We start from the raw sequence: 113,779 nt of genomic DNA on the forward strand, positions 1-113,779 counted from the left end.
TAGATGCGGTCGAGGTTGGTTTGCAGAGGGCCGACCGACAGCGTCAGCGGTCCCTTGATCACGACCGGGGTGTCACGAATCTCGGCGCGGATGCGCTCGGCCACGAAAGCCGTAAACGCGGGTTCGTCGGCTGGAATCTGTTGCGCCCGGGCAGCCCCGGCTCCGACGAGATCGCCGGCCACGATCGCGGCGATCAGCCACCGGCATATGCGAGATCGGATGCTCATGCGAACCACCAGCTCGGGAGAGCGGCTCGCCGGCCGATACTCACCCCTCCGCGCCCAATCTACTGCCGGGCGCCGTCAATCCTGTGGGCGCCGGCGGTTGATCGATCAATAGCAATAGCGTTGGCTGACCCGGACGTAATAGCCGTCGGGACGCTGCACATAACAGCCGCGCTGATAGGCGTAGTAACCGGAGCGGCGGCGCTCGCCCTCGGAAGCGATCGCAGCGCCCGTGCCGGCACCGACGACCGCGCCGATTGCGGCGCCGCGGCCTCCGCCGAGCGCACCACCGAGGATCGCCCCGCCGACACCGCCGATGATCGCACCGCCGATGGCATCCTGGGCTGCAGCCTCATGCGCCGGCATCGCCATCGCGACCGTCAGACATGCCGCGATTCCAAAACTTCCAATGCGAAGACCTCGAAGCATGCTCGCCCTCCCTGTGATGAGCCAGTCATAGCGCCGGAAGTGGATTCGGACCAGACAAATAGCCGGCGGCGCGGCTCACGACGCCTGCGCGATGGCGCCGGAGGCGCAGCGCGAAGACGGCTCAAACCATGCGAGCGATGCACAGGCCGGCCAATCGGACGTCAGGGATCGATCCAGCGCTGCACGGCCTCGGCGGTATCGGCCGGCGTGGAGTTGAAGCAGATCGCGGCGTCAGGCGCCAGTTGATGGACGAGGTTGAGCACCTTCTCGAACAGCAGCAGGCGCTCCTTCGGTTCGCGCAGGCCCGCGCCGATCACGATGCAGTCGAAGCGCTCGTCGCGCATCGCGGCAGTGACGCCGGCTTCCGCGGTCGCGTCGAGATCGATCAGGCAGCTCGTGACCTCGTAGCCGAGATCACGCAGGCGCAGCAATTGCGCTTCGATGTAATGGCGCACGAGCTCCGGCGTGAGCTGCGGAAATGCGCTGTAATCCGCACTGCCGGGTTCGATGCCGATCGCGAGGACGCGCTTGGCCATGCAGGGCTCCCTACCGCATCGTCTAAAATGCTAACGGACGAACGACCATGCCGGTTCCCCCACTGCCGGGGCGCGCTGCCGGCGAAGGCGCGGGTCCGATCCTGCGGCACATTTTCCCGCCCAGGCTGTAAGCCATTTCACATGCGCCGGGCCGGCAACCTGCCACATTTGCCGGAAGATCACGTTGGAGTCACACCCGATCACGGCACCTGTCCATATCTGACTTGCACGAAATTTCGATAATTCATCAATTTTCGGGAGCGGAAGATGGTCTCATTCGAGAGTCTGAAAAGCGAGTACGAGCGGAATTGGGCCGATCTCGAGATCCGGCCTTCCCGCCTCGGCGACGCGAATGGCGTCGCGCGCAAGGCGATCAACGGCAAGGCGACCTATCAGCAGATCGAGCGGTTGACCGGAGTCCCCTGGTATTTTGCCGCGCTCTGCCACTACCGCGAATCCAACTTCGATTTCGACACCTATCTCGGCAACGGCGAAACGCTTCACCGCGTGACGACCATCGTTCCGAAGGGGCGCGGCCCCTTTACCACGTTCGTGGACGGCGCCGTGGACGCGTTCAGAATCGAGAACTTCATCGGCGCCCACGACTGGGGCATCGCGCGGATGCTGTTCCGGCTCGAGGCGTTCAACGGCTTCGGCTATCACTCGAAGGGCTGCAATTCGCCCTACCTCTATGGCGGTTCGACACTGTACGGCCCGCCCGAGGCGAGGGCCGGCAAATTCGTCCGCGACCACGTGTTCGACTCGAACCACGTCGATTCCCAGCTCGGCACGGCGGTGATCCTGCATGCGATGATGTCGCTCGATTCCTCGATCACCCTCGACGGCAGCCCGCAATTCGCCGGCCGCACCGAGCCCGAGGACGATGCGGCGTCGACGATTGTTCTGATGCAGCAGGCGCTCAACAAGCTCGGCGCCAATCCGCCGCTCGCCGAGGACGGCATCAGCGGACCGAAGACCGGGGCCGCGGTCTCGCAGTTTCAGCAGCAGAACGGCCTGAGGGATACCGGGCTTCTCGACGGGGCCACGGTCGCGGCGCTCACGCGTGCAACGCAGGCGGGAGGTTCCGTGCAGAGCGGCGATCTGTCCAAGATCCTGAAGCGGCTGGAGGACCTCGCACACTTGCTGCGACCGTCAGCCGGCGGCGTAACACCGGGAACGACGACACCGGGCAACACGCTGCCCGCCACCAACGATCCGATCAACCTGTTCGAACGGCTCTTCTCCCTCATCAACAAGACGGCGCCCGTGCCAGGACCGGTCAGCCCGACCAATCCAGCCCCCGTCGATCAGTTGAAGCAGGTCGTCGACCTGCTCAGCACGCTGCTCAACAAGGACGGCAAGCCGGTGCTCGGCCAGGTCAACGGCGCGCTCGGCGAGACCATCGGCAAGCTGCTCGACGGCAAGAAGACGGCACTCGGCATCGGCGGCTCGGTGCTCACTGCGCTGCTCTCTTCGGTGACCGCGAGCCCGAATGCAGGCGGTATTGCCGGACTGCTCGGAACGATCGTATCGGCGGTGCCGGGCCTCGGCCAGTTCGCTATGCCGATCTCGCTGGCGCTCACGGCCTGGGGCGTGCTCGGCAAGTTCGAGAAGTGGGCGCAAGGCACCGCGCCGCCGCCGAAGCCGACGACGTAAAGCCGTTTGCGTCTTCAGCCGTCGGCATCGGCAATGGCTGCCGCTCGCCGCTCCATCAACACGCGCTCGCGCGCATTGGTCGCGAGACGTGCTGCGGTCTCGAACGATCGTCGCGCCTCGGCGAAACGGCCGAGCTTCTCCAGGAGATCGCCGCGGACAGAATGGAGATGGTGGTAAGTCCCGAGCGCCGGTTCGTCCGCGATCATGTCGACGAGATCGAGACCGGCCTGCGGCCCTTCGGCCATGCCAAGCGCGACCGCCCGGTTGAGCTCGATCACCGGCGAGCGCACCAGCGCCGCAAGCTGGCCATAGAGCTCGGCGATGCGGCGCCAGTCGGTGGCAACGGCCGTCTCCGCCGTCGCGTGGCACGCGACGATCGCGGCCTGCAGCGTGTAGAACCGTCCGGCACCGCCGAGCTCGCGCGCGCGATCGAGCGCGCGAAGGCCGCTGCCAATCTGGCGCCGGTCCCAGAGCCTGCGGTCCTGGTCCATGAGCAGGATGGGCTCGCCATCGATGCCCGTGCGCGCCTGCTTCCGCGCGGCATTCAGCTCCATCAGTGCCATGAGACCGTGGACCTCGGGCTCGAGAGGCGCGAGCCCGACCAGCACCCGCCCCATGCGCAGGGCCTCGTCGCAGAGCTGCGGCCGCAGCCACTCCTCGCCGCCTGAGGCCGAATAGCCCTCGTTAAAGATGAGATAGACGACCTCGAGCACCGAGGCGAGACGCTCCGAAAGCGCCTCGCCGCTCGGGATCTCGTAGCTCAGGCCCGACCGCGACAGCGTGCGCTTGGCGCGGACGATGCGCTGGGCGATGGTTGCCTCCGTGACCAGGAAGGCGCGCGCGATCTCGTCGGTGGTCAGGCCGCAGATCATACGCAATGCCAGCGCCGCGCGGGCCTGCCGCGGCAGCAGCGGGTGACAGGCCGTAAAGATCAGCCGCAACCATTCGTCACCGATATCGTCGTCGAGGGCGGCGTCGAAATCCGGCATCGCGTCCTGCTCCTGCATCAGCTCGTGCGTCAGCAGGTCCTGCTTGCGGGTGAGCATCTTTGCCCGGCGCAGATGATCGAGCCCGCGGCGCTTGGCCGTCGCCACCAGCCAGGCGCCGGGATTGTCCGGCACCCCGCTGTGCGGCCAGGCTTCCAGCGCTGCGACCAGTGCGTCCTGGGTCAATTCCTCCGCCAGCGGCACATCCCGCAGCATGCGCGACAGCGTTGCGATCAGCCGCGGCTGCGCGACGCGCCAGGTTGCGTGAATCGCGGCACGGATCGCGTGATCGATGTCGGCGGTCGTCATCGCCGCCGACCAGAGCCCTTTCCGTTCCGATGGAATCGGAACGGGGCTCTCGATTCTAGTTTTGACGCGTCTTCTTTGCGCGAACCGGTATCCACTTCGCTCGAAAACGCTCCAGGACGAGCGGTGGTGTCCATCAGGCGTGGGCAGCCACCCTGGACTGCGCGTCGACCTGGCAGGCTATCTCGACGCCTGGCGTGGCGAATGCCCGCAATTCACAGGTACCCTCCCAGCCCGGCATGTGATCGAGATGCAGCTGCATGAATTCCTTCGCCATGGCCACGGCTTCCGCCTTGTCGCGCAGCTCGAAAATGGCATAGCCGCCGATCACTTCCTTGGCCTCGACGAAGGGGCCGTCGATGACGCTGAGCTCGGCGTCGACGATTCGCACCCGTGCGCCGGTCGCAAGCGGCATCAGGCCGCCATTGTCGATCATTCGACCGCCCTTGATCTCCCGCTCGGATATGTTCTGCATGGCCTCCATCAGCGCCGGGCTCGGGGCAGCCATCGGCTGGCTGGAGGTGACGATGTACATGAAACGCATGAAAAACTCCCTTGGCGAGCAGCAACCGCTCCGGCTGCAAACCGGCTCGCTATGGATGTGACGATTGAGCCTTGGCTAAATCGACATCGACCGGAAGATTTATTGCCGCAGCATGATCAAGGGATCGGCGGTATCGGGGACTCGCCGCCATTGCGCGTTGTCATCGGCCTCGAACTGCCAGGCCTCGCCTGATTTCGACATCAGGACGATCTGGCCGCGCTCGAGCCGCCATTGCGCCGGATTGAACTGAGCAATCGCCGGATCGCATTTCGGCTTGACGAAGACCTGGAAATTGTCCGGGCCGGCTTCCGTGTTGGTCAGCGTCAGCCCGCACACCGGCTGGCCGTTGCCGCGCACCATCGACCAGTCGCCGATCATCTGGTCCATCGACTTGGCCATCGAGCGGGCGGCGGCGAGGTCCTGGAGGATGTAGACGCCCTCGCCCTGCCGCAGGCCTTCGAAGATGCCGGCCTCGACCTCGGTGAAGTCGATCACGGCTTCACCGGTCGCGTCCTGCAACCGAACGATGTCGAGGCCCCTGACGCTCCAGGCGACGATGTCCTTCGTAAAGGGCAGCGTCGTCTTGCAGGCCGGCTCCAGCTCCAGCTTGAACCCATGCCCCGCGGCATCGCCCTTCATCGTGACGACGCAGGTCTTGCTGCGCTCGGTGGTCGAGAGCTCCCACTGCCCGGGCATCGTCTTCTTCAGGGTCGCCGCATCCTGCGCATGCGCGATGCCGATCGCGGCCACGCAGGCCGCGACGGCGAATGCAACGACCCGAAGACCTCTCATCAGAGCCCCTTGAACGGCGTTTCCGCAACCGGCGTCAACGGCGCCTTGCCGGCGAACCAGGACTTGAGGTTGTCGACCACGAGCTGATCCATCGCGTTGCGCGTCACCACCGAAGCCGAGCCGATATGCGGCAGCAGCACGACGTTCTGCATGGTCTTGAGCTCGTCCGGCACGCTCGGCTCGGCCGCGAACACGTCGAGGCCGGCGGCGAGGATGGTGCCTGATTTCAGCGCCTGGACCAGCGCCGCCTCGTCGACCACCGAGCCGCGCGCCACGTTGACCAGCACGCCGCGCGGACCGAGCGCCTTCAGCACCTCGGCATTGATCATCTTGTTGGTCGAGGCGCCGCCGGGCACGATCACCATCAGCGTGTCCACCGCCTTCGCCATCTCGATCAGATCGGGATAGTGCTTGTAGGAGACGTCCTTCGACGGATTGCGGGAGTGGTAGACCACCGGCACCAGCGAGGCATCGAGCCGGCGCGCGATGGCCTGGCCGATCCGGCCCATGCCGACGATGCCGACCTTGCGGTCGCGCAGCGAGCCGACGCTGAGCGGATAGTTCTGCGTCTGCCAGAGGCCGGAGCGGACGTAGCGGTCGGCCTTGATGAACTCACGCACGGTGGAGATCAGAAGGCCCATTGCGACGTCGGCGACCTCCTCGGTCAGCACGTCGGGCGTGTTGGTGACGATGATGTTGTGCTCAGCCGCGTATTTGGCGTCGATATGGTCGTAGCCGACGCCGAAGCTCGCCACCATCTCGATCTTGGGCAATTGCGACAGCGAGTCCCTGTCGGCGCGCACCGTGTGATAGGTCACCGCCACGCCACGGATTTTTTCGCGGATCGCCGGTGTCAGCCGCTCGAGATCGCCCCGGGTCTCCGCCTTGTGCACGACGAAATGATCGGAAAAACCGTTGTCGAGAATTGGCCGCACCGGCCCATAGATCAGAAGGTCGATCTTTTCGGACGAAATCGAACCGGTAGTCATCAGTTTTCCTTTCCAAGCGCGCTCTCGTGCCAGCGCCGTAAAACGAGGTGGGAAACTAGCGCCAGCACCCCATAGATGACAATCCCGGCCAGCGACAACAGCAGCAGCGCTGCGAACATGCGGGGTATGTTCAATCGATAGCCGGATTCGGCGATCCTGTAGGCGAGCCCGGAGCCCGCGCCGGCGGTGCCGGCCGCGATTTCGGCCACAACCGCGCCGATCAGCGACAGGCCGCCGGCAATGCGCAGGCCCCCGAGGATATAGGGCAGCGCCGCTGGCAGCTTCAGGAAGCGCAGGGTTTGCGGCGGCGAGGCGCCATAGAGCTGGAACAGGCCGGCAAGGTTGCGATCGACCGAATTCAGCCCGAGCGTGGTGTTGGACAGCACCGGGAAAAAGGCAACGATGAAGGCGCAGACGACGACCGCGGTCTGCTGCTCCAGATAGATCAGGAGCAGCGGTGCAATCGCGATGACAGGAGTCACCTGGAGGACGATTGCATAGGGGAATAGCGAATATTCCACCCATTTCGACTGGTTGAACAGCAGCGCCAGCGCGATGCCGCCGATGCTGGCGGCGACAAAACCTTCGAGCGTGGTCAGCAGCGTGGTCGCGAGCGATTGTGACAGCACCGCCCAGTCCTTGATCAACGTCAGGAAGATGACGGAGGGTGCTGGCAGAACGTAAGGCGGGATGTCCTTGATGCGGACGACCAGTTCCCAGGCCGCGAGTCCGGCTGCGAACACGACGACGGGAAGCACGAAGCGCATCGCGCGTTGCGCGCCGGATGGTTTTGCGGTGACGGTAGCTTGCGCATTCATAGCATCGATTGCCCCGAATAGGACGGCGCCAGCGCGGCCGACACTTTCCGGCAATAATTGGAATAGGCGGCCGAGGTCCGAAACTCCTCACCGCGCGGCTCGACCGTCTCGATGCGGATATCGGCCTGGAGGCGGCCGGGCCGCGCGGTCATGACCACGACCCGCTGCGACAGATAGACGGATTCGAACACCGAATGGGTGACGAAGATGACGGTCTTGCCCAGGGCTCGCCACAGCGCAAGCAGGTCGTTGTTGAGGCGAAAGCGCGTGATCTCGTCGAGCGCGGCGAACGGCTCATCCATCAGGAGGATATCAGGGTCGGTGACGAGCGCACGCGCCAGCGACACCCGCATCTTCATGCCGCCGGAGAGCTCGCGTGGGAAAGCATCGGCGAAATCGGCAAGACCCACGCTGGCCAATGCCTCATCGGCCCGCGCGCGCGCCTCCGCCTTCGGAACGCCTGCGAGCCTCAAGGGCAGCCGCACATTCTCGCGCACGCTGGTCCAGGGCATCAGCGTCGGCTCCTGGAACACGAAGCCGATGCCATGACCCGGCAGCACATCGCCCTCGTGGCGCGCCACCCGCACGATGCCGGACGATGGCGCGCTGAGCTCTGCGATCAGGCGCAGCGCAGTGGACTTGCCGCAACCGGACGGGCCCAACAGCGAGATGAACTCGCCCTTGCGAACGGCAAGGTCGAGCGGGCCGAGCGCCATGACGCCATTGTCATACGCCTTCGTCACGCCGCGCAGGCTGACGGCGAGAGCCGTCAGGCCGGCCTCGACCCCGGACGAGCTTTTGACGGATGACATGGACCTTGCGCTACGGCTTGCTCGGGCGCAGCTCGACGCCGACGCCCTTGTTGACGAAGCGCAGCGTATAGGACTTGCGGAAGTCGAGATCCGCCTTCACGACGCCGGCCTTCACCATCTTGTTGAAGAAGGAGGTGTAGCGATCGTCGCTCATCGCGCCGATACCGTTCTTCAAGGACTCGCCGGAATCGACGATGCCGTATTCCTTCATCTTGGCGACGGAATAGGCGAGCAGCTCGTCAGTCATCTCCGGGTTGAGCTTCTTGATCATGGCATTGCCCGCGGAATTGTCGCGGTAGATGTAGTTGTACCAGCCGACCATGGAGGCATCGACGAAGCGCTGCACCAGGTCCGGCTTCTTCTCGACCATGTCGCGGCGGGTCTCGATCAGGGTCGAATAGGTGTTGAAGCCGTAATCGGCGAGCAGCAGCACATTCGGCTTGAAGCCGGCGGCCTTCTCGACCGCGAAGGGTTCGGAGGTGACGTAGCCCTGCATCGCGCTCTTGGGGTTGGCGATGAAGGGCTGCGGATTGAAATTGTAGGGACGGACGTTCTTCTCGCTGAAGCCGTATTCGGACTTCAGCCACTGGAAGTAGCTGGTCATGCCCTCCTTGGAGACGAACAAGGTCAGCGGCTTGAGATCCTCGATCTTGGCGACCTTGGCGTCCGGCTGCGTCAGCATCACCTGCGGATCCTTCTGGAAGACCGCTGCGATGGTGACGACGGGGACGTTATTCGCCACCGCGTCGAACGACATCAGCGTGTTCGCGGCCATGAAGAAATCGATCTTGCCGGCGATCAGCAGCATCCGGTTGTTCTCGTTCGGACCGCCGGGAACGATGGTGACGTCGAGGCCGTATTTCTTGTAGGTGCCGTCGGCGACCGCCTGGAAGAAACCGCCATGCTCGGCCTCGGCGACCCAGTTGGTGCCGAAGGTGACCTTGTCCAGCGTCTCTGCACGCACCGGCGCGAGAGAGACGAAAGCGGCCATCAAGCTCGCCGTTAACGCTCGCCGCAGATGAGAGGGGGTCATGATGGCACTCCGTCGATCGTGGCTGGCCGATGTGAAGGCAACGCGATAGAATCGCATGAAGTTCGGGGACGCGAGCCGGCCAGGCCCGCGTCCCCTGATAACCCCAAAATACGCGACAAATTCGGGCAAAGAAACCACGATGACGCCGTCTCGCGACTGGATCGACATCAACTGGGCCAATGCGGCCCCTGCGGATTTGTCGCGCTGGATCGCGGTGCTGCCGCTGGCGGCGACCGAGCAGCACGGCCCGCATCTGCCGCTCGAGACCGACGTGCTGATCGCGGACGCGTATCTCGCGCGCGTGCGCGAGCTGTTGCCTGCAAATGTTCCGGCGACGTTCCTGCCCGTTGAACCGGTCGGGATTTCCACCGAGCATATCGACTATCCGGGCACGCAGACGCTGCCGACCGAGGTGGCGCTGAAGCGATGGACCGCAATCGGCGAGGACGTCGCGCGGCGCGGATTGAAGAAGCTCGTCATCATCACCAGCCATGGCGGCAACAGCGCGGCAATGATGCTGGTCGCGCAGGATCTTCGCGCGCATCACAAGCTCTTTGTGGTGACGACGTCGTGGTCGCGGCTGTCGGGCGCGGAGAAACTGTTCCCGGCCGATGAGGTGCGCCACGGCATTCACGGCGGCGCGGTCGAGACGTCGATCATGCTGGCGCGCTATCCCGATCAGGTGCGCAAGGATGCGATCGCGGATTTTCCCGCGAGCAGCATCGCCATGGAAAAGCAGTATCGCTGGCTGTCGACGCAGCGGCCCGCGCCGTTCGCCTGGCAGGCGCAGGATCTCCACACGAGCGGCGCGATCGGCAACGCGACATTGGCCGTCCCCGAGAAGGGCGAGCAGCTGATTGATCAGGGCGCGCGCGCCTTCTGCGAGCTGCTGGCCGAGGTCGATAACTTCGACGTGAACAGGCTCGCCAAAGGGCCTCTCGGCTAGCTCGCATCCGACTGGAATCATTCAGGAAACATCCTGGCTGCACGCCCGCTTTTGCGGGATTCGAACCGGACGCGACAAGCCTCCGTCCAACTGGGCACGCGGACCACAACGGACCGCCTCAACCCGGATGGAGTTTCACATGTCGATCAAGACCAGGATTGCCGCCGTCGCGCTCGCTGCCCTCGCCGTCACCGGCAGCATCGTGTCCACCACCTCCTCGGCCGAAGCCAAGCAGCCCGGCTGGGTCTGGGGTGTGGGTGCCGGCATCGCCACCGCCGCCGTCGTCGGCTCCGCGATCGCCGCCAGCAACGATCCCTATTACTACGGCTATCACCGCTGCGGCTGGGTCGCCCAGTACAACGCCTTCGGCCAGTACGTCGGCCGCGTTCGTTCTTGCTACTGATCTAGGTACCTGAGGCCGATCTCACGTGGATCCTGCGTTCGACACGGGCGCCTCATCCACCCCGTGTCGTGCCCCCGACCCCGCCCGGCTGTCCCCCCGGGCGGGGTCATCCATTTTGGCCGCCGGGAATTTGTTGCAGCTCCGTCACACAAGAGTGCGAACCATCCGCTGCGGCAATCCGTGCCAGTTGCTATTGCGAATTAATCGCAATAAGGTTCGCAGCAGGCACAGGGGCTTGGGAAGAAATCGTGTCGAATCGGGATCGTCTGGTCCGATCGCGTGAACAACCAAGACTTCGTGACAGGGTCGCCGCGAATCTGCAGGGATATCGCGGCGAATGGGACACATTCGCGTTTGGGGGCGTGCGTTTTGAAGTTGAGAGGTCACCGACACCGGTATTTGCGAACGGCCGCGGCGATTGCCTCGGGCGTGCTGGCTTTTCCCGCCGCCATACACGCGGCCGATCTGCCGCTGAAGGCGCCGGCGCTGAAAGCGGTCTATGACTGGACCGGCCTCTATATCGGCGCGCATGCCGGCTACAGCCGTGGCTCGTCCAGCTTCGCGCTGAACGACGGCACCGCGATCAACGGCAACGGCGTCTTCAGCGGCATGATCGGCGGCGTGCAGGCCGGCTACAACTACCGGCTCAACTCCGGCTGGCTCGTCGGCGTCGAAGGCGATTTTTCGTTTCCCAATTACATCACCTCCAACTCGATCGTTTCCTTCCTCGCGACACCTGCCAACACGGTCATCCAGCAGTGGGACTACACCGCCAGCCTGCGCGGCCGCGTCGGCTACACCAGCGGTCCATGGCTCGTCTATGCCACCGGCGGCTTTGCGTGGATGGGCGAGCGCTATTTCGACACGCCGGCCGTCGGCGACGTCCCGAAAATCCTGAACACGCGGCCCGGCTGGATCGCGGGTGCCGGCATCGAATACGGCTTCGCGCCGCATTGGAGCGCACGGCTCGAATATCTCTATAGCCGCTTCGACGGCGCCAACGTCGCCTTCTCCACGGGGGCCCAATACACCTCCTCGTCGCTCGACTTCCAGTCGGTCAGGCTCGGCCTCAACCGCAAGGTCGATTGGCCGGGCATGCCGAGCTACAATCCGAAGAGCTCCCTGATCGACACGGAATCGGATCGCTGGGAGATTCACGGTCAGAGCACTTATCTGCCGCAAGGCTATCCGTCGTTCCCCGCTCTCTACAGCGGAACAAACTCGCTCTCGCCTTCAACCCAGGCCAAGGCGACCTGGAGCAACAGCCTGTTCCTGAACGCGCGGCTGTGGGACGGCGGCGAGGTCTATTACAATCCCGAACTGCTCCAGGGATTTGGACTGAACGACACGGTGGGCGCGGCAGGCTTTCCCAACGGCGAAGCGCAGAAGTCGAACTTCCCCTATCCGCATTACAACACCTCGCGGCTGTTCGTGCGCCAGACGTTCGGCTTTGGCGGCGAGCAGGAAGAGCTCGCGAGCGGCCAATTGCAGCTTGCGCAGAAGGTCGACATTTCCCGGCTCACAGTGCAGGCCGGCAAGTTCGCGGTGATCGACGTGTTCGACGGCAATGCCTTTGCCAAGGACACCCGCAAGGATTTCATGAACTGGTCGCTGTGGGCGCCGGGCGCCTTCGACTATTCCGCCGACAAGGTCGGTCTCACCTATGGCGTCACCGCCGAGCTCAACCAGAAGCAATGGGCGCTGCGCGGCGGCTATTTCCTGATGGTCGCGGAGTCCAATTCGAATCATTTCGACACCAGGGTCGGGGAACGCGGTCAGTACGCGATCGAGCTGGAGACGCGGTTCTCGCTGCTCGGCCAACCTGGCAAGCTCAGGACCATGGGCTGGGTCGACAGCGCCAACATGGGCAGCTTCCGCGAGACGCTGGACAATCCTGCGCTCAATCTCGACATCGCGCAGACCCGCCGCGGCCGCCTCAAGGTCGGCTACGTCGTCAACCTCGAGCAGGCGATCACAGAGGATATCGGGCTGTTCGGCCGCTGGAGCTGGAACGACGGCAAGACCGAAACACTCGCCTTCACCGACATCAACAGCAGCCTAGCCGGCGGACTGTCGATCAAGGGCACGAAATGGGGCCGGCCTGACGACGTCGTCGGCATCGGCGGCGCGGTCAATGCCATCTCGCAGGATTATCGCGACTTCCTGGCCGCCGGCGGCCTCGGTGTTCTCATCGGCGACGGCGCTCTCAACTACCGCAAGGAGCGCATCCTTGAGGCCTACTATGCCTATTCGGTGAACAAGAACGTCACGCTGACCGCGGACTATCAATTGATCACAAACCCGGCCTATAACGCCGACCGCGGGCCGGTCTCGATCTTCTCGGGCCGCCTGCACGCAGAGTTCTAGCCCAAAATTCCAGCCCAAGGGCGGGCCTATGAAGCCGAGAGATATCCGCACGGCCGCGATCGGCCGGGCGCTGCTCCCCAATGTCTGGGACGCAGCGGCGCTGATCCTCGTGATCGGCGCCATGGTCCTGATCGTCTATGGCGGCGAGCAGACCACGGTGCCGCTGTCCGAGCTCGAGCGCGCACCGGTCACGCTCGATCCGGCAAACCTTCCGCTTTACGCCTTGCGTACCGTCTTACGGATGCTTCTAGCCATCGTCTGTTCGACGGTCTTCACCTTCATCTACGCGGCGATCGCAGCCAAGAGCCGGCGAGCCGAATTGGTGATGATCCCGCTGCTGGATATTTTGCAATCCGTCCCGATCCTGGGCTTCCTCACCTTCACCGTCGTGTTCTTCATGAATTTGTTTCCGGGGCAGGTGCTCGGCGCCGAGCTCGCCTCGGTGTTCGCGATCTTCACCAGCCAGGCCTGGAACATGACGTTCAGCCTGTACCAGTCGATCCGCAACGTTCCGAAGGATCTGGAAGCGGCCACGCAAAGCTTCCATTTGTCCGGCTGGCAGCGCTTCTGGCGCCTCGACGTCCCCTTCGCGATGCCCGGCCTGATCTGGAACGCGATGATGTCGATGTCGGGCGGCTGGTTCTTCGTGGTGGCCTCGGAGGCGATCACGGTCGGCAACACCACGGTGACGCTGCCGGGCATCGGCTCCTATGTCGCGATGGCAATTCAGCAGCAGGATTTGCCGGCGATCCTCTACGCCATGCTGGCGATGCTGCTCGTGATCATCGCCTATGATCAGCTGCTGTTCCGCCCCATCGTCGCCTGGGCCGACAAATTCCGCTTCGAGCAGACCGCCTCAGGCGAGGCGCCGGCCTCCTGGATGCTCGACCTGTTCCGCCGGACTCGGGCGCTGCGTGCGCTGACCCTTCCTTTCGCGGCGCTGAACCGCGCGATCTCGAACTTGCGCATTCCGCTGCCAAAGCTGCCGCCCGCGGCACCAGGTAAAGACCAGACGTCACGCCTCGTCGATACGGTCTGGATCGCATTGATCCTCGGCGGCACGGCCTATGCCGCCTGGCTGACCTATCGCTATCTCTCGGCCAGTCTCGGAATGTCCGACGTTCTCGTCGTCATCAGGGACGGGCTCATCACGTTGTTGCGCGTCGCCATCCTGATCACCCTCGCCACGTTGATCTGGGTGCCGGTTGGCGTGTGGATCGGGCTTCGCCCGAAGCTCGCCGAACGAATCCAGCCGCTCGCCCAGTTTCTGGCGGCCTTCCCGGCCAATCTCGCCTTCCCCGTCTTTGTCGTCGCCATTGTCAGCTTCAAGCTCAATCCAGACATCTGGCTGAGCCCGCTGATGATCCTGGGCACGCAGTGGTACATCCTGTTCAACGTGATCGCGGGCGCGAGCGCCTTTCCGACCGATCTGCGCGAAGCCGCCGGCAGCTTCCATCTCCGGGGATGGCGATGGTGGTTCAAGGTGATACTGCCCGGTGTCTTTCCTTATTACATCACCGGCGCGATCACGGCGTCCGGCGGCTCCTGGAATGCGTCGATCGTCGCGGAGGTCGCAAGCTGGGGCGACACGCATCTGAAGGCCACCGGGCTCGGCGCCTATATTGCTTCCGCCACGGAAGCCGGTGACTTCCCGCGCGTCGTGCTCGGAATTGCCACGATGTGCATTCTGGTGACGTTGTTCAATCGTCTGGTCTGGCGGCCGCTCTATGCCTTCGGCGAGCGTCGCCTGCGGCTCGGCTGACGAGGAGACCATCATGCTCGATCAACCCTCTGCGCTCATCGACATCCGCGGTGTCTGCCGATCCTTCCCGAAAGGCAGCGGCGAACAGCTCCTGGTGCTGGACAAGGTCGACCTGACGATTCGCTCGGGCGAGATCGTCGGCCTGCTCGGCCGATCCGGCTCCGGCAAGTCCACCTTGCTGCGGATCATCGCCGGCCTGGTCAGCCCGTCTGCGGGACAGGCGACCTGTCGCGGCGAGATCATCGTCGGGCCACCGAACGGCGTCGCCATGGTGTTCCAGTCATTCGCGTTGTTTCCCTGGTTGACCGTGCTCCAGAACGTCGAGCTCGGGCTCGAAGCGCTGGGCGTCGATGCCACCGAGCGCCACAAGCGCGCTCTTGCTGCGATCGACCTGATCGGCCTTGACGGGTTTGAGTCCGCCTTCCCGAAGGAACTGTCGGGAGGCATGCGCCAGCGCGTCGGCTTCGCCCGCGCGCTGGTGGTGCATCCGGACCTCCTGCTGATGGACGAGCCGTTCTCGGCACTCGACGTCCTCACGGCCGAGACGCTGCGCACGGACCTGATCGACCTCTGGATCGAGGGCCGGCTGCCGATCAAATCGATCCTGATGGTGACGCACAATATCGAGGAGGCGGTCCTGATGTGCGATCGCATCCTGGTGTTCTCATCCAATCCAGGGCGTGTCGCCGCCGAGATCAAGGTCGACATGCCGCATCCGCGCAACCGGCTCGACCCCCATTTCCGGCAGCTCGTCGACAACATCTACGCGCGCATGACCCAGCGCGCCGAACCGAAGGCGCCCCCCGTCGAAGGCATCCTGGGCTCCGGTGTCGGCATGACCCTGCACCACGTGTCGTCCAACGTGCTGTCGGGCCTGATCGAGACGCTGGCGGGGCCGCCCTATCACGGACACGCCGACCTGCCCGTGCTCGCAAGCCAGCTCCAGCTCGAGGCCGACGAGATCCTCCACCTCGGTGAGTCCCTGCAACTGCTGCGCTTCGCCCAGCTGAGCGAAGGCGACCTGATGCTCACCGACACGGGCAAGCGTTTTGCCCATCTCGAAACCGACGCACGCAAGAAGCTGTTCGCCGAACATCTCGTCACTTACGTGCCGGTGATGGGATTGATTCGCCGCGTGCTCGACGAACGTCCCTCCCATACCGCCCCCGCGGCACGGTTCCGCAACGAGCTCGAGGACTACATGTCCGAGGACTATGCGGACGAGACGCTCAGGACCGTGGTGTCCTGGGGACGTTATGGCGAGCTGTTCGCATATGACGAGCAGTCGGAGACGTTCAGCCTCGAAAACCCGGGCGAGAGCGCTTGATCCCGCCTGCGGCAATTTGGTCGGGAACCGGACAAATTGTGCATCGAGTTCATATATAAGGGGCTTGGTCCGGCGTTCGCCGGGTCAAGTATCCCTTCTCTTTGCGCACAATGTTGTCCGTCGAAATCATCATCGTCGTCGTCCTGATCGTCATTAACGGCCTGTTGTCCATGTCCGAGCTGGCCGTGGTCTCGTCCCGCCCGGCCCGGCTGTCGCTGCTCGCGGCCAAGGGGGTGCGCGGCGCCGAGCGGGCGCTGACGCTGGCGGCCGACCCCGGAAAGTTCCTCTCGACGGTGCAGATCGGCATCACGCTGGTCGGCGTGCTCTCCGGCGCGTTCTCCGGCGCGACGCTCGGACAGCGGCTGACGCAATGGCTGGTCGAGCTCGGCCTGTCCTCAGGGATCGCCGACATCGTCGGCGTCGGCATCGTCGTCACGCTCATCACCTACGCCACCCTGATCGTCGGCGAGCTGGTGCCGAAGCAGGTGGCGCTGCGCGACCCCGAGAGCATTGCGGTCAAGGTCGCGCCCGCGATGCACGTTCTGGCGCGGATCTCGCTGCCGCTCGTCTTCCTGCTCGATCTCTCCGGCAAGCTGATCCTCACGCTGCTCGGCCGCGGCGGCAAGGCCGAGGAGAAGGTCTCGGAGGACGAGATCCATCACCTCGTCAGCGAAGCCGAGAACGCGGGCGTGCTGGAGTCAGGCGAAAAGGAGATGATCGCGGGCGTCATGCGGCTCGGCGACCGGCCGGTCGGCGCGATCATGACGCCGCGCACGGAGGTCAACGAGATCGATCTGAACGATGCGCCGGAGGCCATTCAAGCGATCATCGCGAAGAGCCCGCATTCGCGCTTTCCCGTCTCGGACGGCGATCGCGACAAGCCGATCGGCGTGCTCCAGGCCAAGGACCTGCTGGTCGCCTACATGAACGAGCGCACGCCGGATCTGCGAGCGCTGGTGCGCGAGGCGCCCGGCATTCCGGCATCAGCCGACGCCCGCGACGTGCTGGCGATCCTGAAAGCCGCTCCGGTTCATGTCGGCCTGGTCTACGACGAATACGGCGCCTTCGAGGGTATCGTGACGACGGCTGACATTCTGGAATCGATCGTCGGCGCCTTCCATTCCGAGGAGGGACCGCCGGAGCCGGCCTATGTCAGGCGCGATGACGGCTCGCTGCTGGTCTCCGGCTGGATGCCGGTCGACGAGTTCGGCGAGTTGCTCGGCGTCGAGCTGCCGCCGCACCGCTACAACACGGTGGCGGGCCTGGTGCTGCAACAGTTCAACGTGCTGCCTAATGTCGGCGATGCCTTCGACTTCGCCGGCTGGCATATCGAGGTGGTCGATCTCGACGGACGCAGGATCGACAAGATTCTGGCGGGCCGGTTGAGTGAGGTCGAGACGGGGTGATCGCGCACCCAACCCTCCACCCGTCGTCCCGGACAAGCGCGCCCTAAGCGCGCGCCGATCCAACGCAGACCGCTCACCCGAACCGCACCCCGATCCGCTTCTCCTTGCGCCAGACGACCGTGCAGGCGAGATGCGTTCCGTCGGCCTGGATGACCAGGGTAAAGCGCTCGGGGATACCGACCGGACTGGTGACATCGAGCGCGGCACCCGTGTCGGAGAAATTGCGGACGGTGCAGTCGATCGCGCCGCCGCCGAACTCGATGGTTCCGGCTTTCAGCACGCGGTGCCTGGCTTTGTCGCGTCGCTCGTCCATGGGGCCAATCTACACCCCAAGCTGACACAGACGTTAAAACACAGCCACAATCCCCGATGAATTTTTACCGCCGCGGGATGCGGCGGATCATGCGGTGGCCCCTACGGCGCCGGCTGGAACGTCTCCGCCCGCGCCATCTGCCAGGCTTCACGGAAGCGCGGATCTTCGGTGCCTTCGAGCAGCTCGCCCGGACGCAGCGACGGATAGAGCTGCGCAAAGGATCGCACCTGGGTGGTCGATGTCCGCTGGCTAAAGTGGATCGGGCGCAGCTGCTGCGGATGTTCGAGACCGGCCGCTGCGATCAGCTCGGTGAGCGAGTGCAGCGTGGCGTGGTGATAATTATGCACGCGGTCGATCTTGAGCGGCACGTAGAGCGCACGCGCACGCGTCGGGTCCTGGGTCGCAACCCCGGTCGGGCAGCGGTCGGTGTGGCAGCTCAGCGACTGGATGCAGCCGAGCGAGAACATGAAGCCGCGCGCCGAGTTGCAATAGTCGGCGCCGATCGCCATCGCCCGCGCCATGTCGAAGGCGGTCGCGATCTTGCCGGATGCGCCGATCCTGATCCGGTCGCGCGCATTGATGCCGACCAGTGCGTTGTGGACGAAATTGACGCCCTCGCGCATCGGCATGCCCAGATGGTCCATGAACTCCAGCGGCGCGGCGCCGGTGCCGCCTTCGTTGCCGTCGACGACGATGAAATCCGGATAGATGCCGGTCTCCAGCATCGCCTTGCAGATCGCCAGGAATTCCCAGGGATGACCGATGCACAGCTTGAAGCCGGCCGGCTTGCCGCCGGACAAGCGCCGCATCTCGGCGATGAACTGCATCATGCCTGTTGGCGTGGAGAAGGCGCGGTGCGAGGCCGGCGAGATGCAGTCCTCGCCCATCGTGACGCCGCGGATTTTTGAGATCTCCTCCGAGACTTTCGCCGCGGGCAGCACGCCGCCATGGCCGGGCTTGGCGCCTTGGCTGATCTTGAGCTCGACCATCTTGATCTGGTCCTGGCTCGCGACGCGCGCGAACGCCTCCGGATCGAACGTGCCGTCGAGATGACGGCAACCGAAATAGCCGGAGCCGATCTCCCATATGATGTCGCCGCCCATCTCGCGATGGTAGGGGCTGAAGCCGCCCTCGCCGGTGTCATGTGCGAAGCCGCCCTTCCTGGCACCGGCATTAAGCGCGCGCACGGCGTTCGGGCTGAGCGCGCCGAAGCTCATCGCCGAGATGTTGAACACCGATGCCGAATATGGCTTTGCGCAATCGGGGCCGCCGATGGTGACGCGAAACTTCTCCTCGGCATGCGTCTTCGGCGAGACCGAGTGATGCATCCACTCGTAGCCCTCGCGGTAGACGTCCTCCTGGGTGCCGAACGGACGCTTGTCGAGCTCCATCTTGGCGCGCTGATAGACCAGCGAGCGGGTATCGCGCGAGAACGGCATGCCGTCCTTCTCGCTCTCGAAGAAGTACTGCCGCATCTCGGGGCGTATCTCTTCGAGCAGAAAACGGATATGCGCCGAGATCGGATAGTTGCGCAGCACCGCGTGACTCTTCTGCATGAGATCGCGGACGCCGAGCAGCGTGAGAGCGCCGAAGATCGCGATCGGGATCAGCAGGATGTCGAAGATCTTGCCGTCGGCGAGGCCGATGCCGATCAGCAGCGCGGTGACGACCGCGCAGATGGTCAGCACGATGAAACGCGGCGAGAACGGCAGCAGCAGGGTTTCCATCAGCCCTTCGGGCGAAGCTTGCGTCTTGTTATCGTTGGCCACGACCACATCCCTCTCGTCAGTCTGACAGGGCATGATACGCCCGCGCCACGTCCATGGTTATGACGCGGACCCCGCCTTGAGGCTACCGAATCCGGATGCCGCAAATCAATCCATCCCGCGGTCGGCTTCGCCGTGCAATAGATTCAAATGAAATGACAAATCAGTGACCATGAGGCTGCGCCTCGTGCGGAATGACGCCGTGCTGCTCGAGGCCGCCTCGCGCCAGCCAGGCATCGGTGCTCGCGACCGCACGCTCAATATGGTCGTCGGTCCGCGAAAAATCGTAGGGCGATCCCACCAGCGGACAGAGCGGCGGCACCACGACATATTCGATGTCGGACGCCACCCCCTCGAGCTCCGCCACCAATTGCCGGGCGATCAGCAGCGTCAGCGCATGCAGGGCATTGGCAACCGCGCCCACCGGCGGATCCTTCACCGCGCAGGCGTGCCCGGTCGGCAGCACGACCAGCCGTTTTGCGCCTTTCCTGATCGCGACCCGGACCGGGGTGTTCGAGGAGATCGCACCGTCGGCGAGGAACCGATTGCGGTAGTAGACCGGCGAGAACGCGCCGGGGATCGCAGTGGACGCCAGGATCGCGTCCACCGTCGCCCCCTCCGACAACACCACGCTCTCTCCGGAGACGAAATCGGTGGTGACGATGTGCACCGGAAGCGCAGCATCCTCGAGGTTGCGATAGGGGATGTGGTCCTCGACCAGCTTGCGGATGCCGTCATGGGGAATCAGGAAATCGCGCCGCCACATGAATCCGGCGAGGCTCTTCCAGGTGACCGGGAAGACATCATGACGCTTCAGGCCGCGCCAGACCGCTTCCAGCCCCAGCACGCCCTTGAGCGAGGGATCGCCGGCATAATAGGCGCCGTTGATCGCGCCGACACTGGAGCCGACCACGAGATCGGCGACGACCCCGTGGCTCGCCAGCGAATGCATCATCCCGACCTGGATCGCCCCGAAGCTGCCGCCGCCCGCCAGCACGAAGGCGGTCGGTTTCGGCGAACCATGGTCGATCACAGACAAGATTTGCGCAGCTCCCCAGCTCTCGCATTGCAACATCGCGGCGAGATTTTGGCGCGAGCTTATAACAAGGGGCGCGCGAGACGCGCCAATAACAAAGTCGGGGGAGGATGGTGAGGGGCGTGGACGGCTGGCGAGTGTGTGAGAGGCGAAATGGCAGCCACGCTCAACTGACGTCCCCGCGAATGCGGGGACCCATAACCACAGGGAGAGGTTATGGCGCGAGCTGATAACCACTAGCCGTCGCCAAACCACTTCCTGTGGTTATGGGTCCCGGGCTCGCGCTTCCGCCTTCGCTCTTCGAGCTACGGCGGACAAGTCGCGCGCCCCGGGACGACACCGATGTTTTGGCTACGGAGCGTCAATCAAAAGCCGAACGGCGCTTACCGCTCGACGAACGCCTTCTCGATCACGAAATGGCCGGGCTTGTTGCCGGAGCCCTCGATGAAATCGCGGCCTTCGAACATCACCTTCAGCTCTTCCAGCATCGCCGGGCTGCCGCACATCATGATGCGGTCGGTTTCGATGTCGAGCGGGCCCTGTCCGATATCGTTGAAGATCTGCTCGGAGTTGATGAGGTCGGTGATGCGGCCGCGGTTCTTGAACGGCTCGCGGGTCACGGTCGGATAGTAGATCAGCTTGTCCGCCAGCAGCTCCCCAAACAGCTCGTCCTCGCGCAAGGAAGCAACCAGCTTCTCGCCATAGGCAAGCTCGGAGACCTGGCGGCAGCCATGCACCAGCACGATGCTGTCGAACTGGTCGTAGACCTCGGGGTCCTTGATCAGGCTGGCGAAGGGCGCGAGACCGGTGCCGGTCGAGAGCAGCATCAGCCGCTTGCCGGGAATGAGGTTGTCGGTGATCAGCGTGCCGGTCGCCTTGCGGCCGACCAGGATGGTGTCGCCTTCCTTGATCTTCTGCAGGCGCGAGGTCAGCGGACCGTCCTGAACCTTGATCGAGAAGAACTCGAGCTCTTCCTCGTGGTTGGCGCTCGCCATGCTGTAGGCGCGCAGCAGCGGACGGCCGTCGACCTCGAGGCCGATCATGGCGAACTGGCCGTTCTGGAAGCGGAAGCCGGTGTCGCGCGTGGCGCGGAAGCTGAACAGCGTGTCGGTCCAGTGCTGGACGGAAAGAACCTTCTCTCGGTAAAACGCGCTCATGATTTTCGATATTCCGAATAATTGCGGTTTTAGGGCAAAATCGTTGCCCGGCCCCTGAAAGCGGGGCGGACACCATTGCCATGGCGGAGGATTTCGCGTGTGTGATCTACGCCATTGAGGCCAATAATCAACCTCGTTCCGGATGCAATTGATGCCGCTCAAACCGGCATGTGCGGCGGAAATGGCCCCATCATTAATGAATCTGCTGTCGGGGATGCGCCGCGGGTAATTTCTTTTCCCTTCAGGGCCTGATCGCAGCACTTAATTTCCGTCGCGCTCGCGAGAATTTCATTAAGAATAGCTCTGACTTTCACCCCGGTTTGGCGCCGTTTCCCGCATTTTTGCGGCTTTTGGCGACAGGAACGACTGAACACATGGCAAGCGGCGAGCGGATCTTCGTTCAGGCGATCAGGCACTATTGCGCGACCCATGGCATCGCGCTCGACGTCCGCGCCGGCGGCTGGCTGCTCGCGATGCGCAGCCGCGCGAAGCGCCACTTCGCGTTCGGCTACGACATCGGCCTCAACAGCGCCATCGCGCACCGCCTCGCCAACGACAAATCGGCCACTGCCGAGGTGCTGGCGCTTGAGGGCGTGCCTTGCATTCCGCATCGCCTCTTCCTCAACCCAAAGCTGGGCAAGAACGTTGTTGGCCCCAATTGGCGAGACGCAATGCTCGAGCTGCTTCACGACCATCCGCAAGGCGTGGTGGTGAAGCCGAACGAGGGGGCATCGGGGCGCTCGGTGTTCAAGGTGACGACAGAGGCGGAACTCGACCACGCGGCTGCCGAGGTCTTTTCGACGAGCGCCGGACTCGTGATCTCGCCCTATGTCGCGATCGAGCAAGAGGTGCGCGTGATCCTGCTCGATGATGTGCCACTCGTCGTCTACAGCAAGCAGCGTGGGTCGGATTGGCGACACAATCTCGATGCCGGCGCAAAGCCGGTGCTGCTGGAGGACGACAAGGTTCGAACGGCCTGCGTGAAGCTCGCGACCGATGCCGCGAGCGCCATCGGCATCGCCTTTGCGTCAATTGACGTGGTGCGCGTCGACCGTGATTGGCGCGTGCTGGAAATCAATTCCGGCGTGATGATGGAAGCGCTGGCGAAGCCGCATCCGGAGCTAGTGCAGGCGACGTACGACGCGGCGCTGGATCGGGTGTTTGGGGCATAAAGGCTGAGCGCTCAGCACTCGCCGTCTTCCCTTCTCCCCTTGCGGGAGAAGGTGGCGCGAAGCGCCGGATGAGGGGTATCTCTCCCCCAGATTCAATATGAGTTGGACTCGCGGAGAGATACCCCTCACCCGGCTTCGCTCTCGCGAAGCCACCCTCTCCCGCAAGGGGAGAGGGTACACCGAGCTTGCGGCTCAATTATTCGCGCTGGCGGAATCGTCCATCGCCTTGAAGGCTTCCTCCAGCTGCAGGGAGATCGGCACGTTCAGGCGTTCGCCGGTGGGCAGCCGCGCGTTGAACCATTTGTTGTAGAGCGGAACGAGATCGCGATTGGAGCCGAGCTTGCGGAAGGTGCGCTCGACCACCGCCGACAGTTGCGGCTCGCCCTTCCTGAACATGATGCCGTAGGGATCGTAGGACAAATAGTCGCCGGTGACGCGGAACTTGTCCTGCGCCTTGTGCCGCGCGATCAGCCCGGAGAGCAGGATGTCGTCGGTCGCGAATGCATCTGCCTTGCCGTCGACGAGCATCTGGTAGGACTGCTCGTGATCCGGCGAGGTGACGATGTTCAGCCCCAGCGAGGACTTCTTGTCGGCCGCCTGGATCGCCTGCTCGTTGGTGGTGCCCTTCGTCACCACGATTGTCTTGCCCTTCAGGTCGGTCAGCGACTGGACCTTTGATGCCTTCGGCACCATCAGCTTGGTGCCGGCGACGAACATCAAAGGCGAGAACGCGACGCGCTTGCCACGCTCGGCATTGGCGGTGGTCGAACCGCATTCCAGGTCGATCTTGTTCTGGAGCACGGCGTCGATGCGGTCGTCCGAGGTGACCTTGACGTAATCGATCTTCAGATCGGGATCGTCGACCTCGACGCCGATCTCCTCGACGATGGCCTCGCAGAGTTCGAGGCTGTAGCCAATCGGGCGGCCTGACTGGTCGAGGAAGGAGAACGGCGGCGAGCTTTCGCGATAGCCGAGCCGCACGGTGTGCCTGTTCTTGATGGCCGACAGCGTCGGGCTAAGCCCTTCGCTGCCGCCGGTCTGGGCGGAGGCGCCGGTTGCCAGCAGGCACGCCGCCAGCAACAGGCCACCCGATATCGCCGTTGAAAGGCGCATGATGCACTCCCGTCAATGGCCGGCCATCGCGGGCAGTTCGCCCGGAACCATGTCCGGCGTCGTCGCTTCACCGGGTCCGAGCTCGTGCTCGGGCCCGAGCTCACCTTCCCACTTCGCGACCACGGCGGTCGCGAGCGAATTGCCGATGACATTGGTGGCGCTGCGTCCCATGTCGAGGAACGTGTCAATGCCCATGATCATCAGCAGGCCTGCCTCGGGGATGCCGAACTGCGACAGCGTCGAGGCGATCACCACGAGGGATGCGCGCGGTACGCCGGCAACGCCCTTGGAGGTGATCATCAACGTCGCGAGCATCGCCAGCTGCGTCGCGAGCGACATCTCGATGTGGTAGGTCTGCGCGATGAAGATGCTCGCGAAGGTGCAGTACATCATCGTGCCGTCGAGATTGAAGGAGTAACCGAGCGGCAGCACGAAGCTCGAGATCCGCGACGACGCGCCGAACTTGGTCAGCCCCTCCAGCGTCTTCGGATAGGCCGCTTCCGAGCTCGCGGTGGAGAACGCGATCATCAGGGGTTCGCGGATCAGCTTCAGCAGATGGCTGTATCGCGGCCCGATCACCATAAAGCCGACGATCATCAAGATGACCCACAGGATCCCAAGCGCGAGATAGAAGCCACCCATGAAGACGATGAGCTTCCACAGCACGCCGAGGCCGTTCTTGGCGACAGTGGCCGTGATGGCGGCCCATACCGCGAGCGGGGCGAACAGCATCACATAGCTCGTCACCTTGAGCATGATGTGAGCGACGTCGTCGATCATTGCCAGGATCGGCTTCGACCGTTCGGGCATCGAGCCCATCGCCACCGAGAAGAACACGGCGAAGATCACGATCTGCAGGATCTCGTTCTGCGCCATAGCGTCGGCGATCGAGGTCGGGATCAGATGGGTCAGGAATTTTTCGATCGAGAAGGCCGAGACCGGCAAGCCGGTCGATTGCCCCGCCTGCGGCAGCGTGCCGGGGAAGTTCGCGCCGGGCTGGAGCAGATTGACCATGACGAGGCCGAGCAGCAGCGACACGAAGGAGGCGCTGACGAACCAGCCCATGGTCTTGGCGAAGATGCGCCCGAGCCGCGAGCCGCTGCCCATATGCGCGATGCCACCGACCAGCGTCGCAAACACCAACGGCGCGATGATCATCTTGATCAAGCGCAGGAACATCATGGCGATCAGGTTGATGGAGGAAGCCCATTCGGCTCTGGTGTCAGGCAGGAAGTTGAAGATCGCCGCCCCCATGACGATGCCCAGCACCATCGCGGCCAGAATGTATTGCGTAAACTTGTTCGACATCGCTTACCCCCACCTACACCGGCGCTTCATGATGTCGCAGATATGACGACGACGCAACACGCTTGGCGTGCTCGCGCGATGGCCTGATGTTCCCGTTGCGAAACGGGTCGGCGCGATCTAGCCTTCATGCAGCGCACAACGAATGCGGCTTGCACGTTTTCTTTGCGGCGGCTGCATCCATAATCGTCAAGCAAACGAAGAGGAAACGCCATGAGCAGCAGCATCAATCGCCAGATTCTTCTGGTCGAAAAGCCCAGCGGCAAGCTCGGTGCCGAGCACTTCAAGATGGTCGAGGGTGCGATGCCGGAGCCGAAGGACGGCGAGGCCTTGCTGCAGGTGCGTTACATCTCGCTCGACGCCGCCAACCGCGCCTGGATGCATGGCGCGACCTATCGCTCCGCGGTCGAAGCCAACAGCGTGATGGCCGGCGGCGGCATCGCCGAGGTCGTCAGCTCGAAGGCGCCGGGGCTGGCTGCCGGCGACATCGTGTTCGGCGACACCGGCTGGCAGGAGTTTGCCGCGGTGCCGGCAAAGCATCTCACGAAAATGCCGAAGCTCGAACCGATGACGCATCTGCTCAGCGTGTTCGGCATCGCCGGCCTCACCGCCTATTTCGGCCTGCTGGAGATCGGCAAGCCCAAAGAGGGCGAGACCGTCGTGGTGTCCGCGGCGGCCGGCTCCGTCGGCTCGATCGTCGGGCAGAGCGCCAAGATCAGGGGATGTCGCGTGGTCGGCATCGCCGGCGGCGCAGACAAGTGCAATTGGCTGACCTCCGAGCTCGGCTTCGATGCCGCCGTCGACTACAAGGACGGCGCGGTGTTCAAGGCCCTGCGCGCGGCGGCGCCAAAAGGCATCGACGTCTATTTCGACAATGTCGGCGGTGACATTCTGGAAGCCTGCCTGCCGCAGATGAACAATTACGGCCGCATCGCCTGCTGCGGCGCGATCTCGCAATATGACGGCGCACCTGCCGCGCACGGCCCGCGCGGCGTGCCCGGCCTGATCGTGGTGAAGCGGCTCGTCATGCAGGGCTTCATCGTGATGGACTACATGAAGGAGAGCCAGCGCGCGCTCGCCGACATCCAGGGCTGGGTCGCATCCGGCAAGCTGAAGGTGCAGGAAGACATCATCGACGGATTGGAGAACACGCCGAAGGCGCTGATCGGATTGCTGGCGGGAGAGAACCGCGGCAAGCGCATGGTCAAGCTCTGACGCCGCATTGTTTGAGCATGATCTCCGCGCCAACGCGTTCCGCGTTTGTCGCGAGGGAAAGCCGCGGCGCACTTTTCCGGATCATGCTCTAGTTGCGTCGCAATTGCGCCCGTATAATCTACTTGCGGTAGAGGCCGAGGCAGCCAATGATGCTGCACACGGCATCACCCGCAATGATTGCTTGCATTACATTTAAAAATTGTCGGCGTGACCGACAGGGCAGGGAATTTACCCAAATGTTCAACACGTTGAAACATGCATCAACGCGTCGCGCGCTGCTGGCGGCAACGCTCTTCGCAACTGCAACAGGCGCATTCGCGCAAGCGCCGACCGACGCTCAGAAGAGCGCCATCCGATCCGCATGCCGCTCGGACTTCATGGCGCACTGCGCGAGTGTCACGCCCGGCGGCGTGGAGGCGTATCAATGTCTCCAGAAGAACATGTCCAGCCTGTCATCGGGATGCCAGACCGCGGTTCGCGCGGTCGAGCCCGCTGCGGCGCCGAAGACTGAAGCTGCACCCGCCAAGTCCGAACCGGCAAAGACCGAAGCGGCCCCCGCCGCCGCAGCCGCTCCGAAAGCGGCGGCGTCAAAGCAGCCAAGCAGCACGCAGATTGCCGCGGTCAAGAGCGCGTGCCGCGCCGATTATCCCAAGGTGTGCGCCAGCGTGCCGCCGGGTGGCGCCCCCGCCCTCGAATGTCTCGAGAAGAACAAGGCCAGGGTTTCGCCGGCCTGTGAGAAGGCGGTGAGCGCCGCAACCGGTGGCGGCGGCGCTGCTGCGACAGCAGCACCTGCGGGCGCAGCTCCTGCGGCAGCAGCACCGGCGGCGGCGCCGGCCGTGATCGTTCTGCGCCCGCTACGGCCGCGCGAAGAACTGTTCATCGTGCGCTCGGCCTGCGGTGCCGACATCCGCACGCTCTGCGCCGGCGTCGCGCCGGGCGGGGGCCGCATCGTGCAATGCATCTCCAGCAATGCCGCGTCGCTGTCACCCGCCTGCAAGGAAGTGCTGGCGCCATTCGCGGCGCGATAAGCGGCGCGGGATTGCGCGCCAAGCGCGCGCCACCGACCGGCCGCGCGCGAATGAATTTTCGCGCGCCTGCCGCGACAAACTCTTTGCAAGTAACCGATTTCGATCACGACAAGACCGGAGAAAGACATGCGTTCATTTCTGCTTATTGCTGCCGCGTTCCTCGCCTTCGGCGCGAGCATGACCTTTGAGTCTACCGATGCCAGCGCGGTGGTGTGCGCCCGCGGCGTCTACCGCGCCGGCTGTGCCGGGCCGAATGCGGCCGTCGTGGTGCGCAAGCCGGTTCCCGCGGTCCGCTGTACCAGGGTGCTGGTGAACGGCGTCTACGTGAAGCGCTGCGTCTGACCCCGGATGGCCAAGCTCGCGCGGTTTGGCTATGGTTCGCAACGTCACTGCCCCGGACACGCGCCTGGCGCGTGTCCGGGAGTAAGCTTCGACGCGCCCCGCCTTCGATAATTCCGCTGGCGCGGACGGCCGGAGCACATTAGTGTACCCCTAGATAGTAAGTATACTGTCAATTAGGGAGGCAGACGTTGCGGATCGCCGTGATTGGCGGGGGGCCCGGTGGGCTCTACTTCGCCTATCTCTGGAAAAAGCGTCACCCCGAGGATCAAGTCGACCTGTTCGAACAGAACCCGGCCGACGCGACCTGGGGCTTTGGCGTCGTGTTCTCCGATCAGGCCCTGGAATTCCTGCGCGCCGACGACCCCGAAACGGTCGATGCGATCGCGCCGCATATGGAGAGCTGGGAGAACATCACGCTGAACCTTCACGGCGACAGCGTCGCCATCGACGGCGTCGGCTTCTCCTCGATCGGCAGGCTGGAGCTCCTGCAGTTCCTCCAGCAGCGCGCGCTCGACGCCGGCGTCACGCCGCGCTTCGACACGCAGATCCACGCCATCGACCAGCTCAACGGCCACGACCTGATCGTCGCGGCCGACGGGCTGAATTCGCTGGTGCGGCGCGCCTATGAGGGCGATTTCGGCACGTCGCTGTCCTACTCCTCCAACAAGTTCGTCTGGTACGGCACCTCGAAACGCTTCGACACGCTGTCGCAGACCTTCGTGAAGACGGACCGCGGCGCCTTCAATGCCCATCACTATCGCTACTCCCCGACCATGAGCACCTTCCTGGTCGAATGCGACCACGCGACATGGCAGGCCTATGGCTTCGCCTACAAGGATGCCGAGCAGTGCAAGGGCGTCTGCGAGGAGGTCTTTGCCGACACGCTGGGCGGCCACTGCCTGGTCTCCAACAAGTCGGTCTGGCGCAACTTTCCCTGGGTCTGGAACGAGCACTGGTCGTTCAAGAACATGGTGCTGCTCGGCGACGCCCTGCACTCGGCGCATTTCTCCATCGGCTCGGGGACGCGGCTCGCGATCGAGGACGCCATTGCGCTGGTCAAGGCGCTGGAGTCGGATGCGCATCTGTCGACCGCGCTGCACCGTTATCAGGCCGCGCGAAAACCGGTGGTGCAGAAGCTCGTCAATGCCGCGCGCACCTCGGCCTTCTGGTACGAGCACTTCGCCCAGCACATGCAGCTCGGCCTGATGGACTTCGCCTACAGCTACATCACCCGCTCCGGCCGTATCGACGACCCCCGGCTGCGCGCGATGTCGCCCGCCTTCATGACGCGCTACGAGGCCGAGAAGAACGGCGGAGATGCCGCATGAGCAGCGAGATCCGCGACCAGGTGCCCGCTGACGGCCCGGGCGCCCGTGAAATCGGCTTTGCCATTCCGCAAACCTACAATGCCAGCCGCGTGCTGTTCGACCAGCTCGCCAAGGGCCGCGGCGACAAGCCTGCGCTGATCGGACCGGCGGGGACCCGCAGCTATTCCGAGCTTTGCGCGGAAGCTTGCCGCTGGGGCAACGGTTTCGCGTCGCTTGGCTTGAAGCGCGGCGACCGCGTGCTGCTGTTCCTCGACGATACCCCGGCCTATCCGGCCGCATTCTTCGGCGCGGTGCGCGCCGGCTTCGTGCCGCTTCTGATCAACACGCTGACGCCGCCGGACCTGCTGCAATTCTATCTCGCCGATTCTGGCGCGGCGGTCGCCGTGGCGGATGCCGAATTCGCGACGCGCTTCGATGCGGTGGCCTGCGCGGCGACCTGCCTGCGCACGCTGATCGTCGTCAACGGCGAAGCGCGCGGCCACGCCGCGCCTGCGGCGATCGCGGCACCAGGCTGGCTCGCGCAGTTCCCGGCCGAGCTCGCGGAAGCGGACACCCATCGCGACGAGATGGCGTTCTGGATGTACTCCTCCGGCTCGACCGGCCGGCCCAAGGGCATCGTGCATCTGCAGCACGACATGGCCTACAGCGATGCCGCCTTTGCGCAGAACGTGTTGAAGCTGACGCCCGGCGACATCTGCTTCTCGGTGCCGAAGATCTTCTTCGCCTACGGTTTCGGGAACTCCATCACCTTCCCGTTCTCCGCGGGTGCCGCGACGCTGCTGTTGCCGGGCCAGCCGAAGCCTGCATCGATCTTTGCCGCGATCGAGCAATACAAGCCGACGGTCTTCTTCGGCCTGCCGACGCTGTACACCTCACTGACAAAGGCGGAGGGGGCAGACAAGACCAACTTCTCGTCGCTGCGCATGTCGCTTTCGGCGGCCGAGGTCCTGTCTGCGGACGTTTTCAACGGCTGGAAGACGCTCACCGGCCTCGAGATCGTCGAAGGCCTCGGCTCGACCGAGGTGCTGCACATCTATCTGTCCAACCGCCCCGCGCAGAAGAAGCTCGGCGCAGCCGGCCTGCGCGTGCCAGGCTACGAGGTCGCACTGCGCGACAAGGACGGCCGCGACGTCGCCGACGACGAGGAAGGCATCTTGTGGGTGCGCGGCGATTCCAACACGCCGCTGTACTGGAACCGGCCGGACAAATCCGCCGAGACCATCCGCGAGGGCGGCTGGATCTACACCGGCGACCGCTTCGTCCGCGATGCCGAAGGCTTCCACTTCTTCCGCGGCCGTGCCGACGACCTCATCAAGATCTCCGGCCAATGGGTCTATCCGCTCGAGGTCGAGCTGTGCCTCGCCGACCACCCCGACATCCGCGAATGCGCCGTGTTCGCCGCCGAGCTGCCGGACCGGCGCATGACGCTCAAGGCGGTGGTGGTGATGAACAACCGCGCGACCGATCAGAATGAGGCAACGCGGCGGCTGCAGGATTACGTCAAGGGCAAGCTGCTTCCCTACAAATATCCGCGCGAGGTGATCTTCATCGACGAGCTGCCGAAGACGGGGACGGGGAAGATCGACCGGCAGGCGTTGCTGCGGATGTAGCAGTCCCAAACTCGCTGCCATCGCCCGCGAAGGCGGGCGATCCAGTATTCCAGAGGCGGTTGTGATTGAACCGAGAAGCCGCGGCGTACTGGATTCCCCGCTTTCGCGGGGAATGACAGCAGAGATAAAGGCGACAGCGTCACCGCATCCGCCGACCATCCCGCTCACCCCGCCTTCCCCAGATGCTCCAGCGCGTCCTCCGCGCGCAGCGGCACGCGCGAGGCCTCGTTGTTGAGGTCGACGAGCTGCACCAAAAGCCCCATCAGCGCCTTGCGGTCGGCGGGTTTCAGCGGCTCCAGCATGCGGGCCTGGGCGCGCTCGACGGCGGGGATGATCTCGCGCAGGATCGCGGCGCCTGATTTCGTCAGATAGAGCAGCTTGATCCGCTTGTCTTCGGGGGCCGGCTTGCGCTCGATAAAATCCTTGGCCTGCAGCCGCTCGATCACGCTGCCGAGGGTGGAGCGGTCGAAGGCAATCACCGCCGACAGCCGTGTCGCGTCGATGCCGGGATGGGTGTGGATCGCGATCAGCGCGGCGTATTGCACCGGGGTGAGATCGAACGCCTTGCACTCCTCCATGAAAATCGAGACTGCGATCTGCTGCATGCGCCGGAACAGATAGCCCGGCGCGGCATAGACCGCGTCTATCGTGATCGGAGGGGTGGGCTTACTCGGCATCGGGCTGCTTCTCCGGGGCGGCGTTTGCGAAGGCCGGCAGCGCCTTTGCGGCGGCTTCCGCCTTGAGCAGCCGCGGATAGGCCGACACATCGACGCCGAAGCGGCGGGCATTGGCGGGCTGCGGCACCAGGCAGAGATCGGCGAGCGTCGGCACATCGCCGAAGCAGAACGGCCCCGCCTCGTCCCTGATCAGCGTCTCGCAGGCCGACAGCCCCTCGCGGTTGACCCACGCCGCCCAGTCCTGGACCTTCTCCTCGGCGAGCCCAAGCTCGCGCAGCCGCGCCAGCACCTTCAAATTCTGCACCGGGTGGGTGTCGCAGGCGATCGCCAGCGCGAACGCCCTCACCTTGGCGCGTGGCAGCGGATCCTTCGGCAGCAGCGGCGGATTAGGATGCGTCTCGTCGAGCCATTCGATGATGGCGACCGATTGGGTCAGTACCGCTCCCGCATCGTTCTCCAGCGTCGGCACCAGCCCTTGCGGATTGATGGCGAGATAGGCGGGCGCGCATTGCTCGCCCTTGCGAAGATGATGCGGCAGGTGCTGGGCGCCGAGGCCCTTGAGGTTCAGCGCGATCCGCACCCGATAGGCGGCGCTGGAGCGGAAATAGCCGTGCAGCTTCATCGGAACCCTCCCTGTATTTTGTTCGTCATTCCGGGGCGATGCGTTAGCGTCGAGCCCGGAATCCATAACCACGATCGGGAGTATGGATTCCGGGCTCGAGCCTTTCGGCGCGCCCCGGAATGACAGCGGCTTTGTAGGCCGTTCGTCACGTTGACGCTACCTAGATCGTCAGTATACTGTCAATCAACAAAACGAACGGGAGCCGCACCATGGAAGCCGTGACCAAGACGCCGGAACGCGAGGCCTTCTACAAGAAGATCGACGGCGAAAACCTCACCGCGCTGTGGACGGTGATGAGCGATTTGATCACGCCGGAGCCGAAGAGCGCCTGCCGCCCGCATCTGTGGAAATTCGACGTCATCCGCGACTACATGACGGAAGCAGGCCGACTGATCACGGCCAAGGAAGCCGAACGGCGCGTGCTGGTGCTGGAGAACCCCGGCCTGCGTGGCCAGTCGAAAATCACGACCTCGCTCTATGCCGGCGTGCAGATGGTGGTGCCCGGCGACGTCGCGCCCGCACACCGCCACAGCCAGTCGGCGCTGCGCTTCGTGCTCGAAGGCAAGGGCGCCCACACAGCGGTCGACGGCGAGCGCACCGCGATGGAGCCCGGCGATTTCATCATCACGCCGTCGATGACCTGGCACGACCATTCCAACGAAACCGATAAGCCGATGTTCTGGCTCGACGGCCTCGACATCCCGCTGGTGCAGTTCTTCGACTGCTCCTTTGCGGAAGGCTCCGAGGAAGACCAGCAGAGGATCACAAGGCCTGCCGGCGACAGCTTTGCGCGCTACGGCCACAATTTGCTGCCGGTCGACGCGAAGCGATCGTCCAAGACCTCACCGATCTTCAGCTATCCCTATGCCTACACCCGCGAGGCGCTGGAGAAGGCACGCGCGAGCCAGGAGTGGGACGCCTGTCACGGATTGAAGCTGAAATTCAGCAACCCCGAGACCGGCGATTTCGCAATGCCGACGATCGGCACCTTCATCCAGTTGCTGCCGAAGGGTTTCAAGACGGCACGCTATCGCGCGACCGATGCAACCGTGTTCTGTCCGATCGAGGGCAAGGGACGCAGCCGGATCGGCGATGCCGTTTTCGAATGGGGCCCGCGCGATCTGTTCGTGGTGCCGAGCTGGCAGTGGGTGACGCACGAGGCCGAAGACGACGCCGTGCTGTTCAGCTTCTCGGATCGCCCGGTGCAGCAGAAGCTGGATCTGTTTCGCGAGGATCGCGGGAACGCGTAGGCGACGCTGCTAGCCACATCGTCATTGCGAGCGAAGCGAAGCAATCCAGAATCTTTCTGCGGAGACAGTCTGGATTGCTTCGTCGCTTCGCTCCTCGCAATGACGAGAGTATGCCTCACCGCCAGTGCAATAATTTGATCTCGAGCCAGCCGATCACCTTCCCCACCACAAGCCCGAACACCGACAGGATCACCACGCCCGCGAGCAGCTGGTCCGTCTGCATCAGATTGCCGGCCTGAAGCACAAAGGCGCCGATGCCGTACTGGGCGCCGATCATCTCGGCACTGACGACGAGCAATAGTGCGACGGACGCGGTGATGCGGAAGCCGGCGAGGATGGCGGGTAGCGCGCCGGGCCAGATCACCTTGCGCACGATGGTGGCGAAGGGAACGTTGAAACTCTGCGCCATGCGGATGAGGTTGCGCGGCACCGCATCGACGCCGCTATAGACCGAGATCGCGGTCGAGAAGAACACGCCGAGCGCAATGGTCGCGATCTTCGGCTCTTCGCCGATGCCGAGCCAGAGAATGAGCAATGGCAGCAGTGCGATCTTCGGGATCGGGAACAGCGCCGAGATGAAGGTGATGCCGACGCTGCGCGCAAGCCGCGACAGGCCGATGGCGAAGCCGACCGCGACGCCGGCCGCCGTTCCCAGCACCCAGCCGACGCCGATGCGCAGGATAGAGGCCGACAGATGCTGCCAGAGCGCGCCTGACATCGCGAGCTCGTAGATCGCCCGCGCGATCGCAGCCGGCGCCGGCAGGAACAGCGGATTGACCAGCCCGGCGCTGCCGGCCGCCTGCCAGATCGCGATGACGAGGGCGAGCGCGATCCAGCCGCCGAAGCGGCTGCTGGCGGGCACGAAGCCGGCGCCGCGAAAACGGACGCGCCGCGTCGTGTCGTCCTTCGCAGACATCCCCGCGCGATCAAGCATGCTGAACCTCGCGCTCGGCGTCGATCGCCTCGTTGCGGATCAGCGACCAGATCTGGTTCTGAAGCGCCAGCAGCTTTTCACGCGCAGCGATCTCGCCGCGCTCGGTGCGCGTCATCGGTACGGTCACGACCTCGCGAATGCGGCCCGGCCGCCGCGACAGCACCACGATGCGGTCGGCGAGCCGTGCGGCTTCCTCCAGATTGTGGGTGACATAGACCGCGCCCATGCCGCCATCGGCGAGCAGGCGGACGAAATCTTCCATCAGCAGCTCGCGTGTTTGTGAATCCAGCGCCGACAGCGGCTCGTCCATCAGCAGGATGGCGGGCTTGACCGCAAGCGCGCGCGAAATGCCGACGCGCTGGCGCATGCCGCCGGAGAGCTGCTTCGGATAGGTTGTGCGGAAGTCGGTCAGGCCGGTGCGACGCAAGGCATCGTCGACCAGCGCGCGGCGCTGCACGGCCGAGAGCTGGGTATGCAGCAGCGGGAATTCGACATTCTCCTCCACCGTCGCCCAGGGCAGCAGCGCGAAATCCTGGAACACGAAGGTCAGCGGATTGAGGCTGTCCGCCGGCGGAGACCCGCGCAGCTCGGGTGCGCCCGAAGTCGGCTGCAACAGCCCGCCGAGAATCGACAGCAGCGTGCTTTTGCCACATCCCGAAGGCCCGACGATCGCCACCACTTCGCCGGCGCTGACGGTGAAGGAAACGTCGTCGAGCACGGCGAGGTCACCGAAGCGATGGCTGATGTGGTTGGCGATCAGGTCCATTCTATCTCTGTCGTCTGTTCCGTCGTTCCGGGATGGTCCGAAGGACCAGCCCCGGAATGACAAAGGTTTAGTCCGCCTTCACAAAATCCTTGGCGATGATCGTGTTCACATCAAAGCCCTTGTCGGCAAAGCCCTGCTCCTGGAGCCATTTGATCTGGTTGTCGACGTTCTTGACGTCCAGCTTGCCGTCGGGATCGATATAGGCGCAATTGCCGACCACCTGCTCGACCGGCAAGTTGGTGTATTTGGCGATGATCTCCAGCAGCGGCTTGGTCTTGTCGTTGATGGGCGCGACGCCGTCCTTCATGGCGGCGAGGATGACGTCGTGATATTCGCGGTCGGCTTTCGCGAGCACGCCGAGAAATTTTGTCACCAGCACCTTGTTGGTCAGCGTCTTGGGCGAGGCGAACACCGCGCCCAATTGCCAGGGCGTCTCGTCGCCGACCCATCCCAAAAACTTCGCGCCGCCCTCGTCCATCAGCTTTCGCGCGGTGGAGATCGGCAGCAGCGCCGCATCCACGGTTTCGCCCTTCAAGGCGGCGGCTGCGTTCGACAGCGATTGCAGCGGCACGATCTTCACGTCTGCGAGCTTGAAGCCGTATTTGTCGGCGAGCAGCCCCAGCGAATAGTGAAAGGATGAGCCAACCTGCGTCACGGCTATGCGCTTGCCCGCGAGGTCCTTCGGAGTCTTCAACCCGGCGGCATAGGCGTTGTTGCTGGCGAAATAGCCGATCAGGGGATAACCGGCCTTCTCGCGGCTCATGCCGCCGATCACTTTCAGCGTGCCTTTGCCGGCGAGATTGTAGAGACCGGCGGTGAAGGCGGTGACGCCGAAATCGATGTCGCCCGAGGTCGTCGCGACCGCGATCGGCTGCGCCGCATCGAAGAACTTCAGCTCGACGTCGAGACCGGCCTCGCGGAAATAGCCCTTGTCCTGCGCAATGAAGACGGGCGCGGACGACGACAGGCGGAGCACGCCGATCCTGGCCTTCAGCGCGTCTTCGGCCCGGGCCGTGCCCATCGCTGTGATCGCCATCAGGCCAGCCAGTGCGAGCCGCGCAATCCCGATCATGCCGTGTCCTCCGTCGTCGTTCTCTCGGTCGTAATGTTACAACCGTCACAAACCTTCGGGCACGGGCTGGTCCCGCCCGATGAAGGCGCCCTGTTGTTTCAACGTTTCCTGCAACTTTTCAATGGAGATGTCGCGCGGGATGCGGTTTCCTGAGAGCGCGAGCGCCGCGGCGGAACCGGCGGCCTCCCCCATCACGAAACAGGCACCGGAAACCCGCGCCGCCGACTGGCCCTCATGGGTCATCGAGGCGCAGCGGCCGGCGACGAGGAGATTGTCGACGCCCTCAGGCACCAGCATCCGGTAAGGCAGCTCGTTATAGCCGCGCGATTCCGGGATTGGCGGGAACGTGAAGACGACGTCGCCCGGAACATGGGCCTCGATCGGCCAGCCATTGACGCCGATCGAATCCGCGAACGAGGCACAGCCGAGCACGTCCTCGCCGCTGAGCTGGTAGCCGCCCTTGATGCGACGGGTCTCGCGGATGCCGAGCTGCGGCGGCAGATCGACGATGTAAGACTTTTCGAAGCCCGGCACGGTGCTGCGCAGGAACTCGAATGCGGCCAGCGCCTGCTTGCGGCCCTCGATCTCGCCGCGGGTGAGGTCGTCGGGCTCGATGCCGTTGATGGCATGGCCGTCCTCGCGCGCCACTTGGGTGAAATTCACCCGCCATTCGATGCCTGATTTCTGCGGCCGCACGATTGCGCTCTTGCGCGGGAATGTGTGGGTGCCGGCGGCGATCGCCTTCTCCATCAATTGCGGGATGGTGCGCCAGGCATCGCCAGCCTTCTCGGGATCGATGCCGTTGAGACGAAGCATCATCGAGGGGTACATCGGATGGCCGTGCTCGTCACCGAGCTCGAAGGGCGCCCCGGCCCAGACCGCGAGGTCGCCGTCGCCGGAGCAATCGATGAAGATCTCGGCGCGGACGGCCTGCCGTCCGGCCTTGGTCTCGACCATCAGCGCATCGATGCGGCTGTTGTCGCCCATCACGACGCCGGCACCGAGCGCATGGAAGAGGATGTGCACCTTGTGGCTGGCGAGCAGCTCGTCGGCCGCGATCTTGTAGGCCGCGGTGTCATAGGCCTGGGCGAAGACCTTGCCGAGGATCAGATGCGGTGCGTTGAGGCCGTTCAAATGATCGATCCGCGCCAGCAGATCGGACGCCATGCCCTGCACCAGCCGGTGGGCCTGGCCGTAGACATTGCCATGCAGGCCGCAGAAATTGGTGACGCCGGCAGCCGTGCCCATGCCGCCGAGGAAGCCGTAGCGCTCGATCAGCAGCGTCTTTCGTCCCGCGCGCGCCGCTGACGCCGCCGCCACGATGCCGGCGGGCCCGCCGCCGAGAACGACGACTTCATATTCGCCGTAGAGCGGCACCTGGCGTGCCGGTTCTTCGATCATCATGGCCCGCATGCGCGTCCGCTCCCAAAATCTCTTGCTTGAAGCCGACTATGAATTAACGCTAGGCGAGCTACAATCCACCAAAATAAGCGATCAGCTTTCTCGAATCGAGAAAGGTCGACATGGACATCCTGGTAAACCTTCAGGCCTTCCTCGCCACCGCGGATACGGCCGGATTCTCTGCCGCCGCGCGCAAGCTCAATGTCTCGACCTCGGTCGTGGCCAAGCGCGTCACGCAACTGGAGGCGCGGATCGGCGCGCCGCTGTTCCATCGCTCGACCCGGCAATTGCGCCTGACGGAAGCCGGCCAGCGCTATGTGCATCGCGCCCGCAGTGTCGTCGCCGATGCCACCGACCTGCTCTCGCGGATGGGCGAGAAGGGACACGATCTCGTCGATCACCTCCGCATCAAGGCGCCGACCTCGCTCACCGTGGCGCGCCTTGCCGACGCCTTCAGCGCCTTCCAGACGCAGAACCCGCGATTGAAACTCGAGATCGTGCTGATCGACCGCCCGGTCGATCCCGTCACCGAAGGCTTTGACATCGCCATCGGCGCCTTCCCTCATTCCTTCGGCGGCGTGGTCGACGAGCCGCTGTGTCCGCTGAAGCGGCTGCTCTGCGCCTCACCAGCCTATTTGAAGAAGCACGGCGCGCCAAAGCACCCGCGCGACCTCGTCGACCATCGCTGCCTCAGCTTCCTGCCGACGGGACCGGAGTGGATCTTCGACGGCCCGCGCGGACGCATTAGCATCCAGGTCAGCCCGCTGCTCTCCTCCAACGAGGGCCATGTGCTGGCGCGCAGCGCGATCGCCGGCAACGGCATCGCGCTGATCTCTCATTATCTCGTGGCGGATGCCCTGCGCGACGGTACGCTCAAGCCGGTGCTGCGCGACTTTCCAATCCCCGAGCTGTGGGTCAAGGCCGCGATCCCCGAGCGGCGGCGCAACGCCGCCGCGGTGCAGGCGCTCTTGCGCGAATTGAAGAGCGCGCTGCTACCCGTGCTGTAAGGCCGCCTCGTTCGCCCTCGTGGCGTCGCCGGCTTCTCCGGGGCTCAGGCCGCCGAGCGGATGGTGTGGAGGAAATCGTCGACGTTCGACCTCATCGAATCCGCCTGCTGCTTCAAGGCGGCTGCGACCGTGAGGGCGGCTTCGGCGCCGGCGTCGGTCTCGCCCGCCACGGCGCGCACCTGACCGATTTCCTGCGTCACCGCCGTGGTGCCGTTGGCCGCCTCTTCGACGTTGCGCGCGATTTCGCCCGTGGCCGCGCCCTGCTCTTCGACCGCCGCGGCAATCGCAGTGGCGATGTCGGCCATTTCCTTGACGGTGGAGCCGAATTGCTTGATCGCCTGAACCGATTGGCCGGTCGCACTCTGGATGGTCGCGATCTGGCTCGCGATCTGCTCGGTCGCCTGCGCCGTCTGGGTGGCGAGACTCTTGACCTCGCTGGCGACGATCGCGAAGCCCCGGCCGGCGTCGCCGGCGCGCGCCGCTTCGATGGTCGCGTTCAGCGCCAGCAAATTGGTCTGGCTGGCGATCGCCTGAATCAGCTGAATGATGGTGCCGATCTTCTCAGCCGCATCCGACAGCCCATGCATCAATTCTGAGGTGCGGTTGGTCTCGTCGGTCGCCCTGTTCGAGACCGCGACGGAGCGGTGCACCTGGCTCGAGATTTCACGGATCGAGGCCGCGAGTTGCTGGGTGGCGGAGGCGACGGTCTGCACATTCATCGATGCCTGCTCGGCGCGGGTCGCGACCGCTTCGGCGAGCCCGCGTCCGCGTTCGGCGACCTTTGCCAGCTCCTCGGCGCTGCGCCCCATGTCGTCGGCACGGCCGCCGACACCGGAAATGACTCCCTGCATGCCCTGCTCGAAGCGGCCGGCAAGATCCGACATCATGCGGGCGCGGTCGGCCTCGCTGGCTTCGCGCTGTGCCGTCGCCTCGCCTTCCATGCGGCGAACCGCCAGCGCGTTTTCGCGGAACACCTCGACGGCGCGTGCCATACGGCCGATTTCGTCGCGCGAGTCGCCGCCGGGGATCGGCTCATCGAGCTCGCCCGCCGCCAGCGATTGCATCCGGTCGGTCATGCTGCGAATCGGACCGGACACGCTGGCGCCGATCAACCACGCCAGCTCGGCTCCCAGCAGCAGCGCGCCGGCCGCGGTCGCGATGACGGTCTGCTTGGTCTGATCGACCGCTGCCGCGGTCTTGTCGCCCTGCTCGGCGCGCACGGTGCCGAGCTTCGCGTTGATCTTGTTGACGTGGTCGTCGATTGCCGCGCTGGCCTTCTTCAATTCGGCCTGCCTGGCGCGCAGATCGGCGGCCACTTTGATGACCTCGTCCAGCGCGGCCGCGTCGGCAGTGATCGCGGTCTTGAGCGCGGCGACCAGCGCCTTCAGTTTGGCGTCGTTCGCCCCCGCCAGCTCAGCCTCGGTGTCCGCGATCGCCAGCTGGGCGTAGGACAACGCCTGCTTGGCGTCGTCGGCATCGCCCGTCGACAAAGTGGAGCCATAGCGCATCACGGTGATCCGCAGTGCGTCAACGACGCCGGCCAGACGCATCGGGTTGACCAGCCGTTCCGCGTCCTCGGACCGGTTGGCGAGCGCAACCTGGATGCCGCTGACATTGAGGCCGGCGGCTGCACCCTGCGCGTCAGTCTTCGTGGTCGCGGCGCGCAGCCGATCCGCCGCCTCCGCTGCCGCGGTGAACGACGAGCGATAGGTTTCCAGCGCGGTCTTGACCGGGCCGATGCCTTCCGCGATCGCTTGCAGCTTGCCGAACTGCCGGTCGACCTGATCGGCCAGCTTGCCGACGCCGTCGATCGCCTTGGCCGCGGCATCCTTGTCGCCGACATTCCAGGTTCGGATGAATTTCTCGACCGCCGAGTTCGCCTCCAGAAGCGCGGCCCGCGCCTGTGACATGCCGGCGTCGCCGGCAGCGCTGGTCACGAGCTCATTGACCGTTCCGCCGATCCGCTCGACCTGGACGATGGCGAAGCCCGCGAGCAGGACCAGAAAGCTGAGAACCAGCGCGAAGCCGCCAAACACGCGCGGTCGAACGCCGACGCGGGACATAATGTGCGATAATTTCATGGCAAATCCGAAATTCTTCAACGGGTGGAGCGGATGGCGGCGAGCAGATCCTTGCCAAACCGCTTCTCGAATTCCTGATCGAGCGGCTTGACCGCGTCGACGAACGGCTGGCGATCGAATGTCTCGATGACGTCCATGCCGCCACTACGCACTTGCTCGAGCGATGCGGCATCGAGCTTCGCCTGCCAGGTCGCCTCCGCTCCCTCCTTCGCCAGCGCGATCAGCATGGCCTGATCGGCCGGCGGAAGCTGTTCGAACATGGCACGGTTGGCGACGAATGCGATCGGCGCGAAGAAGTGACCGGTCAGCGTGAGGTATTTCTGGACTTCGTAGAGCCGGGAGCCGGCGATGGTCGGCACCGGATTTTCCTGCCCATCGAGCCGGCCGTCCTTCAGCGCGGTGTAGACCAGCGGAAATTCCATCGGGACCACTTCGGCGCCGAGCGCCTTGAACGTCATCTGGTAGATCTCGTTCGGAATGACGCGAATCTTGAGCCCTTTGATATCCTCGGGCGAGCGAACCGGCCGTTTGGAGTTCGTGACGTTGCGAAATCCCTGTCGGCCGATCGCCAGCAGCGTCAGCCCCTTGTCGGCGAATCTGGTGGCGATCGCCGCGCCGGCCGGACCTTGCGCCACGGCCTTCGCGTGGGCTGTGTCGCGGAACAGGAAGGGAATGTCGAACACGCCAAGTTCGGGGACGACCGAACTGACCACAGACCCCGACAGCACCGCCATATCGACCGAGCCGGCCCGGGTCGCCGCCAGGATGGCGTTCTCGCTGCCGAGCGCGTTGGTGGCACGCTCGTCGATCACGATGCGCCTGCCGGCCGATGCCACCAGCTTCTGGCGAAACTCATCGGCTCCGATTTGCTGCGGGCTCCCCAGCTGGGAATTGAATGCCAGAGAGATCAATCGCGGTGAAGCGGCAGCCGGTTGCAAAACCAGCAGCCCTGCCGCCGCGGCGACGATCGATCCGGCTTTCCAAAGTCCCAAAACTTGTCTGTGCATTCGACACCATGGCGTGACAATTGTCGTAACCCTAATGGCGGGGAATGATTGAACCCTTAAGGAAGGCCCCGCGGAATTACGGAGATTCGCTTCGAACCGCCGCCGACGAGATTTGGGACAGATGCAGATGGTATCGGATTGCTGTGGGATAATGAGTGGTTCGAGGGAATGACGATGGGATCAAGAATACAAATGGCTGCCGCCATCGCGATCGGCATCATGGGCGGTACGGCCCCGGCCCGCGCCGAGATCGCGCAATGCCGGTTCATCCAGGCCAAGGCGGAGCGCGAAGCGTGTTACCAACGTCAGGAAGCCGCGCTGGCCGCCAAGCGCAAGCCGGAGCCGCGCGCGGAAAGCAAGACGCTCGAATCGATGCGCCAGATGCGGCAGGACGACGATGCCGTCTATCGCAGCATCAACAACATCTGCCGCGGCTGCTGAACGGTGCAACTTGTCACCGAAGTGACGGAAGGGAACGTCGATGCAAATTGAGGACGTTGGGGCCCTGAAGAGCGCAACCGACTCCGGGTGGGCTCCCGAATTTCTGCTGTTTTGGGGGAATACCCCAAAGGATCAAAGGATCGATAAGCACGTGCTCAGCCAGTGGTGGCCGGCAACGTTCTCCGTTGACGCTCGGACATACGCGACCGCCGAACACTACATGATGGTCCGGAAGGCCGAGCTGTTCGGGGATCAAGAGACTCTCGCTGCCATTCTGTCTTCGTCCAGCCCCTCTGAGGCGAAGAGCCTTGGCCGGGCCGTGCGCGGCTTTGATGAAGAGCATTGGATTGCACATCGCTTCGAGACGGCGGTACGCGGCAATTTTGCGAAGTTCGGCCAAAACGCCGAGCTTGAAGACTGGCTGCTGGCGACGGGCGATGCGGTGCTTGTGGAGGCCAGCCCTGTCGACAGGATTTGGGGCATCGGTCTTGCTGCCGACGACAAGCGGGCAAGAGAGCCTCACAAATGGCGCGGACTGAATCTGCTGGGTTTTGCGCTCATGAAAGTTCGCCACTTGCTGAGATCAAAACGGTTGGCGAGCCCCCCTTTCCCCTAGCCGCTACCCCAATTCGCCGCTCGCTTCTCCGCGAACGACGCCAGGCCCTCCGCCGCCTCGGCGCTCTGGCGCTTGACCGAATGCAGGCGCACGAGCCGCTTGTACGCGGCATCGTCCACGGCCATCCCGCCGAACGAGCTCTCCAGCGCGAGCCGCTTGGTCTCGGCCATCGCCTCCGGTCCGTTGGCAAGGAGCTGCTCGACCACCTTGGCGCCGGCAGCCTCCAGCTCGGCGAGCGGGACGACCTCGTGGACGAGGCCGATGCGGCGGGCGTCTTCGGCGCCGAAGCGTTCGCCTGTCAGCGCGTAACGGCGGACTTGCCGTACACTAATGGCATCGCAAAGCTGCGGGATGATGATCGCGGCGGTCAGGCCCCAGCGTACCTCCGTGATCGAGAACACCGCATTGTCCGCCGCGATCACGACGTCGCAGGCGGCAATCACGCCGGTGCCGCCGCCAAAACAGCCGCCCTGCACCAGCGCGACGGTCGGGATCGGCAGGGTATTGAGCCGCTGCACGGCCTCGAAGGTCGCCCGCGACGCCGCCTCGTTCGCCTCAGCCGATTGCGGCCGCACGCCATTGATCCATTTGAGGTCGGCGCCGGCCTGGAAATGCTTGCCATTGCCCCGGAGCACGACGACGCGAAGGTTGGACTTCCTGCCGAGATCGTCCATGGCCGCGAGCACGCCTGCGATCAATGCGCCATCATAGGCATTGTTCACTTCGGGCCGGTTCAACGTGACGGTCGCAACCCCACGCTCATCGAGGGTCCACAGGACGGGGTTGGCAGTCATCGGCGATCCTCCGGGCATCTTGTTTGCCGCCCACTATGGCTGAGGCAACTCATCCCGATCCATATCTTTCCGGCGTAGGGCGGCCGCGTCCATCGCATGGCGGCTTGTGTCATGCTGCTGCCGGGCGACATCACGGGATCAGGGACGGGACATCACACCATGCGCATCTGCATTTTCGGCGCGGGCGCCGTCGGCAGCCATATCGCGGTCAGGCTGGCCCGCGCCGGCCATGAGGTCTCGTGCGTGATGCGCGGCGCCCATCTGGAGGCGGTCCGCGCCAATGGCCTGAAGCTGCGCGTCGGCGATTCCGAGGTCACCGCCAAGGTGAACGCCTCCGGCGATGCGGCCCAGCTCGGCCCGCAGGACGTCGTGATCAGCACGCTCAAAGCGACCGCGCTGACGGGGCTGGTCGCCAGCATAAAACCGCTGCTCCAGGACGACACCGCGATCGTCTTTGCGCAGAACGGTATTCCCTGGTGGTACGGCATCGGCCTGCCGCCGCGGCATCCGACGCCGCCCGACATTTCCTTCCTCGACCCCGGCGGGCGCCTGCGCGCATGCATCCCGAAAGAGCGGATCGTCGGCGGCGTCGTCTTCTCCTCCAACGAGGTGACCGCGCCCGGTGTGGTGCAGAACCTGACGCCGGACCGCAACCGCCTGCTGATCGGCGAATGCGACGACCGCAATTGCGAGCGCATCACCAGGCTTCGCGCCGTTCTCAACGATGCACGGCTGGAATCGCCGCCGGTGGCGGAGATCCGCGAGGCGATCTGGTCAAAGCTCCTGACCAACATGTCACTGTCGGTACTGTGCCTGCTCACCGGCCAGACCGCGCGCGGCGTGCGTGACGACCCGGCCTTTGCCGAGGTCATTCCGCGCATGCTGAACGAGGCCAACGACATCGCCCAGCACTTCATTCCCGAGGTCAAGCGCGTGACGCGCAGCGGCCCCGCCCCCAACCACAAGCCGTCGCTGCTCCAGGATTACGAGCTCGGCCGCGCCATGGAGATCGACGTGCTGGTGAAGGCGCCCGCTGCCTTCGCCCGCACCGCCGGCCTGTCGACGCCGACGCTCGACCTGATCGCCGCGCTCGCGATCCAGAAGGCGCGCGACAAGGGGCTTTATTCCGCTTGAGCCTTAAGCGAGCTCATCGATCCAGGCCGTGAGCGTGTCGAGCACCTCTGCAAGCGCCTCTTCATTCGTCCGGCCGGACTTCTTCAGCACCGCGAAGGAGTGGTCGCCGCCTGCGATCTCGTGCAGCGTCGCCTTCGGGCCGAGCTGCGCGATCACGGGCTTGAGGAGGCCGAGATCGGCAAGCCCGTCGCGCGTGCCTTGCAGGAACAGCATCGGGACCTCGACATGGGCCAGGTGCTCAGCGCGCTCCGTCGACGGCTTTTTGTCGGCGTGCAGGGGAAAGCCGAGGAAGGCGAGCCCTTTGACGTCAGGCAGCGGCGCCTTTGACTGCGCCTGCGAGGTCATGCGCCCGCCAAACGACTTTCCACCGGCAACGAGCTTCAAGCCGGGGCAGAGCCGCGCTGCGTCCTCGACTGCCGCGCGGATGGTGGCGTGGGCGACCGCCGGCGAGTCTGGACGGCCTTGCTTGTTTTCCATGTAGGGAAAATTGAAGCGGAACGTTGCGATGCCACGATCGGCGAGCCCCTCCGCAATCTTGTCCATCGATGCATGCCGCATCCCTGCGCCGGCGCCGTGCGCGAGGACGTAGCAGGCGCGCGCATTATCCGGCTGCGTCAGGATCGCCGAGACCGTGCCGATGCGCTCGATGTCGAGCTTGAGCTCTTGAATTTTGGTCGCCACAATCAGCCATCCTGACAGACGCGTTTCCGGCCGCCTTGGTAGCGTCACCGGCGCAGCCTGAAAACACAATAATTGCCGCCGCCGACCAGCCTACCAAGCCGGAAAGCCGCATTGACCGAGGTGACCATGTCCTACCGCTCCTCCTGGATGACCGAAGAGCTCGAAATCTTCCGCGACCAGTTCCGGAAATATCTGGCCAAGGACCTGGCACCGCATGCCGAGAAATGGCGCGAGCAGAAGATGGTCGACCGCTTCGCCTGGCGCGGGCTCGGCGAGATGGGCGCGCTGCTGGCGAGCGTGCCGGAGGAATATGGCGGCCTGGGCGCCACCTTCGCCTATGACGCCGCCGTGCTCGACGACCTCGAAAGCACGGTGCCGGAGCTCACGACCGGCGTTTCCGTGCACAGCGCCATCGTCGCACACTACATCCTCAATTACGGCTCGGAGGAGCAGAGGAAGCGCTGGCTGCCGAAGATGGCTTCCGGCGAGATGGTCGGTGCCATCGCCATGACCGAGCCCGGCACCGGCTCGGACCTGCAGGCCGTCAAGACCACCGCGAAAAAACAGGGCAATTCCTACGTCATCAACGGCCAGAAGACTTTTATTACCAACGGCCAGGCCGCCGATCTCGTCGTCGTCGTGGCACGCACGGGCGAAGCCGGCGCAAAAGGCATTTCGCTGATCGTCGTCGAGACCGCGGGCGCGGAGGGCTACAAGCGCGGGCGCAACCTCGACAAGATCGGCCTGCATGCCTCCGACACCTCCGAGCTGTTCTTCGACAACGTCACGGTGCCGCCTGAAAACCTGCTCGGCAAGGAGGAAGGCCAGGGCTTTGTGCAGCTGATGCAACAATTGCCGCAGGAGCGCCTCGCCCTTGCGGTTGGCGCGGTTGCCTCGATGGAGCGCGCGGTCAAGCTCACCACCGAATACACCAAGGAACGGAAGGCGTTCGGCAAGCCGCTGATGGATTTCCAGAACACCGCCTTCACGCTCGCCGAGCGCAAGACCGAAGCAATGATCGCGCGCGTCTTCGTCGACTGGTGCATCGAGCGCCTCGTCGCCGGGGATCTCGACACCGTCACGGCGTCGATGGCGAAATACTGGTGCTCGGACAAGCAGGTCCAGACCGCCGACGAATGCCTCCAGCTGTTCGGCGGCTACGGCTACATGCAGGAATACCCGATCTCGCGCATCTTCATCGATTCCCGCATCCAGAAGATCTATGGCGGCACCAACGAGATCATGAAGCTGCTGATCGCGAGGTCGCTGTAGCTCTGTTTATCGCGCACGCCAGTCGCGCGGGCGGCAGCCGAAGCGCTGCTTGAAGCGCCGCGCGAAGTGGGAGAGATCCGAGAAGCCCCAGTCGAACGCGATGGCGCCGATCGCGCGGCCGCCCGATGCCGGATCCTTCAGGTCGGCCGCCGCGCCCACGAGACGACGATCGATCACGTAGTCCGAAAATGTCGTGCCGGAGCGTTCGAACAGCTTGTGGACATAGCGCTCGCTGATGCCGACGGAGCCGGCGACCGCCGCGACCGTCAGTCCCGGCTCGCGCAGCCGCTCGTGAATGGCACGGCGCAGCGCCAGTACGGTCGCGTCCGCAAAGCTTGCGGCTTCCGCTATCTGCGCCCGCGAGCGGCGCGACAGGCTGAGCGCAACGAGATCGAGCAGCACGTCGAACAGCCGAATGCTGTCCTCTTCCGCCATCCGCAATGCGCCGGCATTGAGGGAGCGCGCGGTCTCGACGATGAGGTGACCGACATGGGGATCGTCGGAGACGCGCTCGGCCCTGAAATCGAACGACGGCGGTAGCCGGTCGCGCAAGGCGCGCGACGGCACCCAGAACGAAGCGACCTCCAGCATCGGACCGCGATCGTGCAGCAGCGTCACCACGCGGTCGCTGTCGACGATGCCGACCTGGCCGCGGGACAGGCTGACCTCGCTGTCGCCCTGGAGCATGCGGCAGCGCCCGGCGAGCTTGAAATTGAGATAGAAGCAGCTCTCGCGCGATGCTGCGATATCGGCGCGCGAGCGATTGACGGTATGCTCGGGAAACATCACCCGGTTGATTGCGCCGGCGCCGAGCCCGATCGTCTCCACCTTGGCCGGGAAGCGCGACGTCGTCGCCGACTCCGGCGTCAGGTTCATGAATGCCTGGCAGATCGCCTCGCGGTAATAGGAAAACTGCTCGTCCGGCCGGGTCACTGCGGTGTTCCAGACGACGTGCCGCGGCCGGCTTGTGACCTGCTCCATCAGTTCGCTCCGAGACCAATCCGGTTCAGCGCCAGCCAAGCGGAAAATGGCCGGCCGGTTCACACTTCGCACAACAAGAATTGTCCGCCGCGCCTCGCGAGCGCCGCAAAGGACCCACGTCATGCCGATCTAACCACACCCTCGGGAGCAGCTACAACATGTCGACCTACGTTCTCGTCCATGGCGCCTGGCACACCGGTGCCGAGTTCGAACCCGTCGCGGCCCCGATCCGCGCCGCCGGCCACAAGGTCTATACGCCGACAATCAAGGGCAATCGCCCCGGCGATGCCAAGACGACCGGGCTGAAGGACGCGATCCAGTCGATCGCCGACTATCTCGCCGAAAACAATCTGAAGGACATCGTCCTGCTCGGCCATTCATATGGCGGCATGATCATCACCGGCGTCGCCGACCTCGCGCCCGAGCGCATTCGCCGCCTGGTGTATTGGAATGCCTTCGTGCCCAACAACGGCGAATGCCTCAACGACATGGTGCCGCCGCACTTTATCGGGCTGTTCGATGCCATCGCGGCCGAACGCGGCGACAGCTCTGTGGTGTTGCCCTTCCCGATCTGGCGCGAAGCCTTCATCAACGATGCCGATCTCGAGACCGCGCAGCGCGCCTATGACGTGCTCAACCCGCATCCGTTCGCGACTTTCACCGACAAGATCGCGCTCAAGACCAATCCGGCGGAGATGCCGCTGGCAAAGTCCTATTTCAACTGCACCGAGGACGTCGCGATGCCGCACAGCCATCCCTGGCATCCGCGGCTCTCGGAGAAGCTCGGCCTGTTCCGTCTGGTGCAGGTGCCGGGAAGCCACGAGCTGTGCTTCTCCGATCCGGCGCGGCTGGCCAAGGCGATCATGGAGGCGGGGCGCGACTGAGCTGCGCGGCTTGATCGCGCGGTCGCCGGTCACCTCATCCGCTTGTCGGCGGCGACGAAGTCGATGAAGGTCCGCACCTTCGCGGAGAGATATTTGCGGCTCGGATAGACCGCGAACAGCCGCCCGTCGAAGACGATGTCGTCGGGCAGGACGTGCTCGAGACGCCCGGCGGCGATGTCCTCGGTGACCAGCCATTTCGGCAGGAAGGCGAAGCCCATGCCTTCCAGCGCGGCCATGTGCAGCAGCGTCTCGTTGCCGCTGCGCAGGACCGGGGTGAGCTTGACGGTCTCGACCGTACCGTTCCTGTTCAAGGAGAAGCTTTCGCTTGGATAGAGCGCGTAGTGCAGCAGCGCCTGGCCGGCGAGGTCGGCCGGCCTGGTCGGGCGTCCGGCGCGATCGAGAAAGGCGGGCGCAGCGACCAGGTGGAATGCGACCCTGGTGATGGGCCGCGCGATCAGCGCCTCGTCAGGCGCGCCGGTCGCACGCAGCGCGAGGTCAAATCCCTCCTCGACCAGATTGACCAGCCGACCGCTGAGATCGACATCGAGGCAAACTTCCGGATAGCGGGCCTGGTAGTCCGCGAGCACGCCGGCGAAGATCGTGTTCGCCATCCATACCGGCGCGGTCAGCCGCAGCGTGCCGCGCGGAACGACGGTCGCGTTGCTGACGGCGGCTTCGACTTCGTCGAGCGAATCGAGCATCTGCCGCGCCTGCTCGAAATAGAGCGCACCGCTCTCACTCAGGCTGACGCGCCGGCTGGTGCGGTTGAGCAGCCGCGTGCCGAGCCGCTTCTCGAGCTGCATCACATGCTTGCTCGCCATCGCGGGCGAAATGCGCAGGCGCTGCGCCGCGGTCGCAAAGCTCTTCAGCTCCGCGACCAGGCAAAACACCCTCATGCTAATCAGGGAATCCATGAAATCATCAACATCCAGGAAAGGAACTCATCCCGGAACACATAATGATCAAATAGGGCGAAATCATCAAATGGTGGCAACCCTCGCGTTCTGGAGAACCAGCATGTCCACCACGACCTTTGAGACCGCCACTCCCGGCCGCGCCCTTCGCATCGGCCTCTGGGTCGCGCACTTCCTCGCCTTCGGCTCGGCCGGGCTGGTCAAGCTGCTGACACCGATTCCCGAGCTTGCCGCGATGATGCCCTGGGCCGGCCAGTATTCCGAAACGTTCGTTCGCTTCATCGGGCTGGTCGATCTCGCCGGTGGTATTGGCATTCTGCTGCCGGCCCTGACACGGATCCTGCCGCGGCTGACGGTGCTGGCCGCGCTCGGCTGTTCGGTGCTGCAGGTGTTCGCGCTCGTCTTCCACCTCTCGCGTGGCGAGGCGCCGGTTACGCCGCTCAATGTCGTTCTGCTCGCGCTCAGCCTGTTCGTGCTGTGGGGACGCGGCCGCAAGGCGCCGATTGCTGCTCGGCAATTTTGAGCGGCAGGACAACGCGGCCATGATCCCAGCCAATGGATGGTCCCGCAGGGGCCTGCTTGCGGGCACCGCGATCCTCACGGCCGGCGGCACCGCCGCGGCCAAAGAGGATCGTCTCGCCGACGGCGTCGTGATCCTGATCGACAGCAACGAACCCTATGTCATGGGTCATGCGATCAGCTACTCGGCCAACCTCTCCAGGCATTTTGCCGACAGGGGCGCGAGATTGCTGATCGAGGTCGTCGCCAACGGCAAGGGCATCGACGTCTTCCGGGCAGACAAGACCCCGCTCGTCGAGCCGCTCGCGACGCTGCGGCAGTCGCTGCCCAACCTCACCTACAGCATGTGTGCCTCGTCCAAGGCGATCGCGGAAGCCAAGGAGCAGATCTCGATTCCGCTGATATCGGGCGCCAGCCTCGTCCCGTTCGGAATCGGACGCGTGGTCGATCTGCAACTCAAGGGTTTTGCCTATATCCATGCGTGAGACACCTCGCGAGGTCGGCGCGGCACTGACCCGGCGATCGCTCCTGATCGCCGCGCCGGCGATCCTTGTTTCTCCGCGTGCGAGCCGCGCGCAGGGCGGCAATCCCGCCTGGCCACCGGTGTTCGAGACCGGCCGCAGCCAGTTCACGCAGGTGCGGCCCCGCGCCGCGATGCCGCCGCTGCGGCTTCAGGACCTGCATGGAAAGGACGCCCTGGTGACGGCGAAGCCGGGACGCATCACGCTCATCAATTTCTGGGCGACGTGGTGCGCGGCCTGCCGGCTCGATCTGCCCGTGCTCGCAAGCCTCGCCGGATCGCAGCGCGACCAGCTGGATGTCGTAGCGATCTGCACCGACACCAAGGACCTGCGTAAAATCCGCACGTTCCTCGGCGGCCTCGCCGTGCAGAACCTCGCCTGCTATGTCGACACGTATGGCGCGGCAGCCGAAGCATCCATCTCGGTCTTCACGCTCATAGGCATGCCCATCACCTATCTGGTCGGAACAAGCAACCGCGTCGAAGGCTACATCGCCGGCGCGGCCGAGTGGCTCTCGCCGGCAGGCGCGCGGCTGCTGACATTCTATCGCGAACAGGCCTAGAACGAGACAGCCGGCCGCCGCACCGCCGGTTCCGGCGGTCCCTGCTCGACCGCAAACGACGTCAGATTTGCGAGACAACCGTCATTGCAAGGTACGGCAGCAAACCATACGCTGCCCATCATCGGCAGCCGCCGTCTGGTCTCGCTTGCATCGGGAGAATTGCGAATGGTTCACGTCTCGCGACGGAAACTGCTTCAGCTTGCGGCTGTTGCGCCATCGGCACTTCCTCTGGCCTGGACGTCGGTTGTATCTGCTGCGACCGGAAAGAAGACCCTCAGCGCGGTGATGCAATCGGACCTTCGCGTCACCGACCCTGGCTTCACGACAGCCATCATCACCCGCGACCATGGCTACATGGTCTACGATACGCTGCTCGGCATCGATTCCAGCTTCAAGGTGCAGCCGCAGATGGCCGACTGGACGGTGTCCGCGGACAAGCTGACCTACACCTTCACCTTGCGCGACGGCCTGAAGTGGCATGACGGCGCACCGGTGACGGCTGATGATTGCGTGGCCTCGCTGAAGCGCTGGGGTACGAGCGTCGACGGCATGGCGCGCAAGCTGATGGACTTCACCGCCGGTATCGAAGCCGCGGACGCCAAAACAATCGTCTTCAAGCTGAAGGAGCCCTATGGCCTGGTGCTGGAGACGATCGCCAAGCCATCGTCGGTCTGCGCCTTCATGATGCCCAAGCGGCTTGCGGAGACCCCGATCACCAGGCAGATTCCCGAGCAGATCGGCTCCGGCCCGTTCAAATTCGTCGCGGCCGAATTCCAGCCCGGCGTAAAGGCCGTCTACGAAAAGAACACCGACTATGTGCCGCGCAAGGAGCCGGCCGAATGGACCTCGGGCGGCAAGGTGGCCAAGGTCGACCGGGTCGAGTGGATCACGATGCCGGACGCGCAGACCGCGCTCAACGCGCTGCAGTCAGGCGATGTCGATTTCGTCGAGACGCCGCCGTTCGACATGCTGCCCGCGCTCGAGTCCAATCCGGACATCAACGTATCCATCCTGAACAAGTTCGGCTTCCAGTCGTTCGGCCGGATGAACTTCCTGCATCCGCCATTCGACAATGTGAAGATCCGCCGCGCCGCGATGCTGGCGATCAACCAGAAGGACGTACTCGACGCGCAAATTGGCAATCCCAAATACTACAAGCTGTGCGGCGCGTTCTTCATCTGCGATACGCCGCTGGCGAGCGACGCCGGCGGCGAGACCCTGATCAAGGGCAACGGCATGGCGGACGCCAGGAAGGCGTTGGCCGAGGCCGGTTATGACGGCACGCCCGTGGTGATCCTGGCGCCGACCGATCAGATCCTCCTGAAGGCGCAGCCGGTCGTGGTCGCACAGCTGTTGCGCGACGCCGGCTTCAAGGTCGATCTGCAGGCGATGGACTGGCAGACCGTGGTCACCCGCCGGGCAATCCAGAAGCCGCCGAAGGAAGGTGGCTGGAACATGTTCTTTACCTACCAGGGCGCCGCCGACTCCTTGAACCCGCTGGTCAACGTCCCGATGGTCGGCAAGGGCACGAGTGGCGGCTGGTACGGCTGGTCCGAGGACCCCAAGCTCGAGGAGTTGCGCGATTCCTTTGCCCGCGCGACCTCGCCCGAGGAGCGCAAGAAGATCGCGCTTGAGGTGCAGAAGGAAGCCTACGACCAGGTGATCTACGTCCCGCTCGGCCAGTTCCAGGCACCGAGCGCCTGGCGCAAATCGCTCACCGGCGTGATCGACGGCCCGGCGACGCCGATGTTCTGGAATGTGGACAAGAACGAGTAGCTTCCTCTCCCCGTTCTCACGGGAAGAGGCAAAGCCCTAATTCGGATGCCACCAGCGGCCGCCGATCACGACGCCCTCGGAGACGATCTTGCGATCGCCGATCAGGTGCTCGCCGACGACGTCCTCATAGTCGAACTGGCCCTGCCTGACCGTAACAAGCGTGGCGTCGCCGACGCTACCGGGCTTGAGGCTGCCGAGCTCGGGACGCCGCAGCGCCATGGCCGCGTTCACCGTCGAGGCGGCGACGACGTCCGACAGCTCCATGCCCATGCACAGGAATTTCGACATGGTCGTGACCTGGTCGAACGCCGGGCCGTCGATGCAGAGCTGATGGATGTCGGAAGAGATCGTGTCGGGATAGAAGCCGTTGGCGAGCATCGCGCGCGCGGTCTTGAAGGCGAACGAGCCCTTGCCGTGGCCGATATCGAACAGCACGCCGCGCTCGCGCGCGTCCAGCACCGCCCTCTTCACTGTGCCTTGCGCGGTCGCCGGCGTGTTGGGGAAGGGGCGGAACGCATGGGTCAGCACGTCGCCCGGACGCAGGCGGCCCAGCACCTCCTCGTAGCTCGGCGGCGGATGGTCGATATGCGCCATCAGCGGCATGCCGACCTCGTTCGCGACCTCGAGCGCGATGTCGAGCGGCACGATCCCCGACGTGCCCGAGGAGTGCAGCCCCACGCGCACCTTGATGCCGACGATGAGGTCGCGGTTGGCATCGGCCACCTTGGCCGCCTCGATCGGGTTCATCAGCCGCAACTCCTCGCTCTCGCCGACCATGATCCGGTGCGAGAACGCACAACGCGCGCCAGCGCGGTTCATCTGTTCCTCCTCTTTTGCGAGATTGATCGATCTCAGACTGCGTCCGAGCCTCATCAATCTCTTTATTGGGAGGATAAGCTTCAGCGCAGCGACTTCCCTAAGACGCGGTTAACGGGAGCTCTGGCGTTTTGCTTCTCAAGCGTGCATAATCGGTTTTTTGCAGAGGAGGATTTACTCCATGCAACTAAAGCTCAAGCGCTCACAGCGCGCGGGTGGAATGCTGGGTGGAAAGGTCATCTTTGCGCTCGATGCACGCACCGATCTCACGCCCGATGAAAAAGGATTGGTGAGCAAGTACGGTCTTGGAAAGCTCGTCGTATATGACAGCGAGGCCCGTAAGAAACACGGCGAGGCCGCGTACGGTCATTTCGATGAGGGCGCAAGCAGCAGCACCGGACGCTCGCTTTGGAAAAGCGCTCGCGGCATCGCCAGCGCCGCGATGATGGCGCTTTCGCTCCGGGTCACAGTCGAAACTTTAATGAACGGCCACCACATCGAATGCAAGGATCTCGACGAGCTGCTTGGCGCTGAAGCGGCCATCTTCTGGCGCTGCATGTCACGCCCGCCAACACCGACGATCGCGCCGAGATTGGCCGGATCGCCAAGACGATTCAGGCAGAGACTGGTCAGAGCGTCGAAGTCGCCTTCGTTGACCAGGGCTACACAGGCGACAAGCCTGCAATGGCGGCTGCAGAACACGGCATTGCCCTCGAGGTCATAAAGCTGTCGCAGGCCAAAGCTTCGTGCTGCTCCCAAGGCGATGGGTCGTCGAACGATCCTTCGCGTGGGCCACACGCTTCCGAAGACTTGTCAAAGACTACGAGCGATGCGCTCAGACCCTCGCCGATCTCCACCTCATCGCTTTCGCATGCATCATGCTCAAAAACGTCGCTAAACTCGCCGCTGGTTCCTAACAGCCTCTAGACGGCAGGAAAGGCATCGTCTCTCCACGACTCCCGACTTCGATCCACCGAAGAACAAAAACGCCGCCACGCCAAGCGATTTCGACTTGTACCTCTGATCCCGTTTCCTGAGCCACTAAGTGTCCGACCGAAAAATAAGTTGAGTGATATCAGCGAGTTCTGATTCCATCGGTGTTGCGAAGCATCAAAGGGATCGAGAATGTGGACTGATATCACCCGGGCACAGTTTGCCCGAGAGGAGCTGCGTTTGCCAAGCGACTTGACGGATGCGGAATGGGGCGTGCTGGAGAGGTTGCTTCCTGTGCGGGCCAAGCGCGGGCGGCGCCCGAAATGGAGCTATCGCGACATCGTCGAGGCAATACTCTATCTGCTGCGCGGCGGATTGCCGTGGCGCATGCTGCCGCCCACTCTGTTTCCACCAATGACCACGGTGCAGTACTATTTCTACCAATGGCGCGACAGCGGATTGTGGCAATCGATCAACCACGCACTCCTGATGCTGGCGCGCGAGGCGATCGGCCGGGAGGCCTCGCCGACGGCCGGCGTGATCGACAGCCAATCGGTCAAGACCACGGAAAGTGGCGGCCCTCGCGGCTACGACGCGGGAAAGAAGATCAAGGGTCGAAAGCGCCACATCGTCACCGACACCCAAGGGCTCCTGGTCGGAGCGATCGTTCACGCTGCCGACGTCCAGGATCGTGACGGCACGCCAGATGTCCTGTGCAGCATTCGCTACCGCTTCCCCTGGCTGCGCCATATCTTCGCCGATGGCGGCTATGCCGGCGAAAAGCTCAAGGCGGTGCTGGAAAAGATCGGCCGGTGGACTGTCGAGATCATCAAGCGCTCCGATGCCGCACAGGGCTTCGAGGTGCTTCCGCGCCGCTGGGTGGTCGAACGAACCTTCGCCTGGCTCGGCCGCAACCGCAGATTGGCCAAGGACTTCGAGCGAACCATCGAAAGCGCAACTGCCTGGCTCTTCCTCGCCTCTGTCCAACTCATGACAAGGCGCATCGCAGCGATAAAAACAGCAATGCAATTTTGAGTCAGGCTCTAAGTAACTCTCGCCAATGGTGTCGTCGGCTGATCCAAAGTACGATCTCTGTGCCAACCCAACACGGGTTTTGTGGAGCGGAACCGCATTAAACAGCGAAGCTGCGACCTCATCATCGTCGGTCCTCGAACCATCGACCGTGCAAGCGCACGTTATTTTGATAACACCTTCCGGTCCGCCTCGAACGCTTCCTGATCTTTCGGGCCTGCAAGCTCAAACCAAGAGCCGGGTACATACGTGGCGATAAGCTTGGCAAGGAACGATTGTGGCTCCCAATCGTGCCCTTCGCGCTTCTCGAAAATGATGACTCCGTCACGGGTGAAATAACTAGGCCCAGGAACATTGCAATCGACCGAAAGCTGAACGCGCCACAGGTCGCCCTCCGAAGTCTGTTGTTCGTCTACCTTTGGCGAGTAGTGCACTTGAACCGGTTCGCCGATAGTGCAGCGGCCACGCCGCAGAAGATCGCCCAGCTTACCCTGCGCTGTGGTTACGAAGTTGAAGTTTGCCGGATTATGCAGAAAGCGACGGTTCACGCCGTTTTCGTCGTTTGTTACTTCGTCGGCGATCAGCGAGACTGCGAACGCCTGCCAGCCTAGTTCCATCGGTTTTGCATAGGGCGTCACAATTTTCATTGTGCCATCGGGCGCCATCTCCCAGGTGACTGTATATTCTTCGTTTGTCTTATCGGCCCGGTGCCTGGCCCACGAAAAGATAACTGGCTCTCCCGAGTCGGTCTTTTGACCAACCTCCCATCCCCGAGGAATGAAGTGTGCCACCTTTGCGACCTTAGTGAAGATTTGCTCCGCTGTCTCACCATCCTGCGCTCGCCATGTTGATTTAACCTTGTCGATAAGGGCGTTGTTTTCGGTACGAACGCCATCGCTCTTACCGGCTAGCCCGGCCGGCAAAATCAACCATACACCAAAGCCGATACAGAGACAGAGACAGAACCAAAGCACGCGCCTATCGATCATTTTCCCTTACTCCACATAGCTGAACGTAGCTGGCCCTTGTATCCGCATCAGATTATATTTTGAGGGAGGCCCGCGAGGCACCTACCAGGATTGATTGGCATCCAAACCAATGCCACTCGCACCGGACGGCTGGTAATCTGGCGCGTGCGCCAACATTTTTCTGCGGAGCCCCCTCAAGGAGGCCCGTGGCTATTTGACTGGCCGGTCTTTGAACGTACCGGTCGAATGACGCCTCGTGTGCCCTGGGTATAAGGAAGCGATGCCATGGCTTGGCGACGAAATACAACTTGCCCAGAGCTGCGGTGTATTGACCCGGCCCGGCGCCCGCCCACAGCAGTTTCGTTCTCGGCTGGCCCGGCGAACGGCCCCTGATGCCCCTGGAATTCCATCGTGCAGTCGAAGACATGGAGATATGGAGCGCAAGCAGCGACGACTATTCGTTCGTGATCAGCTTCCAGAGCCCCACTGGTCCTGGCTTTTTCGGAAGGTTGGGCTACGTGGCGTCGTGGCGTCCGCTCGACCCGAGCCGTGGCGCGATCAGGGTTCTAGGCTCGCCCCTCCAAAGCTTCGCTGAGGCCGAGGACGCCTGTAACACCATACTGACTTACCTCAAGGAAGAAACGGATTCCGCTCCCCCTGGAAAACGTGAGTTTCTCTAAATGCCGCAATCGCCCCACGTGCCGCCAAGGAAAGCCGTCCGCCACCAATCGAATTTCGCGCAAGGCAATCGGGCGCCCACGCGACGACCCCATGAGCCGTGCCTCTCTCGATCTCTGTGAGCATCTCGTTGAATTTTTGCGCGACCAGCGCTTTCGCGTTGAATGCCTCTTCGTAAACTCCGGCGATTCCGATATCTGTTCGTCCGCTGAAAGTACGCTGTTGTGCGTGCGTGTCGCGTTCTGCGTCGCCTCATCCGCCCGTATTTTGTAACCTAGCTACAGCGCTGAATATTACCCAGCTCTCTCTAAAGCGGGTGCATACGACAAACCTCTCCGCCTTCTAAACTGTCATTCCCTCGCCCTGACCAGATTGGGTCCGCCATTATGATGGTCTCATCTAGGGTTCTTCGATTCGAAAATACGTTTGCGTGATGTGCGCCGACGTAAGTTGGTAACCTTGCGTTCTGGCCTCCGAAATATCTGCCAGGCGTCGATCAGAGGGGAGTGTAAGGCGAGAACTGATATTAAAATGAGGATACCTTCCCTTGAGACGAGGATGTATTTCCGCCGCAACTTCCACGTCTGATGATGAAACGTATCTCCCGCCCCACCTTTCGATGATATGTTTGATTGGGTGAGTACGGCTCAAGAACCTCTTCGTCGTGGTCTGCGCATCGAGCCACTCATATGCGATCCTGATGCAGTCGTCATGTTGGTGAATATTCTCTTGTCCCTGATAGCGAACTCGCTTCTTGGCTTCCGCTATTTGCTCGGCGCTGAGCATACGTGGTGGCCTTGTTGGTTGCCCTACCGCAAACACAGCGAATATTCGACGGCTCTGAGGCGCCCGGCGGCGTTCTTTTAGGTTTGGCATCCTTCCGGCTCGCCCGGATCCATAGCAGCAATGAATATCACTGATCCCTAATCGGAATTACTACCGATACTGGTAGGCTTCCCCGGCGGGCGTCCGCGACGCCTGGAACGGAAACGTTGTACGGCTTACGTCTAGTTAATCGAGTTCGCAGCCGTGCGTGACCGAGATTGTCTATGTCCTTACGAATGAGACGATGCTCAGCCATTTGCGGGGATGTTGAGTGCTCTGGGGACTTAGTGTCTGTTCCAAAACATGTTGAGTCGAATGAATCGGTTGTGATTCAAGGTGAGCGGCCTGATTCGATGGGGACGCGCCGCCAATGTGGACTACCGAGAACCGTGCACGCTACGACCGCAGCCGCCTGCGCTATCCGAGCGACTTGACCGACGAGGAGTGGGCGCTGATCGCGCCTCGCATCCCGCCGGCCAAGCGCGGCGGCAACAAGCGTACGGTGGACCTGCGCGAGATTGCCAACGGGCTGATGTACATCCTGAGCACAGGTTGCCAGTGGCGCGCGATCCCCAAGGACCTGCCGCCGCGCTCGACGCTGTATGGCTACTTCGATCTGTGGAGCTGGAACGGCACGCTCGATAAAATTCATCACGCCCTCTATGTCGAATGTCGCGAAAGGGCCGAGCGCGAGGCTTCTCCCACCGCCGCCATCATCGATAGCCAGAGCGTGAAAAGCGCTGAAAAAGGGGGCCTCATGATCTCCATGGCTACGACGCGGGCAAGAAGATCAAGGGCAAGAAGCGGCACATTCTCGTCGACACGCAAGGCCTCTTGATGCACGCCATCGTGCATGCGGCGGACATCCAGGATCGCGACGGCGGCGTGCTCCTGATGGCAACGTTGTTCGGCCTCTATCCCTTTCTTCTGAAGCTCTACGCCGACGGCGGATATCAAGGGCCACATTTCCAGAAGGGGCTGCGTAGCGCTCTGAAGCGCGTGAACCTCGAAATCGTCAAACGCTCCGATCAGGCTCACCGTTTCGTCGTCTTGCCCAAACGCTGGATCGTCGAGCGTACCTTTGCCTGGCTCGGGCGATGCCGAAGACTGTCCAAAGATTGGGAATGCTTCAATCACAGGGCGCTCGCCTTTCTCAAGCTGGCCTCCATCCGACTCATGCTGCGAAAGCTATGCAATCCAAGGTAATCTTTCCGGACAGACTCTTAAAGGTTCAACGAGCTCGTTGCTGCTTCGACCTGATCGACACGCGATATTGCCAGCACATGACCATTTACGCGCCGAGCTTCGATCGACCGCGGCGGTACGCTCTCGCCATGAGCGCACGTAGACAACTTCCGCAGTTCATTCACCGTGCCATACCGGATGCAACAGAAACCGAGCTGCTGGAAGCCGCTGAGACGTTTGAGGAGTACATGGACATCGTTTGGAAAATAATAGAGCGAATTCTTGCTGAGGGCATACGACGCGATTCGCCAACTTCCGATCCTTGATTTACATTCGAAATATTCGTCAATGTATGAAATAGTACTTCGCATACGTACGCGTCTCGACAGTCAAACAAGCGAACACGGCTAATCTCTGCAAGAACAAAGAGCTGCGATCACTGCATTCGCGCAGCGCAATATCCTTTCGATTTCCGAATGGTTTGAAGAGCGAGAAACAGCTGCAACACAACGATTGGCCGCGGCGAATTCACCCGGATGGTTGCGGCGCTGAGAAAACAGAAAGCTTCCGGAGCCATCTTTCACAGGATCGACAGAAGCTCCCGCAATCTCAAAGATTGGAGCGCAATCCAAGACCTCGCTGACACCGGCGTCGATACTCGCTTTGCGAGAGAGCATCAATCTTGCTTCAAACGAAGGTAAGCTGACGGGCGACTTTCTGGCAGATCGCACTCGGACAACGCAGCCGCTTTGACGCCCTCCTCGCCCTCGCCGCGGATCCTCGGGGCTGTGCCACCTCTAGCGGCCAGACGCCGATCGGCCAGTCTGCGTTGCCATGAGTTTCGAAATGAAAAAGAAACCTGGCCGAATGTCTCCTCGAAGGACGTGCCAGTTTGGCATTTTGGAGCGCCTAGCGTTCTAACTGTTCGGAAGCTCATGATGCTGCGATGCGCGAGCGCATCCCACCTCGGGTTCATTACCAATCCGACGGCAACGAGTTTGCCGAGCGTAAGCGCGAATTTCTCCGCACCTTTTGCTTTTGAGAGTCCTGATGCATGAGGTGTCCACCAAAATAGGTGGACACCTTGTGATGAGCGACGATGATCAGAAACTGCGGGTCAGGCTTGTCGGCCGGAACGGTCGCCGGCGCTACGAGGCGGCATCGAAAGAGCGTCTTGTCGCGGCCTGCCTTGAGCCTGGGGTTTCGGTATCGAGGCTTGCACTCGAACATGGGGTCAACGCGAACCTCCTTCGGAAGTGGATCAAGAAGCACAGCGCGACCAGGTCGCTGCCGCCGTCCTCACGCCCGGCGTTCATCCCGGTTCAGCTTGAGGGGAAGTCCGAGCGGGACCTGTCGCGAAAAGACAGCGTGGCGACGGTTGATTTGCCGGCTTACGATGAAGTGCGTGGTTCGGAACCCAAAGGGACTCCAGCTTTTTGTTCTCCGGCCAAAGTGAGCGTGTCGCTGCCGAATGGCGTGAAGCTCGCGCTGGAATGCGGCGATGTGGATGCATTGACGGCGATCATCGGAGCGCTGGGCGATGTTTAGACTGGGCGATGACCTGCAGGTCTATCTGCACCGTGAGCCGATCGACTTCCGGGCTGGCATCAACAGCCTTGCGGTCCTGGTCCAGGAGACGATGGCGCTCGATCCATTCACTCCGGCGGTTTTTGCGTTCTGCAATCGCCGTTGCGACCGGATGAAGCTTCTGTTCTTCGATCGGTCCGGCTTTGTACTGGTCCTGAAGCGGCTGACCGAAGACAGGTTCCGATGGCCGCGCCGCCAGGAGGCGATCGTCACGCTGACGACGGAGCAATTGCACTGGATCCTTGACGGCATCGATATCGATGCGATGGTCCGCCATCCGGTGCGGCAATATCAGGTTGCCGGCTGAGCTCTCGAGTTGAGCGGTTGACGCGTCGGTACGGTTCAGATTCAAGAATTCGATGAATCGAACCGGCGATCCGAGTGTTGAAGTGCTGTTGGCACGCATTGCTGCGCTGCAGGCGGAGAACCATCAACTCGCCGACCGCGTCGCCAAGCTCGAGGAAGAACTGGCGCTGGCACGCCTGCATCGTTTTGCGCCGCGCAGCGAAAAGCATGTTGATCGTCTCTTCAATGAAGCCGAGCAGGCCTCCGATGAGGAGGACGCCGGCAGTGAAACGAACAATATCGCCGAACTTCCGGACACGGGCTTGCCACCCGTCGAAAACACAATGGGAAAGAAGCGCGGCCGCAAGCCGCTGCCGGGGAACCTACCTCGTGAGCGCGTCGAGTATGACCTGTCCGACGATCAGAAGGCGTGTCCTTGCTGCCGTGGCCAGATGCATCGCATGGGCGAGGCTGTCACCGAGCAACTTCATATCGAGGTGAAGGCGAAGGTTTTACAGAATGTGCGCTTCAAATATGCGTGCCGCCATAGCGATCGCACCGGGATCCACGCCCCTGTCGTGACCGCGCCGATGCCGCCGCAACCATTGCCGGGCAGCGTTGCCACGCCCTCGACGCTGGCGTTCGCGCTGGTTCACAAATATGTCGATGGCACGCCGCTCTACCGCCTGGCGCAGGCCTTCGAACGTGCAGGTGTTCCTGTCAGCCGCGGCGCTTTGGGCCACTGGGTGATTGGCTCGAGCGAGAAGCATCTGCATCGCATCTACGACGCCCTGAAGCTGCGGCTCAGATCACAACCTCTCATCCATGGCGACGAGACAACGGTTCAGGTCCTCAAGGAGAAGGACAAACGGGCCACCAGCACATCGTACATGTGGGCTTATCGCAGCGGCAAGGGCAGCCACGAGCCGATCGTTCTTCTGGATTATCAGCCGGGCCGCGGCCAAATCCACCCGCAAGCCTTCCTCGGCGATTACCGTGGCATTGTAATGAGTGACGGCTATACCGCATGGCGCACGCTGGAAGGGGCCACCCACATTGGATGCATGGCCCACTCCCGGCGGCGCTTTGTCGATGCCCTCAAAGCCAGGAAGAAGGGCGGCGGTCCGCCCGAGCAAGCGCTGCGGTTCTTTGAACAGCTCTACCGGGTTGAAAGGCGGGCGTGGGACGGAATACCGGAGAAGGGTGAAACACAGGCCTACTGCATTCGCCGCTTCCGCCAGCAACATAGTGTCCCCATCCTCAATGCTCTCAAAGTATGGCTCGATGACATGGCCCCGAAGGTCTTGCCTGACAGCAAGCTCGGCGACGCCGTATCCTACACCCGAAACCAATGGGAATATCTGACGCGCTACACCGGGGACGGCAGCATGCCGATTGACAACAATCTTCTGGAGCGCGACATCAGGGTTTTTGCAACTGGCAGGAAGAGTTGGTTGTTCAGCGATACCGTGGACGGAGCCAAGGCCAGTGCCGTCGTCTATAGCCTGATGCTGACCTGCCGCGCCTCACGTGTCGAGCCGTTAGCGTGGTTGCGCCACGTCCTCACCGAATTGCCTCAGCGCGCCGGCGACGCCGATATTACAGACCTGCTGCCCTTCAACTTCCACAAAGCCGCCACTGCCTGAACGGCTCGGTATCGCCCGATACCAGGGCAATCCATCAAAACCGCCGGCGTGCGAAGAAAATCGCGCTTACTGCCGAGCAGCAACGGCACCTCGACAACGCTTTCGATCTTCTTTTCGCTGAGGTATCAAAGAGGCACCTTAAGCCTTCGCAGCCTGACGCACAAACCGACTCGACGCCCACCGCGTCGCGGGAGTACAATTGATCCATCTGCTTTATGAGCCCAAACGTACGCTTACCGGCGACAAAACTAGTAGCCATATACGCGAGAGTCTCAACTGCGCGACAGGAAGAAGACGGCACAATCGAGACACAGCTTAGAGCTCTACGAGAATTCGCGCAGCAGAACGGTTGCAATATCATCCAAGAATACACCGACGATGGTTGGAGTGGAGACATTCTCGCGAGGCCGTCACTTGATCAGTTGCGCTCCGATGCCGCTAAGAAAATCTGGGAGGCAGTCCTCATTTACGATCCCGACAGATTGGCGAGGCGATATTCATACCAAGAGCTTGTGATGGACGAATTGAGGGAACGGCAAATCGAGGTGCTATTTGTCACCGTCTCAGCGCCAAAAAATAGCGAGGAAAAGATCCTGCATGGTGTTCGAGGCCTATTCGCAGAATACGAACGAGCAAAGATCGCCGAGAGATTCCGGCTAGGCAAGCTCCGGAAGGTGAAAGACGGGCACATTCTACTGAGCGAGGCGCCCTACGGCTATGCTTATATTCCAAATCGTGGCGATCAACACGGTTATCTGGAGATTTTAGATCAAGAAGCCCGCATTGTAAAAATGATATTTGAATGGGTCGCCAATGAGTTTTTGACCATAAGGCAAGCTGCGCGGCGTCTCCAGGAGATGGAGATTCGCCCCCGAAGGAGTCGGCGTGGCGTCTGGAGCACAAGCACCCTTAGCACTCTTCTCCGCAATCAAGTCTACATCGGGGAAGCTCACTGGGGGCGCTCCTACGCAGTTGCGCCGCAGCGTCCGCTTAAGAACGTTACTTACCGAAAGATAAAGAAAACCAGCCGTAGAGTGCGCCCCGAAGCAGAATGGGTCACCATCAATGTTCCCGCGATCATTGATCGACAGTTATATGATCGGACGCGGGCCCAACTCGACGCGAACTATGCACTGTCGAAGAGAAACAAGAAGAATGAGTACCTACTTGCGGGAAAGATTCGATGCACGTGCGGCAGAGGAAGGAGCGGGGAAGGCCCGCAGGGCGGCAAGCACCTGTACTATCGCTGCATTGACAGGGTGCTGACTTTTCCGCTTCCTCCAACATGTACGGAAAAAGGAATAAACGCGCGCGTTGCTGACAGGCTCGTTTGGGAGACGATCGTGCGCCTAATGAATTCAGAAGAACTACTCTCTGAACAGGTCCGTCGTTGGTTCGGAGCTCGAGAAGCGAAGATCAATTCATCTCGTGCTGACATAGCGGCCATGGGAAGAGAGATGGATGGACTGAAAACATGCGAGGATCGATACAACAGGGCGTATGGCGCAGGCCTTCTCACAGTTGAACAATTGCGAGAATATACGGCTCCATTGCAGGAGAGGATCTCTTCGTTAAGGCGCCAACTGGCAAACTCGCAGCAGGAGGCGAATGCATATTGCGGCGAAATGCCGAGCGACAATGAGATCAAGGAGTTCTCGGAAGCGGCACGAAGTACACTTCAAAACTTGAATTTTCACGCTCGACGAGCGATACTAGTAAACACGGTAGAAAAAATCGTGGGAACGCAACAGAAATTGGACGTTTATGGATGCATCCCAATAAGAAATCATGTCGAACTCTGTTCTAGCGATAGGCATCGTCTGAACGCAGACCAACATACCCATTCGCTCGAAATTCCATTTCAGCTACAAATCCAGCTGCCGCCTCCCCGAACCACTCGCAACATAGTAGATCGCGACGAGGCAGGTCGAATTGTTAGATCCGTTCCGCCAATGGCTGACCGCTCGGATTTCCGTCTAGCCGCGTAGCTCAGCAGCAGCACATCGTTAGGCTACTCGTTTCCTATCGATCCAATTCGCCGCGTGCGCTCAAGCTCGCGCGACCGAAGTGTTTGTTGCTTGAGCGGCTTGCGATCCTCCGCCTTATCTCGTCGTCCGTTAAGAATCCGAATTGAGCGGGATGGGACATGTGAACGTGCGCCATATCCGGATCAGGAACAGGTCCAAGAAATCTCTCAGCCAGGCGAGGATGCGGCGGAAGTTGTGGCCTACGGCGGAGAGGACGACGTTGGCGGCGTCTCCTGCGCGGCCTTTGAGGTAGCAGCGCCCGAGGTGACCTTCGGCCTTCAGGTGTCCGATGATGGGCTCGATGGCGGATCGGCGGCGCAACTCGCGCTTGATGATCCCGAAGACGCCGCGCTTCTGGCCGGAGATGAAGACGCGACGTGGATTTTGAGCGTCGTGGCCGCGATACCCCTTGTCGACATAGGCCCGCTCGATCGGACAGCCGGTGAGTGCCTCGGTGCGGTCGATGACGTCGCGCAGGGTGTGACCGTCATACGGATTATCGGGCAGCGCCCTGACGTGTAGCACGAACAGACCGCCGGGAGCTCGGCGGTTGTTGGTGACGATGGAAGCCTTGACGCCGAACTCGTACGGCGCGGAGGCCTTGCCCTTGCCGATGCACTCCACCTCCGGGGCATGGAAAGAATAAAGCTTCCAGCCGCGTTGGCGCTGCTGCTGCGAGCGGATCTGGCTGGCCCGGCCAAGCGGAAGGGCGAACGCCTCCTCCAGGGCTGGCTGGCCGTCGATCTTGCGGCGGATATCGCGGATGATCCGGCCGAGCCTTGAGCGCAGGATACGCAACTGCCGCTGATGCCGCCTGAATTGTTTGGCATGGGCGTAGCGGCCCGCCATCATCGCGGCGGCCTTGGCGATCCGAGAATAGGACTGCCGCAGCCTGACGCCGTGCCTTCTCGCCAGGCGATTGAGCCCCTTGATGGCCGCATGCAGCAGCTTGGCGTCGGTCGGAAAGGTGATGGCCTTTGGCTGCACCGTGGTATCGACCGTGACCCGCTTGAGGTCCTGGCCGCGTAACGCGCCGGCCTCGTGCGCCACCCGCAGGCTCTCGGCCAGCAGCAGTTCCAGCTTGTCGCCGAGCCGCTTGCGCCAATGGCTCAGGTCCGATCGCTCGTGCGGGAAGGCGTGCTGGAAGAACTCTTCGCCGGTGAAGTACTGGAAATACGGGTCGTGGACCCAGCGCTCGCAAATCCCCTCATCGGACAGCCCGTAAATCTGCTTGAGCAACAGCAGCCCGATCATGAAGCGGGTCTCGATCCCCGGCCGGCCGTTCTCGCTGTAGAGCGGCGCGATCTCGCCGTCGATCCAGTCCCAATCGATCTTGCCGGCCAACAGAACCAGCTCGTGCTTCAGATTGATGATCTGGTCCAGCCGCGCCCGGAACAGGTCGTTCGATCCCGTCGTCTTGTGCTTCTTCGGTCGCATCGTCCCCTCCGATGCAACACAGAATCATGGTCCGCTGCGAAAGGGAATCTGGAGGGTTCTGTGAGGTCGCGCTCACGCGAGGGCGCGGCAGGCGCTTATGACGCGACCTCATTGAAGCCGGATTGAACGAAGGCGCGGGAGGCTATTCGCGGTTTTGCAGCTATGGGGATTGTTCGAGATCGCCATGCCCGATCTGCTGGCTCGGCGCGTGAGGCAGAGACACAGGAGTGCGCATCCTGGAAGAGTTGAGATCAGACGCGCTTCGCCTGAGATCGCGATAGGCCTTTTGCTGCATCGGACGGTTGTTGTCGCGCAGTGTGACAGCACGGATTCGACATCGTCCGCGATGATCGAGACGCTGGGAGCGAAATGACGAATGATGATCGTCGTGCACGACATGACTTGGCTCACGATGTGTCGCATCGGAACGGTGATGTTCGAGGGCTGGGGCGTCTGAAGCTATGTCGAAAGCGCTCAATGATGCGCATGACGCCACCACAATCGGGACAGGCAGGAACCTCGGCCCAGGTTTGAGCCTCCGAATCCACAGGCGACGGCTGGCCATCGTTTGGGGCTGTTCGCTCATGATCGAGAAGTTCGCGGCAAAGGGCGAGCTTGGCAGCGCGATGGCGGTTGGCCATGAAGCCGAAGTGGCGGATGCGGTGGAAGCCGTCAGGCGGCGTATGAAGCAGGAAACGGCGAATGAACTCATCGGGCTTGAGATTCATGATCTTTGTCGCGCTGTTTTGGCGATAGTCCTTCCATGAGAAGGCGACATGATCGTCGTCGAGTGCGACGAGCCGGCTGTTGGCGATCGCGACGCGATGGGTGTAGCGGCCGAGATAGGCCAGGACCTGTGCGGGTCCGCCGAAGGGCCGCTTGGCGTAAGCAACCCAGTTGATGCGTCGCATGGCGTCGAGGTGGGCCGCAAAGGCAGCCGGCTCGGCCAGAGCTCCGAGATCGCCGAAGAAACGCAAGGCACCGGAGTTGAAGGCTGCCGACAGACGTTTGAGAAAAAGTGTGCGAAATAGTCTGGACAACGGTTTGACGGCCAGGAAGAAGTTCGGTCGGCAAGCGGTCCAGCGCGCGCCATCGGGCGAGAGGCCGCCACCCGGAACGACGCAATGGACGTGGGGATGATGCATCAGCGTCTGTCCCCAGGTGTGGAGGACGGCGACGCCGCCGATCGCACCGCCGAGCCGGCGTGGATTGGCGGCGAGCGTCGTCATCGCTGCGGATTCCGATTTATTCCGGCCGGGTATTCCGACTTGAAGCCGGCCATCGTTCCGATTTGAAGCCGGCCACGATTCCGAAATGAAACCGGCCGGCATTCCGATTTGAAGCCGGCCGGGTTTTGGAAGTCGGCGTTTTCGTTTGGGTCAGTCCTTCAGGCATCAAGTCCCTCGTTGATCCACGAGGGGAAGCGGATGCCGGCCAAGAGAGAACTGACCATGCGACAGATACGACAGATGCTGCGGCTTGCCCGTGATGGGGTGAGCGCCCGGGAGATCGGGCGCACGCTCGGGGTGGCGCGCAGCACGATCCAGGACAATCTCAAGCGTGCCTCGACTGCCGGGCTGGCGTGGCCTTTGGCGGGCGATCTGACCGACGCCGTTCTTGAACAACGTCTGTTTGCCCATGCCGGCGTCAGGCGCGGCTTCCGCCGGCGCCGGGAGCCGGATTGGGCCTCGCTGGCCTGTGAGCTGAAGCGGCCTGGCGTCAATCTGATGGTGCTGTGGGAGGAGTACCGGGCGGTCCATCCGGAAGGTTATGGCTACAGCCGGTTCTGCGATTTATTCCGGGAATTCGAGCGGCGGCTGTCTCCGACGATGCGGCAGGACCATCCGGCCGGCGACAAGGTCTTTGTCGATTACTCCGGCAAGAAGATCATGATCGTTGATCGCGCAACCGGGGTTGTGCGCGACGCGGAGATCTTCGTCGCCGTGCTTGGCGCCTCGAATTACACCTACGCCGAGGCGACCTGGACGCAGACACTTTCGGACTGGATCGAGGCTCATGTCCGAATGTTCCGGTTCTTTGGCGGGGTGCCACGCCTCGTCGTCCCTGACAATCTGAAGTCCGGCGTGCACCGGGCGTCGTTCTACGACCCCGAAATCAATCGCAGCTACGGGATGATGGCGTCCCATTACGGCGTTGGCATCCTTCCGGCACGGCCAAGAAAGCCCCGGGATAAGGCAAAAGTGGAAGCCGGAGTGCGTTTTGCCCAGACCTATATCCTCGGGCGGCTTCGCCGGCAGACCTTCTTCTCGCTGGCTGAGGCGAATGCGGCAATCGCCGCCGCGCTGGAGCGCATCAACGCCCACGTCATGCGCCGGATCGGCGTCAGCCGCCGACAATTGTTCGAGACCGTCGAGATGCCTGTCCTGGCGCCGTTGCCGGATGCCGACTATCAGTTCGCGGAATGGCTCCTGGCCCGCGTCTCGCTCGATTATCACGTCGAGGTCGACGGCTTCTTCTACTCAGTTCCACACGGCCTGATCCGGGAGCAGGTCGACGTTCGCGCCACCACCCGGACCATCGAGTTGTTCCATCGGGGTTTGCGTGTTGCTGCTCACCAGCGCCGTTATGGCGGCCGCCGGCACGGCACTGATCCCGATCACATGCCCAGTGCGCATCGGCGTTACGCCGAGTGGACTCCCGATCGATTCCGGCGCTGGGGGCGGTCGATCGGGCCCAACACCGAGGGGCTCGTTCTCGCCATCCTGGCCAATCGGCCTCATCCCGAACAGGGATTCCGGACCTGTCTCGGCGTGCTTCGGCTGTTCAAGGATATTGATCCCGAACGCGCCGAGCTGATCGCGGCCCGCGCGGTCGCGGTCAGCGCACTGACCTACAAGAGCATCGCCTCCATCATCGCCAACAAGCTCGAACGCAGTTCTCGCGATACCGAGGACGCGATCATCGAACATCCCAATCTGCGCGGCCCCGGTTACTTCCATTGAAAGGATTATCCAGCATGCTCACCCATCCCACCCTCGACCTGCTGCATAGCCTTGGTCTCCACGGTATGGCCAAAGGCTTCAAGGACCTCGATGCCCAGTCCGAAGCGCGCAGCCTCGAACACGCCGAATGGCTGGCGTTGCTCCTGGAACACGAGAAAACGCTGCGCCAGCAAAAGCGGTTCGAAAGCAGAGCTCGAGCCGCCAAGCTGCGTCATGCCGCCTGCGTCGAGGATGTCGATTACCGCGCTATCCGCGGCCTCGACCGCACGCTCTTTCTAAAACTCGCCGCTGGCGACTGGATCCGGGCACGACATAATCTCCTTGTTACCGGGCCGTGCGGCGTCGGCAAGAGCTGGCTCGCTTGTGCCCTCGGCAACAAGGCTTGCCGAGACGACTTCTCAGTTGCCTACCATCGTGTGCCGCGTCTCTTCGCCGCTCTCGCACTCGGCCGCGCCGATGGCCGCTATACCAAGATGCTGCGGGCGATCGCACGACTTGATCTGCTGATCCTGGACGACTGGGGACCAGAACCTCTCGACGCCGACCAGCGCCGTGATTTGCTCGAAATCGTCGAGGATCGATACGAAGCCCGCTCGATTATCGTCACCAGCCAGCTGCCCGTCGATCGCTGGTACGAAATCATCGGCAACCCCACCATCGCCGACGCGATTCTCGATCGCCTCGTCCACAATGCCTACCGCATCGAACTCAAAGGAGAGAGCCTCAGGAAGCAGAAGCAACCCGCTCAAGATCAACCGGTCTCTTGACCTTCCCAGCCCTCGACGACATCATGAAATTGACCCATGCGAACGACGCCACGGGTGGCCGGCTTCAGATCGGAATACCCGGCCGGCTTCGAATTGGAATGCATGGCCGGCTTCGTCGGAATCCGCAGTCATCGCCTCGGCGGCAGCCTTGAACAGGATGGCATAGACGACGGCCTTGTTCTGGAAAGCGATCGCGGCGATCGGTGCGGGAAGTGTAAAGACGACGTGGAAATAGGGAACCGGAAGCAGGTCGGCTTGACGCGCGGCGAGCCACGCGGCTCGGGCTCTCCCCTGACACTTCGGACAGTGCCGATTGCGGCAGGAATTATAGGCAACGCGTGTCGTGCCGCAGTCGTCGCAAGCCTGCATGTGGCCGCCGAGCGCCTCGGTCCGGCACGCAACGATCGCGCTCATCACGCGCCGCTCGACCCGCCCCAGATGACCGGCATGTACACGGCGATAGGCGTCGCCATGCCGGCGCAGAATATCGGCAATCTCGATGGCGGGCCTGTTGGAGCGGATGTCGGAGCGGGTCATGACCCGCATCCCGCTGCGGGTCATCCAGGTGGCGTCACCTCCAGCGACAGGCGATCGAGCGGGCTCTGCGTCGCTCGGATCGTATCGGTGGCGACCTGCGTGTAGCGCGCTGTCGACGACAAATTATTGTGCCCGAGCAAGACCTGGATGATCCGGATATCGGTTCCGTTCTCGAGAAGATGTGTCGCGAAGCTGTGGCGCAGCGTGTGCAGCGTGACGCGCTTGGTCAGGCCCGCAGCCTTCACCGCCGACCGGCAGGCGGCATGCAGCACGGTCTGATCGATCGGATGATCTTCGTCACGACCAGGGAACAGATAAAGCCGCGGCCGGGCGAGCCGCCAGTAGGTGCGCAGGATGCCCAGCAGCTGGGGCGACAGCATCACGTTGCGATCCTTCGCGCCCTTGCCGTGGCGCACCTGGATGACGCCGCGGGCGCTGTCGATGTCTTCGATCCGCAGTCCCGCAACCTCCGAGGCCCTGAGCCCGGCCGCATAGGCGGTGGTGAGCGCGGCGCGGCTCTTCAGGCTCGATACCGCTTCAAGAAACTGAACCACTTCGTCGGCGCTGAGAACGACCGGCAGCTTGCGCGGTTCTCGCGCATAGGGAATGCGCTCTGGGATGAGCGCCTCGCCGAGCGTGACGCCGTAGAAAAACCGTAGCGCACAGACGATCTGGTTCAGCGCCGGCCATGAGATGCCGGTCGAGACCAAATGCACCTGGAAGGCGCGGACGTCTTCCAGCTCTAACCGGTCAGGCGATCGGCCAAAATAGCGGCTGAACTTCGAAACCGCGCTGATGTAGGATCTTTGCGTCGCCGGCGACAGATTGCGGACGGTCATGTCTTCGATCATGCGGCGGCGAAGAGGGCTCAAATCGGCCATCTCGATACTCCTGTCTGAGGGGGTGGGCTCCAACACCCACATCCTCTCAGCCAGGAGGCGATCTATGCCACCTTGCCCCCTACGCCGCGGCAGCGGCTTCGTTCAATCCACAATCGAATTTGCAGGCTTTGGCGGTCTTTACCTCCCAATCCCTGCAATCTCAAACCGTCTCAAATCCGAAAAACAGACTCTCGCTCAATCGCTTAGAGCCTTGTTCACGGACGACTACATCATGAGTGTTCGAGTTGGCGAAGACCTGTTTGAGCTCAGTGCTGCAGCGGGGAGGTGCGGTGGGTACCCGTAGGTGGCGAATGTCGCAACGCCGCGTTCAGTCGTGAGCGCCCTCATATCCGGCAGGAACGAAGTCGCGAGCCGTCCATTCCTCTCCGGGCTCTAGATCGGCCAGGTCAACTACAACGCCCGTGCCTTCAACCGTCCATCCTCCCATCTTGATTGCACCCTCGTTGGTGGCCATGCGGCGAGAGATAACCACTTCATCCGTAGCAACGTTGTAGAGCTTCACTTTGTAAACGGTAGTTCTCGCCATCTCTATTTCCATTTGCTCTTGATCTGCGTCGTAGGCGTATCCGTGCAAATGGATCAGCACTAAGTTGCCGCGCCTGGGCAGCCGCGCGAGCTTGTCGAGGACGTGCTGCGGAGCTCCTTCTTTGACCTCTACGCCGTATCCGTAAACAAGTCCGTCGTCGTTGGCGATCTCGTGTATTACATACTCGATTTCATTCAGCTCATCGTGTGTGAGGTCAAGTGCTGCGGCAATCGCCTCGGCTTCCTCGCGGTCATACTCATCTTCAAGGTGCCTGCTGTTCATTGGTCTCAAAGCTCCTGCATGCGGCGATCAATGAACTGAACCGCCTGGGGGGCCTGACCAGACGTAGTCGCAGTTACACAGGCGACCTCAATGCGCGAGCCGAGCGTAGAGTGTGCTAATGCCCGCCGCTCAGAGTTGGCGTTGATCTTCCCTCAACAGAGGGGGCGTTGGAGCACACTCAACCGCCTGCTCCGCATCTGCCGGCATGGACAGTATCTGTGCCAGCTTGAGCTGCCTCACATGCATTGTTATAGCTCTTGCCGTCACAGCCACATACAGGCATTACGTATTGCGGGCACAGCTGCGGCCGAGTGCGACAAACACCGAATTGATCGCCGATGCCACACCGGTTGTTGCTAGGAAAGTTACACCACTCGTTCGCCTTACAGGGTATGTTAGCGAAGCCACCACAAACAGGTACGTCAACTGTTTTGCCTTCTATAGGAAGTTCGATAGCGAAGGCGTTTGAAATTCCGAGAAAGATGATTGACGTTGCGGTGCTGATGGCGCGCATATTGCCCTCCAACGTCTTTTGAGGCCTACCGCTAACAGTTCATGCCTAATCACGATCCGCCGCCACTCCCAAAATTGGTAGTTGAACAATATCCCCTTCGCGCACTCCTGCGGTTTGCAGTATCCCTCGGCGAGAAGCGGGAGAACGTGTCATTGATCGTGAGTACCCGGAGCTAGCCGCCGGTCGCCAGCTGATCATGAACAAAGCCCATCGCCCAGGTCTCATTCGATCGCGTCGCTGGCCCGCGATCATCGCGCCGCTTGGCCTTGACCAGCACTTGGGTGATTTGTTGCGCAATTTGCAGGCCCAATTCGCGATAAATGCGATGTGTCTCGTTCTGATCATGCCGCCATCCTTCGCGCCGCAGCAGCAATGCACGCGGCGATATCCGTAGCGAACGTGAACACGATGGATATTGATCCGATCTTCGAGGGCTGCCAGCAACGATATTCGTAATGGTAGGTCGAAACGTCGATGGAATGGGTTAAGAGTATGCTTATCGATCTGAAAACGTCGATTGACGACTCAAACGTCAACACTCTCGCCGAGACATCAAGAGATAGTCGTCCGTGAACAAGGCTCTAAGCGATTGAGCGAGAGTCTGTTTTTCGGATTTGAGACGGTTTGAGATTGCAGGGATTGGGAGGTAAAGACCGCCAAAGCCTGCAAATTCGATTGTGGATTGAACGAAGCCGCTGCCGCGGCGTAGGGGGCAAGGTGGCATAGATCGCCTCCTGGCTGAGAGGATGTGGGTGTTTGGAGCCCACCCCCTCAGACAGGAGTATCGAGATGGCCGATTTGAGCCCTCTTCGCCGCCGCATGATCGAAGACATGACCGTCCGCAATCTGTCGCCGGCGACGCAAAGATCCTACATCAGCGCGGTTTCGAAGTTCAGCCGCTATTTTGGCCGATCGCCTGACCGGTTAGAGCTGGAAGACGTCCGCGCCTTCCAGGTGCATTTGGTCTCGACCGGCATCTCATGGCCGGCGCTGAACCAGATCGTCTGTGCGCTACGGTTTTTCTACGGCGTCACGCTCGGCGAGGCGCTCATCCCAGAGCGCATTCCCTATGCGCGAGAACCGCGCAAGCTGCCGGTCGTTCTCAGCGCCGACGAAGTGGTTCAGTTTCTTGAAGCGGTATCGAGCCTGAAGAGCCGCGCCGCGCTCACCACCGCCTATGCGGCCGGGCTCAGGGCCTCGGAGGTTGCGGGACTGCGGATCGAAGACATCGACAGCGCCCGCGGCGTCATCCAGGTGCGCCACGGCAAGGGCGCGAAGGATCGCAACGTGATGCTGTCGCCCCAGCTGCTGGGCATCCTGCGCACCTACTGGCGGCTCGCCCGGCCGCGGCTTTATCTGTTCCCTGGTCGTGACGAAGATCATCCGATCGATCAGACCGTGCTGCATGCCGCCTGCCGGTCGGCGGTGAAGGCTGCGGGCCTGACCAAGCGCGTCACGCTGCACACGCTGCGCCACAGCTTCGCGACACATCTTCTCGAGAACGGAACCGATATCCGGATCATCCAGGTCTTGCTCGGGCACAATAATTTGTCGTCGACAGCGCGCTACACGCAGGTCGCCACCGATACGATCCGAGCGACGCAGAGCCCGCTCGATCGCCTGTCGCTGGAGGTGACGCCACCTGGATGACCCGCAGCGGGATGCGGGTCATGACCCGCTCCGACATCCGCTCCAACAGGCCCGCCATCGAGATTGCCGATATTCTGCGCCGGCATGGCGACGCCTATCGCCGTGTACATGCCGGTCATCTGGGGCGGGTCGAGCGGCGCGTGATGAGCGCGATCGTTGCGTGCCGGACCGAGGCGCTCGGCGGCCACATGCAGGCTTGCGACGACTGCGGCACGACACGCGTTGCCTATAATTCCTGCCGCAATCGGCACTGTCCGAAGTGTCAGGGGAGAGCCCGAGCCGCGTGGCTCGCCGCGCGTCAAGCCGACCTGCTTCCGGTTCCCTATTTCCACGTCGTCTTTACACTTCCCGCACCGATCGCCGCGATCGCTTTCCAGAACAAGGCCGTCGTCTATGCCATCCTGTTCAAGGCTGCCGCCGAGGCGATGACGACGCTCGCCGCCAATCCACGCCGGCTCGGCGGTGCGATCGGCGGCGTCGCCGTCCTCCACACCTGGGGACAGACGCTGATGCATCATCCCCACGTCCATTGCGTCGTTCCGGGTGGCGGCCTCTCGCCCGATGGCGCGCGCTGGACCGCTTGCCGACCGAACTTCTTCCTGGCCGTCAAACCGTTGTCCAGACTATTTCGCACACTTTTTCTCAAACGTCTGTCGGCAGCCTTCAACTCCGGTGCCTTGCGTTTCTTCGGCGATCTCGGAGCTCTGGCCGAGCCGGCTGCCTTTGCGGCCCACCTCGACGCCATGCGACGCATCAACTGGGTTGCTTACGCCAAGCGGCCCTTCGGCGGACCCGCACAGGTCCTGGCCTATCTCGGCCGCTACACCCATCGCGTCGCGATCGCCAACAGCCGGCTCGTCGCACTCGACGACGATCATGTCGCCTTCTCATGGAAGGACTATCGCCAAAACAGCGCGACAAAGATCATGAATCTCAAGCCCGATGAGTTCATTCGCCGTTTCCTGCTTCATACGCCGCCTGACGGCTTCCACCGCATCCGCCACTTCGGCTTCATGGCCAACCGCCATCGCGCTGCCAAGCTCGCCCTTTGCCGCGAACTTCTCGATCATGAGCGAACAGCCCCAAACGATGGCCAGCCGTCGCCTGTGGATTCGGAGGCTCAAACCTGGGCCGAGGTTCCTGCCTGTCCCGATTGTGGTGGCGTCATGCGCATCATTGAGCGCTTTCGACATAGCTTCAGACGCCCCAGCCCTCGAACATCACCGTTCCGATGCGACACATCGTGAGCCAAGTCATGTCGTGCACGACGATCATCATTCGTCATTTCGCTCCCAGCGTCTCGATCATCGCGGACGATGTCGAATCCGTGCTGTCACACTGCGCGACAACAACCGTCCGATGCAGCAAAAGGCCTATCGCGATCTCAGGCGAAGCGCGTCTGATCTCAACTCTTCCAGGATGCGCACTCCTGTGTCTCTGCCTCACGCGCCGAGCCAGCAGATCGGGCATGGCGATCTCGAACAATCCCCATAGCTGCAAAACCGCGAATAGCCTCCCGCGCCTTCGTTCAATCCGGCTTCAATGAGGTCGCGTCATAAGCGCCTGCCGCGCCCTCGCGTGAGCGCGACCTCACAGAACCCTCCAGATTCCCTTTCGCAGCGGACCATGATTCTGTGTTGCATCGGAGGGGACGATGCGACCGAAGAAGCACAAGACGACGGGATCGAACGACCTGTTCCGGGCGCGGCTGGACCAGATCATCAATCTGAAGCACGAGCTGGTTCGTAAGCGTAGCGCCGAGGCCCGTCTGATTGTTTGTGCGGAGTCTTGAGAGCACCGTTAGAAGAGTCATCTTCTGGAAGGGTGCTCACAATGGACGACCATTCTGACGACATAAGACGACCGTTGTCACCGCGTATTGAAGTGTTCGCTGGCGCAGGTCGAAAGCGCTGGCCGGATGATTTGAAGGCGCAGATTGCGGCGGAAAGCCTCGAACCGGGGGCGGTTGTAACAGACGTCGCTCGTCGCCATGGCTGCCGGCCCCAGCAGGTGCATGATTGGCGGCGCCGGGCGCGTTTGGGCCAGTTGGTATTGCCGGCGTCGGCGGACACGCTGTCGTTCGTGCCGGTGGTGTCGGAATTAGCGTTGCCTGCGGCCGCAGAGCCCTCCGGTTCGCCGGAAGCAGCCATTGTTACGGTTGAGTTCCAGGGCGCGCGCGTGGAGGTGCGCGGGGCGCCTGGCCTTGCTGCGTTGAGCGATGTGTTCATTGCGCTGCGACGGACACGTTCATGCTGACGATGCCGGCGAGCCTCATGATCTACGTGGCGACGCAACCTGTGGACTTCAGGAAGGGTGCAGAGGGCTTGGCGCTGCTGGCGAAGGATACGCTGGGCCATGACCCGATGAAGGGCGTGGCGGTGGTGTTCCGTGCGAAGCGCGCCGATCGGGTGAAGATCGTCGTCTGGGATGGCAGCGGCCTTGTGATGTACTGGAAGCGGCTCGATGGCAGCGGCTTCAAATGGCCACCCATCGTGGCCGGTGTGATGCGGATGAATGGGGCCCAGCTGTCAGCACTGCTGGCCGGCATGGATTGGACGCGCATGCACGCGCCTCGGATCCCGCAGCCGAAAGCGCTTGCGTAAAAATGCAAATCATCGCTGCATCGTGACGCGAAGCATGGCAAGCTCGGGCCAATGAGTGATTTGCCTGATGAGCTACCGAGCGATCCAGCCGAGTTGCGTGCCTTTGCCGCGGCTCTGCTGGATCGCTGCGCCCGGCTCGAGCGGTTGCTTGCATGTTTCGCGGGATCGTGAGCACGGATTTCAGGGGATCGTGAGCAGAGATTTCAGACGATCGTGAGCACGGATTTCGCGGGATCGTGAGCAGCTTTTCAGCAACTCAGCCCGCTTCGGCCGACAACTCAACCGGCTTAGGAACTGCCTCGTCAGTGAACGAGGAAGGCCGATGCCCACCCAGAGATTGTCGATGCGCCGGATCAAAGAGGTTCTCCGCTTAAAACATGTTCAAGGCTTGCCGGAGCGAGCCATCGCGCGCACCTTGGGCATCAGCAACGGCGCCGTGCACAGCTATCTACGCCGAGCCGGGGCTGCCGGGCTGAAGTGGCCGTTGCCGGCCGGAATGAGCGACGAGGACCTGGAGCTGCTGCTTTTCCCGGCGCCGAGGCCTGCGTCGCAGAGCCCCCAGCGGGCCGTTCCCGACTGGGGCTATGTCGACAAGGAGCTGCGCCGACGCAACGTGACCCGTCGGCTGCTGTGGGACGAGTATCGCGCCACCCATCCCGATGGCTTCGGCTACACCTGGTTCTGCACGACGTACGAGGCCTGGAAGGGGCGAGCCCGGCCTTCGATGCGGCAGACGCATCTGGGCGGCGAGAAGGTTTTCGTGGATTTCGCCGGCGACACCATCGACGTCATCGATCCCTCAAACGGGGAAGTGCAGTCGATGAAGCTGTTCGTCGCGGCGATGGGCGCCTCCAACTATACCTATGCCGAGGCCTGTCCAAGCGAGGGGCTCGCCGACTGGATCCGGGTCCACATCAATCTTTTCGCCTTCCTCGGCGGCGTGCCGACATTCGTAGTCTGCGACAATCTCAAGGCCGCCGTCACCAATCCCGACCGCCACGATCCCGGCCTCAACCGAACCTATGCCGAGATGGCGAGCCATTACGGCACGGCCATTCTCGCAGCCCGGCCGCGGCGCCCAAAAGATAAGGCAAAGGTCGAAGTTGCGGTGCAAGTCGCCCAGCGATGGATTCTGGCGCGGCTGCGCAACCAACGCTTCTTTTCGTTGGCGGAGCTGAACGCAGCCATCAAAACACTCGTCGTCGAACTCAATGCAAGGCAGATGCGCGACTTTGGCGCCAGTCGCGCCGAACTGTTCGCCGAGCTCGACAAGCCCAAGCTTACAAAGCTGCCGGACCAGGCTTACGCTTTCGCACGCTGGAAGCGATGCCGGATCGGCCCCGACTATCATATCGAGATCGATGGACACTGGTATTCCGCGCCGTATCGGCTCATCCGTGAGCTTGTCGACGCACGCATCGATGACAGAACGGTCGAGATCTTCCACAACGGCCGCAGGATCGCCAGCCACGCCCGCGCGCCCAACCGGCGGGGCCACACCACCATCGCCGACCATATGCCCAGCGCCCATCGGCGCTACGGTCAATGGACGCCCGCCGGAGTGATCGTCGCCGGCGAGCGGATCGGTCCGTCGACCGCCGCCTTCTTCCAGGCCGTGATCGCGGCCCGGCCGCATCCCGAGCAAGGCTTTCGCACCTGCCTCGGCATTCTGTCACTGGTCAAAAGCTACAGCGCGGAGCGCGTCGAAGCGGCCTGCCGGCGCGGCATTCTGATCAAGGCGCGATCCGTCGCCTCGATCCGCTCCATCCTCCAGAACGGTCTGGATCGTACCTTTCTCGACGAGCCCTCCGAACACCAACCCCTGCGCCACGGCAACATCCGCGGCCGCGATTATTTTCACTGAAGCCAAGGAGACCTGTATGCTCAACCATCCCACCCACGAACGCCTGATCGAGCTCGGCTTGAGCGGCATGGCCAAGGCCTTCGAGGAGCAGCGACGATCGCCTGATCTCGAAGCCTTGCCGTTCGAAGATCGCATCGGCCTGCTGGTCGACCGGGAAGCGGCGGAACGCGACACCAGGCGGCTCACCACGCGCCTCAAGCTGGCCTCGCTCCGCCAGAATGCCTGCGTGGAGGACGTCGATTTGCGCACGCCGCGGGGTATCGACCGGGCCGTCTTCGCCAAGCTCGCCAGCGGCGACTGGATCGATCGCCACGAGAATTTGCTCATAACCGGGGCGACCGGATTGGGCAAAAGTTGGTTAGCCTGTGCCCTCGGCCACAAGGCCTGCCGAGATAATCGCTCGGTCCTCTATCACCGCGTCCCAAGATTGTTCGAAGCGTTGGGGCTCGCGCGGGGCGATGGACGTTATGCCCGCTTGCTCAAAACCCTTGGCCGCGCCCAGGTTCTGATTTTGGATGATTGGGGATTGTCGGTGCTCACCGCTGCCGAGCGGCGCGATCTACTGGAAATCCTTGACGATCGCCATGGCCGCTCCTCCACCATCGTAACCAGCCAACTCCCTGTGGACACATGGCACGAAGTTATCGGAGATCCCACGCTAGGCGACGCGATTCTGGATCGCCTCGTCCACAACGCTCACCGCCTCCAGCTTGCTGGCGAAAGCATGCGAAAACGCAACGCCAAAACCATCACCCTTGACGAGCAGCCAGAACGCTGACCCTATCACCGCCTCGGCCGGAGCGAGGCTGCTCACGATCGTCTGAATTCGGCGCTCATGATCGCGCGAAATCGCTGCTCACGATCACTGAAATATGCATTGCTCAAGCTTGCGAAAGATGCGCAGTTCGGTCGGTCCTCGGAAAAGCTGGACGCTGATCAGCTGCAGCTTGTTCTGGAGGATATCGATCAGGCCGTTGCGGCTCTCGAAGCCGCCGAGAATCGTGCCAATCCCAAAACAGGCGAGAAGAGAGCTGCCGCGCGCAGAGCCAACCGTGGTCAGCTGCCGGAGCATTTGCCGCGCGTCATCGAGACTATGATGCCGGCCGAGAGCTGCTGCCCGTCTTGTAAGGGCAACCTCTTCGAGATTGGTCAGGATGAGAGCCAGAGGCTCGACGTCGTTCCGGCGCAGTATCGCGTCATCATCACCCGCCGTCCCAAGCTGGCCTGCCGCGCCTGTCATGGCGTCGTCCTGCAGCACGCGGCTCCCGAGCGATTGATCAGGGGAGGATTGCCCACCGAGCGGCTGGTCGCGCATGTGATCGATGCCAAGTATCACTGGCATTTGCCGCTTTACCGCCAGGCGCAGATGCTGGCGACGCACGGAATAGCGCTGGATCGTTCCACGCTCGCCTTCTGGGTCGGCTATGCCGCCCAGGAATTGAAGCCCGTGTGGCATCGTCTGCGCCAGCTTCTGCTCGCCTCCTCGAAGCTCTGTGTCGATGAGACCCCGGCGCCGGTGCTGGATCCGGGGCGCGGCAGAACAAAAACCGGCTACTTCTGGGCGCTGTCACGCGATGACAGGCCTTGGGCCGGACCTGATCCGCCTGGGGTAGTCTATGCCTATGCACCGGGCCGCGGCGCCGTTCATGGCTTGCGGCTGCTGGAGGGCTATCGCGGCATCATCCACTGCGACGGCTATCAGGCTTACAAGACCATGACCCGAGAGACGCGTGCGGACGCCCTGTCCGGGACGCTCGCCTTCTGCTGGTCGCATCTGCGGCGCCAGTTTGTGAAGATCGAGCGGGAGGCTGCGCCTGCGCCAGCTCCGGTTGCCCGCGAGGCTCTTGAGCGCATCGCCCAGCTTTACGCGGTCGAGAAGGCCCTCCGCGGCCGATCTGCGGACGAGCGCCGTGCTGGCCGACAAGCGCATACCCGGCCTCTGGTTGCAGCCTTGAAGCAGTGGTTTGAGGCCAAGCTCGATCACCTTGCGCAGAAGAGCGACACGGCGAAGGCTTTGCGCTATGCACTACGTCATTGGGACGGCCTGACGCTCTATCTTGATGATGGGCGCATCGAAATGGACACGAATGCTGTCGAGCGTGCGATGCGACCGATCAAGCTCAACGCCAAGAACTCTCTTTTTGCCGGTTGCGACGAAGGCGCCGGGAATTGGGCATTGCTGGCTTCGCTCATTGAGACCTGTAAGCTCAATGGCGTCAGTGCCGAGCACTGGCTCGCTGACGTTCTCGCCAAGCTCGTCAATGGTTGGCCTGCAGCGCGACTGGACGAACTGCTTCCCTGGGCGTCGACCTATACGATGCATACACGCGATCCGAGGCTGGCGGCATGAGCCTGAACACGACCGCGGTCCGGATCAAGGTGACCCTCAAGGATGTGAAGCCGGAGGTGATGCGTCGCCTTGTCGTACCCGTCACCCTGCGCCTTGATCGGCTGCATCTGACGCTTCAGGAGGCATTCGGCTGGACGAACAGTCACCTCTTCGAGTTCTTTGCTGGTGAGGCACATTGGGGGATTCCCGACCCCGACAATGATTACGGTCACCAGCCCATGGATGCCCGCAAAGCGCGGCTGTGCGATATCGTTCGCGAGACCGGCGCCAAGACGATCCACTATCTCTATGACTTCGGCGACAGCTGGGACCATGTGATCAAGCTCGAAAAATGGTTCGAGAACACCACGACGGAGGGGCTTCCCTTCCTGCTCGAGGCCGCCGGTCGTTGTCCTCCGGAAGACGTCGGCGGTGCGCCAGGCTATGCCGAATACCTCGCCGCCATCAGCGACCCCGCCCATCCCGAGCACGGACACATGCGCCTCTGGGGCCCGGAGCGGTTCGATCCCAACGTCGTCGACCGGAAGGCACTCGAAGCCGCCGTCAACGCGTTGTCCGACACAAGGAAGCCGCGGCGACGCGCCACGCGAACAAAATAGGCGTCAAGCGCCATTCAAAAGGGCCGCAGAGCTACGCTTACAGTTCACAGCAATTCCTTACTGGTCAACCTAAAGACCCGAACCGAAACTGAGGATCTGGATTTATGACGTGCTCGGTTCCGAGGCCCTGGCGCGGGCCTGGACCCTCTGGTCGGAGACGGCGCCTTCGCTACTTTGCCAGTGTTTTGCACGATCGCTGTCGGAGAGCATTTCTCTTCCGGGATTTCGGACGAAGATGTGGAATCCGGCCTTCCTCCATATTCGTCGGGGTGGCGATCTGCGCGCAAATGCCGCCACAGACGGCCCGCCATCGCGTTGCTGATCTAGCGCAATGGCAGCGGCTCATCGCAACTCAACCTATTGTTCCTTCAGTCGTGGATGACCAGCATCTTAGTAGATCGCTGCACCCGCGCCCACATTGATCGACGCCTCTTTCGTGGTTTCGGCGAAAAATTCGACCTTGTCGTTCGTGAGATGGGTGTGAAACGGCAGCGCCAGGGCGCGATCGGCGATCTTTTCCGCAACCGGGAAATCGCCCCGCCGATAGCCGAGATCAAAATAGTGACGTTGCAAATGCAATGGATGGCTACAGGCGGCGGATTCAGTCTTGGCGGCACGCAGATCATCGACAATGGCGTCACGGCCGGATCGCGTGAAGCGCATCCCTAGATGGACGAGATAGAGCATCCAGTTCACCTCGGTCACATGGGGGCCAACGTAAGGCGGTTTGATGCCTTCAAATGATTGCATATGCGCGTTGTAGAGCTGCTCGACCAACCGGCGACGCTCCAGGCTTTCGTTGAGACGCTTGAGCTGTGCCCACCCCAAAGCCGCGGTGAGATCGCTCATACGAGTCTGGTAAGGTGCGGTGGCACTGACGACAACGGAGGAGCGTTCGTCCAGTCGATGGGCGCAATACCGACGCAAGCTAACCGCGATATCGATATCATCGGTCACGACCATGGCGCCTTCGCCGCAACTTATGGCCAGGGGCTGACCAAAGTCGAATACCGCCAGGTCGCCAAACCTGCCGACGAGCTCGCCCTTATAGCTCGATCCGATCGCCTCGGTGGAATCCTCCAAAAGCGGTAGCTGATCGCGTTGGGCAATCGCACGCAATTCCGACCACGGCGCCCGATGACCGTTGGAATTGCTGGCGACAATCGCCCGCGTGTTTGCCGTGATGCGTTCCTCGGCCTTTTGCTGGGACCAATGTTGCCGACCAATGGTCGATGTCGGAAAATACCACCCCTACGCCTGCGAGACTGATGGCATGGACCGTCTCGCGAAAGGAATAGGGCGAGGCGATGACTTCCTGCCCTGATTCGATCCCGAGCGCCTTGAGCGCAAGCAGGAGCCCGATGGTGTCGCTTGATACGGCAACGGCATATTTGCGGCCAAGATACGCTACGAAAGCGTGCTCGAACGCCTCAGTCGTCCGCCCATTGGGGATTTGCGGTGAACATAGCAATGTTTCCACGGCAGAGAGCTCGGCTAAGGTGATATCGGGATCGGACAGTGGAATAAAGGATGGATTTGCCTCAACACTATCCGCGCAATCAAGGGGGTGCGCTGCGAGTTTAATGCTGCTCACCGCCCTCAATTCCTTTTCGCCAGTACAATGCCGGTCGCCCGTGTCGGATCGGCCGTAATCCGCACGCAGTGATCCGAGCCATCTAGCAAATGCAGGTCGAAATGAGGAAACTGCCGGAACGGCTGGTCCGCTACATCCGACGCATCGCAACGTACCCAGGCAAGCTGCGGGAAGCGGCGCGGCAGATCGACAAAGGAGCCCGTATCGGCGCCATCGTCCGCAAGCAGCTGCTCGATTTCGATCAATTCCTCCGCACTGAGCGCCATCGTGGCTCCTTATGGCTCGTCAAGTTCGTTCGTCATTGCCAGAACAGACGTTCCGGATCGGTGTTCAATTCGTCGATTGCTGAAGTCAGACGGTGGTAAAGGCTGTAGAATTCCCAGATTCCCTTTGCGTGGTTCTTGCAAAACAGCTTCCAGATCCCACCCACGGCATCATAAAGAATCAAGGCAACATCAATCAGACCGCCATCCTTATCGATATTGCGCGAGCAACAGGCGCTCTCGATGAGATAGCCACCCCTCACCGGCGTCACGTTCGGTGAAACATACAGAAAACGCTTGCGCGAACTCAAGCCGCGCTCGATCCGCTTGCGATCGAGTTCGTTAGGGTGAGGAATCAGCCCCGTCTTTACCTTCCTCATCAGCGCGGCATTCATCGCGAACTCCTCCCTTCAAAGCACTGTGATCTCTTCTTCTAGACAGCCGATGAGCAGGCGTTCACCGAAATCGACAGTATATATCGGCACGTTCGCTTGGTTATGGATGGCCACCCTGATGATCTCGCCAGTCGCTCCGGCGCTGAGCAAGCACTCCTCGGGCTCCGTATTGGGAAAAAGCCGTCGTTGATGAGGTCGACGACGGCTTTAACGCGCTGGCCCCAGCGACACTTCGAAAAGCGGAACTCACTCATGACACAGCCTCTTCCGGCAATGGCAGATCATCGGTCTCCTCGCACGTGTCCACCGACTCGAGCTCTTTGCGCTTCATGCCAACTCGGTAGCCCGTTTCCAGAAACTCGACCCCGTAAATGAAGAATTGCTGCAGGAACGTGCCGATCGAGACGACGTAACCCACCTCTCCCTTCGTGACCAGAATGTCGCCAACCTGCTTGCCGGGATAGGTGCCATCATTGCGGATGGTGCGATTGGCTCGTACCTTTTCGCCAAAGCTGAAGACAGGCGGCCCGCTGAGCTCGACGACGTCGCTGTCGCGAACGATGTTGCTCATGCGTCTCTCCCAAGCGGACATGCAGGCATGCCCGAGCCATCGCAGGCGAGGTCCCGCATCACTTCGCCCTCACCTCCGGCGCGATTTGTCAAATCAATATCTGAGATGCAGCTCGCCGCTTCTAGGTAAACCTGCCGAGGGCCGTGCCGTAGAGCAGTTGGCGCCTCTGGCAAGGGCGATCGCGCGATCTCGAACTCCACTGAGGCATCTGGGCCGTTCACTACGGCTGGCAACCACTGATAGGGAACATCGCGCGCCGCCATGTCGCAGAACTCGACGTCCGTATCACTCATCAGCTGACCGAGCAGCTGCGGCGCGATGCGGCGCACCTCGATCATCAATGCGGCGGCGCGGTCCGAGGTGAGCGCACGCGCTTCGACTACATGTTGGTTTGCAACCTCGTCAAGATGATCGAACAGCCGTGCCTGCCGCAGCCGAGCCTCGGTCGCGCCGGGGAGATCATCGCCGGTCGGCGTGGACAAGATCAGCGCTCTCTGGCTGCCGGACGGCGGGTTGGCTGTTAAGTTCATCGGCAGCTGTGCTCTTGGGTGTGCGCCGTCACGCTCCGCCGCGAAGCGCCTGGTCCAACCAATGATGGACTGGCGTGCGCAGCAGCAGCAGTCACATCGACGATGACAGCACCGCCTGGAAGGCGGCTGCCGGCGTCGAGAATCGTCGTTGGAGCGCTGCACGGGACGAATTGTCCACAGCGTTCTTTCTGCTCGCGGGCAGCGGCCAATTCAGAGCAGCCGCCGTTTCTGAGAAAGGCCCGAACCTCGGCGCCTACGGCGCCGCTAACGCGCAGTACGACGCTTTGGACGCTTTCAGCAGCAGCTCTTGGCATTTTGATCATGGGCTAATTCTTTAGGATGGCGCCTGGTAACGCGGCAAGGAGGTGTCAATGACGCAGGTGCCGTCGACGGGACAAGCCGCGACACATTGCGGCTCATCGAAATGACCGATGCATTCGGTGCATTTCGCCGGTTCAATGACGAAGCGCCCCGCGCTCTCCGAGATCGCAACATTCGGGCACAACGGTTCGCAGGCTGAGCAGCTCGTACACTGCGAGGCAATGATCTTGAATGGCACATACGCCCCCTTTACCCCGCAGAGATCAGGGACCCATACCGAATGTCGGCGTCACCTCGCTGGGCATGCTGGATTTCTCCGCGTTTTACCTTCTCGAGATAGGACCTGAACCAAGCGATCGCCGACTTCTCTATGAACTCATGCGCGTATCGATCGACCGGTTCGATTCCGGCCCTGATCAGATTGCTCTTCGGGCAACCGCCGATCTTGGCCACGAACACCGCATGGCAGTCATTTACGCTTCGGATGATGGTCGAAAGCCTATCCCCCTCGCCATAGCCGCCCTGGCAGTAGACATCCACGCGCCGGTGGCCGACGAATTTGGCGCCGGATGTGGAAATTTCGTACACCTGAAACTCTTTTGCATGTCCAAAGTGCTCGTTGATCAGCCCCGAGCCTTTGGTTGCAACCGCAACCAGAACGGTGATTTCGCTCATCTCGCCGGCGAACTCCGCGAGGCCCTCTCGGCTGGCCGCGACTTTGGCGGCACGCTCAGCCTCTACCTTTTCTTGATAAGCTTTGCGCATCTCGGGGTCATATTTGACATCCATTTTCATGACTCGGTCGATGTTGAACTCGCTTCCGCGATCCGCTCCGACCAGACCCACCGCATCGGCGCGGCACTGACGGCAATGCCGCATCATGTTTACCCCTCCCTCACAAGCATCCTGCAGTGCCTTCAGTGCCTGAGCCGTCGGACCTCGTTGACCGTTGAGGCCGAATACTGTGCCGTACTCGGGCGCCGAGATCAGCGGCATGATATTGTGAAGGAAGGCTCCGCGCGACTTCACCGCCTTGTTGACCTCGACAAGGTGATGGTCATTGATATGCGGGATCATTACCGAGTTGACCTTGCATAGGATACCCCGCTCGCTAAGCATCTCGAGACCCTGTAGCTGACGATCGGTGAGTATCCTTGCCGCGTCGATGCCAACGTAGCGCCTGTGGCTGAAGAAGATCCACGGATAGATCTTTGCGCCGATTTCAGGATCGATCGTGTTAATGGTGATGGTGACGTGCTCGATCTTGGACTTGGCGATGGTGTCAACATAGTCCGGCAGGGCCAATCCGTTGGTCGACAGACACAGCTTGATGTCGGGAGCCGCCTTGGCGACCAGGTCGAACGTCTTGAATGTTTTTTCTGGATTGGCCAACGGATCGCCGGGACCAGCGATGCCAAGCACAGTCGTCTGCGGAATGATGGTCGCGACCGCGAGCACTTTTTTCACCGCCTGCTCGGGGGTGAGCTTCTCGCTCACCACGCCCGGACGCGATTCATTGGCGCAATCATATTTGCGGTTGCAGTAGTTGCACTGGATGTTGCAGGCCGGAGCCACCGCGACATGCATACGGGCGTAGTGATGATGTGCCCCTTCGCTGTAGCAGGGATGCTTCTTCACCTTTTCCCAAATCTCGGCCGGCAGTTCGCCGTGGGCCGCCCGTGAGCGGCAGCTCGCCTGGCCTGTGTTGACCGACGTGCCGCAGCCCCTGTGCTCGGCGGTGGGCCGCATCATCTTGTCCAATGAACCTTCGACATATCTGCCGTGCCCAACGACCGCGTTCATTTTCATCTCCCCGTGCAGGCATCATCGGCCTTCCAAGACCAATCCTGAGAACGCCTCATGAGGGGAGTAGCAACTCACATGCCATAGCGGAAACGGTGACGTTGCAGCCCTACTTAAACAGTCAGCGGTAATGATCGATATTGATACTAGAATAGCAACAAAGCGCATGTTGGAAATGCGGCAGGCACGTCGTGATTCAGACACAGAGATCCGTGGATGGTGCATTCATACTCGCGCTAGGCGCCGGGATCCTTGCTCTATCTGCGTGGTTTTGCGCGCTGCTGCCGGCCACAAATGGGTCGATACTTCTGGCGATCCGACGGTCACAGCGCCGTTAATTGATGAGCATTATCCCCAACGCGCGAGCGAGCCAAATCGGTGTCAGGCCTTGCTTGAGCTGAACACGGCGCTCGTTGCATTGAGAAGACGCTCGGATCGACGATTGTATCGTGGTATCGGCAGGAACGCCTGATGATCTTCGCCGCATTGCTTCGCAATAGCGATAGTTGAAGCGAGAGCAAGAAAGCTCCGTTCGGTCCGCCTTTCCTTGATGGCGTCTGGCAACTGAACCACGATGCTGCCATAGCGAGCAGCCGCCAAGAGCTTCCTGATCTCTGGCTGCAATATGTCGAGGCACTGATCGGAATCGAGATCGAGACACCGAAGCCCGGCAACGATACTATCGACCTCCTGGCCAAGCAGGTCAGCGAAACGATATTAGCAATTCTCTCCAATGCCGATGTAGAAGATTGGGCTCATGTTCATGGATCTTTCCCGTTCTCGCCCCGTTTTTTGGCATTGATTGTGATCGGCAATGGTGTGTCGCTCGCCATCTCGGGTAAATCGAGCACCCAGCCATTAGCTATCTTGATCCAGCCGCCCCAGAGCGACTCGTACTCAGATTCCACGATCGGCTCTTCGAGATCCTTTTTTGGCACGTAGATCGACAGGCCCGCGTCTGACGAGCGGCGGATCATGATTTTCACAAGCTCAACTCCCTCGACTGTGACGCATAGCTGGGCGGAGCGCCAGACTCCCGCGAGGTGGCACGCAAGCGAGCAACAATTTCTGACAGAGCGCACACGACCTCGTCAACCTCCGCGACGGTGGTTTCACGCGAGAGAGAAAAGCGCACCGCGCCGCGCATCCTCCACGCCGGCACCTGCATGGCGCGCAGAACGTGCGACGGCACCATTGAGCCGGAGCTGCAGGCTGATCCGAGCGACACGGCAATGCCCGCACGATTGAGATGATGGACGACTGCTTCGCCTTCGAGATGATCGAAAGCGATATTGGCTGTGTTCGCTAACCGGTTGTTGACATCGCCGAGCGCAAAGCATTCGCCATTATGTAAGATCCCCTGCTCCAGACGGTCGCGCAATGCACCAATGCGAACGCGCTCCGGCTCGAGCCGCTCCACAGCAAGCTCCGCAGCCCTTCCAAGACCGACGATGCCGGGAATATTTTCCGTTCCGCCGCGGCGCCGCCTTTCCTGTGATCCGCCCCAGATCAGGGGTCGGAATTTTGTCCCTTTGCGCAGGTAGAGCGCGCCCATTCCTTTGGGACCGTGCAATTTGTGTGCGGACAGCGACAACATATCGATCGCACTGTCCCTTAGGTCGACGCGCAGCTTGCCTATGGCCTGGACCGCATCGGTATGGAACAGTGCGCCCGCCTCACGTGCCAAGCCGGCTAAAAACTCCACGGGAAAAATGGTGCCGGTCTCGTTGTTCGCCCACATAATCGAGGCGATCGCTGTGCGTGGCCCGAGCGCGCAGCGAAAGGCCTCGACGTCAAGCCAGCCGTGGGCATCTACGGGTATGATATGCGTCTTGACACCTCTTGTCGCCAGTTGCTCGACCAGCGCAAGCACGGCGGAATGCTCAACCGAGGTCGTGACAATCTCGTCGCGACCATCTTGGGTGGCAAGCGCAGAAAGAATGGCGGCATTATTGGCCTCGGTTCCACCGGAGGTAAAAGCGATTTCATGATCGTAGGCATTCCCTAGCAAAGCCTGCAAGCTACGCCGCGCCTGCTTCAGCGCGGCCGCGGCCTCGCCGCCAAAGGCGTGGGCCGAGGAGGCATTTCCGAACTGCTCGGTAAAGAACGGCAACATGGCTTGCACGACGGATGGATCGGTCCGCGTCGTCGCATTGTTGTCTAGATAAACCGGCATTTGATCCCCATTCAATCCCGCGTCTTACCTGCAACAACAACCGTGATCAGGCGGACGAATTCGACGAGCCTGTCGCCAGCTGCACTTGAACGCCTTCCAGCGTCATCCTCAAGAGCTTAAAGAGCGCGCAGGCACGGGTTGCGCCTACCATGATCTTGCTGCCATCAATTCCAATCAACTGATAGTCGGCGCCACTGCGTTGCAGATTCGCACGGATCTCCTCAATTACAGCGGGGATGCGTCCCGCTCGGCCGGTCGAGATCGCCGTCAATTGCCTCAGTTGTTCGGGTTCCGCCAGCATGTTTTGACGCCTTTTCTTATCAGCTGAACGATTTGCCGCAGGAGCAGCTCGAAGTGGCGGTTGGGTTATTAAAAGTGAAGCCTGGGCTCTCCAGCGCCATCACGAAATCGATGGTTGTGCCGACCAGATGGTCATGGCTCTTGTTGTGGACAAACACCTTCACACCGTCACACTCGATCACCGTGTCGTCAGGCTTCGGCTCCTCGGCCAGACCCATCATGTATTTGAGTCCGTTGCAGCCGCCTGCCTCGACCATAATGCGCAACCCGCTTGCTGGCTGCGCCGATGACGACATTGCGCCCCTGACCGCATTCACTGCGCTATCCGTTAGCTTGATCATGGCCTCTCTCAACTGCTTAGCTTTGCCTGCTGAAGGGCAAGTCATGTGCCAGCGAGAGGACGCTTGATGATGCTTACCTTTCCGGATCGCACCTGTTGGCTTTTGAACTCGTGTCGGGTTTCTTTCAAAGCTACTTGAGGCAATCGCAGCCCACTTACGCCTTTCTTATCTAAGATACGCCGAAGGCCGCCACGCATGCGACGGCAAGCATTTTGCATTGCATTCGCACCGGCCAAGTCGTCGGTGAGGAGCTTAGATCGAGGACGATTTTAATGACTGCAATCGAAAACACCGCACTCGGCAGACTTGAGAAGGAGGGGCGCCTGCTCAATGCCGTACTCAAAGGCGGGACCACCAAGCCGGGCCGGTTCGGCTTTCGCGGCGATGTCGCACTGAAATTCCAGACCCAGGTCGCCGACGAGAAGCGACCGCCGGACTATTCCATCGAGCAGGTTCTAACGATCGCGCAGGAAGGCACTATTCCGGTGCTGGCAGGGTATCTGCATTCCTTCGCGTATCTGGCTGACGTCGCAGCCGTCCTTGACGGCGCCTTAAGCCCGAATGGCAGCTATTTCATATTCTGCAACAACATAGATTTGCTGGCGAAATACCGAATCAAGCTCGGTGATATTACCTTCCACGTCTTACCGTGTGATGAATCCACCGTTTGGAAGGAGATGATGGACCTGGTCGGAGTCAGCAAGGACGACATCAAGAAGCTCGATGCGGGCGGCAAGCTTGATTACCTGCTCGATGCGGCAAACGACATCGAGCTGTCCGATCTTGAGCTATCCTATGACGAGATCTCGTACGAAGACGGGCTCAAGAGGATGGAACCCGTGAAAAACCGTAACGAAAACCGGCCGGTCTGAACGCAGCCTTCATTCGTTGGGAAGCGCATCGTCTTCGACAAGAGGCATACCGACGACACAGATATCACCATCCAGAACCGTCAACGCGATCGGCGTGAGCGCGCCCCCCTTACATGGACCTTCGACGCACCGTCCCGTGGCGAGCTCGAAGGTCGATCCGTGCTTGCCGCACATCAGCCGGATGCCGTATGGATCCAGGAATTCGTTCCAGTTCCAGTCCAGATTGACGCTGTTGTGCGGGCATTTATTGGCATAACCAAACACCTGCTTGCCCCACCGCACTACAACGATAGACCACGGCCGGTGACCGCCCTCGTCATCGACGACCATCAGATGGAAACCCATGGCCCGGCGGCTTGGAATGTCGTTAATGCCACAAATCGCATAGATTGCATCTGGCTGCATTCATTGCTCGTTTATTGCAGGACGCTCTTCATTTCGCGGGACGATCAAACATGCAAGAACCGTAGAAGAGCCAGAACCGCTCGGCTTTCTGACGATCCGACCTTAATGCTTCGTCAGTGCAGCGCAGCTGATTGGCGCAGGTGCACGATTGGGTCGGCTCCGCGCGAGCATCGAGGATTATTGCCTACTCCCTGCCCATTCGCAGCTGCAACTTTCGCGCGCCAACTTCTCCGACACCTTACTGAACTAAACGCAGTGGTTGCTCACTGATCGCCACAGCCTTTCCACTTGCGCCAACTAGACCAAATGACGCGGCGAATTGTGTCGCGATCGTCACCTTGGCATATAGTTTGATCCGAAGCTTCCTTGAGCATATACCGCCCTCAACCCGCTCATATCATGACGCGCCGTTGCATTGGCTACACGATTGGGGCGCGGATTCGTACTCGATCTTCGTTGCACCGATTCCAGCTGCACGGCCCGCAAGCGCGAGAATATCATTACTTTCTGAATAGGATAGGCAGGCGAATGGGGCCGCACGCTGCTAACGAACGCCCCCCTCGTGTAACGCTAGGACCTTCGCGGCGGCGCGTCTATTCACGAAACAGCCGTCATTTCCTGCCCAGGTCTCTTTATTGCGGCGGTTCTACTCCATGCGCAATCCTTCGAGAGCTTGCTCCAAGTAGAATGACGGATCATCATCTGAAGAGGCCGCTTCGGCACTTTCGACACTTGCTTCAGAAGCGGTGTCACTATCCTCGACCTTAGTAAGATACTTCGTAGGTTTGTCTACTCGCTGCCACTCGTTGCTCTCGTTTTTCGTCCACACTTCGGGGTGCTGGTTAGGATCAAGCGCCCAATAATTACGCCCCATGTGAACAAAACCCATTTCGGCCAGACGAGGTTCCATGCCCTCCAAGCCAGGACGTGACAAGACCAAGGGATGGTCGCCGTCCTGTCGCAGTTGATGCTCCAGCAGAATATCGCCCGCGTTCTCGACCAACGGATGAGTAACCCGAAGGTCAACCACGGACGTGATATCATTGCGTCCAAACTGTTGCCGAAACTGCTCCCCCTTGATTCGAGCCGGCCCACCTGCTCTTAAAAGCCCGACAGTTTCGTCACCCAACTGATAGCTGTAGAATCGTGCTGGCTTGCTTGGATCATCGTAAGTGTGGAGGTAGCTTCCAGCAACCATTCCTACGCGCCGAGCCTTCCCGGACACGAAATCCGAGTACTCTTCTGGGTTACTGGCGATGTGCCTGATGTCACCGCCCAAAAATCTCCTCACACCCTCCGCGAAGGAAGATCGATCGATCTCTATGATCGGCGGATCGGAAGCCAGAGAGTATGGCGTCGTTGTCACCGACGACGACGCACCGGGCTCCATGCCGGCAACTGTGTCCGCAAATCGCGGGCTCTCTCCCTCATCTCCAGACTCATCAACGTGGCTGGCGCTCCCAGACTGGCTGGACGATCCGACGATTCTGCCATACATCAGATTCGCTCTCCTCTCGGCACAATTGCACGCTGTATGAGCTCGTGCCGCACGAGCTCTGCGGAGGATGATATACAGGTTAGCTGACCATAACCTGACGCATAGGCGACCAATTTAGGCTCTTCCAATCCTCAAGGGAGCAGGCAAACAAATAAAGACGGTACCGTTCACCCGAGGAGCGTGCTCCCTCATCTGGATCAGCATTGCGCAATGCGTTATGACCTGAATCGCAATACACCTGCACGAAACGCTGACCCCACTGCTAAGAGACTGATCTTCGAGACGGTGTTGTCACCCAAGGGTATGCGCTTGCCTTGCCGATCAAACAGTCTTAGCTGCAACGTCTCCGCTGCTGTGTCTTAATAACCGAAGCCGTCAGAGCATGCGGGTCTGATCTCCATCGCAGATCAAGTGATCAACAATGGATCTATTCCATTGCAAATATAGCGCCTGCCGCAAGCGGGCTAGGCCACCGGTCAGGCAGCTTCGGCTGGGGCTGAAACATGGACCTGGCAATTGGCCGGACACACCCTGGCGCACGCGCCGCAGCCGATGCAGGCGCCCTGATCATTCAGAACCATGATCTTCTTTTCGATCTCATCGTCATCGTCAAGATCAACAAGTTCGCCGTCCTCGCTGATTCCCTTCAACGCCATGACACCTCGGCCACACACCTTGAAACAGCGGCCACAGCCGATGCATTTTTTGGCGTCAATCGACGTCAGGTAGTCTGGCGTCCAGTCGCGGCCATCGCGCGCTGTAAGTGACATGAGTCGGCCCCTCCTAAGTATTTTCCAACGCCTTCAAATCATGGTTTCTGCGCTCAAGTTCGGCATAGGCATCGTGCGCCTTCTGCGCAAACACCATGATCGAGGTCCAGTTGATGGGCAATTCCTCCGAAAGGTCGTGCAGATCCATTTTGGCTTGTAGCGCTTTGGCCGATAGCTTCTTTATTTCAGCCTTCAGTGTTTCACGTTCGCTCATCAGTATCCTCAATAGTTCGCCACGTCCGGACACTTCCGTATCAGGTCGATTCCCCTCCCTGACATATTTGCCTCCCTCTTGCGCGAGCTTTGCGAGGCTATCGAACCCGAAGCGATGCACATCACGCAGCCGCTTGTTCACGGCGATCAGCCGGCCTCCGATCAGCACGATACGGCCAAATCCATCATGATGCAGCTTCAAGATCGGCTGGATCATCACACTGGCCTCCCTCTCGACCGCGAGCGCGACCGCGTTGAAGAACAGCTCCAGCCGCCACAGCGTATCGGGGCCAGGATCACCGACAATCGGCAACGCACGCCGCTTTTCCTTGTCCAAGACATAGGGCTCGAGAAGGTCGAGATCGCTCCTGGCCTTCCAGGCTCCCGTGGTGTCCTGAGCGCGCCAAATCTTTACTAGCTCCTTGATGAACAGCGCATCGGCGGAGCTGTCCTGCTGCTCTATTTCTGCTGTCATTTCATCTCATTCGTCGAACTCGAATGTGCTCCGCTGGTCCTTTGCCATTGCCTTGCGTAGCCAGGGAGGTGGTGTGCCTCTTAGGACGTCCTCGAGCTTTTCGAGCAACACCAGAATGTTTTCTGGCTTGTTTACCTTGATCGGATGGATCTTGTTGGCGACCACCCGGGCAGCACCGGCGCCGCCGATGGCAGCAACGTAAAGAATTGCGCAATCTTTAATCGCCTCGATCTTCGGCGCTAACTTGTCGTCGTTACCGTCTTCCTTGAGATCGCCCTCAAACTCAACCGCTTTGAGAAACACGTGTCCGCTTGGCGCGACCTCGTAGATAGCAATATTCTTTGCCCAACCAAAATGAGCATCGACGCGCCTTAGATCTTGAGTGGCGAATGCGACCTTCATGCAGTCGACCTCTCGGCTGCACCGATGGAACTGAGATGCCCGGACCTTGATGGCAGCGCGACCGGAGCCCGCCATCGATCGGGCGTAGGTTGATGGTTCTCCTCGCGGTCCGCGATCCCGAGATTGGCGATATCGAAGATCAGATCGCGGGTACCACGATAACCAATCGATAGTTGGTGCCCTGCGCCAAGTCGATCGAACATCGGAAAACCCGCACGATAGAACGGAATTTTCAGCCGGGCAGCCGCTTGCCTGCCATGCGAATGCGTGATCAGCAAGTCGCAATTCTCGGTTCTAGCAAGCTCTTCGAGATCCTCAAGATCACCAATTAGCACCTCGTTGGTCTTGATCCGCTCGATCACCGCCGATTGTGTGGTCGTTACGGCCGCACGCACCTGCGCCCCCATCTCGTGCAGCATACTGGAGAGATCATATAGGAGGTCTGGCTCAGCGGCGATCGCAAGTCTGCGACCACCAATATGGAAGTGCGCGTCCAGCATTGCATCCGTGAGCTGGCCGCGCTGCCGCCGATATTTCGGTGGCACGGGACGGCCGCTGATTTCACTCACAAACGTCATGAATTCGTCGCACGGACCGAGGCCGCACAGCCGCTCGAAGAGGCGAAATGGAACGCCGCTTTTGGCCTGCATGACCTCTGCCGCTCGGCGCATCTGCGCGCCGATTGCAATGGTCCACCCGGCGCGGCCCATGCTCGCGATCTCGTCGACGCCGATGCCGCCGATGGTCGTTGACGTAAACTCGTCGGGGATATGCCCATCGAGCGACGCTGCCAGGTCAGGCAGGAAGGATGGCCGCAACCCACAATCCTCCAGGATGGCACGGAGTTCGTCAAGATCACCCGGCGTGAGGTGACATCCTGGAAGAACGTTCACTCTCGAGGAATCGCGCAGGCCGTTGACGTTGGGCCCATCCACCAGCAACTCCACAATGCGCGTCACAGCCTTCTCCCAGCCGTCCTGGAACGCGCCCTTGAAATCGGGTGTCGAGACATAGACCAGCGGCAATTTCGCAAGTTGCCGATGCTTGTTTCGGATTAGCTTGAGGTAAGCTTCCACATCGTCCCCGTTAGTCTCGGTGATGCCGGTCGAGCAGATTCCGACGATCTTTGGCTTGGCTCGGTTGTAGATATTGAGTATCGCCTGCTCGAGGTTCTCATAGCCGCCGAGCACGGTCGCGACCTCGCTCATCGCGGTGGTCTGCAGCGGTACCACCTCCCTGAAATGCCGCACAAAGAGCGTGAGCCCGAAAGAAGTGCATCCTTGCGAGCCATGCAGAAGCGGCATCGCCCCGCGCAGCCCCATGAAGGCGAATGCGCCGCCAATCGGCTGGCTCATCTTCAGCGGGTTGACCGCGCAGGCTTTTGTTGGCACCGTGGTGAGGGCCATCATTCCCCCTATTCTGCGGCCTGCAGCATGGCAGATGGCGAGGACACCAAGATGTCCTCGATGCGTCTCTTGCAGCAACCACCGACCGCATCGGTGTGCTCTTTGACTTCCTCGACGCTTCTCAGACCATGCCCGTAGATCGCATCCTCGATCGTGCCGAGATCGACCGTGTTACAGTGGCAAATCTTCCTCGCGCGGCGCGCCGTTTCGGCGAGCGCCGGTTCGCAGGCGATCTCGACCGCCGGCGACTGCATATGCAGCTTCGCCCTGGCCAAGGCCTCCCATGGTGCCGGTCGACGTACTTGCTCCCACATCGGATTTGAGAGCGACTTGTCGATCTCCTCCACTAACTTGATCATTCCGACATAGCCCATATAGGCATGGCATCGCTCCTGGTTGATATCGAGCCAAGGCGTCGCTGCTTTCAGCGCGACGAACTGCGATTTGCCGCCCGATAGCATGATGTCCGCTTTTGCGCCCTTCAACATCTCGTACATTTCACGCGGCGACATGTCCTCGATCATGTGCGCATCCTGTCCCATGAGCTCCTTGATGCGCTCTTTGTCCTCCCTTGTCGATTTCTTCACGCTGGTTCCGACCAATTCGAGCCCGGCCTCCTGTAGTGCCGCAACGACCGACCATGACTTGACCCCGCCGGTAATCAGCAAAGCCTTCTTTCCCTTGAAGCGTGACTTGTACGGTTTGATCGCGGCCCAGGCCCGTGCCTCCTCGCGCGCGATCACCGCGTCGGTGCGCCCGAGCAGATCTTGCGGTGCGCCGCGCTCAACCAATAAGCGGGCAATCTGGCGCAGCGAATCACTTGAATCCTGGACACCGTAGAACGAGCCTTCGAAGAACGGGATTCCGTAGCGTTCCTCCATCTTGCGCGCGACGTTGATCATGCCCTTTGAGCACACCAACATCGCCGCCCGCGCGCGATGGGATGACGCGACTTCACGATATTTGGCATCGCCCGAGATGCATGAGAGAATCCGGATTCCAAGCTCATCGAGCGAAGGCTTGACTTGCCAGAGCTCCCCCGAAAGATTGTATTCTCCGATCAGATTGATGTCGTAAGGTGTGGTGCGGTCTGGCTCCCGCGTTCCGATCACATGTTCCAGCAACGCCTCGCCGGCGAGCTTGTTGCCGAGGTTCTTGGAGCCAACGAACCCCGGGGAATTGATCGGGATGACCGGTTTGCCGAACCTTTGCGAGGCGGCCTTACAGACCGCGCTGACGTCGTCGCCGATCATCGCGGGAACACAGGTCTGATAGACGAAAATGGCGGGCGGGTCATGCTTGTCGACGATCTCCTTGATCGCCTTCCAGAGCCGCCTCTCACCTCCAAATACGATATCGGTTTCGTTCATATCGGTTGTGAATGCGGTGCGCCATAGATTCGAACCGGAAGACGCCGCGCCGCGATTATCCCAGGAGTTGCCTTCGCAAGCGATCGGACCATGCACCAAATGAGCGACGTCGGTAAACGGCTGTAGCGCGATCTTAGCACCGTCGAAGGCGCAGCCGCCCGCCGCACTACCCGGCTGCAGTAGCTTGGTGCATCCCTTCTTGCGCTCAGCCTCCGACTTACTGCCGTTCTTGGCGCAGCCCGGCTCGTTGAAAATATTCTGGACCGTAGCTGACAGCGAACTCATCCGTTCTCCTCTTAGCCGAACTAATTGCAAGTTGAGCCATCGTGCGCTCGTGCTATCGCCAGTGTTTTCGGCGACGGCACGTGCATTGTCCGTCATCAACGAATGATGTCGAAGCTGTAGTCAGTTTTGCCAAGAACGTTGGTCTTCCGGTCGATTTCGTCGAATATCTTGTCGAGAATCTTCACCAGCACATTCAGGCCGCCCTGATAGCCCCACACAGGGGAGCGGTGATGATGATGCCGATCAAACACCGGAAAGCCCATGCGGATCAGTGGCGTTCCTGTGTCACGTTCCAGGTACTTGCCATAGGTGTTGCCAATCAGAAGATCGACCGGCTCGGTGAACAAGAGCGAGCGCATGTGCCAGAGGTCTCGGCCCGGATAGGACTGGCAGGCATGCCCAAACGGTGAGCTTGCAAACAGCGCCTGCATTTTGTCCTGCCACGCCTTATTGCCGTTGGTGGACAGCACATGGGTTGGTTCGGCGCCGAGTTCGAGCAGAAAGGCGGCCAACCCATAGCAGAGATCCGGATCGCCATAGATTGCGAACTTCTTGCCATGGATATGCGCGCTGGAGTCAGCGATGGCATCAACCAAGCGGCCCCGCTCTCGCGCGAGTTGCTCCGGGACCTGCTTGCCGCTGATGCGTGATAGCGCCAGGAGAAATTCATCTGTTGCGGAGACGCCCACCGGGTAATTGAAAGAGACGACGTCCTGGCCATGCTCAGACACGAGCCGCAGCGTTTTTTCGGTACACCACTGCTGCATTGAGATTGTCGCCTTGGCGTGAACCGCGTTAGCTGCGTCTTCCAGCGTGGTGCCGCCGTCATACATCCGGAAATCGCCATCAGTCGGGGTATCGAAGACGTCGGAGTTATCGGCCAGTATGGTGTATTGGATACCCATCAGCGCCAAGATGCGCTTAATCTCACGAAGGTTTCCGACGGTGTAGCCATCGAACCCACCAATGATGTTGATCGACTCGTTTGGCATGCGCTCCAGCTTCGGCGCTGTTCCGGCCTTGCCGTCCCAGAAATGCTCCAGAACACCCTTGAGTGCGTTGTCATATCCGGTGACGTGGCTACCGACGAACGCCGGCGTGTGTGCAAACGGCACGTCGAACTCCGCCGGAACAGAGCCCTTTTCCTTCGATGTCTTGATGAACGCATTGAGATCATCGCCAATCACCTCGGCCATGCAGGTCGTGGAAACCGCAATCATCTTGGGCTTGTACATGTTGTAGCTGTTGGCAAGTCCATCGATCATGTTGTTCAAGCCGCCGAACACCGCGGCGTCTTCCGTCATCGAGGAAGAGACGCAGGAACTCGGCTCCTTGAAGTGCCTCGACAGATGGCTGCGGTAGTAGGCCACGCAGCCTTGCGAGCCGTGGACGAAGGGCAGCGTGCCCTCAAAACCGACCGAGGCGAACACGGCGCCAAGCGGCTGGCAGGCTTTGGCCGGATTTACCGCCAGCGCCTCCCGCGCAAAATTCTTCTCGCGGTATTCAGGCGTTTTCGTCCATTCCTTGATGCGTTCAACCTCGGCTGGATCGCGGGAATTCTCGAACATCTTCTTGTTAGCCAGCATCTGCTGGTATTCTGGACCGCGAAACAGTTCGAGATGATCGAGCACGTGTTCTGCACTCTGCGCCATTTTTGAGATCCTTCACTATCGAAATTGGTATCGTCCCGACTCTCCACGAAGAGCCAGATACATTGCTTTATTCTGCCGCCAAGAGCTTCGCCTTCGAAGCTTCTTTCCAAGGCGCTTTCGTCTTCTTCCAGATCGGCGAGTTGACAGCCATGTCCATGTCGCGCGCGAAGATCGCAAAGCCGTCATAGCCGTGATATGGACCTGAATAGTCCCAGGAATGCATCTGCCGGAACGGTATACCCATCTTTTGGAAAACGTATTTTTCCTTGATGCCCGATCCGACTAGGTCGGGCTGGAGCTTTTCGACAAAACTCTCGAACTCGTAGCCATTGACGTCGTCGTAGATGAGCGTGCTGTCCTTGACGTAGTGCTGGGCGGTGCGCTGATAGTCGTCGTTGTGGCCGAACTCGTATCCGGTACCCACGACTTCCATCCCGAGGTCCTCGTATGCGCCAATCACATGACGCGGGCGAAGACCGCCGACGTACAACATCACCGTCTTGCCCTCCAGGCGCGGGCGATATCTTGCTATTACGGCGTTCACCAGCGGCTGGTACTTTTCAATCACCCGCTCAGCGCCTTCTTTGATCTTATCGTCGAAGTAGCCCGCGATCTTGCGCAGCGACTCTGCGATCTTTGAAGGTCCAAAGAAGTTATACTCGCACCACGGGATACCGAACTTCTCTTCCATGTGGCGGGAGATGTAGTTCATGGAGCGGTAACAATGCAGAATGTTGAGCTTTGCCTTCGGCGTTGCCTCGAGCTCAGCGAGTGAACCGTCACCAGACCACTGCGCAATCACCCGCAGGCCCATTTCCTCCAGAAGAATTCGCGATGACCAGGCGTCGCCACCGATATTGTAGTCTCCGATGATCGCAACATCGTACGGCGTCGACTCAAACTTCGGTTTACCATCTGGCTCGAACTTGTCGAAAATCCAATCGCGCACGGCGTCGTTGGCAATGTGGTGGCCGAGCGACTGCGAGACGCCGCGAAAGCCCTCGCAGCGGACCGGCACGATGGTCTTGCCGCCATACTCCTTGGATTTCGCTCTTGACACAGCCTCGATGTCGTCTCCAATCAATCCGATCGGGCATTCCGACTGGATGGTGATGCCGTTGTTGAGTGGGAAAAGCTCCTGGATTTCGTCAAGAACTTTGACCAGTTTCTTGTCGCCACCGAATACGATATCCTTTTCCTGGAAGTCGGAGGTTAATTGCAGGGTCACGAAGCTATCGATCCCGGTCGTGCCAACGTAATAGTTACGACGCGAGCCCCACGAGTACTGACCGCAGCCCACCGGTCCATGGCTGATATGGACCATGTCCTTGATCGGCCCCCAGACCACGCCCTTGGATCCTGCGTAGGCGCAGCCTCTGATTGTCATCACACCAGGGATGGATTTGATGTTGGACTTGACCCCACAGTCCGATTTGCCGGCTTGGTGCACGTTGAGATGCTTGGCGCGCCGTTTTGCGGTCTTCTCCGGATAGACCTTCAGCACCTTCTCAATCAGCTCTTTGTTGCGAGCCCTGATTTCTGCGATGCTCTGGGTCGAGGCGAGGCTCATGCTGAGGTCCTTCGAGGGTTAGCTGTTGCGAGAGCGGCTTCGTGCCCTAGAGTTTTGCAATGAGCATGCCAGTGCGGCGCGAGCACAAAAAGCGGAACGATTGAAATCAGTTAGCGCGCTCGGTGGTGCAGCACGGGGTATTGTGGCTAACGCGACATCGCGCTTTGCCCGGAGAACCCTTCGTTTGGTCCTGTTCGAAATGGAACAGGGGCGGCGATATGTGAAGTAGCACCGCACGATTCCAGATGTGCGGCTGCCGATCGCGATGCTCCGCGCTCGAGAGAGCGCCCGAACAAGCGAACCGAGCGGCAAAGGCCGGCTGATCGAGCCCGGGTTTGCCTACGCCATCCATGCCTGTTGAGATCTACAGATACTTGCCTTCAGCGACGACGATGATGCCAACGGTTATGACGTCGTCATCGTCGCGAGTTCGATGCTCCACCGCCCAGACGCCGCAAGCTCGCGGGCTCACGAGAACAGCTGTCGCGCCTTGATAAGTGCCCGCACGAGCGTATCAATCTCTTCACTTGTGTTGTAAAGTGCGAAAGACGCACGGCACGTCGCCAGCACACCCAAGCGCTCGAGCAGCGGCATCGCGCAATGGCCACCCGCCCGCACTGCAACTCCGGCGCGGTCGACGACCGTGGCAATGTCATGTACATGCGCGCCTTTCATATCAAAGGAGATGATCGGCCCCTTTTCGGCCGGCGTCCCGATGATTCGTACGGCGTTGATGTCCCCTAGCTTCTCATTTGCGTAAGCGAGCAGCGCGTTCTCGTGCTTGCGGATCTGTTCTTTGCCTATCGAATTGATGTAATCTAAAGCCGCCCCCAAACCGATCGCCTCGACAATCGGCGGCGTCCCCGCCTCGAACCGGTGCGGCGGTTCACCATAGATGACGCCGGCACGCGAGACCTGACGGATCATCTCGCCGCCACCATTGAAGGGCGGCATTGACGAAAGATGCTCTGACTTGCCGTAAAGCACGCCGATCCCTGTCGGACCATAGAGTTTATGGCCTGTCATTACGTAGAAATCGCAATCGATGTCGCAGACGTCGACGGTCAAATGGACACATCCTTGCGAGCCGTCGACCAGTACGGGAATACCCCGTGCATGTGCGATCCTCACTACGTCTTTCACTGGCAAAACGGTACCCAGCACGTTCGACATCTGAGTGATCGCAACCATCTTGGTGCGCGGGGTCAAGAGCCGCTCAAATGCATCGAGCAGGAAATTGCCGTCATCATCAACCGGCGCCCACTTGATGACTGCGCCGAGCCGTTCTCTTAAAAAATGCCACGGCACAATGTTGGAGTGGTGTTCCATAATCGACAGAACGATCTCGTCACCGGCGCTGACCCGTTCACGGCCGAAGGTCTGGGCGACCAGATTGATGGCCTCCGTGGCGCTGCGGGTGAAGACGATCTCTTCGTTCAGATGTGCGTTCACAAACCGCGCCACCTTGGTACGGGCGCCCTCATACGCCTCCGTCGCCGCATTCGCCAGATAGTGCAGGCCGCGATGTACGTTGGCGTATTCATTGGAGTATACATGCATCATGCGGTCAAGAACCGCATTCGGCTTTTGCGCGGATGCGGCGTTATCAAGGTACACAAGCGGCTTGTCGTACACCGTCATGGACAGCGCAGGAAAGTCCGCGCGTAGACGGCTGACCTGGTAACTACCGTTGCCTATCGCGGGGTGCACACTCATCGCGCCCGCAGCCAGTGTTCAGCTCGCGCGGTCACAAATTCGCGCAGATTGCCGGCGGGGATCTCCTCGATCGGCTCGCCAATGAATGCTCTAATCAACAACGCCTGCGCATCCTTCTCTGATAAACCTCGAGCGCGCAGATAGAATATGAGACTGGTGTCCAGCGCACCTGAAGTCGATCCGTGCCCGCAAGTCACGTCGTCGGCAAGGATTTCGAGTTCGGGTTTATTGTCCGCCTCGGCCTGGTCGGACAGGAGCAGCGCTCGCGTCATCAGCGCGGCATCCGTCTTCTGCGATGCGGGACGTACGACGACTTGGCCCTGGAACACCGAGCGGCCGCAATCGTCAACGACCGCGTGGAACTTATTCCGACTCATGCAATGCGGCACGGCGTGGTCGACTACGATTGTTGTGTCGGCGTGCTGTTTTTCCCTGATGAGATTGACCCCGTTCGCCGAGAGCCTGGATCCCTCGCCGGCTAGTGTGACGAATCCCTGATAGCGACCGATGGAGCCGCTGCAGGTCATGCTGAAGAGATTGAGGCTCGCTCTGGTACCGACTACGATGATTCCCGACGAAAGGTTCACGGCGTCAGCGGCATCAGCTGCCACCCGGATATACGAAAGGCTCGCCTCGTCACCAACCAGGACGATTATCGCATCGTTGGTTTGATATCGGCTCGCGCCATCAGCCGCGACGAATGTTTCCACCACAGCCGCGTGCGCTCCCTTACCTAGCTGCAGGTAGGAACGGGTAAAATCGGACACCGACAATGAGGTTGCAACGTGAACGATCTGAATGGAGCGCTTAATAGCGCGGCCCTCGGCGATCGTAATCACCAGGCCGTCGGTCGCCATCGCGGCATTGAGCGAGATCATCGCATCAGTTGTGGTCGAAAGCACCAGGCCGGCCATTGCACTGTTGGCCGGATTCTCCAGAATCTCTCGCAACGACCGCACATCGACCCCATTTTCGAGGCTACCGACGTCGGATAGCTCGGGTGCGAATATTCCATCCACCAAAACCAGTTTGACTGCTTGATCGGCAGCCGCTTGCATGACCGACGACTTCGCGCGCACCAGCGCAGCTGCATCTGGTCGCGGAGCGAGTGGCAGTACCTCGCCGATCAAGGCGCATAGATCTGTATATTTCCAAGCCTCGATGCGCCGATGCGGGAGGCCGGCACGCTCGTAGGCCTCGAATGCCCTCGCACGGATATGGGCGACAGGCCCACAGCCAGGCAGCCGTCCGTGCGCCGCGGTGAAGAGATTGCTCTTTGCACGTCCGGCGTCGGCTTCTCTTGCCAAAACTTGCTTCATCAGGAAATCTCTTGAGATGTCAGGCCGCACCTTCGAATTGAGCGTAGCCACAAGCCTCGAGCTCCAGCGCGAGTTCTCTGCCGCCGCGCTTCCTTACCCGCCCTTTGGACATCACATGCACAAAATCCGGCGTTATATAGTCGAGAAGCCGCCGATAGTGGGTGATCACGATCATCGCCCGTTCCGGCGAACGCAGAGCGTTGATACTGTTGGAGACGATGCGCAGCGCGTCGATATCGAGGCCGGAATCTATCTCATCCAAGATGCACAGGCTCGACTCGAATAGCGCCATCTGCAAAATCTCGTTGCGCTTTTTCTCGCCGCCGGAAAATCCGACATTGAAGCCGCGCTTCAGCATGCCTTGTGGGATGTTGAGCGACTTGGCTATCTCGCCGGCCCTTTTCAGAAAATCGGGCGTGGAGAATTCCTTTTGCCCGCGCGCTTTACGCTGAGCGTTCAACGCCGTACGCAGGAAGTTCATGGTGGTCACGCCGGGAATTTCCACCGGATACTGAAACGCAAGAAATATTCCCTTGCCAGCGCGCTCCTCCGGTTCCATCGCGAGAAGATCTTCATCCTTGAACAGGATTTGGCCTGCACTGACTTGATACCCGGGCTTGCCGGAAATAACGTGGCTGAGCGTAGTCTTTCCGGAGCCGTTCGGCCCCATGATCGCGTGTACCTCACCCGCGTTGACCGCAAGATCGAACCCGCGAAGAATTTCGCGCTCGTCCGTGCCGGCATGCAAATCTCGAACTTCGAGTAGCGCCATTCTGATCTATCTCCTGAAATGCATCATCCCGGGTGAGCCGCACTCGGGAGGTCCCGCGGGACGGTTGGCTATCCGACGGCCCCTTCGAGCGAGATCGAGATCAGCTTCTGCGCTTCCACCGCGAACTCCATCGGCAGTTGCTGCAGCACGTCCTTCACGAAGCCGTTGACGACGAGGCCGACGGCTTCTTCCTGCGAGAGCCCGCGCTGGATGCAGTAGAACAGCACGTCCTCGGAAATCTTCGACGTCGTCGCCTCATGCTCGAACGTCGCCGACGAGTTCTTGGCCTCGACATAGGGCACGGTGTGCGCGCCACATTTGTCGCCGATCAGGAGCGAGTCGCAGGCGGTGTAATTGCGCGCGCTGGTGGCCTTGCGATGCGCGCTGACGAGGCCGCGATAGGTGTTCTGCGCCCTGCCGGCGGCGATGCCCTTGGAGATGATCCGGCTCGACGTGTTCTTGCCGAGGTGGATCATCTTGGTGCCGCTATCGACCTGCTGGTAACCGTTCGAGATCGCGATCGAGTAGAACTCGCCGCTCGAATTGTCGCCCCGCAGGATGCAGCTCGGATACTTCCAGGTGATCGCAGATCCCGTTTCGACCTGGGTCCAGGAGATCTTGGAGTTCTTGCCGCGGCAGTCGCCACGCTTGGTGACGAAATTGTAGATGCCGCCCTTGCCCTCGGAATTGCCGGGGTACCAGTTCTGCACCGTCGAATACTTGATCTCGGCGTCATCGAGCGTGACGAGCTCGACCACGGCGGCGTGCAACTGGTTCTCGTCGCGCTGCGGCGCGGTGCAGCCTTCGAGATAGGAAACGTAGGAGCCCTTGTCGGCGATGATCAGCGTGCGCTCGAACTGGCCGGTGTTACGCTCGTTGATGCGGAAATAGGTCGACAGCTCCATCGGGCAGCGCACGCCCGGCGGCACGTAGACGAACGAGCCGTCGGAGAACACCGCCGAGTTCAGCGTCGCGAAGTAGTTGTCCGAGGTCGGCACCACGGTGCCGAGATATTTCTGCACCAGCTCGGGATGCTCGCGGATCGCCTCCGAGATCGGCATGAAGATCACGCCGGCAGCCTTCAGCTCCTTCTGGAAGGTGGTCGCGACCGAAACCGAGTCGAACACGGCATCGACCGCGATCTTGCGGCTCGGCGACGGCGGTCCACCGGGCGGCGGCTCGACGCCTTCGAGGATTGCGACCTCACGCAGCGGAATGCCCAGCTTCTCGTAGGTCTTGAGGATTTCCGGATCGATCTCGTCGATCGAGGACAGCGTCTTCTTCGGCTTCGGCGCCGAGTAATAATAGATGTCCTGGTAGTCGATCTTCGGATAGTCGACGCGCGCCCAGGTCGGCTCGGTCATGGTCAGCCAGCGGCGATACGCCTCGAGGCGCCATTCCAGCATCCAGGCCGGTTCATTCTTCTTTGCGGAGATGAAGCGGACGACATCTTCCGACAGCCCCTTCGGGGCCTTGTCGGACTCGATCTGAGTCTCAAACCCATATCGATACTGGTCGACGTCGATGCGCCGGACGCGCTCGACCGTCTCTTCTGCAGCTACCATTGCCTGCTCCGCTCGCGCAAAGACAACTCCAACCAGTTCCGGCGCACCCTCTCCGAACTGATCCCACAAGTTAGGACCAACTCGGGGCCAGCGCGTACAGAGAATCGGTCGACGAAGCCGGTAGGCTGCCGCTCTCAGTGGTGTCTTCATTCTGTTTCGCGTCGGGGCCCCACTCATCAGCTAATTCCCTATGCCGGCACACAGGTCTCGGGCACCGGGCAAACGACGGCGCACTGCGGCGCGTCAGAATTTCCTTCGCATTGGGAGCACTTGGTCGGATCGATCACATATATGTCGTTCTTCAGGCTAATCGCAGCGTTGGGACATTCGAACTCACACGCACCGCAGACGGTGCACTGGGACGCGATTATCTTGTAGGCCATCACTGCGGTTCCATAAGCAGAAGGTGCGGGACCGCGTCTTGCCTTCAAGTCTCGTGCCAATCAGTCTGGGCTGATTTGTCTCGACTATCTTTCAGAGCGCATGTCGCCGCCTCGACGGCGTGTCGCAAACTCTACATTCGGAATCATAGTGGCTTGATCTCGGTGCCGTGGCGCACGATCAATGACGGCGGTCAGCCAACCACGTGAACTGCGTCCGCCAGCCCTATGGCGCGATCCTTCCCATGGCCGCGGTCACGCGGCTGCGATCGGGTCGCCTCTTCCCGAGTGCTCCGCCGCCAGGTCGGCCGGGCCCCATGTTATTGGTTCTGCTCACCGGAATGGCGGCGGATTCGACTAAAGCGCCACGATGAACACCCGGCGGGGGTCACACCGGAACGACGCACATCTCCACCGCAGAGCCAGAAACTGTCGCGGCGATCGCGCCAGACAAAGTCACGCCGATGATCGCGGCGTTTAGGTGCCGCGGCACCCGCTTTCAAGCCCCGAAGATGACCGGTAACCTGCATCCATATGCCTGTACGAGCAAAGGCACATTGCCTCGCTTCATGGGGCAACTGAAAGCCAAGCGCGATCATCTGGTGTTCCCCGGCTTCGCTTCGCGTTTCAAAACATCCGCCCGCGCTGGTTAGCAAATTGATCGAGCCGAAAAAAAGCCACCCCGAAGGGTGGCCCAAGTCAGGGAGGAAACGCCCGTAAGGGTCTCCGGGATCAGGCCGCAGCCTGTTCGATCGATGAGAAAGGCAACCCTAGGCTCTCGGCCACGGCCTTGTAAGTTAGCCGGCCCCGATGGACATTGAGGCCCGCGCGCAGGTGCGGATTTTCGAGCGCGGCGGCAAACGCCTTGTTGGCCAGTGCCAAACCAAACGGCAGCGTGGCATTAGTCAGTGCCTGGCTTGAGGTCAGCGGCGCCGCGCCGGGCATATTGGCCACGCAATAATGAATGACGCCATCCACTTCGCAGGTTGGATCAGCCTGAGTGGTTGGGTGCGATGTCTCAAAGCAGCCGCCCTGATCGATAGCGACGTCCACGATCACCGCCCTCTTACGCATCGAACTCAGCATACCCCGCCGAACGAGCTTCGGCGCGCTCGCACCTGGAACAAGTACCGCACCAATCACAACATCGGCCGCAAATACCTCTTCCTCCACCGCGTCGATGGTCGAGATTCTGGCCCGAACGCGCAAGCTCGTCCAGTTCGAGCCGGGGTATCGAGCGGTCGATGATGGTGACCTCTGCACCCAAATCGATCGCCATGCGCGCCGCGTGCGTACCAACGAGGCGACCTCCAATCACCACGATCCGGGCCGGCTGAACACCGGGCGCTCCACCGATCAACAGCCCTCGTCCGCCAGCAGTACGCCTCAGGGCGCTACCCGCCCCTTCAATCGCAAACCTATCCGCGACCTCGCTCATGGGCGCCAGCAACGGAAGGCCACCTTGCTCATCAGTTACGGTCTCATAGGCGATCTCGGTCCACCCAGATTTTAGGAGCCCCTTGGCCTGCTCCGGGTCCGGGGCCAGATGCAGATAAGTGAAGAGGATCTGGCTCTCCCGCAGCTGGCTCCATTCGGACGGCTGAGGCTCCTTAACCTTTACAATCATCTCGCTCGACGCGAATACCTCGACTGCGGACGCCAGAATCGTTGTGCCGGCGTTGCGATAATCTTCATCCGCCGCGCCAATGCCCGCGCCAGCATCGGTCTCGATCATCACGCGGTGGCGCGCCGCCACGTATTCGCGGACAGCTCCAGGGGTAAGGCCCACGCGATATTCGTGCGCCTTGATTTCCTTGAGGACTCCGACCTTCATTTGAAAACTCCCTGCCTGGAGGGGCTTTCTAATCGGAAATGCGTAACGATATTGCGACGCGAGTGCCACAATAGCGCAGGAATTCAGCGATCTTTGACCAGCTGCGCAGGATTTCAAACAAGATGCGGCAAGATGCTGAGTGGCTAAGATAACCATACTCGCTGAGCTCAACGATCGAGCCCTCCGCAGCCGACGCGAACAGGCTCTCGACCGCAATGGCACCCGCGCTGAAGAAAAATCATATAACGGATCCGTGGGCGTCTTGAAAACGTCTACAGAACTGCCTTCGCCGCGATGACAGGGTCCTTCCGCTCTGGACCAAACCTATTCTCATCTCATTACCTGCGAATCACGCGTTGGCTATGCACGAGGTCGGCGAATGCACGGACCTCGGTGTCAGTGCCTTCTCCTAAGCCGCCGAGATTCAGGGGAGCAGATCGAGGATCTCTTATTTCTAAGCTGCTCTTGTGCGACACTAGTCTACAAACTAAGCGGCGCGACTTGAGCCAAGGCGCTGTAAAGAGCCTCGTAAGAGCGCCTTTCGCCTCACCTTAACCTCGAAGTGTCAAGTGGGGGCAACGACCTTGGGTGAGCGACGAATGGCGCATGAATAAAACGCTTGGGACCGGGTTCGCGGCTTGGGAATGCCACAAATGAAAATCCAGCCTTGCCGAATTTCTGGAAGAGCGAGCATCACAGTCCGCCAGCAGGGCAGGTCGTAGACTTTAGCTCATTTTTTGAATGACTAATAACCGCTGATGCGTGCCCCCTCATGCCCGCCGCAGTTGGGCGTGACATGTTCAACACATCCGAGGCAATTGTTCGCCCGACAGCCAATCGACAACTCGTCCGCCACCGAAACTGGTCGCCATCTGCACAAACTTGTGATCGTCAGCTACCGCCTCTCCAATATCAGCTGCATCGCACCCGAGCGGATGCGCCTTCATGGCTGCAAGCACAGCATCGGCAGAATCAGGCGCGACGATCGCAACGAGCTTGCCCTCGTTAGCGACATGGATCGGATCAAGCCCAAGGAGTTCGCAGGTCGCCGCAACCGCAGGCTTCACAGGAATGGCGGCTTCCTGCAGACGGAAGCCGAGGCCCGATTGATGCGCAATCTCGTTGAGCGAGGCGGCAAGGCCGCCACGCGTGGGGTCACGCATCACCCGGATACCGCTGCCACCGGCCGCAACCATGGCGGCTACGAGGTCGTGCAGCGCGGCTGAATCCGAGCGCGATCTCTATTTGAAAGGCGACGTTCTGGCGCCTTGACATGATCGCCACCCCATGATCGCCGAGGCTACCGGAAATCAGGACACGGTCGCCAACCCTTGCCTTGTCGGCCGAGAGATCGAGCGCATCGGCCAGGACCCCGATGCCCGGTCGTGGAGATGAACAGACCGTCCGCCTTGCCGCGCTCGACGACCTTGGTGTCCCCAGTGATGATGTAAACGCCGGCGTCGCGCGCCGCTAAGCCCATCGAATCCGCAATCGTTTGCAGATCCGAAAATCGGAACCCCTCCTCGATGATAAAGCTAGCCGATAGATAGAGCGGACGCGCGCCGGCCATAGCGACATTATTGATCGTGCCGTTCACAGCGAGTGACCCGATATTGCCGCCAGGAAAGAACAGCGGTGAAACCACATAGCCGTCCGTCGTCATCACTATTCTGCCTGTTGCAACATCAAACGCCGATTGATCATTGCAGCGGGCGAGCCATTCGTTACCGAAGGCTCGGTGAAAAATGTCCGAGATTAGGTGCGCCATGGCACGGCCCCCGGACCCGTGAGAAAGATCAATGCGTCCGTTCTCGACATCAAGTCTGCGTTGATGGGCCTTTACGCTCATGAACCGTCCCAGCTGATCATCGCGAACTCGGCCATACGTCCAATACGCGGCGCAAGCGCCTTCCGATGAGACCATGCAGGCTCGTATGGGATTTTCCGGCGTGCAAGCAGTTCCAAACAGCTCGCAGTCGACCGGCCGGTGGCTCCGCGCAGAATTGCGCAGCACTCGCACGCTGGATTGTCAGCGACAAGCAGTTCGTGCACCGCAAAACGCGCCTCGGCGTCAAATCTCGCGCATGCCCGCTTCAGCTTCAGTCCGCTTTTGGGTACGAGTCCAAGTCCATGCCATTCGAACTGCTCACGCAGTCCGAATATCTGCGAGCGACCTCGTCCTTGGCGCGCGGATTGCCTTCGCGCGTAACCGCACGGCTGTATTGATTTTCCATGCCGCAGCGGCCTTCGTTCACTTGCCGCACCAGCATCAGGATCACCTGCATGACGTCGAGCGGTTCAAATCCCGCGATCACGATCGGCTTACCGAATTGTTCTGCCAGAGGTTCGTAAGGTCGCGTACCGATGATGGTGCTGACATGTGCAGGCCCGACGAAGCCATCAATTGCGCCCCCGCCGATATTGCGGATCTTCGGATTCTCGAGAATGCTGTGCATGGCGGACGGTGTAAGCACGTGGTTGCAGAACACGCTGAGGCTCTTCAGCCGCTTCTTCTCGGCAATCCGGATCATCACCGCCGTCGGTGGCGTCGTAGTCTCAAATCCAGTGGCAAAGAAGACCACGTCCCGGCTCGGTGCCTGTTCGGCGAGCCGAATAGCGTCGATCGTCGAGTAAAACCATCCGAATGTCAGCGCCTAGCGCCTTGGCTCGCAGCAATGACTTCACCCGCGCGTAATTTGGTCAGCCAGCACCGCGTTCAAAAAGCAGCCGCCGCTTAGGACGACGGCATTGACACCGGTTGTTCACGCAAAGCGCGTGACCCAGTCAATGCAAGCGGCGGCGAGAGTGCCATGAAACAGCCCGGCTCCGTCCGTGGCGCCTACGTTGTCTGTAATCAAGTGCTCAAAAAGCGGACGAAGCGACAGCACGCCGCCATCCATCGTCCAGCCGGCATCGAGAATCTCAGTCCGCCGCACCAGCGCCTCGAGCTTCATTGCGGCCTCGCCCTCATAGCTCTGCAAACTCGCAATGCCCAGCAGCGCCGCCGCCGCATCAAACAACCGGCCCGCGCGGGTTGTGATGGTCCCGCCCTGCTGATCCAGCAATGCGCGCACGCGCTCAGCCTGGCGTTGCGCTGCAAAGCGATGGCCGATTTCGGTTCCCTTGCCAAGCAACTGCAACATTGCGTAGGTCCCACATGACCGTGCTCAGCGATGACGGCGGCAGCATGCGTGTGGTGATGCTGGACAGCGACCAGCGCGCGGCCGCTTGCCTCCGCAAAGCGCGTGGACGCCATATTGGGATGCAGATCATGGGCGATGACGGCAGGATCGACGTCAAGAATCAATGTGAGATGACGAATCGTCTCTTCAAACACACGAATGCTTTCGGCCGTATCGAGATCGCCATATGCTGGGAGACGAACGCTTCGTTGTTCCGCGTGACGGTGATGGTCGACTTCAACGCAGCGCCAACAGCAGTACGGACGGCACAGATCTTGCCAGCCGGATCGGTTCTGGAACATAGCCACGGGCGCGACGAATGCGTTGGGCGCGGCCCGCCACAACCGACACGACGGAGTCATCCGCACGCGTTAGGATCTCGCGATCATGGGTCACGACAAGGTCGGCGATTCCCTCAAGCCGCCGCAGCGCCTGTGCGTTGTCGATCAGCAGCGGTTCGCCACAAAGATTGGCACTGGTGGCAACGATGACGGGGCCAGTCCCCACAAGCGATACTCCGGTCGAACGAAGCACCTGAAAGATGAAGTGATGCAGCGGGGCCGCGGGCAGCATGGCACCTACCCGCGATAAGCCGGGAGCTATCGCGGGTGCTAAATTATGGCGCGAACGTAGAAGGACGACGGGACGAACTACGGATTCGAGTAGCGCGAACTCGGGCTCATTCGCTTCCGCGATCTCATTGACCCGCTCTATGGAACCGACCATGACGGCGAATCGCGTCTCAAGACGCCGCTTTCTGCCGCGCAAACGCTGCACCGCGCCCTGGTTGCGCGCGTCGCAAAGCAGCTGGTATCCGCCCAGCCCCCTTATCGCCACGGTTTGGCCGTCGACGATTGCCGCGACAATAGCGTTGTTTCCATGGCTGAGCCGCGGGCCGCATGTCGGACATGCGATCGCCTCCGCATGGAACCTGCGAATCGCCGGATCGAGATATTCGCTGACGCAGGCGGCACACAGCCTAAAGGCCTTCATGACCGTGTTTCGGCGATCGTAGGGAAGCTGTTCGGAGAGGGACGGGCCGCAATGCGAGCAATTGATGAAGGGATAACGGTAATGGCGACTTTTCGGATCGAACTACTCACTGATGCACTGCTGGCAGGTCGCGGCATCGGCGACGATCCGCGTTGACGACTTGCCACCTTCGCTGGTGCCGATCGAAAAGTCTTTCGCCGCGAGCGCTCCTGTCTCCTGAACGCAGATGTGGTCGATGCATGCCAGTGGTGGTGCTTCAAGCGGCAAAGCGGCGACAAACTCCGACGCACGGTTGCCCTCCACCTCGATCGTAACGCCCTCTGGATCATTGACGACAAACCCCGCCAATCCGTACCGCGTGGCCAGGCCATAGACGTAAGGACGAAATCCGACCCCTTGCACAGCTCCGCTCACGCGCACGCGTAGCCGAGTTTGGCCGCAGGTGGGCGGCGCTCATCGCCTTGTGTCCCTCTCGGCGAGTCTCTGATGCGCCTGATTGTCAATCCAAGCATAGAGCGCGCCGAAACCCTCGCCAGTACGCGCCGAGACCGTGAGCACTTCGATCCTTGAATTGACGCGCCTTGCATACTCGATGATCTTGCTCACATCGAACTCAAGGAATGATGTCAAATCAATCTTGTAATCAGCACGAGCGACGAAGCGGCAAACATATCCGGATAGTTGAGCGGCTTGTCTTCACCTTCGGGGGTCGATAGCATCACGATCTTGCAGGCTTCGCCTAGGTCGAAGGCTGCGGGACAGACCAGATTACCGACGTTCTCGATGAAGAGAATACCGCGCGTGAGCCGCGGCGGTCGGCCTCGCCGATCATTGAAGCATCGAGGTGGCCCCCTGCCGGTATTGACTTGAACAACCGGCGCGCCAGCCGCGCGAACGCGTTCGGCATCATTCGAGGTCTGTTGGTCGCCTTCGATGACGCCGATCGGGCGAGTGCGCTTGAGCTCGGACACGGCGCGGACGAGCAGCGACGTTTTGCCTGCACCGGGACTGGACACAAGATTAAACGCCAGCAGGTCATCGGCCACGAAGAGCGCGCGATTATCCGCCGCGATCGTATCGTTCTTGCCAAGTATGTCACGTCCGACCTGAATGACCCGCTCGCGGTTCGTGTCCGCTGCCTTCAAGGTAGCCGCACCGGCCCCGCAGGTCTGAATGGCCTGCCCATCATGAGCCTGC

General features: G+C 61.6%; 102 protein-coding genes and 13 pseudogenes (2 of these 115 running past the window's edge). 46 read left to right on the forward strand and 69 right to left on the reverse strand.

Going from position 1 to position 113,779, the window contains the following annotated elements:
• The 3 genes from HAP41_RS43635 to HAP41_RS43645 form a co-directional block, all read right to left on the reverse strand.
• Nucleotides 1-182 carry the start of a DUF1444 domain-containing protein gene (locus HAP41_RS43635; RefSeq protein WP_224580582.1) on the reverse strand. Its footprint begins 637 nt before the window's first position, so 182 of the gene's 819 nt are visible here — the first part of the coding sequence; it begins with the start codon at nt 180-182; its stop codon lies beyond the left edge, outside the window.
• 150 nt (nt 183-332) lie between these two features.
• Nucleotides 333-653, reverse strand: a complete 321-nt coding sequence (locus HAP41_RS43640; RefSeq protein ID WP_063980706.1) for a YMGG-like glycine zipper-containing protein — start codon at nt 651-653, stop codon at nt 333-335.
• A gap of 161 nt (nt 654-814) precedes the next feature.
• Entirely contained in the window at nt 815-1,189 is a 375-nt protein-coding gene (locus HAP41_RS43645; RefSeq protein ID WP_166074733.1) for a hypothetical protein, read from the reverse strand.
• Between the two features lie 267 nt (nt 1,190-1,456).
• Between HAP41_RS43645 and HAP41_RS43650 the strand changes: the two genes are divergently transcribed.
• The gene (locus tag HAP41_RS43650; protein ID WP_063980704.1) at nt 1,457-2,845 is read left to right on the forward strand and encodes a peptidoglycan-binding protein; all 1,389 of its coding nucleotides are present in this window, start codon (nt 1,457-1,459) and stop codon (nt 2,843-2,845) included.
• 14 nt (nt 2,846-2,859) lie between these two features.
• On the opposite strand, the gene HAP41_RS43655 is transcribed toward HAP41_RS43650, so the two are convergent.
• From HAP41_RS43655 to HAP41_RS43685, 7 genes are all read right to left on the reverse strand, one after another.
• On the reverse strand, nt 2,860-4,140 hold the full coding sequence (locus HAP41_RS43655; protein ID WP_166074713.1) for an RNA polymerase sigma factor: 1,281 nt from the start codon (nt 4,138-4,140) through the stop codon (nt 2,860-2,862).
• A 133-nt stretch (nt 4,141-4,273) separates the two neighbouring features.
• Complete coding sequence (locus HAP41_RS43660) at nt 4,274-4,681, reverse strand: YciI family protein (protein WP_166074679.1); 408 nt, start codon at nt 4,679-4,681, stop codon at nt 4,274-4,276.
• Between the two features lie 99 nt (nt 4,682-4,780).
• The gene (locus tag HAP41_RS43665; RefSeq protein WP_166074610.1) at nt 4,781-5,473 is read right to left on the reverse strand and encodes an AprI/Inh family metalloprotease inhibitor; all 693 of its coding nucleotides are present in this window, start codon (nt 5,471-5,473) and stop codon (nt 4,781-4,783) included.
• Nucleotides 5,473-6,462 carry a 2-hydroxyacid dehydrogenase gene (locus tag HAP41_RS43670; protein ID WP_166074606.1) on the reverse strand — a complete coding sequence of 330 codons (990 nt, stop codon included), beginning with the start codon at nt 6,460-6,462 and terminating at the stop codon, nt 5,473-5,475. Before HAP41_RS43670 ends, HAP41_RS43665 begins: the two co-directional genes overlap by 1 nt.
• Nucleotides 6,462-7,280 carry an ABC transporter permease gene (locus HAP41_RS43675; RefSeq protein ID WP_166074572.1) on the reverse strand — a complete coding sequence of 273 codons (819 nt, stop codon included), beginning with the start codon at nt 7,278-7,280 and terminating at the stop codon, nt 6,462-6,464. Before HAP41_RS43675 ends, HAP41_RS43670 begins: the two co-directional genes overlap by 1 nt.
• Nucleotides 7,277-8,092, reverse strand: a complete 816-nt coding sequence (locus HAP41_RS43680) for an ABC transporter ATP-binding protein (RefSeq protein ID WP_166074541.1) — start codon at nt 8,090-8,092, stop codon at nt 7,277-7,279. The genes HAP41_RS43675 and HAP41_RS43680 overlap by 4 nt, the downstream gene beginning before the upstream one ends.
• Nucleotides 8,093-8,102: 10 nt before the next feature.
• Nucleotides 8,103-9,125, reverse strand: coding sequence for an ABC transporter substrate-binding protein (locus tag HAP41_RS43685; protein ID WP_166074529.1), 1,023 nt, complete (start codon nt 9,123-9,125; stop codon nt 8,103-8,105).
• Nucleotides 9,126-9,264: 139 nt separating this feature from the next.
• On the opposite strand from HAP41_RS43685, the gene HAP41_RS43690 reads away from it, so the two are divergent.
• From HAP41_RS43690 to HAP41_RS43715, 6 genes are all read left to right on the forward strand, one after another.
• The gene (locus tag HAP41_RS43690; RefSeq protein WP_166074512.1) at nt 9,265-10,071 is read left to right on the forward strand and encodes a creatininase family protein; all 807 of its coding nucleotides are present in this window, start codon (nt 9,265-9,267) and stop codon (nt 10,069-10,071) included.
• Between the two features lie 139 nt (nt 10,072-10,210).
• A complete protein-coding gene (locus HAP41_RS43695) occupies nt 10,211-10,474 on the forward strand; it encodes a hypothetical protein (protein ID WP_028170409.1) in 264 nt (87 codons plus the stop codon).
• A 399-nt stretch (nt 10,475-10,873) separates the two neighbouring features.
• Complete coding sequence (locus tag HAP41_RS43700; protein ID WP_166074502.1) at nt 10,874-12,841, forward strand: carbohydrate porin; 1,968 nt, start codon at nt 10,874-10,876, stop codon at nt 12,839-12,841.
• A 28-nt stretch (nt 12,842-12,869) separates the two neighbouring features.
• A complete protein-coding gene (locus HAP41_RS43705) occupies nt 12,870-14,603 on the forward strand; it encodes an ABC transporter permease (protein WP_166074497.1) in 1,734 nt (577 codons plus the stop codon).
• Nucleotides 14,604-14,616: 13 nt separating this feature from the next.
• On the forward strand, nt 14,617-15,930 hold the full coding sequence (locus HAP41_RS43710; RefSeq protein WP_063986036.1) for an ABC transporter ATP-binding protein: 1,314 nt from the start codon (nt 14,617-14,619) through the stop codon (nt 15,928-15,930).
• Nucleotides 15,931-16,040: 110 nt separating this feature from the next.
• On the forward strand, nt 16,041-17,336 hold the full coding sequence (locus tag HAP41_RS43715) for a hemolysin family protein (RefSeq protein WP_166074473.1): 1,296 nt from the start codon (nt 16,041-16,043) through the stop codon (nt 17,334-17,336).
• Between the two features lie 73 nt (nt 17,337-17,409).
• Here HAP41_RS43715 and HAP41_RS43720 read toward each other — a convergent pair whose 3' ends face one another.
• From HAP41_RS43720 to HAP41_RS43735, 4 genes are all read right to left on the reverse strand, one after another.
• Nucleotides 17,410-17,649: a PilZ domain-containing protein gene (locus HAP41_RS43720; RefSeq protein WP_028159962.1), complete on the reverse strand. Its 240-nt coding sequence runs from the start codon at nt 17,647-17,649 to the stop codon at nt 17,410-17,412.
• A gap of 101 nt (nt 17,650-17,750) precedes the next feature.
• Complete coding sequence (locus tag HAP41_RS43725; protein ID WP_166105402.1) at nt 17,751-19,376, reverse strand: FMN-binding glutamate synthase family protein; 1,626 nt, start codon at nt 19,374-19,376, stop codon at nt 17,751-17,753.
• Nucleotides 19,377-19,578: 202 nt separating this feature from the next.
• Nucleotides 19,579-20,490, reverse strand: coding sequence for a patatin-like phospholipase family protein (locus HAP41_RS43730; RefSeq protein ID WP_175617983.1), 912 nt, complete (start codon nt 20,488-20,490; stop codon nt 19,579-19,581).
• 344 nt (nt 20,491-20,834) lie between these two features.
• Nucleotides 20,835-21,608 carry a ferredoxin--NADP reductase gene (locus HAP41_RS43735; protein ID WP_014490313.1) on the reverse strand — a complete coding sequence of 258 codons (774 nt, stop codon included), beginning with the start codon at nt 21,606-21,608 and terminating at the stop codon, nt 20,835-20,837.
• A 374-nt stretch (nt 21,609-21,982) separates the two neighbouring features.
• Between HAP41_RS43735 and HAP41_RS43740 the strand changes: the two genes are divergently transcribed.
• A complete protein-coding gene (locus HAP41_RS43740; RefSeq protein WP_166074426.1) occupies nt 21,983-22,780 on the forward strand; it encodes an ATP-grasp domain-containing protein in 798 nt (265 codons plus the stop codon).
• 192 nt (nt 22,781-22,972) lie between these two features.
• On the opposite strand, the gene HAP41_RS43745 is transcribed toward HAP41_RS43740, so the two are convergent.
• Together HAP41_RS43745 and HAP41_RS43750 are read right to left on the reverse strand one after the other, a co-directional pair.
• Nucleotides 22,973-23,893, reverse strand: a complete 921-nt coding sequence (locus tag HAP41_RS43745) for an amino acid ABC transporter substrate-binding protein (RefSeq protein WP_166074402.1) — start codon at nt 23,891-23,893, stop codon at nt 22,973-22,975.
• A gap of 12 nt (nt 23,894-23,905) precedes the next feature.
• The gene (locus tag HAP41_RS43750; protein ID WP_166074360.1) at nt 23,906-25,201 is read right to left on the reverse strand and encodes a dicarboxylate/amino acid:cation symporter; all 1,296 of its coding nucleotides are present in this window, start codon (nt 25,199-25,201) and stop codon (nt 23,906-23,908) included.
• Between the two features lie 210 nt (nt 25,202-25,411).
• Between HAP41_RS43750 and HAP41_RS43755 the strand changes: the two genes are divergently transcribed.
• The 5 genes from HAP41_RS43755 (at nt 25,412) to HAP41_RS43775 (ending at nt 30,721) form a co-directional block, all read left to right on the forward strand.
• Nucleotides 25,412-26,413, forward strand: coding sequence for an NADP-dependent oxidoreductase (locus tag HAP41_RS43755; RefSeq protein ID WP_166074350.1), 1,002 nt, complete (start codon nt 25,412-25,414; stop codon nt 26,411-26,413).
• 236 nt (nt 26,414-26,649) lie between these two features.
• Nucleotides 26,650-27,441, forward strand: a complete 792-nt coding sequence (locus tag HAP41_RS43760; RefSeq protein ID WP_166074324.1) for a cysteine rich repeat-containing protein — start codon at nt 26,650-26,652, stop codon at nt 27,439-27,441.
• A 126-nt stretch (nt 27,442-27,567) separates the two neighbouring features.
• Nucleotides 27,568-27,783: a hypothetical protein gene (locus HAP41_RS43765; protein WP_166074312.1), complete on the forward strand. Its 216-nt coding sequence runs from the start codon at nt 27,568-27,570 to the stop codon at nt 27,781-27,783.
• A 188-nt stretch (nt 27,784-27,971) separates the two neighbouring features.
• On the forward strand, nt 27,972-29,111 hold the full coding sequence (locus HAP41_RS43770; RefSeq protein ID WP_063980686.1) for an FAD-dependent monooxygenase: 1,140 nt from the start codon (nt 27,972-27,974) through the stop codon (nt 29,109-29,111).
• Nucleotides 29,108-30,721, forward strand: coding sequence for a benzoate-CoA ligase family protein (locus tag HAP41_RS43775; protein WP_166074267.1), 1,614 nt, complete (start codon nt 29,108-29,110; stop codon nt 30,719-30,721). The genes HAP41_RS43770 and HAP41_RS43775 overlap by 4 nt, the downstream gene beginning before the upstream one ends.
• 164 nt (nt 30,722-30,885) lie before the next feature.
• Here the strand turns inward: HAP41_RS43775 and HAP41_RS43780 are convergent, their stop codons facing one another.
• The gene (locus HAP41_RS43780) at nt 30,886-31,398 is read right to left on the reverse strand and encodes a MarR family winged helix-turn-helix transcriptional regulator (protein ID WP_166074261.1); all 513 of its coding nucleotides are present in this window, start codon (nt 31,396-31,398) and stop codon (nt 30,886-30,888) included.
• On the reverse strand, nt 31,388-32,020 hold the full coding sequence (gene maiA / locus HAP41_RS43785; protein WP_166074246.1) for a maleylacetoacetate isomerase: 633 nt from the start codon (nt 32,018-32,020) through the stop codon (nt 31,388-31,390). The genes HAP41_RS43780 and maiA overlap by 11 nt, the downstream gene beginning before the upstream one ends.
• 209 nt (nt 32,021-32,229) lie before the next feature.
• Here maiA and gtdA point away from each other — a divergent pair, with 209 nt between their 5' ends.
• Complete coding sequence (gtdA, locus tag HAP41_RS43790; protein ID WP_166074232.1) at nt 32,230-33,270, forward strand: gentisate 1,2-dioxygenase; 1,041 nt, start codon at nt 32,230-32,232, stop codon at nt 33,268-33,270.
• Nucleotides 33,271-33,385: 115 nt separating this feature from the next.
• Here the strand turns inward: gtdA and HAP41_RS43795 are convergent, their stop codons facing one another.
• From HAP41_RS43795 to HAP41_RS43810, 4 genes are all read right to left on the reverse strand, one after another.
• Nucleotides 33,386-34,204 (reverse strand): ABC transporter permease, encoded by an 819-nt coding sequence (locus tag HAP41_RS43795; RefSeq protein WP_166074190.1) that lies wholly within the window; start codon nt 34,202-34,204, stop codon nt 33,386-33,388.
• Entirely contained in the window at nt 34,197-34,970 is a 774-nt protein-coding gene (locus HAP41_RS43800) for an ABC transporter ATP-binding protein (RefSeq protein WP_071908427.1), read from the reverse strand. Before HAP41_RS43800 ends, HAP41_RS43795 begins: the two co-directional genes overlap by 8 nt.
• 67 nt (nt 34,971-35,037) lie before the next feature.
• On the reverse strand, nt 35,038-36,042 hold the full coding sequence (locus HAP41_RS43805; RefSeq protein WP_166074162.1) for an ABC transporter substrate-binding protein: 1,005 nt from the start codon (nt 36,040-36,042) through the stop codon (nt 35,038-35,040).
• A gap of 45 nt (nt 36,043-36,087) precedes the next feature.
• Nucleotides 36,088-37,455 carry an FAD-dependent oxidoreductase gene (locus HAP41_RS43810; RefSeq protein WP_166074128.1) on the reverse strand — a complete coding sequence of 456 codons (1,368 nt, stop codon included), beginning with the start codon at nt 37,453-37,455 and terminating at the stop codon, nt 36,088-36,090.
• Nucleotides 37,456-37,565: 110 nt separating this feature from the next.
• Between HAP41_RS43810 and HAP41_RS43815 the strand changes: the two genes are divergently transcribed.
• Complete coding sequence (locus tag HAP41_RS43815; protein ID WP_063980677.1) at nt 37,566-38,450, forward strand: LysR family transcriptional regulator; 885 nt, start codon at nt 37,566-37,568, stop codon at nt 38,448-38,450.
• Nucleotides 38,451-38,494: 44 nt separating this feature from the next.
• Here the strand turns inward: HAP41_RS43815 and HAP41_RS43820 are convergent, their stop codons facing one another.
• Both HAP41_RS43820 and HAP41_RS43825 read right to left on the reverse strand, forming a co-directional pair.
• Entirely contained in the window at nt 38,495-40,531 is a 2,037-nt protein-coding gene (locus HAP41_RS43820; protein WP_166074111.1) for a methyl-accepting chemotaxis protein, read from the reverse strand.
• Nucleotides 40,532-40,548: 17 nt separating this feature from the next.
• Nucleotides 40,549-41,538: a TRAP transporter substrate-binding protein gene (locus tag HAP41_RS43825; RefSeq protein WP_166074097.1), complete on the reverse strand. Its 990-nt coding sequence runs from the start codon at nt 41,536-41,538 to the stop codon at nt 40,549-40,551.
• 192 nt (nt 41,539-41,730) lie between these two features.
• Here HAP41_RS43825 and HAP41_RS43830 point away from each other — a divergent pair, with 192 nt between their 5' ends.
• Both HAP41_RS43830 and HAP41_RS43835 read left to right on the forward strand, forming a co-directional pair.
• A complete protein-coding gene (locus HAP41_RS43830; protein ID WP_166074089.1) occupies nt 41,731-41,979 on the forward strand; it encodes a hypothetical protein in 249 nt (82 codons plus the stop codon).
• Nucleotides 41,980-42,019: 40 nt separating this feature from the next.
• Nucleotides 42,020-42,595 (forward strand): riboflavin biosynthesis intermediates N-glycosidase, encoded by a 576-nt coding sequence (locus tag HAP41_RS43835; RefSeq protein ID WP_166074070.1) that lies wholly within the window; start codon nt 42,020-42,022, stop codon nt 42,593-42,595.
• Here HAP41_RS43835 and HAP41_RS43840 read toward each other — a convergent pair.
• The gene (locus HAP41_RS43840) at nt 42,592-43,389 is read right to left on the reverse strand and encodes an enoyl-CoA hydratase-related protein (protein ID WP_166074053.1); all 798 of its coding nucleotides are present in this window, start codon (nt 43,387-43,389) and stop codon (nt 42,592-42,594) included. The two genes, HAP41_RS43835 and HAP41_RS43840, sit on opposite strands and share 4 nt — an antisense overlap.
• Nucleotides 43,390-43,548: 159 nt before the next feature.
• Here HAP41_RS43840 and HAP41_RS43845 point away from each other — a divergent pair, with 159 nt between their 5' ends.
• Nucleotides 43,549-44,523 carry a ketopantoate reductase family protein gene (locus tag HAP41_RS43845; protein WP_166105400.1) on the forward strand — a complete coding sequence of 325 codons (975 nt, stop codon included), beginning with the start codon at nt 43,549-43,551 and terminating at the stop codon, nt 44,521-44,523.
• A gap of 3 nt (nt 44,524-44,526) precedes the next feature.
• Here the strand turns inward: HAP41_RS43845 and HAP41_RS43850 are convergent, their stop codons facing one another.
• Nucleotides 44,527-45,204: an alpha/beta hydrolase family protein gene (locus HAP41_RS43850; protein ID WP_166074018.1), complete on the reverse strand. Its 678-nt coding sequence runs from the start codon at nt 45,202-45,204 to the stop codon at nt 44,527-44,529.
• 126 nt (nt 45,205-45,330) lie between these two features.
• Between HAP41_RS43850 and HAP41_RS43855 the strand changes: the two genes are divergently transcribed.
• A complete protein-coding gene (locus HAP41_RS43855; RefSeq protein ID WP_071916966.1) occupies nt 45,331-46,476 on the forward strand; it encodes an acyl-CoA dehydrogenase family protein in 1,146 nt (381 codons plus the stop codon).
• Between the two features lie 6 nt (nt 46,477-46,482).
• On the opposite strand, the gene HAP41_RS43860 is transcribed toward HAP41_RS43855, so the two are convergent.
• Nucleotides 46,483-47,457, reverse strand: a complete 975-nt coding sequence (locus tag HAP41_RS43860) for a helix-turn-helix domain-containing protein (RefSeq protein WP_071908433.1) — start codon at nt 47,455-47,457, stop codon at nt 46,483-46,485.
• A 158-nt stretch (nt 47,458-47,615) separates the two neighbouring features.
• On the opposite strand from HAP41_RS43860, the gene HAP41_RS43865 reads away from it, so the two are divergent.
• A complete protein-coding gene (locus HAP41_RS43865) occupies nt 47,616-48,341 on the forward strand; it encodes an alpha/beta hydrolase (protein WP_166073965.1) in 726 nt (241 codons plus the stop codon).
• Between the two features lie 29 nt (nt 48,342-48,370).
• Here the strand turns inward: HAP41_RS43865 and HAP41_RS43870 are convergent, their stop codons facing one another.
• The gene (locus HAP41_RS43870; protein ID WP_166073950.1) at nt 48,371-49,255 is read right to left on the reverse strand and encodes a LysR family transcriptional regulator; all 885 of its coding nucleotides are present in this window, start codon (nt 49,253-49,255) and stop codon (nt 48,371-48,373) included.
• 103 nt (nt 49,256-49,358) lie between these two features.
• Here HAP41_RS43870 and HAP41_RS43875 point away from each other — a divergent pair, with 103 nt between their 5' ends.
• The 4 genes from HAP41_RS43875 (at nt 49,359) to HAP41_RS43890 (ending at nt 52,633) form a co-directional block, all read left to right on the forward strand.
• Nucleotides 49,359-49,778: a DoxX family protein gene (locus HAP41_RS43875; protein ID WP_166073930.1), complete on the forward strand. Its 420-nt coding sequence runs from the start codon at nt 49,359-49,361 to the stop codon at nt 49,776-49,778.
• Between the two features lie 19 nt (nt 49,779-49,797).
• A complete protein-coding gene (locus HAP41_RS43880; RefSeq protein ID WP_166073924.1) occupies nt 49,798-50,259 on the forward strand; it encodes a DsrE family protein in 462 nt (153 codons plus the stop codon).
• Nucleotides 50,252-50,857, forward strand: coding sequence for a TlpA family protein disulfide reductase (locus HAP41_RS43885; RefSeq protein WP_166073900.1), 606 nt, complete (start codon nt 50,252-50,254; stop codon nt 50,855-50,857). The genes HAP41_RS43880 and HAP41_RS43885 overlap by 8 nt, the downstream gene beginning before the upstream one ends.
• A gap of 165 nt (nt 50,858-51,022) precedes the next feature.
• Nucleotides 51,023-52,633: an ABC transporter substrate-binding protein gene (locus tag HAP41_RS43890; protein ID WP_166073885.1), complete on the forward strand. Its 1,611-nt coding sequence runs from the start codon at nt 51,023-51,025 to the stop codon at nt 52,631-52,633.
• A gap of 36 nt (nt 52,634-52,669) precedes the next feature.
• Here HAP41_RS43890 and HAP41_RS43895 read toward each other — a convergent pair.
• Nucleotides 52,670-53,425, reverse strand: a pseudogene (locus HAP41_RS43895) (amidohydrolase/deacetylase family metallohydrolase); the annotation flags it as partial.
• A 205-nt stretch (nt 53,426-53,630) separates the two neighbouring features.
• Here HAP41_RS43895 and HAP41_RS43900 point away from each other — a divergent pair.
• From HAP41_RS43900 to HAP41_RS43910, 3 genes and pseudogenes are all read left to right on the forward strand, one after another.
• Nucleotides 53,631-54,173, forward strand: coding sequence for a hypothetical protein (locus HAP41_RS43900; RefSeq protein ID WP_248577156.1), 543 nt, complete (start codon nt 53,631-53,633; stop codon nt 54,171-54,173).
• A 10-nt stretch (nt 54,174-54,183) separates the two neighbouring features.
• A pseudogene (locus HAP41_RS43905) lies at nt 54,184-54,366 on the forward strand (transposase); the annotation flags it as partial.
• A gap of 208 nt (nt 54,367-54,574) precedes the next feature.
• Complete coding sequence (locus tag HAP41_RS43910; protein ID WP_166073871.1) at nt 54,575-55,417, forward strand: IS5 family transposase; 843 nt, start codon at nt 54,575-54,577, stop codon at nt 55,415-55,417.
• Between the two features lie 161 nt (nt 55,418-55,578).
• Here HAP41_RS43910 and HAP41_RS43915 read toward each other — a convergent pair whose 3' ends face one another.
• Nucleotides 55,579-56,403, reverse strand: coding sequence for a nodulate formation efficiency C protein (locus tag HAP41_RS43915; RefSeq protein ID WP_166073858.1), 825 nt, complete (start codon nt 56,401-56,403; stop codon nt 55,579-55,581).
• Nucleotides 56,404-58,255: 1,852 nt separating this feature from the next.
• Between HAP41_RS43915 and HAP41_RS43925 the strand changes: the two are divergent.
• The 6 genes and pseudogenes from HAP41_RS43925 (at nt 58,256) to HAP41_RS43945 (ending at nt 64,576) form a co-directional block, all read left to right on the forward strand.
• Nucleotides 58,256-59,091, forward strand: a pseudogene (locus tag HAP41_RS43925) (IS5 family transposase).
• Nucleotides 59,092-59,606: 515 nt separating this feature from the next.
• Nucleotides 59,607-59,771 carry a hypothetical protein gene (locus tag HAP41_RS50835; RefSeq protein WP_166073835.1) on the forward strand — a complete coding sequence of 55 codons (165 nt, stop codon included), beginning with the start codon at nt 59,607-59,609 and terminating at the stop codon, nt 59,769-59,771.
• A 388-nt stretch (nt 59,772-60,159) separates the two neighbouring features.
• Nucleotides 60,160-60,618 carry an IS66-like element accessory protein TnpA gene (tnpA, locus tag HAP41_RS43930; protein WP_166073826.1) on the forward strand — a complete coding sequence of 153 codons (459 nt, stop codon included), beginning with the start codon at nt 60,160-60,162 and terminating at the stop codon, nt 60,616-60,618.
• The gene (gene tnpB / locus HAP41_RS43935) at nt 60,611-60,964 is read left to right on the forward strand and encodes an IS66 family insertion sequence element accessory protein TnpB (protein WP_166073804.1); all 354 of its coding nucleotides are present in this window, start codon (nt 60,611-60,613) and stop codon (nt 60,962-60,964) included. The genes tnpA (HAP41_RS43930) and tnpB (HAP41_RS43935) overlap by 8 nt, the downstream gene beginning before the upstream one ends.
• Nucleotides 60,965-61,016: 52 nt before the next feature.
• The gene (gene tnpC, locus HAP41_RS43940; RefSeq protein ID WP_166073793.1) at nt 61,017-62,588 is read left to right on the forward strand and encodes an IS66 family transposase; all 1,572 of its coding nucleotides are present in this window, start codon (nt 61,017-61,019) and stop codon (nt 62,586-62,588) included.
• Nucleotides 62,589-62,803: 215 nt separating this feature from the next.
• Nucleotides 62,804-64,576, forward strand: coding sequence for a recombinase family protein (locus HAP41_RS43945; RefSeq protein ID WP_166073769.1), 1,773 nt, complete (start codon nt 62,804-62,806; stop codon nt 64,574-64,576).
• A 129-nt stretch (nt 64,577-64,705) separates the two neighbouring features.
• Here HAP41_RS43945 and HAP41_RS43950 read toward each other — a convergent pair whose 3' ends face one another.
• On the reverse strand, nt 64,706-66,052 hold the full coding sequence (locus HAP41_RS43950) for an IS5 family transposase (RefSeq protein ID WP_166053956.1): 1,347 nt from the start codon (nt 66,050-66,052) through the stop codon (nt 64,706-64,708).
• 407 nt (nt 66,053-66,459) lie between these two features.
• Nucleotides 66,460-67,281, reverse strand: a pseudogene (locus tag HAP41_RS43955) (IS91 family transposase); the annotation flags it as partial.
• A gap of 222 nt (nt 67,282-67,503) precedes the next feature.
• On the opposite strand from HAP41_RS43955, the gene istA (HAP41_RS43960) reads away from it, so the two are divergent.
• Nucleotides 67,504-69,015 (forward strand): IS21 family transposase, encoded by a 1,512-nt coding sequence (gene istA, locus HAP41_RS43960; protein WP_166105230.1) that lies wholly within the window; start codon nt 67,504-67,506, stop codon nt 69,013-69,015.
• A gap of 14 nt (nt 69,016-69,029) precedes the next feature.
• Nucleotides 69,030-69,782, forward strand: coding sequence for an IS21-like element helper ATPase IstB (gene istB, locus HAP41_RS43965; protein ID WP_166057122.1), 753 nt, complete (start codon nt 69,030-69,032; stop codon nt 69,780-69,782).
• 102 nt (nt 69,783-69,884) lie between these two features.
• Here istB (HAP41_RS43965) and HAP41_RS43970 read toward each other — a convergent pair.
• The 5 genes and pseudogenes from HAP41_RS43970 to HAP41_RS43985 all read right to left on the reverse strand — a co-directional run.
• Nucleotides 69,885-70,319, reverse strand: a pseudogene (locus tag HAP41_RS43970) (IS91 family transposase); the annotation flags it as partial.
• 20 nt (nt 70,320-70,339) lie between these two features.
• Nucleotides 70,340-71,200: a tyrosine-type recombinase/integrase gene (locus tag HAP41_RS43975; RefSeq protein ID WP_029085027.1), complete on the reverse strand. Its 861-nt coding sequence runs from the start codon at nt 71,198-71,200 to the stop codon at nt 70,340-70,342.
• A 328-nt stretch (nt 71,201-71,528) separates the two neighbouring features.
• On the reverse strand, nt 71,529-72,029 hold the full coding sequence (locus HAP41_RS43980; RefSeq protein ID WP_166073670.1) for a hypothetical protein: 501 nt from the start codon (nt 72,027-72,029) through the stop codon (nt 71,529-71,531).
• A gap of 178 nt (nt 72,030-72,207) precedes the next feature.
• Nucleotides 72,208-72,543: a Kazal-type serine protease inhibitor family protein gene (locus HAP41_RS50840; protein WP_166073645.1), complete on the reverse strand. Its 336-nt coding sequence runs from the start codon at nt 72,541-72,543 to the stop codon at nt 72,208-72,210.
• Between the two features lie 175 nt (nt 72,544-72,718).
• Nucleotides 72,719-72,981, reverse strand: a pseudogene (locus HAP41_RS43985) (IS3 family transposase); the annotation flags it as partial.
• Between the two features lie 351 nt (nt 72,982-73,332).
• Here HAP41_RS43985 and HAP41_RS43990 point away from each other — a divergent pair.
• The 9 genes from HAP41_RS43990 (at nt 73,333) to HAP41_RS44030 (ending at nt 81,609) form a co-directional block, all read left to right on the forward strand.
• Nucleotides 73,333-74,193, forward strand: a complete 861-nt coding sequence (locus HAP41_RS43990) for a tyrosine-type recombinase/integrase (protein ID WP_029085027.1) — start codon at nt 73,333-73,335, stop codon at nt 74,191-74,193.
• Between the two features lie 20 nt (nt 74,194-74,213).
• Nucleotides 74,214-75,440, forward strand: coding sequence for an IS91 family transposase (locus HAP41_RS43995; protein WP_166061603.1), 1,227 nt, complete (start codon nt 74,214-74,216; stop codon nt 75,438-75,440).
• A 407-nt stretch (nt 75,441-75,847) separates the two neighbouring features.
• A complete protein-coding gene (locus HAP41_RS44000; RefSeq protein ID WP_166073589.1) occupies nt 75,848-75,985 on the forward strand; it encodes a hypothetical protein in 138 nt (45 codons plus the stop codon).
• Nucleotides 75,986-76,026: 41 nt separating this feature from the next.
• Complete coding sequence (gene tnpA / locus HAP41_RS44005; RefSeq protein WP_166055731.1) at nt 76,027-76,449, forward strand: IS66-like element accessory protein TnpA; 423 nt, start codon at nt 76,027-76,029, stop codon at nt 76,447-76,449.
• Nucleotides 76,443-76,796: an IS66 family insertion sequence element accessory protein TnpB gene (gene tnpB, locus HAP41_RS44010; protein ID WP_166065968.1), complete on the forward strand. Its 354-nt coding sequence runs from the start codon at nt 76,443-76,445 to the stop codon at nt 76,794-76,796. Before tnpA (HAP41_RS44005) ends, tnpB (HAP41_RS44010) begins: the two co-directional genes overlap by 7 nt.
• 322 nt (nt 76,797-77,118) lie before the next feature.
• A complete protein-coding gene (istA, locus tag HAP41_RS44015; protein WP_166063394.1) occupies nt 77,119-78,660 on the forward strand; it encodes an IS21 family transposase in 1,542 nt (513 codons plus the stop codon).
• A 16-nt stretch (nt 78,661-78,676) separates the two neighbouring features.
• Nucleotides 78,677-79,438, forward strand: a complete 762-nt coding sequence (istB, locus tag HAP41_RS44020; protein WP_166063422.1) for an IS21-like element helper ATPase IstB — start codon at nt 78,677-78,679, stop codon at nt 79,436-79,438.
• A gap of 57 nt (nt 79,439-79,495) precedes the next feature.
• Nucleotides 79,496-81,010 (forward strand): IS66 family transposase, encoded by a 1,515-nt coding sequence (gene tnpC, locus HAP41_RS44025; protein ID WP_224580579.1) that lies wholly within the window; start codon nt 79,496-79,498, stop codon nt 81,008-81,010.
• Nucleotides 81,007-81,609 carry a plasmid pRiA4b ORF-3 family protein gene (locus HAP41_RS44030; RefSeq protein ID WP_166055583.1) on the forward strand — a complete coding sequence of 201 codons (603 nt, stop codon included), beginning with the start codon at nt 81,007-81,009 and terminating at the stop codon, nt 81,607-81,609. The genes tnpC (HAP41_RS44025) and HAP41_RS44030 overlap by 4 nt, the downstream gene beginning before the upstream one ends.
• 390 nt (nt 81,610-81,999) lie before the next feature.
• Here the strand turns inward: HAP41_RS44030 and HAP41_RS44035 are convergent.
• The 6 genes and pseudogenes from HAP41_RS44035 to HAP41_RS44060 form a co-directional block, all read right to left on the reverse strand.
• A pseudogene (locus HAP41_RS44035) lies at nt 82,000-83,194 on the reverse strand (DegT/DnrJ/EryC1/StrS family aminotransferase).
• Between the two features lie 14 nt (nt 83,195-83,208).
• The gene (locus tag HAP41_RS44040) at nt 83,209-83,469 is read right to left on the reverse strand and encodes a DUF6129 family protein (RefSeq protein ID WP_166073545.1); all 261 of its coding nucleotides are present in this window, start codon (nt 83,467-83,469) and stop codon (nt 83,209-83,211) included.
• Nucleotides 83,470-83,501: 32 nt separating this feature from the next.
• A complete protein-coding gene (locus HAP41_RS44045; RefSeq protein ID WP_166073539.1) occupies nt 83,502-83,861 on the reverse strand; it encodes a DUF3024 domain-containing protein in 360 nt (119 codons plus the stop codon).
• A gap of 15 nt (nt 83,862-83,876) precedes the next feature.
• Nucleotides 83,877-84,115 (reverse strand): annotated as a pseudogene (locus HAP41_RS44050) (nitrogen fixation protein NifZ).
• Nucleotides 84,112-84,432 carry a nitrogen fixation protein NifZ gene (locus tag HAP41_RS44055; protein ID WP_166073524.1) on the reverse strand — a complete coding sequence of 107 codons (321 nt, stop codon included), beginning with the start codon at nt 84,430-84,432 and terminating at the stop codon, nt 84,112-84,114. Before HAP41_RS44055 ends, HAP41_RS44050 begins: the two are co-directional and overlap by 4 nt.
• Complete coding sequence (locus HAP41_RS44060; protein WP_166073512.1) at nt 84,429-84,962, reverse strand: hypothetical protein; 534 nt, start codon at nt 84,960-84,962, stop codon at nt 84,429-84,431. The genes HAP41_RS44055 and HAP41_RS44060 overlap by 4 nt, the downstream gene beginning before the upstream one ends.
• 74 nt (nt 84,963-85,036) lie before the next feature.
• On the opposite strand from HAP41_RS44060, the gene HAP41_RS44065 reads away from it, so the two are divergent.
• Nucleotides 85,037-85,300 (forward strand): hypothetical protein, encoded by a 264-nt coding sequence (locus tag HAP41_RS44065; protein WP_166073501.1) that lies wholly within the window; start codon nt 85,037-85,039, stop codon nt 85,298-85,300.
• Here HAP41_RS44065 and HAP41_RS44070 read toward each other — a convergent pair.
• From HAP41_RS44070 to HAP41_RS44095, 6 genes are all read right to left on the reverse strand, one after another.
• Nucleotides 85,297-85,521: a 4Fe-4S binding protein gene (locus HAP41_RS44070; protein WP_029084666.1), complete on the reverse strand. Its 225-nt coding sequence runs from the start codon at nt 85,519-85,521 to the stop codon at nt 85,297-85,299. The two genes, HAP41_RS44065 and HAP41_RS44070, sit on opposite strands and share 4 nt — an antisense overlap.
• Nucleotides 85,522-85,532: 11 nt before the next feature.
• Nucleotides 85,533-87,086, reverse strand: coding sequence for a nitrogenase cofactor biosynthesis protein NifB (gene nifB / locus HAP41_RS44075; RefSeq protein ID WP_166073492.1), 1,554 nt, complete (start codon nt 87,084-87,086; stop codon nt 85,533-85,535).
• Between the two features lie 761 nt (nt 87,087-87,847).
• A complete protein-coding gene (nifT, locus tag HAP41_RS44080) occupies nt 87,848-88,072 on the reverse strand; it encodes a putative nitrogen fixation protein NifT (protein ID WP_166073478.1) in 225 nt (74 codons plus the stop codon).
• Nucleotides 88,069-89,262 carry a cysteine desulfurase NifS gene (gene nifS, locus HAP41_RS44085; protein WP_166073419.1) on the reverse strand — a complete coding sequence of 398 codons (1,194 nt, stop codon included), beginning with the start codon at nt 89,260-89,262 and terminating at the stop codon, nt 88,069-88,071. Before nifS ends, nifT begins: the two co-directional genes overlap by 4 nt.
• 46 nt (nt 89,263-89,308) lie before the next feature.
• Entirely contained in the window at nt 89,309-89,563 is a 255-nt protein-coding gene (locus tag HAP41_RS44090; RefSeq protein WP_224580578.1) for a NifU family protein, read from the reverse strand.
• 19 nt (nt 89,564-89,582) lie between these two features.
• Nucleotides 89,583-89,903 (reverse strand): HesB/IscA family protein, encoded by a 321-nt coding sequence (locus tag HAP41_RS44095; protein WP_166073409.1) that lies wholly within the window; start codon nt 89,901-89,903, stop codon nt 89,583-89,585.
• A gap of 272 nt (nt 89,904-90,175) precedes the next feature.
• Here HAP41_RS44095 and HAP41_RS44100 point away from each other — a divergent pair, with 272 nt between their 5' ends.
• Nucleotides 90,176-90,775, forward strand: coding sequence for a hypothetical protein (locus HAP41_RS44100; RefSeq protein ID WP_166073391.1), 600 nt, complete (start codon nt 90,176-90,178; stop codon nt 90,773-90,775).
• Nucleotides 90,776-90,784: 9 nt separating this feature from the next.
• Here HAP41_RS44100 and HAP41_RS44105 read toward each other — a convergent pair whose 3' ends face one another.
• From HAP41_RS44105 to hypB, 20 genes and pseudogenes are all read right to left on the reverse strand, one after another.
• Nucleotides 90,785-91,180: a Rieske (2Fe-2S) protein gene (locus HAP41_RS44105; protein WP_029084673.1), complete on the reverse strand. Its 396-nt coding sequence runs from the start codon at nt 91,178-91,180 to the stop codon at nt 90,785-90,787.
• A 646-nt stretch (nt 91,181-91,826) separates the two neighbouring features.
• Nucleotides 91,827-92,678: a host specificity protein gene (locus HAP41_RS44110; RefSeq protein WP_224580577.1), complete on the reverse strand. Its 852-nt coding sequence runs from the start codon at nt 92,676-92,678 to the stop codon at nt 91,827-91,829.
• 476 nt (nt 92,679-93,154) lie between these two features.
• The gene (gene fdxB, locus HAP41_RS44115) at nt 93,155-93,448 is read right to left on the reverse strand and encodes a ferredoxin III, nif-specific (protein ID WP_166073371.1); all 294 of its coding nucleotides are present in this window, start codon (nt 93,446-93,448) and stop codon (nt 93,155-93,157) included.
• 13 nt (nt 93,449-93,461) lie between these two features.
• Nucleotides 93,462-93,662 carry a CCE_0567 family metalloprotein gene (locus HAP41_RS44120; RefSeq protein WP_166073365.1) on the reverse strand — a complete coding sequence of 67 codons (201 nt, stop codon included), beginning with the start codon at nt 93,660-93,662 and terminating at the stop codon, nt 93,462-93,464.
• Between the two features lie 8 nt (nt 93,663-93,670).
• Nucleotides 93,671-94,136: pseudogene (locus HAP41_RS44125) on the reverse strand (NifX-associated nitrogen fixation protein).
• A 6-nt stretch (nt 94,137-94,142) separates the two neighbouring features.
• Nucleotides 94,143-94,538, reverse strand: coding sequence for a nitrogen fixation protein NifX (gene nifX / locus HAP41_RS44130; protein ID WP_166073337.1), 396 nt, complete (start codon nt 94,536-94,538; stop codon nt 94,143-94,145).
• Nucleotides 94,535-95,944, reverse strand: a complete 1,410-nt coding sequence (gene nifN, locus HAP41_RS44135; protein WP_166105394.1) for a nitrogenase iron-molybdenum cofactor biosynthesis protein NifN — start codon at nt 95,942-95,944, stop codon at nt 94,535-94,537. Before nifN ends, nifX begins: the two co-directional genes overlap by 4 nt.
• Nucleotides 95,945-95,952: 8 nt before the next feature.
• Nucleotides 95,953-97,599 carry a nitrogenase iron-molybdenum cofactor biosynthesis protein NifE gene (gene nifE / locus HAP41_RS44140; protein WP_166073316.1) on the reverse strand — a complete coding sequence of 549 codons (1,647 nt, stop codon included), beginning with the start codon at nt 97,597-97,599 and terminating at the stop codon, nt 95,953-95,955.
• Nucleotides 97,600-97,694: 95 nt separating this feature from the next.
• Entirely contained in the window at nt 97,695-99,251 is a 1,557-nt protein-coding gene (nifK, locus tag HAP41_RS44145; protein WP_166073299.1) for a nitrogenase molybdenum-iron protein subunit beta, read from the reverse strand.
• 67 nt (nt 99,252-99,318) lie between these two features.
• Entirely contained in the window at nt 99,319-100,821 is a 1,503-nt protein-coding gene (gene nifD / locus HAP41_RS44150) for a nitrogenase molybdenum-iron protein alpha chain (protein WP_166073279.1), read from the reverse strand.
• A gap of 468 nt (nt 100,822-101,289) precedes the next feature.
• On the reverse strand, nt 101,290-102,537 hold the full coding sequence (locus HAP41_RS44155) for a cysteine desulfurase (protein ID WP_166073270.1): 1,248 nt from the start codon (nt 102,535-102,537) through the stop codon (nt 101,290-101,292).
• Entirely contained in the window at nt 102,534-103,856 is a 1,323-nt protein-coding gene (sufD, locus tag HAP41_RS44160; RefSeq protein WP_166073242.1) for a Fe-S cluster assembly protein SufD, read from the reverse strand. The genes HAP41_RS44155 and sufD overlap by 4 nt, the downstream gene beginning before the upstream one ends.
• Nucleotides 103,857-103,875: 19 nt before the next feature.
• A complete protein-coding gene (gene sufC / locus HAP41_RS44165) occupies nt 103,876-104,628 on the reverse strand; it encodes a Fe-S cluster assembly ATPase SufC (RefSeq protein WP_166073234.1) in 753 nt (250 codons plus the stop codon).
• A 68-nt stretch (nt 104,629-104,696) separates the two neighbouring features.
• Nucleotides 104,697-106,193 carry a Fe-S cluster assembly protein SufB gene (gene sufB / locus HAP41_RS44170; RefSeq protein ID WP_166073225.1) on the reverse strand — a complete coding sequence of 499 codons (1,497 nt, stop codon included), beginning with the start codon at nt 106,191-106,193 and terminating at the stop codon, nt 104,697-104,699.
• 188 nt (nt 106,194-106,381) lie between these two features.
• Nucleotides 106,382-106,576 (reverse strand): 4Fe-4S binding protein, encoded by a 195-nt coding sequence (locus tag HAP41_RS44175; RefSeq protein ID WP_166073220.1) that lies wholly within the window; start codon nt 106,574-106,576, stop codon nt 106,382-106,384.
• 729 nt (nt 106,577-107,305) lie between these two features.
• Nucleotides 107,306-108,407, reverse strand: a pseudogene (ald, locus tag HAP41_RS44180) (alanine dehydrogenase).
• Nucleotides 108,408-109,207: 800 nt separating this feature from the next.
• Nucleotides 109,208-110,256, reverse strand: a pseudogene (hypE, locus tag HAP41_RS44185) (hydrogenase expression/formation protein HypE).
• Between the two features lie 12 nt (nt 110,257-110,268).
• Nucleotides 110,269-111,089 (reverse strand): annotated as a pseudogene (hypD, locus tag HAP41_RS44190) (hydrogenase formation protein HypD); the annotation flags it as partial.
• Between the two features lie 2 nt (nt 111,090-111,091).
• Nucleotides 111,092-113,002, reverse strand: a pseudogene (hypF, locus tag HAP41_RS44195) (carbamoyltransferase HypF); the annotation flags it as partial.
• Between the two features lie 206 nt (nt 113,003-113,208).
• Nucleotides 113,209-113,779, reverse strand: the 3' portion of a protein-coding gene (hypB, locus tag HAP41_RS44200; protein WP_224580576.1) for a hydrogenase nickel incorporation protein HypB. The gene runs 170 nt beyond the window's last position; only the last 571 of its 741 coding nucleotides appear in the window; the start codon falls outside the window, past its right edge — the gene reads right to left on this strand; the stop codon is at nt 113,209-113,211.

Origin of the sequence: Bradyrhizobium barranii subsp. apii (assembly GCF_011516635.5) — a bacterium.
GTDB classification, from domain to species: Bacteria; Pseudomonadota; Alphaproteobacteria; order Rhizobiales; family Xanthobacteraceae; genus Bradyrhizobium; species Bradyrhizobium barranii.

Excerpts from the sequence above, each read along its gene's own strand:
- tnpA (WP_166073826.1), top strand. The coding sequence starts at position 60,160 with ATGAGCGACGATGATCAGAAACTGCGGGTCAGGCTTGTCGGCCGGAAC.
- HAP41_RS43845 (WP_166105400.1), top strand. The coding sequence starts at position 43,549 with ATGCGCATCTGCATTTTCGGCGCGGGCGCCGTCGGCAGCCATATCGCG.
- HAP41_RS43900 (WP_248577156.1), top strand. The coding sequence starts at position 53,631 with ATGCAACTAAAGCTCAAGCGCTCACAGCGCGCGGGTGGAATGCTGGGT.
- HAP41_RS43655 (WP_166074713.1), bottom strand. The coding sequence starts at position 4,140 with ATGACGACCGCCGACATCGATCACGCGATCCGTGCCGCGATTCACGCA.
- HAP41_RS43660 (WP_166074679.1), bottom strand. The coding sequence starts at position 4,681 with ATGCGTTTCATGTACATCGTCACCTCCAGCCAGCCGATGGCTGCCCCG.
- istA (WP_166063394.1), top strand. The coding sequence starts at position 77,119 with ATGCCCACCCAGAGATTGTCGATGCGCCGGATCAAAGAGGTTCTCCGC.
- HAP41_RS43945 (WP_166073769.1), top strand. The coding sequence starts at position 62,804 with ATGAGCCCAAACGTACGCTTACCGGCGACAAAACTAGTAGCCATATAC.
- nifB (WP_166073492.1), bottom strand. The coding sequence starts at position 87,086 with ATGAACGCGGTCGTTGGGCACGGCAGATATGTCGAAGGTTCATTGGAC.
- HAP41_RS43805 (WP_166074162.1), bottom strand. The coding sequence starts at position 36,042 with ATGATCGGGATTGCGCGGCTCGCACTGGCTGGCCTGATGGCGATCACA.
- HAP41_RS43830 (WP_166074089.1), top strand. The coding sequence starts at position 41,731 with ATGGCTGCCGCCATCGCGATCGGCATCATGGGCGGTACGGCCCCGGCC.
- HAP41_RS43860 (WP_071908433.1), bottom strand. The coding sequence starts at position 47,457 with ATGGAGCAGGTCACAAGCCGGCCGCGGCACGTCGTCTGGAACACCGCA.
- HAP41_RS43745 (WP_166074402.1), bottom strand. The coding sequence starts at position 23,893 with ATGCGCCTTTCAACGGCGATATCGGGTGGCCTGTTGCTGGCGGCGTGC.
- HAP41_RS43800 (WP_071908427.1), bottom strand. The coding sequence starts at position 34,970 with ATGGACCTGATCGCCAACCACATCAGCCATCGCTTCGGTGACCTCGCC.
- HAP41_RS43665 (WP_166074610.1), bottom strand. The coding sequence starts at position 5,473 with ATGAGAGGTCTTCGGGTCGTTGCATTCGCCGTCGCGGCCTGCGTGGCC.
- istB (WP_166057122.1), top strand. The coding sequence starts at position 69,030 with ATGCTCACCCATCCCACCCTCGACCTGCTGCATAGCCTTGGTCTCCAC.
- sufC (WP_166073234.1), bottom strand. The coding sequence starts at position 104,628 with ATGGCGCTACTCGAAGTTCGAGATTTGCATGCCGGCACGGACGAGCGC.
- sufD (WP_166073242.1), bottom strand. The coding sequence starts at position 103,856 with ATGAAGCAAGTTTTGGCAAGAGAAGCCGACGCCGGACGTGCAAAGAGC.
- HAP41_RS44030 (WP_166055583.1), top strand. The coding sequence starts at position 81,007 with ATGAGCCTGAACACGACCGCGGTCCGGATCAAGGTGACCCTCAAGGAT.
- tnpB (WP_166065968.1), top strand. The coding sequence starts at position 76,443 with ATGCTGACGATGCCGGCGAGCCTCATGATCTACGTGGCGACGCAACCT.
- HAP41_RS44110 (WP_224580577.1), bottom strand. The coding sequence starts at position 92,678 with ATGTATGGCAGAATCGTCGGATCGTCCAGCCAGTCTGGGAGCGCCAGC.
- HAP41_RS44045 (WP_166073539.1), bottom strand. The coding sequence starts at position 83,861 with ATGAATGCCGCGCTGATGAGGAAGGTAAAGACGGGGCTGATTCCTCAC.
- nifX (WP_166073337.1), bottom strand. The coding sequence starts at position 94,538 with ATGAAGGTCGCATTCGCCACTCAAGATCTAAGGCGCGTCGATGCTCAT.
- sufB (WP_166073225.1), bottom strand. The coding sequence starts at position 106,193 with ATGGTAGCTGCAGAAGAGACGGTCGAGCGCGTCCGGCGCATCGACGTC.
- HAP41_RS43990 (WP_029085027.1), top strand. The coding sequence starts at position 73,333 with ATGGCCGATTTGAGCCCTCTTCGCCGCCGCATGATCGAAGACATGACC.
- HAP41_RS43705 (WP_166074497.1), top strand. The coding sequence starts at position 12,870 with ATGAAGCCGAGAGATATCCGCACGGCCGCGATCGGCCGGGCGCTGCTC.
- HAP41_RS50840 (WP_166073645.1), bottom strand. The coding sequence starts at position 72,543 with ATGCGCGCCATCAGCACCGCAACGTCAATCATCTTTCTCGGAATTTCA.
- istA (WP_166105230.1), top strand. The coding sequence starts at position 67,504 with ATGCGACAGATACGACAGATGCTGCGGCTTGCCCGTGATGGGGTGAGC.
- HAP41_RS44175 (WP_166073220.1), bottom strand. The coding sequence starts at position 106,576 with ATGGCCTACAAGATAATCGCGTCCCAGTGCACCGTCTGCGGTGCGTGT.
- HAP41_RS44095 (WP_166073409.1), bottom strand. The coding sequence starts at position 89,903 with ATGATCAAGCTAACGGATAGCGCAGTGAATGCGGTCAGGGGCGCAATG.
- HAP41_RS43875 (WP_166073930.1), top strand. The coding sequence starts at position 49,359 with ATGTCCACCACGACCTTTGAGACCGCCACTCCCGGCCGCGCCCTTCGC.
- HAP41_RS43880 (WP_166073924.1), top strand. The coding sequence starts at position 49,798 with ATGATCCCAGCCAATGGATGGTCCCGCAGGGGCCTGCTTGCGGGCACC.
- nifS (WP_166073419.1), bottom strand. The coding sequence starts at position 89,262 with ATGCCGGTTTATCTAGACAACAATGCGACGACGCGGACCGATCCATCC.
- HAP41_RS43950 (WP_166053956.1), bottom strand. The coding sequence starts at position 66,052 with ATGCGACCGAAGAAGCACAAGACGACGGGATCGAACGACCTGTTCCGG.
- HAP41_RS43650 (WP_063980704.1), top strand. The coding sequence starts at position 1,457 with ATGGTCTCATTCGAGAGTCTGAAAAGCGAGTACGAGCGGAATTGGGCC.
- HAP41_RS43755 (WP_166074350.1), top strand. The coding sequence starts at position 25,412 with ATGAGCAGCAGCATCAATCGCCAGATTCTTCTGGTCGAAAAGCCCAGC.
- HAP41_RS43825 (WP_166074097.1), bottom strand. The coding sequence starts at position 41,538 with ATGCACAGACAAGTTTTGGGACTTTGGAAAGCCGGATCGATCGTCGCC.
- HAP41_RS43835 (WP_166074070.1), top strand. The coding sequence starts at position 42,020 with ATGCAAATTGAGGACGTTGGGGCCCTGAAGAGCGCAACCGACTCCGGG.
- HAP41_RS43765 (WP_166074312.1), top strand. The coding sequence starts at position 27,568 with ATGCGTTCATTTCTGCTTATTGCTGCCGCGTTCCTCGCCTTCGGCGCG.
- HAP41_RS43980 (WP_166073670.1), bottom strand. The coding sequence starts at position 72,029 with ATGAACAGCAGGCACCTTGAAGATGAGTATGACCGCGAGGAAGCCGAG.
- HAP41_RS43710 (WP_063986036.1), top strand. The coding sequence starts at position 14,617 with ATGCTCGATCAACCCTCTGCGCTCATCGACATCCGCGGTGTCTGCCGA.
- HAP41_RS43910 (WP_166073871.1), top strand. The coding sequence starts at position 54,575 with ATGTGGACTGATATCACCCGGGCACAGTTTGCCCGAGAGGAGCTGCGT.
- HAP41_RS43735 (WP_014490313.1), bottom strand. The coding sequence starts at position 21,608 with ATGAGCGCGTTTTACCGAGAGAAGGTTCTTTCCGTCCAGCACTGGACC.
- HAP41_RS43995 (WP_166061603.1), top strand. The coding sequence starts at position 74,214 with ATGACCCGCTCCGACATCCGCTCCAACAGGCCCGCCATCGAGATTGCC.
- nifN (WP_166105394.1), bottom strand. The coding sequence starts at position 95,944 with ATGGCCCTCACCACGGTGCCAACAAAAGCCTGCGCGGTCAACCCGCTG.
- HAP41_RS43690 (WP_166074512.1), top strand. The coding sequence starts at position 9,265 with ATGACGCCGTCTCGCGACTGGATCGACATCAACTGGGCCAATGCGGCC.
- HAP41_RS43795 (WP_166074190.1), bottom strand. The coding sequence starts at position 34,204 with ATGCTTGATCGCGCGGGGATGTCTGCGAAGGACGACACGACGCGGCGC.
- HAP41_RS43780 (WP_166074261.1), bottom strand. The coding sequence starts at position 31,398 with ATGCCGAGTAAGCCCACCCCTCCGATCACGATAGACGCGGTCTATGCC.
- HAP41_RS43855 (WP_071916966.1), top strand. The coding sequence starts at position 45,331 with ATGTCCTACCGCTCCTCCTGGATGACCGAAGAGCTCGAAATCTTCCGC.
- HAP41_RS43730 (WP_175617983.1), bottom strand. The coding sequence starts at position 20,490 with ATGTTGCAATGCGAGAGCTGGGGAGCTGCGCAAATCTTGTCTGTGATC.
- fdxB (WP_166073371.1), bottom strand. The coding sequence starts at position 93,448 with ATGTCACTTACAGCGCGCGATGGCCGCGACTGGACGCCAGACTACCTG.
- HAP41_RS43720 (WP_028159962.1), bottom strand. The coding sequence starts at position 17,649 with ATGGACGAGCGACGCGACAAAGCCAGGCACCGCGTGCTGAAAGCCGGA.
- HAP41_RS43715 (WP_166074473.1), top strand. The coding sequence starts at position 16,041 with ATGTTGTCCGTCGAAATCATCATCGTCGTCGTCCTGATCGTCATTAAC.
- tnpA (WP_166055731.1), top strand. The coding sequence starts at position 76,027 with ATGGACGACCATTCTGACGACATAAGACGACCGTTGTCACCGCGTATT.
- HAP41_RS43815 (WP_063980677.1), top strand. The coding sequence starts at position 37,566 with ATGGACATCCTGGTAAACCTTCAGGCCTTCCTCGCCACCGCGGATACG.
- HAP41_RS43775 (WP_166074267.1), top strand. The coding sequence starts at position 29,108 with ATGAGCAGCGAGATCCGCGACCAGGTGCCCGCTGACGGCCCGGGCGCC.
- tnpC (WP_224580579.1), top strand. The coding sequence starts at position 79,496 with ATGATCGCGCGAAATCGCTGCTCACGATCACTGAAATATGCATTGCTC.
- HAP41_RS43810 (WP_166074128.1), bottom strand. The coding sequence starts at position 37,455 with ATGCGGGCCATGATGATCGAAGAACCGGCACGCCAGGTGCCGCTCTAC.
- nifE (WP_166073316.1), bottom strand. The coding sequence starts at position 97,599 with ATGAGTTCGCTGTCAGCTACGGTCCAGAATATTTTCAACGAGCCGGGC.
- nifD (WP_166073279.1), bottom strand. The coding sequence starts at position 100,821 with ATGAGCCTCGCCTCGACCCAGAGCATCGCAGAAATCAGGGCTCGCAAC.
- HAP41_RS44000 (WP_166073589.1), top strand. The coding sequence starts at position 75,848 with ATGCGACCGAAGAAGCACAAGACGACGGGATCGAACGACCTGTTCCGG.
- istB (WP_166063422.1), top strand. The coding sequence starts at position 78,677 with ATGCTCAACCATCCCACCCACGAACGCCTGATCGAGCTCGGCTTGAGC.
- HAP41_RS43685 (WP_166074529.1), bottom strand. The coding sequence starts at position 9,125 with ATGACCCCCTCTCATCTGCGGCGAGCGTTAACGGCGAGCTTGATGGCC.
- HAP41_RS44155 (WP_166073270.1), bottom strand. The coding sequence starts at position 102,537 with ATGAGTGTGCACCCCGCGATAGGCAACGGTAGTTACCAGGTCAGCCGT.
- HAP41_RS43885 (WP_166073900.1), top strand. The coding sequence starts at position 50,252 with ATGCGTGAGACACCTCGCGAGGTCGGCGCGGCACTGACCCGGCGATCG.
- HAP41_RS43865 (WP_166073965.1), top strand. The coding sequence starts at position 47,616 with ATGTCGACCTACGTTCTCGTCCATGGCGCCTGGCACACCGGTGCCGAG.
- HAP41_RS44060 (WP_166073512.1), bottom strand. The coding sequence starts at position 84,962 with ATGAACTTAACAGCCAACCCGCCGTCCGGCAGCCAGAGAGCGCTGATC.
- HAP41_RS43640 (WP_063980706.1), bottom strand. The coding sequence starts at position 653 with ATGCTTCGAGGTCTTCGCATTGGAAGTTTTGGAATCGCGGCATGTCTG.
- HAP41_RS43840 (WP_166074053.1), bottom strand. The coding sequence starts at position 43,389 with ATGACTGCCAACCCCGTCCTGTGGACCCTCGATGAGCGTGGGGTTGCG.
- HAP41_RS43725 (WP_166105402.1), bottom strand. The coding sequence starts at position 19,376 with ATGGAAACCCTGCTGCTGCCGTTCTCGCCGCGTTTCATCGTGCTGACC.
- HAP41_RS44090 (WP_224580578.1), bottom strand. The coding sequence starts at position 89,563 with ATGCTGGCGGAACCCGAACAACTGAGGCAATTGACGGCGATCTCGACC.
- HAP41_RS43680 (WP_166074541.1), bottom strand. The coding sequence starts at position 8,092 with ATGTCATCCGTCAAAAGCTCGTCCGGGGTCGAGGCCGGCCTGACGGCT.
- HAP41_RS43645 (WP_166074733.1), bottom strand. The coding sequence starts at position 1,189 with ATGGCCAAGCGCGTCCTCGCGATCGGCATCGAACCCGGCAGTGCGGAT.
- HAP41_RS43820 (WP_166074111.1), bottom strand. The coding sequence starts at position 40,531 with ATGAAATTATCGCACATTATGTCCCGCGTCGGCGTTCGACCGCGCGTG.
- HAP41_RS43915 (WP_166073858.1), bottom strand. The coding sequence starts at position 56,403 with ATGATCGATAGGCGCGTGCTTTGGTTCTGTCTCTGTCTCTGTATCGGC.
- HAP41_RS43670 (WP_166074606.1), bottom strand. The coding sequence starts at position 6,462 with ATGACTACCGGTTCGATTTCGTCCGAAAAGATCGACCTTCTGATCTAT.
- HAP41_RS44100 (WP_166073391.1), top strand. The coding sequence starts at position 90,176 with ATGACTGCAATCGAAAACACCGCACTCGGCAGACTTGAGAAGGAGGGG.
- HAP41_RS43975 (WP_029085027.1), bottom strand. The coding sequence starts at position 71,200 with ATGGCCGATTTGAGCCCTCTTCGCCGCCGCATGATCGAAGACATGACC.
- HAP41_RS44105 (WP_029084673.1), bottom strand. The coding sequence starts at position 91,180 with ATGCAGCCAGATGCAATCTATGCGATTTGTGGCATTAACGACATTCCA.
- HAP41_RS50835 (WP_166073835.1), top strand. The coding sequence starts at position 59,607 with ATGGTTGCGGCGCTGAGAAAACAGAAAGCTTCCGGAGCCATCTTTCAC.
- HAP41_RS43675 (WP_166074572.1), bottom strand. The coding sequence starts at position 7,280 with ATGAATGCGCAAGCTACCGTCACCGCAAAACCATCCGGCGCGCAACGC.
- tnpC (WP_166073793.1), top strand. The coding sequence starts at position 61,017 with ATGAATCGAACCGGCGATCCGAGTGTTGAAGTGCTGTTGGCACGCATT.
- HAP41_RS44040 (WP_166073545.1), bottom strand. The coding sequence starts at position 83,469 with ATGGCGCTCAGTGCGGAGGAATTGATCGAAATCGAGCAGCTGCTTGCG.
- HAP41_RS43740 (WP_166074426.1), top strand. The coding sequence starts at position 21,983 with ATGGCAAGCGGCGAGCGGATCTTCGTTCAGGCGATCAGGCACTATTGC.
- HAP41_RS43890 (WP_166073885.1), top strand. The coding sequence starts at position 51,023 with ATGGTTCACGTCTCGCGACGGAAACTGCTTCAGCTTGCGGCTGTTGCG.
- tnpB (WP_166073804.1), top strand. The coding sequence starts at position 60,611 with ATGTTTAGACTGGGCGATGACCTGCAGGTCTATCTGCACCGTGAGCCG.
- maiA (WP_166074246.1), bottom strand. The coding sequence starts at position 32,020 with ATGAAGCTGCACGGCTATTTCCGCTCCAGCGCCGCCTATCGGGTGCGG.
- HAP41_RS44055 (WP_166073524.1), bottom strand. The coding sequence starts at position 84,432 with ATGAGCAACATCGTTCGCGACAGCGACGTCGTCGAGCTCAGCGGGCCG.
- HAP41_RS43870 (WP_166073950.1), bottom strand. The coding sequence starts at position 49,255 with ATGGATTCCCTGATTAGCATGAGGGTGTTTTGCCTGGTCGCGGAGCTG.
- HAP41_RS43695 (WP_028170409.1), top strand. The coding sequence starts at position 10,211 with ATGTCGATCAAGACCAGGATTGCCGCCGTCGCGCTCGCTGCCCTCGCC.
- nifK (WP_166073299.1), bottom strand. The coding sequence starts at position 99,251 with ATGGCGCAGAGTGCAGAACACGTGCTCGATCATCTCGAACTGTTTCGC.
- HAP41_RS44120 (WP_166073365.1), bottom strand. The coding sequence starts at position 93,662 with ATGAGCGAACGTGAAACACTGAAGGCTGAAATAAAGAAGCTATCGGCC.
- HAP41_RS43760 (WP_166074324.1), top strand. The coding sequence starts at position 26,650 with ATGTTCAACACGTTGAAACATGCATCAACGCGTCGCGCGCTGCTGGCG.
- HAP41_RS43750 (WP_166074360.1), bottom strand. The coding sequence starts at position 25,201 with ATGTCGAACAAGTTTACGCAATACATTCTGGCCGCGATGGTGCTGGGC.
- gtdA (WP_166074232.1), top strand. The coding sequence starts at position 32,230 with ATGGAAGCCGTGACCAAGACGCCGGAACGCGAGGCCTTCTACAAGAAG.